We start from the raw sequence: 115343 nt of genomic DNA on the forward strand, positions 1-115343 counted from the left end.
AACAGGCTGGAGAACGGCGTTTCGTTCAGCCGCTCCTCACGCTAGAGCCGGAACAGCCGCTTGTGGTTGCTCGGACATGGACCAGATACTCGACGCCGCCATGGCCGGGCTGGGTGTCGCGCTCTTGCCCGACCGGGTCTGCCGTTCTGAGCTTGATGCCGGGCACTTGGTTCGTGTGCTTCCCGCCTGGCATGGGCAGATTGGGGTCGTCCACCTTGTTTTCACGACACGGCGGGGATTGTCGCCGGCAGTGCGCGCGTTGATCGGCCACCTCGTGAAGGATTTCCCGCCTGCCATTGCGGTCGGCCAGCGGGCATAGGGCTGAGCAAGCAGAGCGTCGCTGCCTCGAAACTCGTGCCGACATAGATCGGGCAATGGCCCTAGTCAGCCGAGAACAGAGCCTGCTGTAAAGGCCACGAAGGGCAGGGTTTCGGGCGCGAGTGGACAATTTCGGTTAGCATCCGCCATTCCCACGGTTTGATCGCTATTTCATCAGCGACCCGGATGAGCAATGGCGTATTCCGACGAGCCCTATCCCCAAAACCGCCTTTTTGGCTTCCAACCTCCAGCCGGTCATCGCCGCGGGAGATCCCCATCACCAGCGCAACGGCGCAATTGGGGGCCGTATCCAGACGGCCCGCTCGTGGGTGCGGAGGGTCGGATAGCTTCCATTGCAAGCGGGCACATCTCGACGACAGCTTACGACCCCATATCGGACGATCAGACGTGCAATTGTCGATAGGCCGCCTTGGTACGATGCTCGCTTCGACGGCGCACCACAGGGAAGTTACACATCGGCCGCATCTGCACCGACAGAAACCCCTGCCTTTGCATGAGGAGCCATTCGCAATACGGGTCCAGTTTTAATTGCGGAACCTCGCATGGGCATCGTGGTAAACGGCGCTTACGCCACTTGAGGGGGGAAGCATATATTGGCGCAAGGAGCACGAGCCTATTGCCGTATATGTCTCACTTGCGTCAAAGCTCGTCGAAATCGATGGGAACCGAGAAACCGGCCTTCACGCGATCCATGATGACCATGGTCTTGAAGCCCTTGATGTCAGGGTTCTCGTAGAAGAACTTGCGCGTGAAGGCTTCGTAGTCCTCCATACTACGGGCGGTGACGATCAGGATGAAGTCGGTCTCTCCCGTTACGTAATAGCCGTTCATGACCTCCGGCGTCTGACGGATCGACTGCTTGAAGCGGTCGACGATGTCGGCCCGCTCGCGCTCCAGCGAAACGGATACGAACATGGCGATGGGGCGCCCGACGGCGCGGGGGTGGACGATGGCGACATCCGCCTCGATCACGCCTTCCGCGCGCAGCCGCTTCAGCCGTCGCTGCACCGCCGTCGCGGAAAGACCGACGATGGCGCCCAGTTCCTCCGAGCCCATGCGGTTGTCGGTCTGGACGAGGGCGAGAAGCTTGGCATCGAACCGATCGAGCTTCATTTGAACCTGCATGATGAATTTCTGCGCATATACAGAAAATGAGCATTATTTCGGCGCGCACGCCACCATAAACGCCGGCATCCACGCCCGAGTCGCCGCTAGGCTGACGGTATCGGAAACCTCAAGCGGATGTTCCGCTGCCGGTCCGAGGCTACGCAGGAACAGGACGCATGGACCATTTCGACGCCATTGCCGAACTCGACCGCCAGTCGGTACTCCACCCCTTCACCTATCTGAAGGGGCACGCCAGCGGCGAAGGGCCGGTTCCCGTCATCATCGAGGGCGCCAAGGGCGTACGCATCCGCGATGCCCGCGGGCACGAGCTGATCGACGGCTTCGCTGGCCTCTACTGCGTCAATATCGGCTATGGACGCACCGAAGTGGCCGAGGCGATCGCGCGTCAGGCCTACAAGCTGGCCTATTATCATTCCTACGCCGGCCATACGACCGAGGAGCTGGCACGCCTGTCGGATCGGCTGTTGCGCATGGCACCCGGCCGCATGTCAAAGGTCTTCTATGGCCTGTCCGGCTCCGACGCCAACGAGACCCAGGCAAAGCTGGTCTGGTACTACAACAATCTGCGCGGCAAGCCGGCGAAGAAGAAGATCATTGCTCGCGAGCGCGGCTATCACGGCTGCTCGGTCATCGCCGGCTCGATGACGGGGATGAACTTCTATCACGATCACATGGACCTTCCGGTCTCCGGCATCCTGCGCACCGGCGTTCCCCATCACTATTGGGGCGCGATGCCCGGCGAGACCGAACAGGAGTTCTCCCAGCGCCGTGCCGACGAGCTCGAAGCGCTCATTCTCGGCGAGGGCCCCGGCACGGTCGGCGCCTTCATCGCCGAACCCGTGCTCGGCACCGGCGGCATCATTCCGCCTCCCGCCGGCTACTGGGCGGCGATCCAGGCAGTGCTGCGCAGATACGATGTGCTGCTGATCGCCGACGAGGTGATTTGCGGGTTCGGCCGCGTCGGTACGCCCTTCGGGTCGCATCTCTACGGAATCGAACCCGACCTGATCTCGGTGGCGAAGGGCCTCACCTCGGCCTATATCCCGCTTTCGGCATGCCTCGTCGGCGAGAAAGTCTATGCCGTAATAGAGGAGGCGACCGACAGGGTCGGTCCCTTCTCGCACGGTTATACCTATTCTGGCCATCCGATCGGCGCGGCGGCGGCGAATGCGGCGCTCGACATCGTCGAGCGCGAGGATCTCGCCGGCAAGGCCGCGACGCGCGGCGCCTATCTTCTGCAACGCCTCACGCAGGAGTTCCAGCAAAGCCCAATCGTCGGCGAGATTCGCGGTGTGGGGATGCTGGCCGCCATCGAATTCGTCGCCGACCGCGCGCACAAGACCCGATTCGATCCGGCGCTCAAGGTCGGCCCGCGCATTTCGCAGGCCGCGCGCGAGCGCGGGCTGATCGCGCGCGCCATGCCGCATGGCGACATTCTCGGCTTCGCGCCGCCGCTGGTGATGAACGAGGGGGAAATCGACGAGATGGTCGACATTACCCGCGCGGCCCTGCGCCAGGTCACCGATGAGCTGGTGGCCGCAGGACATGCGCTGGCCTGACGGCAGGCGGCGCCAATCCGACATAACGGGCAAAGCCCACCTTCCAGAAACACAGGGGACCAAGATGATACACCGCCGCGCCGTCTCGATCTTCGCCTGCGCCTTCTCCCTCAGCCTGCTCGCCGGCACCGCCTATGCCAAGGACGGCGTGCTGCGCATCGGCACGGAAGGCGATGCTCCGCTGTTCAGCATGGTCGATGCCACCGGCAACGTGACCGGCTTCGACGCCGACATCGCCAATGGAATCTGCGCCGAGCTGAAGCTAAAGTGTGAATTCGTAGTGCAGACCTTCTCGACCCTCGTGCCGTCCATGGACAGCGACCGCTTCGACGTCATCATCTCCGGTCTCGGCATCACCGACGAGCGGCGCAAGAAGATCGACTACTCGATCCCCTACGCCTCCACGCCGCTCTATTTCGCCATCGCCAAATCCTCGCCGGTTGCCGAGCTCAAGGACCTGCCGTCCATCCTCAAGGCGCTGTCGGGTAAGACCGTCGGCGTGGTCAACGGCACCACCTATGCCAAGTTCGTCGCCAAGAACGTGCCCAATGTCGACCTCAAGACCTACGACTCGACCACCGCCCAGCTGGCTGACCTCGGCGCCGGACGGCTCGACGCCGCGTTCGGCGATTCCCCGACCTGGACTGAGTTTCTGGCGACGCCGGAAGGCGCCGGCTTCACCCGTGTCGACGTGCGCGTGAAGCCGGGCGACGATCACGCGAGCCTCGGTTACGGCATGGGCGTCGGCCTGAAGAAGGGCAATGACGAACTGAAGGCGAAGCTCGACAAAGCGCTGTGCAACATGCTCACCAGCGGCAAGGTGAAGGCGGCCAGCATTCAGTGGTTCAAGGAGGACTATTCGCTCACCTGCAGCCAGTGACGCGCGGCCGGAGACAGAACGGCGTCGACTTCCTCCAGTGGCGGCGCCGCCGCGGTGATACAATCGTAGCGGCGCGGACGGACCCGGTATGACGAGCGACCTCTGGACCATGCTGTTCCAGCAGAGCTGGGCGTTAGCCCTGCTGCGCGGGGGGATGACGACCGTTCTGGTCGGCGTGCTGGGCATGGCGTTCGGGCTGGTCGTCGCCTCGCCGATGGCGGTGGCCCGCTGGCAGGGGGTGAGGCTGCTCTCGCCGCTGATCGACGTCTATTCGATCCTGGTGCGATCCGTCCCGGGGCTGCTGGTGATCTACCTGCTGTTCTTCGGTTCGGTGCAGAGCTTCGAGCGTGTCGCCAGCGCCTTCGGATTCCAGCCGACCCGGGACGTCTATCCCTTCTTCATCGGGCTGGTCTCCATCGCCGCGATCTCCTGCGCATATTCCATCGAGGTACTGCGTGGCGCGCTGGAGACGATACCGAAAGGCCTGATCGAAGCCGCGCAGGCTCTGGCGGTGCCGAAGCATGTGGCCTTCTTCAAGATCATCGTCCCGCTCGCCCTGCGCGCGGCGGCGGGCGGGCTGAACAATGTCTGGCAGATGACGATCAAGGACACATCGCTGGTATCGGTGGTAGGCCTTCAAGAAGTGATGCGCGTTGCCGCCGTCGCCTCGGGCATCACGCGCAGCCCGCTGGTGTTCTACGTGCTCGCCGCACTGTTGTATTTCGCGATCACCGGCGTCAGCCAATGGCTGTTTGCCCGGCTGGAGCGGCGCCTGGAACGTGGCTTCGGAGCGCGGTGATGGATTTTGAACTGCTCCACGAGGCGTTCCCCCTGCTCCTGAAGGGCGCGCAGCTCACCGTTCTCATCAGCGTGGTCGGCGTCCTCGTCGGCCTGCCGGCCGGCATCGCGCTCGCGCTGCTGCGCACCTCGGCGAACCGCCGGCTACGCTTCCTCGTCAGGCTGGCGGACGGCTACGCCGCGCTGTTTCGTGGAACGCCGATGCTCGTGCAGGTCTTCGTGCTCTACTATGGGCTGGCACAGATCGGCATGATCCGGCAGACGCCGGTGCTGTGGTGGCTGATCAGCGATGCCCTGCGCTGCGCCATGCTGGCGGTCGTTCTCAACACCGCCGCCTACACGTCCGAGATTTTCCGCACCGCGTTCCTGTCCGTGCCTCGCGGCGTGATGGAGGCGGCAGAGGCGTGCGGCCTGTCGCGCCTGCACGCCTTTCTCCTCGTCCGCCTGCCGCTGGCCGTGCGCCAAGCGCTGCCCTCCTACGGCAACGAGGCGGCGATCATTGTTAAGGAATCGAGCCTCGCCTCGACCATCACCGTCCTGGAAATCACCGGCCACGCGAAGCGCCTGATGAGCGAGACATTCGCCATCATCGAGATCTTCGTCATGGCCTCGGTCTTCTACGTCGTCATCAACTTCACCGTTCTGGGGCTCATGAGGCTCGTCGAAATGCGGTTGCGCACTCCCGGCCACGCCGTGGCGCGCCGGCGTTGAGCCTCTCCTATCCCGGATGCCTCTTCGAACAGGAACACCGACATGTCGCTCCTCACCTTCTTCGACCTCGCCAATCTCCCCACGCCCCGCGAGGGCCGGCCGCTCCCCGGACGCCTTATCGAAGGCGACCCGCGTTTTCGGAGCTGGGACATCGCGGCGACGCCTGACGGCAGCGTGCAAGCCGGCGTCTGGGAGGCGACGCCGGGCGCCTATCGCTCGATCAAGGGGAAGACTTGGGAATTCTGTACCATCCTCTCCGGCATTTCCGAACTCGTCGAGGACGGCAAGCCGCCCCTCCGCATCGTTGCCGGCGACAGCTTCGTGATGCATCCCGGCTTCGAGGGCACCTGGCGGGTGATCGAAACCACGACCAAACTCTGGGTCTCGCGGGACTGAACCGGGAAGCCGCCGCATGGCACTGCTCTACCTCTCCGATCCCGCGCGCGGCGCGACATGGGCGCGGCATTTTGCCGAGCATGCGCCGGATATCCCCTTCCACATGGATCCGCGCTCCTGCGACCCGCGCGGGGTTCGCTATCTCGTCACATGGGAGGCGCCAGCGGATCTGGCGAAGCGCTATCCGGCTCTCGACGTCCTGTTCTCGGTCGGCGCGGGAATCGACCAGTTCGATCTTTCGACGCTGCCGCCGGACCTCCCCGTGGTGCGGATGATCGAACCGGGCATCGTAAACGGCATGGTCGAGTATGTGACGATGGCGGTACTCGCCCTGCATCGTCACCTGCCTCGCTATCTCGACCAGCAGCGCCGGTCGCTCTGGCAGCCCGAGGCGATGCTGACCGATGCCGCCGCGCGGCGGGTGGGGGTGCTGGGGCTCGGCGTGCTCGGCCAGGCGGCCTTGATGGCCCTTGCCCCCTTCGGCTTCTCGCTGGCCGGCTGGAGCCGCTCGGCGCGGCTGCTCGACGGCGTCGCGACCTTCGCGGGGCATGGCGAACTCGACGCCTTCCTGTCGCGGACCGACATCCTCGTCTGCCTGCTCCCGCTCACCGAGGAAACATGGGGTCTGCTGGGCGCGTCGCTTTTCGACCGACTGCCGAGCGGCGCCATGCTGGTGAATGTCGGGCGCGGCGGCCATCTCGTCGCCGACGACCTCCTTGCCGCGCTCGAGAGCGGGCAGATCGCGGCGGCGGCGCTGGATGTCGCCGATCCCGAACCGCTGCCGCCGGAACATCCGTTCTGGCGCCATCCCGGCATCCTGCTGACGCCGCACATCGCCAGCATGACCCGACCGGACACCGCCGCCGCCGCCGTTCTCGACAACATCCGCCGGCGTCGAGCGGGCCAGCCCCTGCTCGGCCTCGTCGACCGGGCGAGCGGCTACTGAACCCACACATCACCGATCCGGGCAGGACATAGACATGCCGGCTTCCAACCCCTCAGCCATCTGCCCCGCCCCCTATTGGTGGGAGGAGGCGCCGCTGCCGCGCGTGGAACCGGTGCCGCTTCCCGCCCGCGTCGACGTCGCCATCATAGGGGGCGGCTATGCCGGCCTGGGCGCCGCGCTGACGCTCGCGCGCGCCGGACGCAGTGTCGCCGTATTCGAACGCCAGTCGATTGGCGAAGGAGCCTCGACGCGCAATGGCGGCATGACCAGCGCATCGCTCCGCCCCAGCCTCTCGCAACTGCGCCGCAGCTTCGGCCACGCGCGCGCCGTTGCCATGTTGAAGGAGGGCAAGGACGCCCGCGAGGAACTGTACCGCTTCCTCGCCGAAGAGAGGATCAACTGCGACTTCCAGCTTTCAGGATTGTTCGACGGCGCCGTCAATCCCGGCGACTATGACGACCTCGCCCGCGAGGCGGATGAGCGTCGCGAGTTGCTCGGCATCGATACCTTCGCCGTGCCGCGCGGCGAGCAACACGCCTATATCGGCACGGACTTCTATCATGGCGGCAGCGTGCGCCGCGACATCGGCGGCCTGCATCCGGGGAAGTTCCTCGTGGGGCTTCTCGAACGCACGCGCGCCGCGGGTGCCGGCGTTCACGAGAAGACGACGGTGGAAGGCGTGCGGCACGAGGTCGACGGCTTCGAACTTTCGACCTCCGCCGGCCGCCTGCGCAGCCGCGAGTTGCTGGTCTGCACCAATGGCTACACCGATGGTGCCGATCCCTGGCTTCGCCGCCGGCTCGTGCCGGTCCGCAGCCGCATCATCGCGACCGCGCTGCTGACGCCCGGACAGATGGCGAGCGCGATGCCAGCGGGCATGATGTATGTCGATACCCGCAAGCTGAGCTATTATTACCGCCCCTCGCCGGACGGGACGCGTATCCTCTTCGGCGGCCGCGACGGTACCACGGCGGGCGACCCCCAGGCGCCGACGGACCATCTACGGGCCGAGTTCGCGCGCATCTTCCCCGGGCTTGCCGACGTCGCGCTGTCGCACAGCTGGTTCGGCCATGTGGCGATGAACCGCCACATGATTCCGCGCCTTTTCGTGCATGACGGCATCCACTACGCCACCGGCTTCTGCGGCTCCGGCGTCGTGTGGGCTCGCTGGCTGGCGCGCAAGGCAGCGTTGCGGCTTCTCGGCGACAAGAGCGAGCCGCCCTCCGCCTTCGAGTTCGCCCCGCCGCCGGCCATTCCGCTCTATCGGGGCAAGCCGTGGTTCATCCCGCTCGTCTATGCGCTCTATGAGGCGCAAGACAAGAAAGCCGTGAGAAGAGGAGTGAGCTTCTGATGATGCGCTCGAGGCCCAAACGCTAAACACGGTACCAAGCGTCTGTCCCATACGGCTCTGTCGATCGCGGCAGCGTTCATTGCTGCGCAGGTCCGGTTTCGGACAGGGTGAGAACGTCAGTTCGAGGCGCTCAAACGAGCCAACGCGCGAAGTTTGGTGGATGTCCGCCTTTGGGCAGCTCCCGTCACCATGGCAATGACCGAGAAGGCGGCGCCTTGCTGACAGACGGCTCCGGGGCCGTATCCAGACGGTCCGCTCGTGGATGCCGAGGGTCGGATAGCTTCCATTGCAGGCGGGCACATCTCGACGACAGCTTACGACTCCCCAATTTCGGACGTTGCCGTTGTAAAAACCGTGTATCCAATGCGGCCGTTCTGCCGATAAGCTGCGCTTCGTATGTGGACCCCGGCCCACCCAAAGCTATACTTTGGATGCCGTTTCAATCCACGTGCTAGAAAGCGACCATAGTGTAGACTGATTGAGGCAGCAGGCAAAATTGACAAACACGATTGATGAGTTCTTTGAAGACGAAGCCGCCGCCGCAGATCAAAAGACGCCTGCCTTTGGCGAGTGGCTAAGTACCTAAATGTCAGCCAAAGTAATTAAAATCCAGTGATTGGTTGCGCGACGGGTATTACGTACACTGGAATTTGTAATATTGTTAGAAGAAATACTGAGTCGTCTAGAAGGGAAACACGAGATAGGCTGTCCGCTGCATTGAACGAAGTCATTCCAGAAGCCATCCAGACGGAAATCGCCGAGCAGTCGATGCCGATTGCTGGCTACGACTGGGTCGATTTTACACCCAGTGATCTAGAGACGATTCCAGAGCAAAGCGGTGTTTACGTATTCTATGACATCACCGACCGCCCCGTATACTTCGGCAAGTCAATCAAGAACGTTAGAACTAGAGTAAAGCATCACAAGACACGATTTTGATTTCGGGCACCGCTGGTTGTACGCGGCGCATTCCTGGCCACTCCTGCCCCTGATATGTGCCTGAAAATAGAAACTGTCCTTATAAAATTCTTGGGGAAACATGCTCTGCTCAATTCCAATGGCGTTATCAGAGATTTAAATGAATAGTTCATCCAGCCATCGAATATTGGACGTTTTGGCCAGTCGCAACGACTGCAGTGCTCTGAACTTCCGCTATCCACTTTTGCTACCTTAAAGCGGGCTGACCTCTTCCCACCCCAAAACCGACAGGCAGGCAACATATCCTGCGCGTCGAAGCGGCCATCCGCCCTACCTCGGATGGCCGCCCAATGTCAGATTTCCGTCCGCTCAGCCAGGAGGAGCGCGTCCTCCACATCGACGCCAAGATAGCGCACCGTGTTCTCGATCTTGGAGTGACCAAGCAATATCTGGATGGCGCGGATGTTGCCCGTCGCCTTGTAGATTATGGACGCCTTCGTGCGACGGAGCGAGTGAGTGCCATACTCCTCTTGGCGCAGGCCGATCGCGGTCACCCACTCGTCGACTAGGCGAGCATACTGCCTTGTGCTCATGTGGTGCGCGTGATCGATCCGGCTCGGAAAGGCATAATCCTCAACGGTGCCACCGCGCCGTTCCAGCCAGGCCAGCAGGCTGGCTCGTACGTCGCTGGTGATCTCGAACTGGACCGGCCGCCCCGTCTTCTGCTGGACGACGATCGCGCGAGTCCTGATCGCCGGACCGGCGACCACGTCACGGATCCTGATGTTGACCAAGTCGCAGCCGCGAAGCTTGCTGTCGATTGCCAGATCGAACAGCGCACGGTCACGAATGCGTCTTTCGCGATCGAGGAAGAATCGAATTGCCCAGATCTGTTTCTGGGTGAAGGGACGCTTGGTGCCGACCTTCGTTCCAGCATTCCAAGCTGTACGCTCGCGGCTGGCATCATCAAATTGAGAATGGCCCATGTGAGTTCTCCTCGGCCTTGATTGGCCTAAGGAGAAACGTCGAGGGACTCTACCGCGCAGGGGTCAGCAGCGGACTGGCCAGTGTTGGCTGCCGCTGTGTGGATGACCGCCGTTCTGCAGTCGACCCCAAAGTCGGCGGTAGGATGCTTGCCGTGTCAATCTTGGAGGCTGACGTTCCTGTGTTGCTTGCTGCTAACGGAGTGCCTCCGCGAGCCGTAGCAGCATTGCGGTCACCGCCGGCGGATCGAGAGGAGCCACAGCGTTTCGAAGACGCGCTTCTGCATCGGCCACGATCGCGGAGGCTGCTTCCAGAACGCCACGACCCGACGCAGTCAATTCGGTGCTTTGAACTCGCCCGTGTTCAGCGTGAGGTGTCCGCGCGATAAAGCCAGCACGCTCAAGTGCGACCAGGATGGCCTGCATCGTTTGTGGGGTCACGAAGGCGCGACGCGCAAGCATGGCGTTGGAAGCGCCTGCTTCCACTTCCAGGAAAGCGAGGACGGCATATTGGGGCGTTGTCAGGCCAATTTCCCGCAGTCCAGAGTCCATGCGATTACGAAGCGCCTGTTGAGCCTGCTTCAATGCAAACCCGATCGTCGCATATGGATCGGCCGTCGGCGCGTCGTCGTTCGCACTTGACATGTCAGGGCCCTTATATAATATCAGCATCCTGATATTAACGCTTGACGTCATCCAAGGGAAGCCCTGCCATGCCCCATCTGATCGGACCCGACTTCATTGGGATTCAAGCCGCCGACCTCGATGCCGCGCGGGTATTTTATACGGACGTCGTAGGACTGAAGGTGGCCGCAAATAGCCCGCCGGGCGCGGTGGTATTCGACACCACGCCGGTCCCGTTTGCGGTCCGTACTCCCTTGGTCGACTTGGGAGATGCGGACAAGCTTGGCTGGGGCGTCGCGATCTGGTTCGGCTGCGACGACGCTGATGCCCTGCACGATCACCTTGCCGAGCACGGCACCCCAATCGTCTTCCCGCCGAAGGATGGACCTTTTGGCCGCTACTTCGCGTTCCGCGACCCGTTTGGCTACACGATTACGCCGCACACGGTCGCTCAGTCTTGAGCGCGTAATGAGCGGCTAGAGCTGTCGGACCGCTACAGTGCATTGCGCGCCGGAAGCTGCCAGGAAGATCTCCACCCCCAGCCGGTCATCGCTGTGGGAGATTCCCATCACCAGCGCAACGGCGCAATCGGGGCCGGTGGCAGACTGACCGCTATTGGGGACTTCAAACGGGAAGTGGACATTTCACCGATGAATGTCCGAGGCCGAAACTCACCCATAGCGGCCCTTACGGCACGGCGTTGCGAACGTCCGCTTTGCGCCGCCATCTCGGCTATTGATCTGGCAACGGCCGCGGCCCAAAAGCGGACATCAGCGAGGTTGGGCACGCCGGCCCCTTTGCGCCAGCTCCGGATATTTAGGCATTGCCAGGAAGCAGACATTCGGCGTGATGATCGGGGCAACTCCTCCGGCCAATTTGACCGTCACGCTCGGTTTGATGACGCCAACGGTGATGCCGACCGCACACCACCCATCCGTGCAGCGGCGGAGCGAACCGAGTCAGGTTTCCGACGTGCAGGGGCGCCCTTCCGTCTTCACCCCCGGCTCGGTTCCCTGTTCCGCTCTGCGCCCGAGGAAGGCGAAGACGACAACAGCGGTGATGACTGTTATGGCGCAGAGCATCAGGAGCAATGTCGCGAAAGCGTCTCCATAGCTCTGGACGAGGGTAGCGTGGCTCATCTGCGGCAAGGCCGCCGCCGCGCCCCCGATATCGCCAGTGACGAGCCGCTGGGCGGCCGGGCTTGCATGCGCTGCCGGCCCGCCAGCAGCGAGATGTTTCGCCGTCAGCGCCGACAACATAGCGCTGACCACGGCGAGCGCCACACCTTCACCGGCCACGCGCGTCGTGCTGAAGATGCCGGTCGCCATGCCGGCGCGCTCCTTGGGCACGACACTGACGGCAAGCCCGTCCATCAGTCCCCACGGCAGGCTGATGCCGATGCCGATCAATGCCATGGGCAGGACGACGCCCATTGTCTCGCCCCCAAGCGGGAGGCGGCTCAGCCAGAACAGGCCGACGGCGCAGATCAGCAGGCCTACGCCGCAGATCACCGCCGGTGACAAGCAGCGCGTCAGCAGTCCGGCCGCGACCGGCAGAACCAGCAGCGGCGCGGAAAGCGCGATCATCAATCGGCCGGCCGCGATCTCGCTCATGCCCTCGACGCCGATGAAGCGCACCGGCAGCAGGATCAGCAACACGACGAAAGCATAGGCCGGCGCAGCCGCCAGCAGTTGCACCCCGACGAACCGGGGGTAGCGAAACAAAGTGAGATCGAGCATCGGCCGCATGACACGCCGCTCGATCGCGCCGAAAGCGATGAAGAGTGCGACGGAGCCCGTCAGCACACCGATCACGGTCGGTTCGGACCAGCCGCGCTCGGGTGCCAGCAGGATGCCATAGGTGAAGAGCGCCAGGGCCAGCGTGAAGCTGAGCGCGCCCGGCCAGTCGAGGCCGGCGGCGTCAGGGTCGCGTGTCTCGCGTAGGAAGCATGCGCCCAATGCCAGGGCGAGCATTGCAAGAACGACCACGAGCGCAAAGATACTGCGCCAGCCGAAGGCGTCGATCATCAGCCCCGACGCGACCGGCCCGAAGGCGAGGCCGACGCCGAAGCTCGTCCCGACGATGCTGAAGGCACGGATGCGCGCGGCCCCCTCGAACTCCTGCGCGAGCGCCGCCATGCCGCTGGAAAAGGCGGCGGCGGCCGCGCCGCCTTGCGCCGCCCGCCCCAGATCGAACCAGAGGATGTCGGGCGCAACGGCCAATGCCAGCGAGCACAGGGCGAACGCACCGACGCCGACGAGGAAGACGCGCTTGCGGCCATAAGCATCCGCCAGTCCGCCTGCTGCCATCAGGCTCGACCCGAACGTCAGCATGAAGGCGTTGGTGACCCAGTTGAGCGCGATCGGGCTGCCGCCCAGCGCTTTACCGATGGCGGGAAGCGCCATTGCCGGCCCGGTGAAGGTCAGCGGCATCGCCGCAGCGGCGAGGCAGACGGAAAGGAGCACGAGCGTCTGTTCGGCTGCGAGCGGCCGCGCGAGGGTTTGCGTCATAAATCGAAGGCCCTTGTTCGGACGGCGCCGCTAACTCAGCCCGCGCTCGCCATTCTGTCGAAACAGGATAATCTTGAGGGAATCTCTGCCAATAAACCGCCTATTCCGATCTTATCGGAACAGAACGCTCGAATACCCCTGTGTCGAAAGGGCCTAAATGGACTCGCTCAGCGGCTTGATGGCCTTCGTCCGAACTGCCGATCTCGGCAGCTTCGTGGCGGCCGGACGCATGCTCGGCCTCTCCGCGTCCGCGGTTGGCAAGGCCGTGACCAAGCTCGAACAGCAACTCGGCATCCGCCTGTTTCAGCGCTCCACGCGCAGCCTGCGGCTGACCGAAGAGGGTCGCGCCTTCCACGAGCGCTGCCGGCGCATCCTCGATGATCTCGACGACGCCCGCGCCATGCTGGCCCGCACGACGGACGCACCACGGGGGCGCCTGCGTGTCAGCACCCCAATCGTGAGTTACCACCTGCTGTTACCGGTCCTGCCGGACTTCATGACGCGCTATCCCGAGATCGATGTGGATATCGACTTCAATGACCGCCTTGTCGATCTGATCGACGAGGGCGTCGATGTTGCGATCCGCAGCGGCGAACTTCCGGATTCGCGCCTGATGACGCGGACCTTGCGCCCATTCCAGATGCTGCTCTGCGCCGCGCCCTCCTATCTTGAGCGGCACGGCACGCCAGAGTGTCCGCGCGACCTCGACCGGCATCTCGGCATCCGCTTTCGCTATCCCAACAGCGGCAAGATACAGGCCTGGCCGCTCACGCTTCCGACTGACGAATCGGATCTGCGTACGCGCACGGTGTTGACCTGCAACAATATGGAGGCGCTGCGCGGCGCCATCATTACCGGGCTAGGCATCGGCTGCATGCCGGACTTCCTGGCGCGGGATCCCCTCGCGAAAGGTGAGCTTCGCACCCTGCTCGACAACCATATCGATGCTCCCGGCCATTTCAGCCTGATCTGGCCCTCCAACCGCAACCTCTCGCCGAAAGTCAGAGTCTTCGTCGACTTTATCGGGGAGCGCTTATTCTCAACCCGCTGCGAAACGCCTTCCCAGACAACCGTCTCTCCGGGTTGAGTTGTTGGTCTGCCTCCCCGCACGAAATCATGCGTTGATCGGCGGGAATATCGGGCTATCGGCAGCAAATCGTTCGCCGAAAAGGCGATTTTGGCCAAGGTGGCGGGCCGCGAGCGATCAAGAAGAGAACGATGTGTACGCTATAGCCCTTTGACGTGTGTTGACCCAAAACGGCCCTTTCGGCACCCCGCCGCGAGTGGCTGCTTTGCGCCGCCAACTCGGCCATTCATCTGGTAACGACCGCGGCCCAAAGGTGGACATTTGCGAGGTGGGGCACGTCGGCACCTTTGGCGCCGCTAGCGGAAGTTGGGGGCTGCGCCATTTGCGGACATTGTCACTGAGAACCGGTCATTCACCGCATGTCGAACAGTTCCTGATGGAAGCGTGCCTCAATGGGAAAGCCCTGAGCGGCGAAGTCCCGTCGCAGTGCTTCCCCGAAGCCGGCGGGGCCGCAGAACCAGATGCTCGCCTCGCGCCAGTCCGGCACTTCCTCCCGGATGCGGGCACCGGTGAGTCGGCCATCGCGGGGGCTGATCAGGACATGCAGGCGCACATCGGCGGTCCGCGCGTCCTGCGCGAGCTTCGCCAGCGCGACCTCGTCCACATCGTCGGTGGCGTGGAACAGGTCCGCCGTCTGTCCTTCCGGCCAATCGGGTGCGTCGCCGCGCAGGGCCATATGCCTCATCCGGGCGACGAACGGCGTGATGCCGATGCCGCCGCCGATCCAGATCTGGTGGCGACAATCGTCGTCGAAGGTGAAGCAGCCATAGGGGCCTTCCACCCGCACCTCCTGGCCAGCGCGCAGTTTCTCGCGCAGCCGGCCGGTGTGGTCGCCCAGCTCCTTGGTGATGAAGGCGATCCGCGGATGGTCCGGGTGCCAGCAGGAGGCGATGGTGTAGGGATGCGCGCCTTCGGACGCATCCGACATGGCGAAAGCGAACTGGCCCGCCCGATGCCCCGGCCAGCCGCTGGGCACATCGATGATCGTTTCGAGCGTCTTCACGCCCGGATAGTATCGGAACTCGGCGATCCGCCCCGTCACCTGTCGCGCCGTGCCCACGCGGCGCAGCAGCACGATCCCGGCCGCATAGGCGCCGCCGGCCAGAAGCAGGGCCGTCGCGACGCCGAGCGGCGTCATCCAGTCGGCGAAATCCAGCAGCACCACCGCGTGGAACGCCAGCACCAGATAGACGACGGCTAGCAGGCGGTGGGTCTTGTAGAACCAGCGGTAGGGAAAGGCGCGGATCAACGCCAGCGCGATCAGCACCACAGCGGCATAGAAGGCCCATTCGCCGATGTCCTCGGCGGTACCGCGCAGGCTTGAGAATAGGGCTTCCAATGGGTTCGCTGGGACCGGCCGGACGCCACCCCGCACCGGCCGTTCCAGAAGCCCCCATCCTACCGCCCATTTCGGCCCCTGCGCCCACAGCCAATGGACGATGGCGACGATGAGCGCGGTGATGCCAAGCCATTTGTGGAGGCGATACATCTTGTCCAGTCCGCCCGTCCACCGCTCGGGCCAGCGCGGGCGCAGCGCGAGCATCATCGCCACGCTCATGGCCGCGATCGCGAGGACGCCGGTATATTGCACGGCAGCTGCCCTCGCCGCGAAGAAGCCGCTCGACTGGAACACCCCAGGCTCGGCAGCGAGCCACAACGCGGATGGAAGGGCGAGGATGGCAAAAAGCGCCAGCTTGATGTGTCGCATGTCTCGGACTTTCCTCGGGTAGCCTCGCGAAACAGACATCCTGCGCCTGCCTGCCGCATTGAGCGACCTCAAGGCGGAGGCGACCATGCGAGGGATGAGGTCGTGGACGGAAGGCTCGCTATCCGGCCTGAACCCCGAAGATCATCCCGACCGCGGCGGTCACGCCCATGGCAAGTGCACCCCAGAAGGTGACGCGAAGGGCCCCGCGCACCACGCCGGCTCCCCCGGTGGTGGCGCCGAGGCCGCCCGGGATGGCCAGCGCCACGAGCGTCGAGGCCGCGACCAGGACGCTTGTCCTTTCGGCGGGCGACACCAGGGCGACGAGCACCGGCACGACCGCTCCCGCCGCAAAGGTGAGCGCCGAGATGATGGCCGCATGTACCGGACGGGCGGCGACGGTCTCGGAGATGCCGAGTTCGTCACGCGCATGGGCTCCCATGGCGTCGCGTTCCGTCAGCTGCGCGGCGACCTGTTCCGCGAGCGTGCGGTCGAGCCCCCTGTCTACATAGATTTGCGTCAGTTCCTCCAGCTCCGCATCGGGCATCTCGGCGAGCTCGCGCTTCTCGCGGGCAAGGTCGGCGTTCTCGGCGTCCGTCTGGGAGCTGACCGAGACATATTCACCGGCGGCCATCGACATCGCACCCGCCACGAGGCCAGCCAGTCCCGCGATCAGGATCTCGGTCGATCCCGATCCGGCCGCCGCCACGCCGACGACGAGGCTCGACGTCGAGACGATCCCGTCATTCGCACCGAGCACCGCGGCGCCAGCCGATCCGGTGGATCATGTGGATTTCCGAATGCGAAAGACGGCTCATTTCGGATGCACTCCTGGAAGGCTGGTTTGCGGGATGATGGGAGCCGATGCAGATGGCGGCCTGCCCGCCGGGGCAATGCGGAGCGCCCTGAGGGCATTAAGGATGACGGCGCCGTCGATCGCCACCTGGAGCAGGGCTCCCTGCACCGGCGTGAGAGAACCGAGCGCCGCCGCCACCATGCCGGCGACGACGCTCTCCAGCGCGATCTCCATCCCGGTTCCCAGCCGATCGATGCGATCAACGAGCAGAACCACCTCGGCGGCTTCGGCGGAGGCGGCGCCGCGCGCGTCCATGGCGACGTCCACAGCGACCGCCGCGAGCGCAGGCGCGTCATTCGCGTCGTCCCCGACCATCATCACCGGCCCCCGCGTGTGCTCGTTGAGCACCAGCAGGACCTTCTGGTCCGGGATCAGGCCCGCACGGATGCCGTCGGGGCCGAGGACCGGCGTCACGCGCTCGGCCACCTCGCGGCGGTCCCCCGTGGCCAGCAGGATCCGTTCGACGCCCTGGCCGCGCAGGCCGGACAGCATATCCCGCGCGCCGTCGCGCAGCGGGTCGTCCGTGATCAGATGTCCCGCCAGCTGGCCGTCTATGCCGACTGCCACGCGCACCGGCCCCGCCGACGAGGGCGGAGCGGCCCTCCACATATCCGGCCACCCCCTCGCCTGGGCCTTCCGTCACCTCCGACGGCGCGGGGAGGGACAGGCGCCTCGTTCTGGCGGCGATGACGATCGCCTGCGCCATAGGGTGTTTGGAAGCCTGTTCGAGGGCCGCGGCAAGGCGGAGGATATCGTCGTTGTCCATGCCGAGCCGATATGGCTGGCCGTTGGTCAGCGTGCCGGTCTTGTCCAGGATCAGCGTCCGGATGTTCGCCATGGTTTCGAAGGCACCCGCGCCCTTGGTCAGCACGCCGAAATGCGCCGCGCGACAGCCCGGCCACCAGGGCGACGGGAACGGCAAGGATCAACGGGCAGGGCGTCGCGACGACGAGGACGGCGCGGATCGTGTCGCCGGTGAACCACCCGGCAGCGAAGGCAAGCCCGACGGTGACGGCCAGGAAACCGAGCGACCAGCGGTCCGCCAGCCGCGACATCGGCGCCTTCGACCGCTGAGCTTCCTCCACCAGTCGGACGATGCCCGCATAGGTGCTGTCCTTCGCCGGGCGGCGAGGCGATCAGGTCGAAGGCCTCGCCCGCATTGGTCGAGCCGCTCGTCGCCTCGCCGCCCGCGTTGATGCGGACAGGAAGCGATTCACCCGTCTACGTGGAGGTATCGAGGAAGGCCGAAGCGGACACCACGGTGCCGTCGGCGGCGACCACATCGCCCTGCCGGATCAGCAGGCGGTCGCCGGGCACGATGTCGTCGAGCGGCACGTCGACCAGGCCGTTGTCGCGATATCTCGTCGCCATGCGTGGGACCCGTGAGAGGAGATCGCGCATCTCCCGGCGGGCCGGCCCTCGGCGAAGCTATCGAGGAAGGTGCCGCCGGAATACATGACGGCGACCACCGCCGCCGCCAGCGTCTCCCCCAAGGCGAGGGCGGAGGACATGGACAGCGCCGCCACGATGTCGAGCCCGCCCTCGCCGCGCCACAGGCTGCGCAGGATCTCCACCAGAAGCGCGGCGAGGACGGGAACGACGCCCGCGAACCGGACGATCTGCGCGCGATCCGGCCTTCCCGCGACATGGAGGACGAGGCCGGTCGCGAGGCCGCCGAGCCCCACCAGCGGCAGCGCGATCTTCAGCCTGTCCCCGTTCGAATGCTCCACCGCGTTCAACCTCCCCACGGCCGAACCGCCATCGTTGCGTCCCCGAACAGGCGTCCGGTCCCACAGGAACGGATGCCACAGGCGCCGCGAAGCAGGAACAGGGCATCGATCCCCAGCCGCTGGGCGAGTTCCCCGCCATCTTCGGCGCCGAGCACCATCAGCGCGGTCGCCCAGGCATCGGCCTCCGCGCATGTCGGCGCGAGCACGGTGACCGAAGCCGGAGAGTGCGCAAGCGGGGCGCTGCGGGCGGGGTCCATGGTATGGGAGAGGCGCCGGCCCTGAACGTCGATCCAGTGGCGGTAGTCGCCGGAGGTGGCGACGGCGCAATCCTCCAGCGCCAGCAGCGAATGCGGGGCGCGACGCTCAGGGTCCGGTTGCTCCACCGCGACCGTCCAGGCCTCGCCGTCGGGCCTCAGGCCCATGGCCCGCATCTCGCCGTCGATGCCCACGAGCCCATCGCGGATGCCGGCGCCGCCGAGAATACCGGCGAGGCGGTCCACGCCATATCCCTTGGCGATGCCGTTGAGGTCGAGCGTGATCGGCACGCGCTTGCGGACCCTCGTTCCGTCGATTTCGAGCGCGTCATGGGCGGGCACGCGCCGGGCCTTTATTGCGCTGCGGATGCGGTTCGGACTTGCTTGCGCGGCGCCGAAGCCCCACGCGATGACCGCGTCGCCCATGCCGATGTCGAATGCGCCGCCGGAGGCGCGACCGATCGCCAAGCCCAGCCGGAGCACATCCAGAAGGCGTGCCGGAACGCTCACCCATTCCCCCGCCGGAGTCCCGTTCAGGCGCATCAGCTCGCTGTCGGGTTTCCATGTCGACATCTGCGCATCGACCTCGTCCATCGCCGCCTGCAAATCCGCCTGAACGGCACCGGCATCGAAGCCGGAGGGAGCATGGAAAAGCGCGGACCAGCGCGTCCCCATCGTCGGGCCGTTAAGGGTGCACCGTGCGAGATTAGTAGACATCTTCGACATAGCGTCCCTCAGCCTTGAGAAGCTGGTGCGACAGGCCGAGCGGTTCCAGCATCCGCGTCATCGCCTCGGCGACCCCGGCCGCCATCTGCCGCCCGCCACAGACCATGACATGCGCGCCTTCCCGGATCGCGCGGATGACTTCGAGCTGCTCGGCGACCAGCGCGTCCTGGACATGGCGCGGCCGCGCGCCGCGCGAGACCGCCGTGGACAGATGGCGGAGCCGGCCCCCGGCCGCCCAGCCTTCCAGCTCCTCGCGATAGAGGAAGTCGCTCTCGGGATGCCGCATGCCGAAGAACAGGTGGATCGGGCGGCGCGAGGCGTTGGCGCGGATGAAGCCGGCGAGCGGCCCGATGCCGGTTCCGGCGCCGATCAGGATCAGGGGTTTGCGGTCGCGGGCCGCATGGAAGCCGGGATTGCGGCGGATGAAGGCGGCGACCGTCCCGCCGGGCTCCAGCGCCGTGAGCACGCTCGAGCAGAGGCCGCCGACATGCCGGCGCACCACGATCTCCACGAAGCCGTCCCGGCGGCCCGAGGCGAGCGAATAGAAGCGAGGCATGGGCGATCCCTCCGGCACGACGCCGACGAGGTCCCCGGCCTCGAAGCGGGCAAATCCCTGCCCCGTCAGGCGCTGCCACATGGAGAGGCGCGGCAGTGCGAAGCGCAGGATGGCGGTGGGTGCCTGGACGTCGTGGCCATAGTCGCGGCGCGACACGAGGGTGAGCGCGCTCGTCGCGGGCCGGACAGGCTGGTGGTCGAGCTCCAGCGCAATGCCGAGCGCTTCGCCCAGCGCGCGACCCCAGCGCGCGAATTCTTGCGGCGACTGGCGGTCCACCGTCTCGTAAGGCAGCAGGAGCTGCCAGCCCTTGGCTTCCGCCGCGGCGGCGACCGACTTGGCATAGGCGCAGAAGGCCGGAAAGCACCGGTCGCCGAAGCCCAGCACCGCCACCGGCGCGGCCGGCACGGCGGAAAGCCGGTCCAGGCGGTCGAGGAACCCTTTCGCCGAAGCGGGGGCGTCGCCGTCGCCATAGGTCGCGGCCAGCACGAGGTAGCGCCGCGCCCCGGAAAAGCGGGCGGGGTCGAACGCCGACATCGGCGCCGCATGGACGCGCTGCCCGGCGCGGGTCAGCGCCGCGTGCAGCGTCGCGGCAAATCCCCAGCTGCAGCCGCCTTCGCTGCCGACGAGGATGATCGTCTCCGCACGGCCCGGCGCGGCGTTGTCGCGGATCCCGGGGCGATGGGTGCGGCCGGCCAGCCAGATGGAGAGCCCCGTGACGCCCATCGCCGGGACAGCCAACGCCGTGAGCCCGAGCAGCAGGCCGAGAAGCGGGGCGCCTTGTCCGGTGTGGAGCATGAAGACGGTCTCCGAGACCCGCTCCCAGCCGCTGAGCCCCGCCCAGCCGAGCGTCGCCCCGGTGCCCTGGTCGATATAGCCGGCCCCATCGTCGGTCTTGAGCGTGAAGACGTCGGTGGCGTCGAGAGGATAGGGGAAGCTCAGCTCGCGCAGGCTCGATACGGGCGTCGCGGCGAGCAGCGGCATGGAGGCCAGCGGGGCGCCGGTCGCGCCGCTCACCGCGGAAGGCGGCTCCGGAGGGGCTCCCTCGTCGAGAAGGAGGCCGAAGGTCGAGGCCGTCATCCAGAGTGCCGTCGCCGACGACAGCAGGAGGCCGAGCACGGCGGCTCGCGCAAGCTCGACATGGACACGCCCAGCCAGAGGCCCGCGCAGCGGCGCCAGCCAGCGTCTCCATCCGCCCGCGCGCCGCGCGACTAGCGCGAAGCCGGAGATTGCGAGGACAAGCATCGCCGCCGCCCCCACTGCCATGACGATGCGGCCGGCATCATCGAGGAACAGCGAACGGTGCAGATTGGTGAGCCAACGCTGGAACGGGTTGGGATCGGCCGAAGCGACGCTTGCCCCCGTCGCCGGGTCAATGACCGCGGAACCCGGCGTCCCGCCGTCGAACCAGTACGCGGTGATGCGCCCGGAGGGCGCGCGCCTGATCTGCTCGACGCCCGGATGGGCGGACCGGATGCGCGCGGCGAGGTCGGCCACGCTCATGGCCGCTTCCGCCTGCGGCGCGGCTATCCGTTCCGCCGCCGGGAAGACGGACAGCGCCGCGCCGCTCACCGCGAGCAGCGTCACGAGGGCGAGGGCCAGCAGGCCCGGCCAGCGATGGAGGGCGCGGAGCATGCGTGTCCCCCTACATGCCGTAGCTGAAATGCGCGATATAGCGGCGGCCCTGGACGGGCTGTCCCGCTCCCTTCGCGGTCAGCGGCACGGCGATCTCGTTGGGGCTGTCGCGCATGTCCTCGACCGCCGCATCGACATGGAGCGTGTAGCCGGCGTCGAAGAGCGCGTCGGCGAGGTCGAGGGTGATCGCCAGCCGGCGGCCGGCCCCGACGCTCGCCCCGGTGATGCCGTTGATCTCGGCGGTGTTGCCGCCGGTCGCGCGATACCAGTCGGACAGGTGCCCATAGTATTTGGACTTGGTTCCGGCCATCCACAGGCTGCCGGCATAGGCCCCCTTCGGGTCGGTGACGTAGATGGCGAGGTAGGCGCCGTTACCGCCATAGTTCTTCAGCGTCGTGGTCAGGGTCACCGGCCGCGCCATGGCGATGCCGGGAAGCGTGAGTGCCGTGGTCAGCGCCAGGGCGGCGAGGATGTTTCTCATCGTCTGGTTCTCTCGATCTGGCGTGGATGAAGGGCGGTGGGCTCAGTTCACCTGCGCCTTGGGTGCCGCGCCGTTGCCGAAGAGGCCATTGTTCGGGGGAGCGACGCTGCCCGCCGGCGCCGGTGCGGAGACGCTGTCGCCGCGGGAATCGTCTTCGTCGTCTTCGTCATCGTCCCCGCGCCGGAACTGGCGTCCATGGTCGCGGTCGTCGTCATCATCGTCGCTGGCCAGCACCACGCCGAGATCCTGGCCGGCATCCAGTACGGCGTCACTCAGCCCTTCGAAGAGGGTGGTCTCGTGCATCGCGCTCCACGCGGGAAAGCCGATCCCGGCGGTCAGGGCGGTGGAGGCGAAGAGGATGGCAAGGGTCTTTTTCATGGCAGGGTCTCCTTTCTCTGCTGGAACCGTTCTGGGCGCCCTGCCTGATCCGTTCCTGACGCAAACCGATTTTCTGCTTCAGCCTGCTGTCAGGAATCGAAAGGCCCCGCCGAGAGACGGGGCCGGATTGGTCTTCCGTGCTGGGCCCGGGCCGGCCCGTGGCCGCTCAATCGCCGCCGCGATCCTCCCCGCCGCGGCGCCGGTGGCCGGTGTCATCCTTGCGTTCGATCTCGAGGACGTCGAGGGTGGAGGGATGGACCGTCACCTCGATCCGCTGGCCTTCGCCGTCCGTGCCGTCGATCTCGTAGCAGCCGTCGTCGATCTTGATCCGGCGCACCGTCCAGCCGTTCCGGGCGGCGAGCGCGGCGACGGCCTCCTTCGGCTTCCAGTCCACCATCGGCGCGAAGCAGTCGTCGTCGGCGAGCGCCTGCCCCACCGGGAGGATCGCGATACATGCGAGAATTCTCAGGGCGAGGCGCACGGGCCGGAACTCCTTTCCACCTTGATCTGCGACAAGCCTGGGTGGCCAAGCTGACGGCATCCTGAAGCTCGCGTGCGATCTGCGTCAGCGCGGTGTCAGGAAGAACCGTCAAGGAAGGCAAGAGCCGTGAAAGGCGAAGGACGATGCGAATCCTGCTGATAGAGGACGACGGCGTGCTGGGCGCGGCGGTGCGTGACCAGATCGTCGGCGACGCTCACTCCACCGACTGGGTCACGCGGATCGACGCGGCCCGCGCCGCCATGGCGGGCGCCGCCTACGACCTGATCCTGCTCGACCTGATGCTCCCCGACGGCCGGGGGATCGTGTTCCTGCGCGCCCTGCGCGCCGCGGGGAACGTCACGCCCGTGATCATCCTGACGGCGCTCGACCAGGTGTCGGACCGGATCGAGGGCCTGACCGCCGGGGCGGACGACTATCTGGTCAAGCCGTTCGACCTCGACGAACTGTCGGCGCGCATCGGCTCGGTCGCCCGCCGCTATTCCGGCAATCCCAACCCGATCATCCGGCATCATTCGCTCGACATCGACATCGCCCGCCGGAGCGTGCGCCGGGAGGGCCGGCCGGTGCAGCTCACGGCCCGCGAATGGGCGCTGCTGGAGGCGTTCCTCGCCCGGCCCGGCCAGGTGCTTTCCAAGGCGCAGCTGGAGGAAAAGCTGTACGACTTCGATGCCGAGGTGGAGAGCAACACGATCGAGGTTCATGTCAGCCGGCTGCGCAAGAAGCTCGGCGCCGACCTGATCGAGACCGAGCGCGGCCTCGGCTACCGGCTGGCCGCGGCATGAGGCGCCCGCGAAGCCTCCAGGGCCGGCTCCTGCTGTCGCTCGGTGCGGTGCTGCTGGTGATCTGGGTCGGCGCGGCATGGACGACCGCCGTGCTGCTGCGGCACGAGATCGGGGAGGTCTTCGATTCCTCCCTGCAGGAGACGGCGCAGCGCCTGCTTCCCCTTGCGGCCATGGACATCATCGGCCGTGAGGAGGGGGATGTCGCCAGCCAGCGGCTCGGCGCGATCCACGGCCATGACGAGCTCTTGACCTATTTGGTCCGCGACGACAGGGGCAAGGTCCTGCTCCAGTCCCACGCCGCCGACCTGTCGGTCTTCCCGCCCTATAGCGGTCCCGGATTCGGCCGGACCGCGACGCACCGCCTGTACAGCGAGGAGGCCCTGCAAGGCACCATCCGCATCACGGTGGCGGAGCCGCTCGCCCACGAGGCCGGGGTCGCGCGGGAGATCCAGATCGGCCTCGGCCTGCCGATCCTCCTGGTTATCCCGGCTGCCTTCGCCGCCGTCATGCTCGCGGTGCGCCGGAGCATGTGGCCGTTGCGGGCGTTCCGCGAGCTGCTGGAGACCCGCAGCGAGAAGGACCTCGGGCCCGTCGCCTCCGACGACTTGCCCAGCGAGGTCGCCCCGCTCGCCGCCACGCTGAACGCGCTGCTCGACAGGCTCAGGGCGGCCTTCGCGGCGGAACGCAGCCTCGCCGCCAACACCGCCCATGAGCTCAGGACTCCGCTCGCCGGCGCGATCGCCCAGGCCCAGCGCATCCAGAAGGAGACCGGGGAGCCACACATCGCCCGGCGGGGAGCCGACATCGAGGCGACGCTCAAGCGGCTGACGGCGCGCGCCGAGCGCCTCATGCAGCTTGCCCGCGCGGAGGGCGGCCGGCTACGGCTCGACCGGACGTCGGACCTGCGCGACGCCCTGCGGGTCGTGATCGACGACATGCACAGGAGCGTGCCGCAGGACAGGCTGTCCCTGCGCATGCCCGAGACCCCCGTGATGTCCGACATCGATCCCGACGCCGCCGGGATCGTGTGCCGCAATCTCGTCGAGAACGCCCTCGGCCATGGCAACCCGTCGTCGCCCGTCGAGGTGGCCCTCGACCCCGGCGGGCTGCTGACGGTGTCAAATGACGGCCCCGTCGTCCCGCCCGAGACGCTGGCCAAACTCGCCGGCCGCTTCGAGCGGGCCGGAACCTCGGCTCGCGGCAGCGGGATAGGCCTGTCGATCGTGTCGACCATCGCCGAGCGCATAGGCAGCGCGCTGACGCTTCGGTCGCCGAGGCTCGGCAGGCAATCGGGCTTCGAAGCCAGTGTCAGGTTTGCAACCACCGGGAATGTCGAGGTGACGACATGGCCTTGATACCGGCCCTGATCCCTGTCGTTTGGGTTCAATGGCGTCAAGGCGGACGAAGCAGACCTTGCCAAGCGCGTATCCCAACGTCCGGTGTGGGGCCGTAAGGAGACCGTCGGCTTACGGTGGCGATAATGAGGGAAGCTGCCGTTCGCCCGACGGCCGGACTGACCGACGCGCTATTCCAGAAATCGGTATCCGACTCCAGGCTCGTTCAGGATGAAGCGAGGCGATGCCGGGTCGTCGCCGAGCTTTGCCCGAAGCCGGCCGATGAAGACGCGCAGGTACGGGAGGTCGTGCTCGTGGGCCGGTCCCCAGATGTCGGCGAGCAGTTGGCGATGGGTGACGATGCGCCCCGCGTTGCGGGCGAGTAGCGCGAGGATGTCGAACTCCTTGCGCGTGAGCTTGAGCGGCTCGCCTGCAAGCGCGACCTCGTGGTTGGCGAGATTGATGCGCAGGTCGCGGCGTACGACTTCCGTTTCCGGTGCAGTACCTCCCGAGGCTGATCGAAGTAGCACCCTGACCCGTGCCAGCATCTCGGCGATACCGAAAGGCTTGACGACATAGTCGTTGGCTCCAGCATCGAGGGCTGCGACTTTCTCCTCCTCGGCCTGACGCACCGAAAGGATCAGTATCGGCACTTGGGACCATTCTCGGATTCGAGCGACGACCGCCTTGCCGTCTATGTCGGGTAGGCCAAGATCGAGCACGACGAGATCGGGTTGGGCGGTCGCCGCTCTGGCGATGCCGCCCTTCCCCGACGCCTCCTCCTCCATCGCGAAGCCCTGCGCCTCAAGTGCCACGCGGAGAAATTTCCTGATGCCCGGATCGTCCTCAATCAGGAGGATTCGGCCAGTGTTCATGCGGACACACCGGGTGCTGCTGCGGCGGGAAGGGTCACGACAATCCGGGTCCCGCTGCCATCCTTCATGGCCGCCTCGGCGCGGATCGATCCGCCATGTGCGTCGACGATCCCCTTGGCGATCGCGAGCCCCAGGCCGGTCCCGCCGGGCTGGCCATCGCCTGCGCGGACGCGGAAGAACATGTCGAAGACGTGGGCGCGGTCGTTCTCGGGTATGCCCGGGCCTTCGTCTTCTATGGCTAACGCGACCCCACTTCCGGTCGCTTCGGCTAACAGGGTGACCTCCGAACCGGGGGGCGCGTATTTCGCGGCATTGTCCAGAATGTTCGTCACCACCTGCTCAAGAAGGACGGCGTCGCCAGACACCTCCGGGAGGGAGGCTGGCAGGTCCCGAACGACGCGGTGCGCGGAGAGATCGCGATCAAGCCGTCGCAAGGCCCTACCCACCACCTCGCGGAGGTCGACCGGCTGCCGGGCGACCTTGAGCGCACCGTAGCCGAGTCTTGTCATGTCGAGAAGGTTCTGGACATAGCGATTCAACCGTTCACCCTCATCGCGGATGGTCTCGGCCATACTCCTGCGGCCGTAGGTTCCGAGCGCTTCGTCCGCGTCGATCAGCGAGGTCGCCGCACCGATGATCGAGACCAACGGTGTCCTGAGATCATGGCTGACGGAGGACAGCAAGGCGGCGCGAAGACTCTCCGTCTCCGCCAGGAGGCGCGTCTGCTCCATGTCGGAGGCGAGCTTAGTACGCTCGATGGCAAGGCCAACCTGATCGACGAGAGAATCCAACAGCCGGCGCTCTTCAGTTGTGATGTATTGGCGTGTGCCGAACTGGACGCCGAGCAGGCCGTGGATCCGGTCCGCACTTTTCATCGGAAGAAAGAGCCACGTTGCAGATGGCAGGGTCTGCGACGACCAGCCCGCAGGTTCACGCTTGTCCCAGGCCCACTCCGCCGCGCCGCGGTCGCGCGGTTCGAGTTGGTCCTCGGGCGGCATGCCCCCTATGATCGCGAGCTGGCCCGACGCGTCCGGCATGAGTATCATGGAGGAGCACTGCATGGTTGAGGCGACATGGGTGACCGCCGCCCAGACCACGTCGTCCAGCGAGGCGACGCTCGCGACCTTCCGCGAGAAATCGAACAGGTTCGCCGTTCTTTTTGCGATCGCCCTTTGGGCAAGTGCCTGGTTGCGCAGTCGGGCCGCAAGGTTACCTGTGACGATTGCGACGAGGAGAAACAGAAAGAGCGTCAGCACCACGTTCTGGTGGGCGACCTCGAACGTGTAGTAGGGCTCGGTGAGAAAGAAGTTGTAGCCAAGAAAGGCGAGCACGCTGGCATAGATGGACGGCCAGAGACCGAACCGGCTCGCCACGGCGAGCACCCCCACTAGGAAGAACAGCGACAGGCTCTCGACCGGGAAGTGCCGGCTGACGACCATGGCGATCATGCCGGAGGCAACCACTGCCAGGGTCGCCCAGAGATAGGCCTTCGGGTCGCGCTCTATCGCCAGGCGCGGCGCCCGGATGGCTGCCTTGCGCGCCTCGATGGGATCAGGGGACACGATGGTGACTTCGAAGTCTTCGGCCTTCCGGACGATCTCCTCGGCAACGGTCTCGCGGAAGAACCATGCCGTGAAGCGCCGGGGCCGGGGTCGCCCGATCACGATGCGCGAGACGTTCCGACTTCGAGCGAAGGCAAGAATCTCGTCGGCGACATGGCTCTCGGCGTTGATCGTCGAGATATCCGCGCCTAGGGATTCGGCCAGCCGCAGCGTCTCGGCGATCGAATCCTTGGCGGCATCCGGCAACTGCTCGGAATGTGGTGTCGCCACGCTTGCCGCGATCCAGTCGGTGCGGGAGCGCTCGGCCATACGCTTGGCGGCCCTGACTAGCGCCTTGGAGACAGGCGCCTCGTTGACGCAGACGAGCACCCGATCCTGCGCGGGCCACGGGCCGGGGATCGCATGGGTCTTCATGTGCGCCGCCATCTGCGCGTCGACCCGATCGGCGGCGACGCGCATCGCCAGCTCGCGCAGGGCAGTCAGGTTGCCCTTCGCGAAGAAGTTCTGGATCGCGCGTGCAATCTGGTCCTGGATGTAAACCTTGCCTTCCCGTAGCCGCTCGATGAGTTCGTCCGGCGGCAGGTCGATCAGTTCGATATCGTCGGCGAGTTCCAACACCTTGTCCGGGACCGTCTCGCGCACCTTCACCCGAGCGATGCGGGCGACGACGTCGTTCAGGCTTTCGAGATGCTGGATGTTCAGCGTCGAATAGACGTCGATGCCCGACGCCAGCAGCTCTTCCACGTCCTGCCAACGCTTGGCGTGGCGGCTGCCGGGGACGTTGGTGTGGGCCAGTTCGTCGATGAGGACCAGTCTCGGGCGTCGGGCGATGATGCCGTCGAGGTCCATTTCGGCGAGCACGCGTCCACCATACGATATCTGCGCGCGCGGGACGACCTCGAGCCCGGCAACGAGGCGCTCGGTCTCGGCACGGCCGTGCGTCTCGACGACACCGACCACGACGTCGAGACCGTCCGCCCGGCGTCGCCGTGCGGCCTCAAGCATGGCGTAGGTTTTGCCGACGCCTGGGGCCGCACCAAGGAAGATCTTCAGCCGCCCGCGTCCCTCCTTCGCGGCTTCCGCGAGAAGGGCTTCCGGTTCCGGGCGGCTAACCTTCTCCATCGTCACTCCCCGGCCGGCGGAACGGGGAACCGCTCGTTGAGAGCGAGATTGAGCAGGAGCACGTTGACGCGCGGTTCGCCGAGGAGGCCAAGGGTGCGACCCTCGACCCGTTCGGCCACAAGATCACGAATTGCACTCGCATCCGCGCCTCGAGCGGCTGCGACGCGTGCCACCTGGAAGAATGCGGCTTCGGGTGAAATGTCCGGGTCGAGGCCGCTGCCCGAGGCGGTGACGAGATCAACCGGAACCCGGCCGCCGCCATTCTGAGCACTGGCACGCTGAGCATCGCCGGTTACCCGTTCGACGAGCGCCTTCGAGGTCGGTCCGAGATTGCTGCCTCCGGTCGAGGCCGCATCGTAGCCGCCGCTGCCCGCGGCGGACGGCCGGCCGTGGAAATAGGCCTCGCCCGTGAAGGCCTGGCCGACAAGCGCTGAACCGACAACCTCGCCCCCCCTTTCGATGAGGCTGCCGTTGGCCTGTGCGGGAAACAGGGCCTGCGCGGCGCCTGTCATCGCCAGCGGATAGGCGAGGCCGGTCAAAGCGGTGAAGAGCAAGAGCATGACCAGCGCGGGTCTGAGGTCGGCAATCATGGTTTCACCTCATACGATGCCGGCGGCGTTGACAATCAGGTCGATCGCCTTGATGCCGACGAAGGGAACGATCAACCCGCCAAGGCCATAGACGAGAAGGTTGCGGCGCAGGAGGCTCGCCGCCGTGGCGGGTTGGTACTTCACGCCGCGCAGCGCCAGCGGAATCAACGCGATGATGATCAGCGCGTTGAAGATGACGGCCGACAGGATCGCACTGCCGGGGCTGCCGAGGTGCATGATGTTGAGCGCGTCGAGTGCCGGATAGGCGGTGACGAACAGCGCGGGCAGGATGGCGAAATACTTCGCCACATCGTTGGCGAGCGAGAAGGTCGTCAGCGAACCGCGACTGATCAGCAGTTGCTTGCCCACCAGCACGATCTCGATCAGCTTGGTCGGGTCGCTGTCGAGGTCGATCAGGTTGCCTGCTTCCTTGGCGGCTGGCGTGCCAGTGTTCATGGCGACGCCGACGTCGGCCTGGGCGAGCGCTGGGGCGTCGTTCGAGCCGTCGCCGCACATGGCGACGAGCTTGCCCAGTGCCTGCTCCCTGCGGATCAACTCGAGCTTCTTTTGCGGGGTGGCTTCGGCGAGGAAGTCATCGACGCCAGCTTCGGCCGCAATCGCCGCGGCAGTCAGTGGATTGTCGCCGGTGATCATCACCGTACGAACGCCCATGCGACGCAGTTCGGCGAAACGCTCGCGAATGCCGGGCTTGACGATGTCCTTCAGATGAATGACCCCCAGCACGGCCTTGTCGCGCGCGACGAGAAGAGGCGTGCCGCCGGACTTGGCGATGCCTTCGACGACGGCGCGCAATTCCGGCGTCGCGACGAGCCCGCACCAGGTGAGGATGGCATCGGCAGCGCCCTTGCGGAGCCGCACACCGTCCTTCAGGTCCGCGCCCGAGATGCGGGTGTTGGCCGAAAAGGGGATCGTGTCCACAATGGCGTCGGACCCATCGAACGCCCTGCCGAGCTGCCTGCGGGCTAAATCGACGATCGACCGGCCTTCGGGAGTCTCGTCGGCGAGCGAGGCGAGCAAGGCGGCCTCGGCCATCTCGCTCCGCGATATCCCCGGCAGGGTCTCGAAGGCATCGGCCTGTCGTGCGCCGTAAGTGATGGTGCCGGTCTTGTCGAGAAGCAGGACGTCGACGTCGCCCGCCGCCTCCACCGCCCGGCCGGACTTGGCGATGACGTTCGACTTCACCAGCCGGTCCATGCCGGCGATACCGATCGCCGAGAGGAGGCCGCCGATGGTGGTCGGGATCAGTGTCACCAGCAGGGCGATCAGGAATACGACCGAAACGGCCGCTCCGGAGTACATCACGAAAGGCTCAAGCGTAACGACCACGATCAGGAAGATGATCGTCATACCCGCGAGCAGGATGTTGAGAGCGATCTCGTTAGGGGTCTTCTGGCGTTCCGCGCCCTCGACCATCGCGATCATGCGGTCGAGGAAGCTCTCACCTGGCTTCGAGGTGATCTTCACCTTGATCCAGTCGGACACCACGCGTGTGCCGCCCGTCACTGCCGACCGGTCGCCGCCCGCCTCACGGATCACCGAAGCCGATTCGCCCGTGATCGCGCTCTCGTCGACGGAGGCGATGCCCTCGACGATCTCGCCGTCTGCCGGCACGATGTCGTCGACCTTCACCAGGACGAGTTCGCCCGGTTTGAGGGAGCGGCTCGAAACCGTTTCATATGTCTCGGCCGTGATCGAGGCGAGCTTGTGCGCCGGGGTCTCGGACTGGGTGGCGCGCAGCGTGTCGGCCCGGGCCTTGCCGCGTCCTTCCGCCATCGCTTCTGCGAAATTGGCAAAGTAGACGGTGAACCAGAGCCACGCCGCGATCTGTCCGACCACGGCCGCGGTGTCGGCGCCAAGGAAGAGGTCGCGGAGGAAGAGCAGCGTCGACAGTGCCGCCACGACCTCGGTGACGAACATGACGGGGTTCTTCGCCATGACACGGGGGTCGAGCTTGGCGAGCGCTGCGGTGAGCGCCGGAGCGGTGACGCGCCAGTCGAAGAGGGAAATGTCGGGTTTCTTGCGCATGGGATGTGCCTCAAAACGTTTGTCCGGCGAGCATCGAGACTTGCTCGGCGATCGGACCCAGCGCCAGCGCCGGGAAGAAAGTCAGTCCGCCGAAGATCAGGATCACGGCGACCAGGAGGGTGATGAAGAGTGGTCCGTGCGTCGGGAAAGTGCCGCTCGAAGGCGGCGCGGATTTCTTCGCCGCCAGCGAACCGGCTACGGCCAGCATCGGCACGATGTAGACGAAGCGGCCGAGCAGCATGGCGATGCCCTGCATGGTGTTGTGATAGGGCACGTTGGCGCCGAATCCGGCGAAGGCCGAGCCGTTGTTGCCGGTCGCCGACGAGTAAGCATAGAGGATCTCCGACAGGCCGTGCGGTCCTGCATCCTGCAGTGACGACAGCGAAATCGGCAGTACGGCGGCAAGCGCGCCGAGACCCAGTACGCCGATCGGCATGACCAGGAAGGCGATGACGGAGAGCTTGACCTCGCGCGCCTCGATCTTCTTGCCGAGATATTCCGGCGTGCGGCCGACCATCAGGCCGGCGAGGAAAACGGTAAGCACGACAAAGGACAGCATGCCGTAGAAGCCGGAGCCGACGCCGCCGAACACCACCTCGCCGATCTGCATCAGAAGCATCGGGGCGAGTGCGCCGAGCGGCATGAAGCTATCGTGCATGGCGTTGACGGAACCGTTGGATGCCGCGGTCGTCGCGGTGGCCCAGAGCGCCGAATTGCCGACGCCGAAGCGGACCTCCTTGCCTTCCATGTTGCCGGCCGACTGCTCGACGGGAAGCGAAGCGAAGGCGGGGTTGCCGGAGACTTCGGAACCATAGGTGAGCGCAAGCGCGCCGAGAAAAAGGATGCCCATCGCCGCGAAGATCGCGACACCTTGGCGCATGTCGCGGACCATCTTCCCGAACATGAAGCAGAAGGCGGCCGGAATCAGGAGGATCGACAACATCTCGACGAGGTTGGAGAGCGGCGTCGGATTTTCGTAGGGCACCGACGAGTTGGCGTTGAAGAACCCTCCGCCATTGGTGCCGAGCTGCTTGATGGCGATCTGCGAGGCCGCCGGCCCCTGCGCAATGGTCTGCTGGGCGCCTTCGACGGTGGTCGCCGAGACATAGGCCATCAGGTTCTGCGGCACGCCCTCCCAGACCAGGAACAGCGTCAGCAGGATCGACATCGGCAGAAGTAAGTAGAGGACCGACCGGGTCAGGTCGACCCAGAAATTGCCGAGTGCCTTCTGCTCGCGGGCGAAGAAGCCGCGTATGATCGCCGCGCACACCGCCATGCCGACGCCGGCCGAGAGGAAATTCTGTACCGTCAGGCCGGCCATCTGACTGAAGTAGGACATGGTTGTCTCGCCGCCATAGGCCTGCCAGTTGGTGTTGGTCGTGAACGACACGGCCGTGTTGAAGGCAAGCTCCGGCGAAAGCGGCCCGAGACCTGCCGGATTGAGCGGCAGCAGGTGCTGGATGCGAAGGATCGCGTAAAGCAGCGCCCAGGAACCGAGGCTAAAGGTGAGCACCGAGAGCGCATAACGCGTCCAGTGCTGGCTTTGGTCCGGCCTGATGCCCGCCAGCGCGAAGAACCCGCGCTCGACGGGTGCAAGGACCGGCGAGAGCCATGTGCTGCCGCCTTCAAAGACACGGGCGAGATAGAGGCCGAGGGGCCAGGCAAGTGCAGTGACGAGTGCTGCGTAGAGAACGAACTGGAGAATGTCGGGTGCCATGAGACGTGTCCTTGCGCGCGATCAGAACCGCTCGGGTCGCGCCAGCGCGTAAGCGAGATAGACGAGGAGGAGAGCGGCAACCGCGCCGCCGACGAGGAGGTCGAAGGCCATGGCGTTACCTCAGAGCCGCTCGAGCAGGCGGACGGAGGCAGCGGCCGCGACGAAGAAGCTGGCGGCCAGCGCAATGTAGAGGATGTCGAGCATGGAACGCTCCGTGTTGTCAGGAGCTTCCTATCTATAGCGCAGAAGCATCAACGCGCGATGTGCCATCGACGGGATCGGCGTAAACAACGCGTAAACGCAGTCGGGAAGATAAACGCTCCGCGGAAAAGGTCGGGATTATCGACAGCTACCACGGAGTGTAACGAGAGATGTCTACCTCCGTGGCCGCGGAACTCCCTAGATTTCAGTCCGCTCAGCCAGGAGGAGCGCGTCCTCCACATCGACGCCAAGATAGCGTTGATCTGATCTGATCCTCCTCCAGCTTCCGGCGGTCCAGAAAATGGTCTCGGATCATGACGCCGCCACTCTCATCGCGCTCGATGAACGCATTGCCATCCTGCGCAGCAATCTGTCGGAGCTGACCGAGCAGGCCGTCGCCTATTCCGGCGCCGCCGACGAGGACCTCGCCGCCGAGCGAATGGCGCAACAGCAGCAGCTGCTCGACGAGCTGCTGAAACAGCGCGAGCAGCTGGCGCGGTAAAGTCACACGCGGCGGATCAGTGCTTGGTCGGGGTTGTGAAGCCCTGCGGCGAATCCCCCAATTTCCGGCTCAGTTCGCCGGCGGCGATAGTGGAGCTGGCCATGGGGTCTTTCGCCCGGCCAACGTCACCCAGGGGGTGACGTTGCGTGGTGTCGGCGATGCGCACCTCCGTCGGCACGGTGAAGCAGACGGCCGCGCCCATGCCGATATTGTTTTCGGCCCGGATCGCGCCGCCATGGGCCTCGACGATGGAGCGGCAAATAGCGAGCCCCATCCCCATGCCGTTGGCCTTCGTGGTGTGGAAGGGCTGGAAGATCTCGTTGGGATTTTCCAGCGCGATGCCGGTGCCATTGTCGCGCACTTCGATATTCACCATCTGATTCGGTGCCATGCTCAGCGAGATGACGACCTCGCGAGGCCGGCCGTCGATTTTGTCCATGGCCTGGATCGCATTGAGCACCAGGTTCACCACCACCTGCTGAATCTGCACACGATTGGCGAAGGCCACCGGCAATCCCGGCTCGACCAGCTCGCGTATATGGGTGGCGTGGGCGTTCGCCTCGCGTTGCAGCATGCGGACGGATTCCGCGATGAGGCCCGCCAGATCGAACGGCTCCGGCTCGGGCGTGTCCTTGCGTGCCAGAGAGCGGACGCGGGCCAGGATTTCCGACGCCCGCGTGCTGTTGGCGACGACGCCATCGAGGCACAGCCCGACCTCGGTGAGGTCGGGGGTGGGGGCCGCGAGCCATCTCTTGGCGGATTCGCCATAGGTCTTGATCGCCGCCAGCGGCTGGCTGACCTCATGGGCGATGGAGGCAGAAAGCTGCCCGAGGGTGGAGACGCGCGCGGCATGGGCGAGATCGGCGGCGGCCTGCTCCAGCTTGGCGCGCGCTTGGTTGTGATCGGTCACGTCGATGGCGGTGATCAGCACGCGCGACCATTCGCTCTGCCCCTGCAACAGCGTGGCGCGCCAGAGCACGTCGATCACCTTGCCCTTCGCGGTACGGAACTGCGTTTCGACTTCCCGCATCTGCCCGCCCTCCAGGAAGGTGGCGAAGATTTCGGCGAGGGCGGCTTCGGTCGAGGGCATATAATGGGCGACGAAGGTCTTGCCGGCCATGGCGTCGGGAGAGTCGGTGCCGAACAGGCGGGCGGTTGCCTTGTTGGCGATGTGCGTCGAGCCCAGATTGCGCAGAACCGAGATTGCGTCGGTGCTGGCCCTGAGCGATTCCGACGTGATGCCGGTGGCCCGCATATGAGCAAAGACGCGGGTCCAGTCTGATTCCCAGATCGAGACCGGCGATTGATGGAAGATCGCGGAGTAACGCTCTTCCGAAATGCGGCGCGCCTCATGAGCCTCCCGCTCAGCGGCAATCAAAGGGGCGGTCTGCAGGCTTAGCCGGAAGGCGAGCGCGGTCACGCAGGCGATCACCAGGTCGCTGATGATGAGATCGGGCGCCGCATGCGGATTCGCCGCCGTGACCGGCGAGATGAAATAGGCAATCACCGTCAGGATCAGACAGGCCGCACCCGCGGGAACAACCAGCTTTTGCAGGCCGCCTCCGGCGATGATCACCACGACGATCATGTAGAGCGCCGCGATTGCGCTGTGAACGGGAAGCCAAAGGTCCGCGATGAACACCACGCCTGCGGCCGCCATGGCGGCCGCCAGATAGACGATCTTATCGGCACCTTCCAGCCTTCTTGACACGCTCTGCGCATCCGTCACGGGCACGGCTCCCTATCCCTCAAATCGGTCGAATACGACATCTGCAACCGCTATCACGTCTATAATCCGGGCAATCTGGTTGCCTGTCTTGAACGCCTGTGCCCAATCCGTACGAGAGTTTCGGTTGCATGTGAGCGAAGCGGCAGCCTAAGCCTACAGTAGGCGAGCGGAACCGGGCGATCCAAATCGTCTTTCTACTTCAATGGATTAGACCCGGGTGGAGGAGAGCGCATCATGTATGGGATGAGCAGCCACGAGGTAAAACCATGGACCGATGGCAGCTTCCGTACCAGCGACGGGGTGTTGCTGCACACTCTGACGGCCGGAACCGGCAGGCCCGTCATTCTCATCCCCGGATGGTCGCAAACCGCGGAAGAATGGAAATTCCAGATCGAAAGCCTGAGCGCGACGCACCGTGTCATCGCGGTTGACATGCGGGGGCACGGGCTCAGTGAAAAGCCGGATCATGGCTATCGAATTTCGCGTCTGGCCACCGATCTGGACGACTTGATCCGGGCTCACAACCTAAACGACGTCACGCTGATCGGGCACTCAATGGGGGCATCGGTTATCTGGAGCTATCTCGAGCAGTTTGGCGACGCAAACATCGATCGCATGGTGTTCGTTGATCAGGCCTCGGCGATTGTTGGCGAACCGGGCTGGTCCGAGGAAGAGCGCCTCAACGCCGGAGCGATCCTCTCGGCACAGGAGGCCACCGATCTGGTCGAGCGTCTTGCGAAAGATGACGGCTCGCTCAGCCGTTCGTTTGTAACCGGCATGTTCAGTCGCCATTATCCGGCAAACGATTTTGCCTGGGTACTTGCACAGAATGCCCTGTTGCCACGCACCTATGCGGCACGGCTGCTCTACGACCATGCCTTCAAGAACTGGCAGGATGTCATAAGGCGCATCAGCCGCCCATGCTTGTGCATAGGCGCCCGCCACAGTATCGTGCCTTGGCAAGCAATGCTGGCGATGGGCAGGACCATCCCGGGGGCGCAATCGGTAATATTCGAAGATGAAGATGGCGGATCGCACTTCATGTTTCTTGAAAGCCCCTTGAAATTCAACTCACTTGTCGAACGATTTATTGAGTTTCGATCTTAGTTGCGCAATCATGTTATTTAATGATATTATTTCTGATAAAATATATATCCCGGCTCCAGATCGGAGTTTTTATTTCTATTCCACTACTCCTCTACGACTCCCCGTTTATCAACAAGTTATTTTTTCAAGTAAATTTGGATTAATCTATTCATGTAAGTACTGTGACGGCGGTCCAGTTCAGGCGCGCCTTTTTTCACGCCGATACTTACGGTACGTTGCAGGCCGCCATCAGGCAGTAACGCGGTGATTGCTAGGGCACCTTTCAGATAATCTGTCACGGGCAATTAGAGCCGCTGCAGCGTTGACGAGCGTCCTTACTCGCGAATATCAACCAAAATGCTGTGTGTCGCCCAGGCCATTCCGGCGAGGAGGCCGGGGCGAAGCCACCGAAGATCTTCGGAAATATCAGCGCGCCGGCTGTCGGGCCGCTCCGCATGCCGCCGACTGCTTACCTCCCGCTTACTCCAAGTTGGCTAGCAAGCTGAAGGCCGGGTCGGCGCTCACATAAGCAATAGATCAGAAACAAGAAAAGTGGCGCGCCGACGTTGATGAAACTGAGAACTACGTCTTCGCTACGGCTCTCTAAAGCCCACAGCCGACCCGAAGCCGAAGGACGCATGCCGACATCTTCAAGTGGCAGAGCAGATGCCCTGACGGCCCGCCATCTCCCGCGCCATTATGAGGAACGCCTTGACGCCCGCCGATAGATTCCGGCGACCGGGGTAATACAGACAAAGCCCGGGATAGGGGGGAGTCCAATCGTCCAATACCCGGATCAGGCGACCTGCCTCTATGTCGGCAAGAACGCTCTGCTCCATGAAGTAGCCAATGCCGATATTCTCCAGGACGGCCGTTCGGGCCAGGCCGGCTTCGTCGAGGATGAGGGGGCCTTGCACGTCGATCTGGACGGCCTCCCCGTCCTTCTCAAAGCGCCAGCGAAAAAGCGCGCCGTCCGGCAGGCGCACGCGGATGCATCTGTGCTCGAACAGATCTGGCGGAACGCGCGGCCTCTCATGCTGGGCGAAATAGTCGGCCGACCCGACGATGGCGTGGCGCTGCGGATGCCCGAGCGACAAGGCGATCATGTCCGTGGGCACCAGCCCGGTGACGCGCACGCCGAGATCGAATCCCTCGGCAACGACGTCGACCAATCGCCCCTCGGTGACCAGATCCACGCTCATGTCGGGGTAGCGACGGATAAATTCGATCACCAGCGGCGAGAGGATGGCGCGGGCGGCAAAAGGCGCCGCGTTGATCCGTATGGTTCCCGATGGTGTCTCGCGGTGGGAGCGCACCGCCTCCAGCGCGCCGTGAATGTCCTGCAGCGCCGGTCCCACCTGTTCGACGAACAGCTTGCCGGCCTCGGTCAATGCCACGCTGCGGGTCGTGCGGTTGAACAGGCGGACGCCGAGGCTCGCCTCGAGTTTACCGATGGCATGGCTGAGCGCGGTGGGGGACATGCCAAGATCGATCGCGGCGGCGCGGAAGGTTCCGCGCCGGGCAATCGCGATCACCGCTTCCAGTTCACTCAGGCCAGCACGGTCCATTGTCCCGAAAATCGCAATACAAGATGCCACTTTGTCTCACTTATGTGAGTAATCGTCGAGCCCTATTCTGACGATCAGAAATTCCCAGAGAGGAGCCAAACGATGGATATGCCCGAAAGTGTGAAGGCCTATTTCGACGCCGAACGTCGCAACGACCCCGATGCGCTGGTGGCAGCGTTTGCCGCCGGAGCGGCCGTCAGGGATGAGGGCGCCGTCCATGAGGGGATCCCCGCAATCCGCAGTTGGTGGGTCGCGGCAAAGAAGAAGACCCACCACGTTACCGCCCCCATCGAGATGTCCGGAAGTGGCGACAAGGTCTCCGTCTGCGCGCTCGTGTCCGGGGATTTCCCCAACAGCCCGGTGACGCTCGACTTCGCCTTCACCCTCGAGCAGGGCAAAATCGTCGAACTGGAAATCGGATGATGACCGATTTTCTGAACCTGAACGGCAAGCGCGCCCTGATCACTGCGGGAACGAAGGGTGCCGGCGCGGCGACGGTCGAACTGTTCGGCGCGCTCGGCGCCAGGGTGCTGACGACGGCCCGCTCTCGCCCCGCGGACTTGCCCGAGGAGTTCTTCATCGCGGCGGACCTGACCACCGAGGAGGGCTGCGCGAGCGTCGCCGAGGCGACCCTTCGGCGCCTGGGCGGCGTGGACATCATCGTCCACATGCTCGGTGGGTCCTCGGCGCCGGGAGGTGGCTTTGCGGCGCTCACCGATGCCCTGTGGCAGAAGGAGCTCGATCTTAATCTGCTGCCTGCCGTGCGGCTGGATCGGCAGCTCGTCCCGTGCATGGTCGAGCGCGGAAGCGGCGTCGTCATTCATGTCTCGTCGATCCAGCGCGTATTGCCGCTCCCGGAATCGACAACGGCCTATGCCGCCGCAAAAGCCGCGCTTTCGACCTACAGCAAGGCCCTGTCGAAGGAAGTATCCCCGAAGGGCGTCCGCGTGGTTCGCGTCGCCCCGGGCTGGATCGAGACGGAAGCGGCGGTGCGTCTGTCGCAGCGCCTGGCCGAGCAGGCCGGCACGGACTACGAAGGCGGCAAGAAGATCATAATGGACGCGCTGGGCGGCATTCCGCTCGGCCGCCCGGCCAAGCCGGACGAAGTCGCCAGCCTCATCGCCTTTCTCGCCTCGGACCGCGCGGCGGCGATAACCGGCACCGAATACGTCATCGATGGCGGCACGGTTCCCACCGCCTAGGCCAAGAATCCAATAGCTTCGATAGAGACGGGCTTCACGGCCCCCGACACCAATGTGAATGCGAATAGCCGAAGAAAATCAGTGCCGGACCGGAATAACCGGCGCGGCACGGAGTCTAACCTTCAGACGCCGCAGAGGCGTCGAAGGAGAACGCCATGCGGCAACGCCCTTTCGCCAGCTTCGGCCGGCGGCCCGGTCGCAGTGCAGGATTCGAGGCGCATCGCGGAGCATGCGCGGCGCGATTGATCGGCCGACGACCGCCACCGGTAGCATCAATCAGGCATCGACACCTACCTCAACAAGTAATGGCACAGCGTAACCGCGCAAATCGTATCCGCGATCTCGATCGCGCGCGGTCGTCACACATCCCGCGGGTCAAGCACATGTTGCGATAATGGTATCGCGCAAGAAAAGGAAAAGCCTCGTGAACACAAAGACAAGAAACATCCTTGCCGCCACCGCGGCCGCCGCTGCTGTCATCGGCATGGACCCGGCGCATGCGGCCGACCCCATCCCGCAGAACCAGGCGGTCAAGAATGTCGTGCTTGTGCATGGCGCGTTCGCCGACGGGTCCGGCTGGCGCGGCGTCTATGACCAGCTCACCCAGCGCGGCTACCGCGTCACCATCGTCCAGAACCCGCTGACCTCGCTCGAAGACGATGTCGCCGCCACCACGCGCGCGCTGGAACGGCAGAGCGGCCCGACCATTCTCGTCGGTCACTCCTGGGGCGGCACGGTCATTACCGAGGCAGGGGACAATCCGAAGGTGGCAGGGCTCGTCTATGTCTCCGCGCTCTCGCCCGATGCGGGAGAAACAACCGGCCAGCAATATGAAGGCTTTGCTCCGGCCACGGAATTCGTGCTCGACAAAGCGGAGGACGGCTTCGCCTTTGTCGACCGCGAGAAGTTCAAGGCCGGCTTCGCCCATGACGTCAGCGATCAGGACGTCGCCTTCATGCGAGACTCGCAGGTGCCCATCAACCTCTCGGCGTTCGGCACGAAGCTGACGAGGGCGGCCTGGCGCTCCAAGCCGAGCTGGGCGGTGATCGCCACGGAGGGCCAGGCGTTCGACCAGGCGATGCTGCTGCACATGGCAAAGCGGATCGGTGCCGACATCACCACGGTCTCCGCCAGCCATGCGCTCTTCATAACCCAACCGAAGGTCGTCGCCGACACCATTGACAAGGCGGCACGGACAGTTTCCAAGCAGCCCTGATCCCTCGATGTTTGTCCTGTCGAGGTGGGCGGTCTCGGAGCCGCCGCCCCGACGGGATGGGATCGCTGGCCCGGAACACGCCAGCGAAGGCGGCGCTTGATATCGTTTCAATCAAATCTAGCAACTCTCCCATTTTTTCGCTGCGCACCCTATATTGGGAGATCTGCGCCCCTTCCCGACGCCTTTGCCGGGGTGGTGCGCCGATCTCCGAGTGTGGCGAAGGCGATGGGAAAGACAGACAAGGACATCCTAACCACGGCTGAAACCGCCAGGATACTCGGCGTGTCGGTCCGCACCGCACAACTGCTCATCGAGGGCGGCTCCGTGCCGTCATGGAAGACACCGGGCGGGCACCGCCGGGTCTACCGCGCGGACGTCATGGGACTGATCGAACGGCCCGTACCGGGCGCGCCTGGCGCGCCGCTCTCGTCCGCCACCGTCATCATTGTCGCTCTGCCCGAACGGCTTAGCCACTATGATCGCCTGTTCGCCGGCATTCCCGAATGTACGGTGGAAGCCTTCGACAATGTCCACCGGGCCCTGTTTGCCATCGGCTCCGTCCGGCCGCACGCCATCATCGTCGATCTTGAGCCGCCCGATGCCGAGCGGGAGAGGCTGCTGCACAGCCTCTCTGCCAACCCGTCGCTAGGCCACAGCCGGATTCTCGCGGTCGCGGCCGCAGGCAAGATCGCCAGCGGCGATCTGCCCGGCCGCGTCGTGCCTGTTGAGACCGCCGAACAGGCGGCCGCCGCGATACGTGTGTCCCTGATCGATGCGGGCACGCCAACCCCGCCGCCCGCCGAGACGATGTTTCCAATCGCGCTCAATGAGAGCCAGAGGCTGGTGGCGCTGGAGCGCTCGGGACTGTTGGACACGCTTCCCGAGGAAGCGTTCGACCGTCTGACGTGGCTGGCCGCCCGCACTCTCGACGCGCCGATCGCGCTGCTGACCCTGCTCACACCCACGCGGCAATGGTTCAAGTCGCGCATCGGCCTCGACACGCCAGAAACCCCGCGAAGCTGGGCCTTCTGCAATCATACGATCCTGCAGAAGGGCGTGTTCTCGGTGGAGGATCTTCCCAGCGATCCGCGGTTTGCGAATAATCCGGCCGTCGCGGGGGATAAGGGTTTCCGCTTCTACGCCGGCGCCCCCGTCCACGACAATGAAGGCTTCGCCGTGGGGTCGCTGTGCATCATCGACCGGAGGCCGCGCAAGCTGGACGATGGCGAGAGGCGGGCCCTCATGGCGCTTGCGGCGCTGGCATCCGACGAAGTGCGGCTGCGCTCCATGGAACGCCAGTTGCGGGACGCGCTTCGCAAGGCAGAGCGGCAGGCGCCAGGGCGGGGCCACACATTGCCGGTCGAGTTCGCCGGGCCTGCGAGGAAAACGCACGATGCCTTTCCGACCCGCTGACCCGGTTTCGGTCCGCCCGACCTCTTGCATGCCTGTAACGGTACGGCGATCGGAAGCGCTCGGCTAACGGGCCGCGTCAGCCTTGCGCGCCCAATGTTGCATTGCGTGGCTCGTGCCGGCGACCGTTGCCGCCCCCAAGGCCCAACCCGCAATCGCGTCACTCAACCAATGGGCGCCGACCAGAACCCGCGTCAGAGCCACGGCGACACTGAGCAGAACGAGCGCGCTCTTGAGCCGCGGCAGCGAAATCGCAAGACTGAAGGCGATCGCCGCCGCGCAGGACGCCTGCGCCGAGGGCAGCGACGCGAAGCTATCATCGAAGGCCAGAGGGGCGAAGCTCCAGGGATCGACACTCGCCTCAGGCCGGGCCCGTCCGATCAGATGCTTGAGCACCCCGGCTGCAACCAGCGATGCCAGCGCCGAGACGAGCACCAGTACGGCGCCGCTCCCAAGGGGTATGTGTCGTATCACCTTCTCCCTTATCGCCCTGGCGAATATCAAAACGCCGGCGACGATAGCCAGCGTCAGTAAACAGACTGCGACGCTATCGGTCAGCCATGCCGGCAAAGTCCGGACCAAAACCATCACAGGTCGGTCGAACCAAAGCATCGCAGGAATAACGAAGCCGAGGAGGATCAAGAGTTTTCGCCCTGGCATGGCTCAAGCCGTCCTAGCTAGCTTCGAGGGGCGGGCGGTCGATTGCGGCGAGCCATCACGCGCGGCCTTTGGACAGATTTCCTCCATTCCGCGATGACAGAACCGCGATGCCGAGCAGACCTCCGATGAGGCCGACATGCTCGATTGCGGTATGGAAGGCAATTGTCTGAAAGGGCTCGTCCGTCATCGTCCAAAAATGGTGGACCAGAGGCACGGTCAGCCCGGTGAAAATGGCCAGCATACCGGCACCGAACCAGACGTAGTGACCGCTGATGATGAACAGCGATCCGGCCAGCTGCACGGCGATCGTCGCGAGATTGAACCCGATGGCGGGCTCCAGCCCGGCGCGCGCCATCTCGGCCACGCCCATGTCGAAGCCGATGGACTTGGATATGGCGCTCAACCAGAAGGGCGCCGTCAGCAAAAGCCGCGCGAGCAGACTCGTTACAGGTCGATCAAGAAGGCGCATGACCGTCTCGTGCATTTTGTTCTTCCTTTTGGTAGAGATATTCGATTTAGTTCGATTTTTAATTATAAAAATCTTCATATTAGTGTTTTTCGGAAGTATATATTCTGTTAAATTTATTATAGATTGTGTTTTTACTATTTATTTAATTGAACTAAAAGTTCAGTATAGCTGTTAATGAAGGTAGAGGCTGTTTTAACAGGTGAACGACATATCTCTATACTCGTAAAGTTCTTCAGAATTTCCTCCCAGAGAATCCTCATCTGCAGATCCGCCACGCGCGCGCCGACGCAGCGGTGTATGCCTGTGCCAAAGGAGAGGTGTCGGCGCGCGTTCAGACGGCTGATGTCGAACCTCTCGGCGCGCTCGAAAACACCCTCATCCCGATTGCCGGAGAGATACCAGAGGATGACCTTGGCGCCCTTCCTGATGGTCCTGTCGCCGAGGGTCACGTCACGCATGGCGGTCCGGCGCATATGCGCGATCGGCGTCTGCCAGCGTAGTATCTCGGATGTCAGGCCGGAGATAAGCTCGGGGTGCTTTCGCAGCTTCGTCAATTCCTCGGGGAACCGGTTAAAAGCGACGATGCTGCCGCTGATCGCGCTTCGGCTGGTATCATTCCCGCCGACGATCAACAGCAGGATATTGCCGTGCAACTCAGCGCGCGACATGCCCCGCGTCTTCTCCCCGGACGCCAGCATGGAGATCAGGTCATCTCCTGACGGGTCCTTCAACCGCTCGTCCCACATCGTGTCAAACGCCGCAAAGCACTCCTGCATCACGTGCAATTTGTCCGCGATGGTCGGGAAGGCAGGACTGCCGGGAAGGGCGACCATCGCCTCCGACCACCGGATCAGATCGCGGCACCGCTCTTGGGGAAAGCCGAGCAGCACGGCGAGCGTCCGTGCCGTGAGTTCGATCGACACCCGGTCAACCCAGTCGAAAGCCTCGCCGATCGGCAGCTGATTCAGAATCTCTTCCGACCACAGCCGAAGCTGCTGCGCGAGAAAGCGCAGGCGATCGGGGGAAAACGCCGGGGCCACGACTTTCCGTTGTTCGCCATGGCGCGGCGGATCCATCGAAATGAACGATGGAAAAAACTGCGGGTCCGCAGGGCTGGACGTGATCGTTATGCCGCCATTGAGATGCTCGGAGGAAAATGTCTCCGGGTCGAGCTCGATGGCTTCGATATCGCGATGTCGGGTAATCGACCAGTAGGCTCCATAAAAGCCGTCGGCACAGTAATGCACGGGAGCCTCCCGGCGGAGACGCTCGAAATAGCGCGGCGCAAAACCCAATTTGAACAATTCGGGCTGTGCCACATCGATCTTGTCGATTGGCAGATTGTTGAGGTCAGTCTCGAATGTCGTGGCGTTCATTGTCTCATTCTCATCTCGCCCAGGGCGCCGGAGCACTTCCGGGAAAATTGCGGAACCCGTGTCAGAACAGCGGGTCCACATCGGCATCGAGGACATAGCCGATGCCTCGGTACGTCTTGATCATTTGCGGCGGCGAAAGCGGTGACTGCAGCTTCCGCCTCAATCGGAGAATCTGGCCGTCAATGCTTCGGTCGAATATGTCGTCGTGCGGCCGGCTGGCGCGCATGAGCTGCAGCCTGGAGAGGGGGCGGCGCGGCGACTCCAGAAACACGTTGAGCAGAGCGAATTCGTTTCGGGAGAGTTTGACGATCTGCCCGGAGGGATCCTTCAGGGTCCGTATGCGGCGCCGCAGTTCCCAGCCCATGAAGCGCCACCCGGCGCGCGGGTACTCCAGAGGAGGCGCGTGCGCCATGCCATGCCGCCGAAGGATGGCGCGTCCGCGCGCAAGAAGTTCGCGCGGGTCCAGCGGGTCTCTCAGATAATCATCGGCGCCGAGTTCTAGCCCGGTGACATAGTCAACGTCGTCGCAGCCGGCGCGCGTGATCATGATGACGGGAATATCGGTTTCCATGCGGACGCGGCGCAGAACCCCAAGGCCGTCGAGAGGCTCAAGCTGCACGTCCAGCACGAGGAGATTCAAACCGTCGACCTTCAACCGGGAGGTCGCGGGCATGGCGTGTAAGCCGACGGCACAGCAACCGTGGTCACGAAGATATGTGGTGAGGCGCTCGCGCAGATCGCAATCACTGGTAACGACGAGCACGTTCAACGCAGGAGCAGCCACACTGGACGGCGCTGTCGCCGTCCAGTCGGTGGAAGTCGGGTGAAGCATGGGCGATCCCACAATGGACGCCAGGACCATCGTCTCTTGGACGGCCCCGGCGCGAAGCCGTCAGAAGTTGTAGGTTTGGCGGATCATCCCGGCGGCACGCTCGCCGATCACGGCACAGGGCGCTTGCGTGTTTCCGGTGGTGACGCGCGGCATGATGGAGGCGTCGGCGATACGCAGGCCCTCGACCCCGTAGACGTTGAGAGAGGCGTCCACGACCGACATCGCGTCGCGGCCCATCTTCGCCGTGCAGCTCTGATGCCAGTAGGTGACCGCGGAATCGCGCACGAACTGCTTCATCGCCTCGCCCTTGAGCGGACCCGGGAGCGATTCGCCGGTCACCAGAGGCTGGAATGCCCTAGCGTTTCCGAGCTCGCGGCAGAGCTCGATGCACGCCAGTGCCGAATCCATGTCGGCCGGGTCCGACATCATGTTCGCGTCGATCTCGATCGCGGACAGGGGATCGACCCCGGTGAGGCGAAGCCGGCCACGACTTGACGGTCGCGCCAGCCCGGCGAACATCGTCCAGCCCTGCGCGGGCACACCCCGTGCCGCCGTCCGCTCGCTCGGCACCGGGAATTCGGCCTGGCAGAACAGCACGTCGGGCGAGTCGAGCTCGGGACGTGTTTTCCAGTATAGTTTCGCCTCGCTCCCATTATTGCGGGGCGTGATGGTGTCGCGGTACTCCCAGATGCAGCAGAAGGCCGTGTGATCCTGCAGGTTCGCGCCGACACCGGGCAAATGCTGGCGGACGGGGATGCCATGTCGCCCGAGTTCCGACGCATCGCCGATCCCCGAATACATCAGCACCTTCGGCGTATGGATCGCGCCGAGCGACAGGATCACTTCCGCACTCGCGCAGATCCGCGAGATCTGGCCGTCGCGAACCACCTCGATCCCGACGGCGCGCCGGCCTTCGAAGAGCACCCGGCGCACCGTCGCGCCGGTCATCACCGTCAGGTTGGGCCGGTCCATCCAGGGATGAACATAGGCGCGGAAGAGTGAGTGGCGGCGTCCCTCCCGCACCAGAATGTCGGAGATTGCGGCGCCCCCAGGGCCCTCCATCATCGCGCCATTGGGATGGTCGAAGCGCGGAATGCCAATTTCGGTCGCGGCATCGAGCATGGCGAGCGCGACCGGGTTGGGATCACGCGCCGGTTGGACCCACACCGGGCCCGCTGTGCCACGGTAGTGCGGATCAGGGGTGCCCTGCCAGTTCTCGATCCGACGATAAATATCGAGCACCGACGGGTAGCCCCAGGCGGGATCGCCGCTTTCTTCCGCGAAGAAGTCCCAGTCGCTGCGATGACCACGCGCCCAGACCATCACATTGATGCTGGACCCGCCACCCAGACCCTTGCCCATCGACATGGACAGGCTGCGGCCGTCGAGATGCGGATTGGCAGTCGCCTGAAAGCCCCAGTCGCGCTCGCTGCCGAGATTGAGCGGCCATTGCGAGGGATCGAGCACCGTCTCCGCTTCGTCATTTCCCCCTGCCTCGACGAGGAGCACGTCGACATCGGGGTTCTCGGCCAGGCGCCGCGCCACGACCGATCCGGAAGAGCCGGCGCCGCAGACGATGAAATTATAGTGCGCCGGAGGTCGCTCCCTCAACCTGTCCTGGTTTTCGGCGGCCCGTCGGGCAAAGCCCAGCGCGTCGTCTTTGTCCATATCGCTCATGTGCAAACTCCATTGAACGTCGCTTGATTATCAAATTTATCAAATTTATCAAATATAGTCTTTGTGATATATCGTCACCTTTCGCCGCGATGAGAACGGGGGAGGCAATCTCTGGCTCATTGAGCGGACTGGAATGTTGAGTGCACACAAGGATATGCCCCGCGCGTCGCCGCGTGGGGCATGTGTTTTCGCGCGGATCACGCCTGCATCGGCGTCGAATTATCGGCGTCTCGGGCAGTCTCGCGCCGGGGCTGCTGACCCGTCAGCCGGTGGTGAGCCGCGGTCCTTCGTCCGCCCATGCTCCAATGCGGGATCAACCCGCTCAGTACGTCGCCGCCGGATTGACCTGCCAGATTTCGTCGACCAGCTTGTCATCGCGATAGAGCAACACGTAGCGCACCTTGACCGTGTTCTTGCCGGCGAAGGTGATGTCGGCCGTCACTGTGCCGCCCTTGGGATTGGCCGCCTCCACCGCTGCGGCGATGGTTGCCTTCTGGGCGCCCTGGGCGGCAAAGAACTTCGACCAGACCTCCTTGATCTTGGCCTGTTCGCTGTAGGTGCCGTCGAGCGGGCCACCGACCCAGTGCAGGGCCGCGGCAGGGCCGTAAGCAGCAGACACGACGGCCATGTCACCGCTGGCGATCGCGGCGATGCGCGATCTGGCGAGGTCTTCGGCAGTTCCCGCCAGTGCGGCCGAACCGGAAGCGGCGGCAGAGATCAGGATGGCGGCAAGAGTTGAAAGGCGCATGTGCTCGTATCTCCAATGGGGCCTGCACCGAGAGACTCCTGCCGCACCGATTTATTCCGCCTGCCGGTGTTTACGTTCCAAATTTCTGTCGCACGGCATCGGCGGCGGACGGCCCACGCGAAAGGCCGGAGAAAATTTGCGCCCGGGCGGAATAATCGCGCCGGCTGCGAGTCCCACCTCCTGAAGGCGTCATCGCCCGAAGGAGAAAAACCCATGCGACAACGACACCTGTCCCGTGTCGGCGCGCTGCTCGCGCTCTGCTTGGCCGGCAGCGCGGCCGAGGCGCGCGACCACATCCATGGCGCCGATACGACTACCGCGACCAGCGCCGATTCTCCCTTTCTCAGAGAGAACGCGGTCGCCATGGACAAGATGATGGTGGAGATGGACGTGAAGCCGACCGGCGACATCGACGTCGACTTCACGGCGATGATGATCCCGCACCATCAGGGCGCCATCGACATGGCGGTCGCCTATCTGCGCTACGGCCAGAACCCGCAGTTGCGCCGCCTCGCGCAGGAGATCGTCATCGAGCAGCAGCAGGAGATCGCCGCAATGCGGCTCGCAATCGGCCAGCCCCTGCCGCCTTCCGCGCCGGCTCCGACCCAACCTGAGGCCGGTCCTACCCACGACCATTCCGCCATGTCCCACAGCACGACGTTCGCCAGCAACATGACAATGCCGGCCATTTCGACCCCGGCGAAGTAGGAACCGTCCCATGAACAAATCCGTCCTGACCGGCCTGCTCGCCAGCGCCATGCTCTCCTGTGCGGTGCCCGCCCTCGCCGGACAGGCGCCGTTCGCCGCCTCCGCCCCGGACATCCCGCTGAGCAGCCGCGACCGGGTCTATGCCGCCGAGCAGTTCTCCAACACCATCTCCGTCACCGATCCCGCCACCAACAGGCTAGTCGGCGTCATTCGGCTGGGCGAGCCGCAGCCGATGAACTTCAGCCCACTTTACAAGGGGCAGGTGCTGGTACACGGCATGGGCTTTTCGCCGGACCGCACGACCCTCGCCGTGGTGTCGATCGGCTCGAACGCTGTCACCATCATCGACACCGCGACCAACGCGGTGAAGCACACCACCTATGTCGGCCGCTCGCCGCACGAGGCGTTCTTCACGCCGGACGGCAAGGAGATATGGGTAACGGTGCGCGGCGAGGACTACATTGCCGTGCTGGACGCGACGACCTATGAGGAGAAGACGCGCATCAAGGCGCCGAACGGCCCGGGCATGCAGATCTTCTCGCCCGACGGCAAATACGGCTATGTCTGTTCTTCCTTCATGCCGGAGACTGTGGTGATCTCGGTCGCCGAGCACAAGATCGTCGGCCGTGTGAAGCAGGGGAGCCCGTTCTGCCCGGACATTGCGGCGACGCCGGACGGCAAGCAGGTCTGGTTCACGCTGAAGGACATCGGCAAGGTGCAGGTGTTTAACGCGCAGCCGCCCTTCGACGTGATCACGACGATCGACACCGGCCCGCTCACCAACCACGTCAACTTCGCCCACAACGCCAATGGCAGCTTCGCTTATGTGACGGTGGGCGGGCTCAACGAGGTCAAGGTGTTCCGCACCGACGACTTCGCGCATGTCGCGACCATTCCTGTCGGCAAGCTGCCGCACGGCCTCTGGCCGTCGGGTGATGGCTCGCGCGTTTATGTCGGGCTGGAGAACGCCGACGCGCTCGCCGCCATCGACACAATGAGCAACAAGGTGATCGCGACGATCCCGGTCGGCCAGGCGCCGCAGGCGGTGACCTACGTGCCCGGCGCCGTGCCGGAGGGCGACGGCACGCAGAACCTCCAGCCGCTCGGCGTCGCCGGACAGGCGGCCCATCTCAGCCTGACCAAGGATGGCAAAGTCGCCGACAAGCCCCCAACCAGCATCACGCTGTTCGACCAGGGGCTGATCCAGGTCCTGCAAGCGTCGGTGACCGGCCTTGCCCCGAAGAAGCCGTATGTACTGGCACTGGCGAGCCAGCCCGACGGCAAGGGCGCGATCGAACCGCTCTCGGCCTTCATGTCCAATCCCGCCGGTTCGGCGATCGTCAACGCCGCCGGGCCAATCCGCCAGATCGTGCAGAACGAGGCCAAGGCACAGCGCCGCTATCTCGTCATCACGGAGGGCACGGTCGCGCAGCCCGGCGCCGTCGTGCAGCGCCAGACGCTGGATTGACGCGCCACCGCCTCCGCCAGGACACTCGCTCATGGGGGAGGCTCGCCTCTCCCCGAAAGGAGACACCGTGAACCACGAGATGGTGCGCCTTATCGAGCCGCAGGTCCCTGCATTGCGGCGTTATGCGCGCGCGCTGATGCGCGAGCGGGAGGCGGCGGACGATCTGGTTCAGGATTGTCTGGAGCGCGCCGTCAGCCGGTGGCACCAGCGGCGGCCGGGCGACGACGCACGGGCCTGGATTTTCACCATCCTGCACAATCTCGCCATGACGCGGCTGCGCCGGGCGACGCAGCGCCCGATCCATATCGGGCTCGACGACGCCGATCCGGCGAACCTCGCCTCCACGGCGCGGCAGGAGGACGGGCTGCGCCATCGCGACCTCGTCAACGCGCTGGCGCAATTGCCGGATGAGCAACGGACCGTGCTTCTGCTGGTCACGGTCGAGGAACTCTCCTATGCCAATGCGGCGCAGGTGCTGGGCGTGCCTATCGGCACGGTCATGTCGCGCCTGTCGCGTGCCCGCGAACGCCTCGCGAAGCTGATGTCCGCCGAGCCGCAGACGGCCCGCCAGTCGCCCCATCTCCGGAGCGTGAAATGACCCCTCTTCCGATCACCGAAGATGACCTGAACGGTTTCGTCGACGGCACGCTCACTCCCGAACGCCGCGCCGAGGTGAGCGCCTATCTGGACGCACATCCGCACGTCGGCCAACGCATCGCGGTCTATGGCGAGCAGCGCGACATGCTGCGCGACGCCTTCGCGCCGGTGATCGATGAGCCGGTGCCGACGGAGCTCGACCTGTCGCGCATGATCGAAGAACGCCGCCTTCCCCGGCAGGCGCCGCGCTGGGCGATGGCCGCGGCGGCGGTGCTGCTGCTAACGGTGGGGGCCGCCGGTGGCTGGTCGCTGCGCAGCATGGGGCCTACGAACTCCGAAGGTGTCCAGGCGCTCGCCCGCGAGGCAGCCGCGAGCTACGCGACCTATGTGCCCGATCAGGTGCGGCCGGTCGAGATCCGGGCCAGCGATCGCGACGTGCTCGCGGCATGGACCGCCAAGCGCATCGGTCGTCCGATCGGCATTCCGGACCTGACGGCGGCGGGCTATCGCCTGATGGGCGGGCGCGTCGTGCCGACCGAGCACGGTCCTGCCGCGCTGTTCATGTTTGACGACGATCGCGGAACGCGCCTCGTGATGCTGGCGCGCCCGATGAAGGCCGAGCCGGCCCTGCCGATGTCGCCACACACCGAAGGCGCACTCAACGGCTTCGCCTGGGCCGATGACGGCCTCGGCTACAGCCTCGTCGGAGCGGTGGCCCCGGACCGGCTGCATCCGCTGGCGGATGAGCTACGCCGGCAGATACGCAGCGCGGCCTGAGCGGGAAACGATCACGCTTGTCGCCTGCTCAAGAGCGCTGCTGGCCGGCAGGGTCGCGCTGGCGGGCCACCTCGGCGTGCTGATCTCCCGTCACGCCAATGATCCCGGCGGCAAAGAGAGCAACAAAGCTAGTTTGATAAGCGACTGATGTCGCACCATAAAATGGCGCGTCCGGCAGGATTCGAACTATCTGATGCCTGTGAGCCAGTTGGAACTAGATCCGTCCGCTTTTGGGGAGCGTTGATTAGAGCCTGAACGTCGGGCTTGGCGGCGCTTTGCTGACAGACGGCTCCGGGGCCGTATCCAGACGGTCCGCTCGTGGGTGCCGAGGGTCAGCCCGCACCGAGATCGAGGTCGACGCCGTGCTGCGACGCTGGTGGGACATCGCAACGGCGAATGCGGCTGATGTCATTCAGTATCGACATGGTGCCTGCCGCTATTGCTATGGCCTTGGCCACCTCTACCAGTGGCGCTCGCCGCGCGAGTTCGACGAGGCGGTCGCGGAGGCCGAACTGAAGAAGCACTGTGTCCCCACCTGCGACGGCGGCTTCGACTATGACCACACGCTCAGCCCGCACCCGCGATGCCCGGAATGCAGCGGCCAGGGTGTGGGCCGCGTCCAGGCAAACGACACCGAACAATTGTCCGGCTCCGCCCTGCTGCTCTACAACGGCGTGAAGGCCACCAAGGACGGCCTGGAGATCAAGCCGCGCGACCGCGACAAGGCGCTCGAGAACGTCGCCCGTCACCTCGGCATGTTCAACGACAAGGTCAGGCTCCAGGGTGGCGCCGAGAACCCGCTCTCGCTTCTGATCCGACAGATCCAGGGCAGCGCCATGCCCGTCGTAGCCAACCCGCCCGACGATGAGGATGAAGAGTGAGTCGGGCTTCCTCTTCCATCCAAAGACGACAGCCGAAGGACTCGTCGCCTTTCTTGTTTGAAACGCTCGGAAGCTCGCCATAGCTCCCACAAGCATGGGAACGCCTATTCCGCATATTTTCCGTACGTTTTGATTTTCCGCAGCCAGAAGGGAGCAAACCCTTGAGATTGCTGGCGCGCCCACGGGGAATCGAACCCCGGTTTTCGCCGTGAGAGGGCGACGTCCTGACCGCTAGACGATGGGCGCATGCGGCAGGCGGTTTCATAATGTCATTCTGCCGGCGGATCAAGGCAGCCCTCCCGGTTTCCCAGGAGTATTTTTCACGCCGGAGCTAGCGCTCGCTCGCGAAGGTAAGCACGCCGCGGGGCGCGCGGGTGGCGAGGTCGAAGAAATGCGTCTCCACCACGCCTTCCCGCTGCACCGTGACAGCGATCAATTCGCCGGTCACAACAGCGGAGCGCACGTCCGCCCCCTTCGGAAGCTGTATCGTGCCCTCAATCGAGGCCGGCGTGCTTTTCCATCCCACCACAACCCTGTATCCGATGGCACCGAACAGGGCGAGAAAGCCGAAGCCCATCAATATGCCGGAGAAGGCCGCGAAACTGCGCAACTTGCGCAGCATGCGCTCAACAGCCGGATCGAGCTTTTCGTCGGAATCAGGAGAAGTCATGCGGGTACCGCTGGAGCCAATGGACGATGGGGACGAGGCCGCGCTGGAAGACGGCGCGACGAGCGTCGATATCATCGCCGGCGCCGAGGATGAAGGGCTGCGTCTCGATCGCGTCCTTGCCCGACACCGTCCCGAGCTCAGCCGCACACGCCTTCAGGCGCTGATCGCGGAAGGCCGCCTGACCCGCAATGGCCAGCCCGTTTCCGGCGGTGCGACCAAGGTCGCCGCGGGGGATCGCTTCTCCCTCTCCATCCCCGAACCCAAACCTGCCGCACCCATCGCACAGAACATCGCACTCGACATCGTCTACGAGGACGGCGACCTCATCGTCATCGACAAGCCGGCCGGGCTGGTCGTGCACCCTGCCCCGGGCAACCCCGACGGCACGCTGGTCAATGCCCTGCTGCACCATTGCGGGGACAGCCTTTCGGGCGTGGGCGGCGTGCGCCGGCCGGGCATCGTGCACCGGCTCGATAAGGACACATCGGGGCTGCTTGTCGTCGCCAAGAACGACAGGGCGCACAAAGCGCTCGCCGCCCAGTTTGCCGACCATGGGCGCACCGGCCCGCTGGAACGCGCCTACCTGGCGTTCGTCTGGGGCGTGCCCGATCTGCCGAGTGGTACGGTCGACGTCCCCGTGGGGCGTCATTCGACCGCGCGCGAGCGCATCACGGTGCGCAGTGACGGGCGCTTCGCCCTCACCCACTGGCAGCGCCTCGCGACCTATTCGGACGCCGCCGGCAGACCCGTCGCCACCCTTATGGAATGCCGGCTGGAGACGGGGCGCACTCACCAGATCCGGGTTCACATGGACCATATCGGCCATCCACTGCTGGGCGATTCGGTCTACGGTATCGGACAGCGAACCAAGGCCAACAGGCTCGGCGAGAAAGCCCGGCTCGTGCTTGGGCGCCTGGGTCGCCAGGCGCTTCATGCCGCGCGGCTGGGCTTCGAACATCCCTCCACCGGCGCGTTCCTCTTGTTCGAAAGCCCGCTGCCGGCGGAACTCGCCGCGTTGCAGGAGGCCCTGGAAATTGAGGAATGACCTCGCATCAGCGCCCGCTCAACGCTTCGTGACCCGGCATCGTCTTGCGGTTTCGCAAAAAGGCGCCGTTCCTGCTAATATACAGTAGCGGTCGGCTCTGAGCGGCCGCGTATCGGTCGCCCAATGATGGGGGCCGTGACAAAGGAGGGTGCTGCTATGGCCCGTTCCGCCATGACCTTGCCGTCCGCCGAAGGCGGCCTGAGCCGTTATCTGAACGAGATCCGCCGGTTCCCGATGCTGGAGCCGCAGGAAGAGTTCATGCTCGCCAAACGCTGGCGCGAGCACGAGGATTCCGAGGCGGCCCACCGGCTCGTCACCAGCCATTTGCGCCTCGTTGCCAAGATCGCCATGGGCTATCGCGGCTATGGCCTGCCGATTTCCGAGGTCATCTCGGAAGGCAATGTGGGCCTGATGCAGGCGGTCAAGCGCTTCGAACCGGACAAGGGCTTCCGCCTCGCCACCTATGCCATGTGGTGGATCAAGGCCTCGATCCAGGAGTACATCCTGCGTTCGTGGAGCCTTGTGAAGATGGGCACCACGGCCGCGCAGAAGAAGCTGTTCTTCAATCTGCGCAAGGCCAAGAGCCAGATCTCCGCGCTGGAAGAGGGCGATTTGCGTCCCGACCAGGTTCAGCAGATCGCCACCAAGCTCGGCGTTACCGAGCAGGACGTGATCGACATGAACCGTCGCCTTTCCGGCGACGCCTCCCTGAACGCGCCGCTGCGCGGGGATGCCGAGGGAGGTGGCGAGTGGCAGGACTGGCTCGCCGACGATCATGACAGCCAGGAATCAATCCTGGCGGAAAGCGAAGAGCTGGATAACCGGCGAAGTGCGCTGGCCGGCGCGCTCTCGGTGCTCAACGAGCGTGAGCGGCGCATCTTCGAGGCCCGGCGGCTGTCGGACAACCCGATGACGCTGGAGGATCTCGCCTCCGAATTTGGCGTGTCGCGCGAACGCGTTCGCCAGATTGAGGTCCGCGCTTTCGAAAAGGTGCAGAAGGCGGTCGTCGACCGCGTTCACCAGCTGGAGACGGCACCGGCAGCGCCGCAGGCCCTGCCGGTCCATTGACGGCGAAGAGGGCCGCGCTCCTCTCAGGCTGGCAGGGCTGATCCTTCGGCCACTGCCGGCCTTTTCGTTGCGCTGGAACGGGTTTCGGCCATACGCACATCATGTGAGAGGATGTCGCGGATGCTGAGCACGCCGACGAGTTGATGGTCCTCAAGTACCGGCAAGTGCCGGACATGATGTTCATCCATCAGCGCCCGCACCTGGTCGACGCTGTCGTCCATCTGGCAGGAAATCATGTTGCGCGACATGAGGTCGGCGACGCTGACCTTCAGGGCGGCGACCCCACGGTCGGCAATGGCGCGCACCACGTCGCGTTCGGAGAAGATGCCGACGACCGTATCGCCTTCCGAGCCGCAGGCGTCCTTTACCACCACGGCGCCAATACGCTCGCGGTTTAGCAAAGTGGCTGCCATTTCAATGGTTTCCGACATGCGGATGGTCGGCACGCGGGCCTTTTTTAATTTCATAAGATCGGCGACAAGCATGGCGTTTCCCTCTGGTTCTGGAGCCGTGGCCGTCACGTCGTCTTAGTCTTTTGTCGAAGTCTGGTATGCAATACACCGGTCGTCAATGAAAAGAGTCGCGGCAGCGCAGCATGCGCGGTGCCAGCCTTGCGCGGTGCCCGTCTTGCCGCCGTGCCGGGCGCAATGAAAAAGGCCGGGCGCAAGCCCGGCCTTTTTTGCTGGTGTGTGAGGAGCGTGAGGCGGACGGTGGGGCCGATCCGGTCGATGAGGCCGAAGCGACCGCCCTGCCCGCAGCTCAGATATTTTTGACGATATCCTCGACCATTTTCTTTGCGTCGGCGAAGAGCATCATGGTGTTGTCGCGGAAGAAGAGCTCGTTCTCGACGCCGGCATAGCCGGCGGCCATGCCGCGCTTGATGAACAGCACGGTCTTGGCCTTCTCCACGTCCAGGATCGGCATGCCGTAGATCGCCGAGGTCGGGTCGGTCTTCGCCGCCGGGTTGGTCACGTCGTTCGCCCCGATCACGAAGGCCACGTCCGCCTGCGCGAACTCCGAGTTGATGTCCTCAAGCTCGAACACCTCGTCATAGGGCACGTTCGCTTCCGCCAGCAGCACGTTCATGTGCCCGGGCATGCGCCCCGCCACCGGATGGATGGCGTACTTCACCTCGACGCCTTCCTCCTTCAGACGGTCCGCCATCTCGCGAAGCGCGTGCTGGGCCTGCGCCACCGCCATGCCGTAGCCCGGCACGATGATCACCTTCGACGCGTTCTTCATGATGAACGCCGCGTCCTCCGCCGAGCCCTGCTTCACCGGGCGGCTCTCCGCCGCCCCCGCCGGACCCGCCGCCGCATCGCCGCCGAACCCGCCAAGGATCACCGACACAAACGAACGGTTCATCCCCTTGCACATGATGTAGCTCAGGATGGCGCCCGACGAGCCCACCAGCGCGCCGGTGATGATCAGCGCCGTGTTGCCAAGCGTGAACCCGATGCCCGCCGCCGCCCAGCCCGAATAGCTGTTCAGCATCGACACCACCACCGGCATGTCCGCCCCGCCGATCGGCACGATCAGCAGGCCGCCGAACACAAGGCTCGCCAGCACGATCAGCCAGAACACGGTGTGGCTCTCGGTCGCCACCAGCACGCCGATCAGCACCACGATCAGCACCGCAAGGCCGGCGTTGATCACATGGCGGCCGGGAAGCATGATCGGCTTGCCGCTCATGTTGCCGTTGAGCTTGGCGAAGGCGATCACCGAACCGGTGAAGGTGATGGCGCCGATCGCCACGCCGAGGCTCATCTCGATCAGCGCCTGGCCGTGGATCATGCCCGGCTCGCCGATGCCGAACGCTTCCGGCGCATACAGCGCCGCCGCCGCCACCATCACCGCCGCAAGGCCCACCAGCGAATGGAACGCCGCCACCAGCTGGGGCATCGCCGTCATCGCGATCTTCCTCGCGATCACCGCGCCCGCCCCGCCGCCGATGGCAAGGCCGCCGATCACCAGCACCCAGCCTCCGAAGCCCGCCGGCGGGCTCGCCGCCAGCGTGGTCAGAATGGCGATGGTCATGCCGACCATGCCGTACATGTTCCCCTGGCGCGAGGTCACCGGGCTGGAAAGCCCGCGCAGCGCCATGATGAACAGAACCCCCGAGACGAGGTAGAGAACCGCTACCAGATTGGCGTTCATCCCCGTCCCCTCACTTCTTCTTCGCGTACATGGCGAGCATCCGGCTGGTCACAAGGAACCCGCCGAAGATGTTCACCGAAGCCAGCACAAGCCCGATGAAGCCGAAGCCCCGCGCCCAGCCCGTGCCCTCGGCCACCGTGTCCACGCCCACCGCCAGCAGCGCCCCCACCACGATCACCGACGAGATCGCGTTGGTCACGCTCATCAGCGGCGTGTGCAGCGCCGGCGTCACCGACCACACCACGTAGTAGCCCACGCACACCGCCAGCACGAAGATCGCCAGGCGGAACACGAACGGGTCGATCGCCCCTCCGCTCAGACCGTGCGCCACCGCGCCCGCCATCTCCGCGTAGTTCTGCGCCGCCGCGTCCGCGTAGGCCTGCGCCGCCTCCGCCGCCTGGCGCGCGACTTCCGCGGCCGTGCGGGCGCCTTCAACCGCGTTCTGCGCGGTCAGGTCCCCCACCGCGTTCTGGGCGAGTATCACGCCCCCTGCCGGATTGGCCATTTCTCTTCCCCTGAAGGTTCCAAGGTCCGGTGGCGCGCTCTCCCCGCGCCCACCGCCCTCATTCAATCGTCCCGAGGCGCATCCGTGCCGCCCGCCTGGCTCCCCGGCCCGAAGGCCGCCCGGGAAACCCGCGGGCCGGCAACCGGGCGCCGCTACGCCGCGCTCGCCGCCCCGGCCTCGGGTGCCGGAGCCCCGCCAAAGCCGGGATGCACCACCGCGCCGTCCTTGGTCAGCAGCGTCGCCTTCACCAGCTCATCGTCCCACTTCACCGCGAGCGTCTTGCTTTCCTTGTTCACCAGCGTCTCGACGAAGGCGTACAGGTTCTTGGCGTAAAGCTGCGACGCCGTCGCCGCCAGACGGCCCGGCACGTTCAGGTGCCCGACGATCTTCACCCCGTTCGCCGTGGTCGCCACCTCGCCCGGCACCGCGCCGACGACATTGCCCCCCCGCTCGACCGCCAGGTCGATGACCACCGAACCCGGCTTCATCGACGCCACCATCTCCTCCGACACCAGCTTCGGCGCCGGACGGCCGGGGATCAGCGCCGTGGTGATCACCACGTCCTGCTTGGCGATGTGCGCCGCCACCAGCGCCGCCTGCTTGGCCTGGTAGTCCGCCGACATCTGCTTGGCGTAGCCGCCCGCCGTCTCGGCCTGCTTGAACTCCTCGTCCTCGACCGCGATGAACTTGGCGCCGAGGCTCTCCACCTGCTCTTTCGCCGCCGGGCGCACGTCGGTCGCCGACACCACCGCGCCGAGCCGGCGCGCCGTCGCGATCGCCTGAAGGCCGGCAACGCCCGCCCCCATCACGAAAACACGCGCCGCGGGAACCGTGCCCGCCGCCGTCATCATCATCGGAAACGCCCGGCCGAACTCGCTGCTGGCGTCAATCACCGCCCGGTAGCCCGCAAGGTTCGCCTGCGACGACAGAACGTCCATCACCTGCGCACGGGTAATGCGCGGCATCAGCTCCATCGCGAACGCCGACACGCCGGCCTTCGCCAGCTCCTCAAGCGCGGCCTCGTGCCCGTAGGGGTCCATGATCGAGATCACCAGCGCGCCGGGCTTGGCCCCCGACACCTCCGACGCCTCGGGACGGCGAACACCGAGAACGATATCCGCCCCCGAAACCGCCGCCGCGTTGTCCCCCACAACCGACGCCCCGGCCCCTTCATAGTCCCCGTCGCCAACCCCGGACAAATCACCCGCGCCAGACGAAACAAAAACCTCAAACCCAAGTCCAACATAACGCTTAACCGTGTCCGGGGACGCGGCAACCCGTGGCTCCGAACCAGAGCTCTCCTTGACGATAGCAATACGCATGATGGATCTCAGGACGTGAGGATAAGAACAAGCGTGAGGACGGCGAGCAGACCGAACAGAACTTTCGGCTTGCCATCCTTCGAAACCAGACCGATCGCCGTTACCGCGATCGAGCCCAGCGTACCGAGCGTGAACAGGCCCCAGTGACCGTTCGCCCCGCCAATGGCGAGCGACACCATGAAGCAGGCAACGGCGACCGTGCTGACCAGCGCCATCTTGGTGAAGAGGTGATAGGTGCCGGTGTGCTCGGCGTAGTCGTTACCGTCAGCCGTGGCGTATTCCGGCGCTCCGTGATCAGCCATCTCGACCCCCTCCAAAGGAATAACTTTCGCAAGCCTTCGCTTTAACCGAAGACGCCCCTTCCGGCAACGTCACCTCTGGCCGTGCTCAGGCCAGACCCGCTCCCGCAAGCGCGGCGCCTTGACGCGCCGCCACTTCCTCCACCGAGAAGTCGGCAATGGCCGCCTCGAACAGGGTGTGGAAATTGAGCTCGGCCTTGAGGTGCAGGAACACCCCGCCAAGGCCGATGGCCGCCCGGTCCATGAAGACGAATTCGCGCGGGACGCGGATCGGGCCCTTTTCCTTCAGCGCGCGGTGCACGGTGAAAGCCTCGCGCCGCCCGTATTCGCCCGGCGCCACGCCATCGGCAATGGTGCGCACGCGGTCGTCGAGCAGCGGGCCGTAGATGAAGCGGGCCCAGATATTGAGCACGTCGATCAGATCCCGCGTCAGGCCGCGGAAGCCCCACGTCTCATAGGCATGGACGACGCGGGCGTCATCCCCGCTCTGGAGGCCGCGATAAAGGTCCACCACGCCGCCGACGAAGCTGGGCGGGAAGATGCGGATGCAGCCATAGTCGAGAAGGTTGATGCCGCCGGGCACGCCCTTCTCCTCGAACACGGTGTAGTTGCCCAGATGCGGGTCGCCATGGATCACGCCGAACCGGCTGAAGGGCACCCACCACGCCGCGAACATGGCGCGCGCGAGACGGTTGCGGGTCTCCAGTGGCGCGTCGACGAAATCCAGCATGCGCCGTCCCTCAAGCCAGTCCAGCGTGAGCAGGCGGCCGGTGGACAGCCCGGGATGGGAGCGGGGCACACGCACGGCGGGCTCGTCGGCGAGAATGTGCGCGTAAAGGGCCGCGTTGGCGGCCTCGCGGCGGTAATCGAGCTCCTCGCGGACCCGCGCGCCGATCTCCTGCGCGATCTCGCTGGTGTCGATGGCCGGGTCCATGCGCCGGTGAATGGCGAAGATGAAATCGAGCTGGCGCAGATCCGCCTCCACCGCGGACTGCATGTCGGGGTACTGCAGCTTGCAGGCGAGTTCGGTGCCATCGAGCGCAAGGGCGCGGTGCACCTGGCCGAGCGAGGCGGCGGCGGCCGGCTCCTTGTCGAAGCGGGCGAAGCGCTCCATCCAGTCCGCGCCAAGCTCGGCCATCATCCGGCGCTTGACGAAGGCCCAGCCCATCGGCGGGGCCTGGCTCTGCAGCGTGGCGAGTTCGGTGGCGTATTCGGGGGGCAACGCGTCGGGGATGGTCGCCATGAGCTGGGCGACCTTCATGATCGGGCCCTTGAGCCCACCCAGCGCCGCCGCCAGCGCCTCGGCATTGCCCCCGCGCTGACCTTCGAGGCCGAACAGGCGCGTTCCCGCGATTCGCGCCGCCACGCCCCCCACCCGTGTGCCAACCCGGGCATAACGCGCGGCGCGGGCGGAAAGGCGGTTGGCTTCACGATCAGGGGTATCGGTCACGGGGTGCCTCGCGGGTTCGCCCTACAGGTAGGCCGCGGATCGGCCGGCGCAACCGGGCGGACGATCACGTCGCAGGCGAACGGACGAGGAAGCGCTGCACCAGCAGAAGACCGAGCACGGCGAGCGGGGTGAGGAAATCGGTGTAGAGAATGGGGCCGGCATTGCCCGCGGCCATATTGCCGGTCTCCCCGATCTGCACCAGATGGCCGACGCCGGCGCCGCCGAGGAAGCCGGCCATCATCACCCCCACCGCGGCGCGGAAGCCGGGCGACGGCAGAAAGGCACCGATGATGCCGGCGAGCCCGATGCCGAGATTGGCCATGCCGACCTCGAACTGGAACGGGCTCGGCGCCCAGCCGATCGAGGCGGCCGCCTGCTCGGCAAAAAACACATGCCCGGTGAAGCCCCACAGACCCATGAGACCGACCGGAAACACCAGTATGTAGCGCAGCAGCTGGTCCACCACCCGGCCGGCCGTGATCGGGCGCGGCCCGCGCGCCAGCATGTAGAAGGCGATGAGCAGCGCAGCCGCCCATGCCAGCAACGGAAACCAGAAAACCATCGCCCCCTCCCTTTTGTATACGCGGCAGTGTAGGGCGGTTTCGCGCGCAAGAACGGCGGGCGGCAAAAGAATTCGCAGGGCGCGGAGCCGGCGCGCGCGCTACTCGCCTTGCGCGATGCGCTCCAGCACCGCGGCGACCGCGTCGCGCTGCCCGGTCAGCGCCTTGTAGTCCAGCTGCTCCGGGTCGAGCGCGAGGATCTGCTCACGCAGCGCGGCGGCGAGCGCCTGCCCTTCCGGGTAACGCCTGAAGGCGCTGAACGGATCGACATGGATGCGCACGGTGAACAGCATGCTGCCGCTTTCCGGCATGCGGCGCAGCGTCTGGCGCTCCACCCGCACGAAGGCCTGGGGCGAGGGATTGGCGGGATCGCTGAACCACTCGCGCGGGCGCTCTTTGGATTCGGGGTGGTGAAGCGCGTCGTCGGGATAGATCGACCAGTTCAGCCGCCACACCGGCTGATCGACCTTCAGGTTCTCGAAAATGCGGTTCATCACCCGGGAGAGCTTCGACTGATAGCCCGGCACGGCCTGGTGCAGACCGTCCAGCGACTGGCCGAACTTCTCGGCAAGCGACCAGGCGGAGGGAAAGCACAGCACGGCGGCGACCAGCCGGTAGCCGGCCTCGCCCGGCGCCAGGATCAGCAGATCATCGGCGATGATGTGGCCGGCGACCGCCAGCGGCGCCTCGCCCTCATCATCGAGATCGAAGCGGCGCCCCGTCGGCACCACGGTGAGGGTGCGGCCGTCCAGCTTGTAGAGGTCGGGATAGCGGGTGGTGACGTGATCGACCACGAGGTCAAGCGCCTCGCGCTGCGCGGCCCGGCTGGAGGGCTCCTCGCGGAACACGACGTCGCGCTTGTCGCGGATCAGCGCCTCGCGCTCCGCGAGATGGCGGGCGAGGCCGGGATCGGGCTCGATCCACTCCGCCAGATCGAGCGGGGCAAGACCGATGGCGAACGGCTTTCGCGAGCCGTCGAAGGGGGCGTGCACGAAGGGGGCGGCTTCGGCGTCGTCCGCCGCCGGGGAATGAGCGGACGGGGATGACGCGACCGGGGTCGACACGATGTTCATGAGCACCAGGCCACTTTTGGGGACCGAGCGTCGTCACCCGGCGCCGATCAGCTTAGTACCTGTGCAGCCCGACCGGGAGCCCAACTTTTCGCCAGTGATCGCGCCCGCAACGCGCGCCGGGGGCGTGCCCCCACCCCTGCGCCCGCCAGTCCCCGGCCATGGCCGGGGATCGCCTTTTGCGGGTCGACGCGCAGGGGGAGGACAGGTCTGGAGCGGAGCCTGCGAAAGCTCAGTCCTCCATCGCCTCCAGTTCCTCGATCATGCGCTCGATGAGGTTGAGGCCGGTCTGCCAGAAGGCCGGGTCGCGGGCGTCGAGACCGAAGGGCTTCAGCAGCTCGGAATGATGCCGGGTGCCGCCCGCCGCCAGCATGGCGAGGTAGCGCTCGGCAAAGCCGTCCGCCGCGTTCTCGTAGACAGCATAGAGCGAGTTCACCAGGCAGTCGCCGAAGGCGTAGGCATAGACATAGAAGGGCGAATGAATGAAGTGGCCGATATAGACCCAGTAGGTCTCGTAGCCGGCGCCGAGATGAATGCCCTCGCCCAGGCTTTCGGCCTGCACTTCCATCCAGATCTTGCAGATGCGGTCCGCGGTCAGCTCGCCGCTCTTGCGCTCGGTGTGGATGCGCCGCTCGAAGGTGTAGAACGCGATCTGGCGCACCACGGTGTTGATCATGTCCTCGACCTTCGAGGCCAGCATCGCCTTGCGCGCCTGCGGGTCCGGCGCGGCGGCGAGCAGGCGCTGGAAGGTCAGCATCTCACCGAACACCGACGCGGTCTCGGCCAGCGTCAGCGGAGTCGGCGCCATCAGCGCCCCGTTGGGCGCCGCGAGCACCTGATGCACGCCGTGACCGAGCTCATGGGCGAGCGTCATCACATCGCGCGGCTTGCCCATATAGTTGAGCAGCACATAGGGGTGCGCGGACGGCACCGTGGGGTGCGCGAAGGCGCCGGTGGCCTTGCCGGGGCGCACGCCGGCGTCGATCCAGCTCTTGTCGAAGAAGTTGCGGGCGATATCCGCCATGCGCGGGGAGAAGCTCGAATAGGCGCCCAGCACGGTGTCGCGCGCCTCGTCCCAGGCGATCGGCCGGCTTTCGACCTTCGGCAGCGGCGCGTTGCGGTCCCAGTATTCGAGCTTGTCCTTGCCGAACCACTTCGCCTTCAGCTTGTAGTAGCGATGGGCAAGGCGCGGATAGGCGGCGTGGACCGAGGAGACCAGCGCGTCCACCACGTCGCGTTCCACGCGATTGGCGAGATGGCGTGAATCGGCGATGTCCTCGAAGCCGCGCCAGCGGTCGGAAATCTCCTTGTCCTTGGCCAGCGTGTTGGTGACCAGGGTGAACAGGCGCAGATTTTCGCCGAACACCTTCGCCAGCGCCTCTGCGCCGTCGCGGCGCTTGGCTTCATCGGTTTCGGCCAGATAGTTCAGGGTCTGCTCCAGCGGCAGGCTCTTGCCATCGACACTGAAGCGCAGGCCGGCGATGGTCTCGTCGAACAGCCGGTTCCACGAGCCGCGGCTGGTGACGCCCTTCTCATGGAAGAGCTGCTCGATCCGGTCTTCCAGCTGGTAGGGCTTTTCCGCCCGCACATCCTCGATCCATGGGCGATACCGGCCGAAGGCGGGAACGCCGAGCGCGGCTTCCATCTGCGCGTCGTCGAGCCGGTTCAGCTCCAGCGTGAAGAACAGCAGATGGGTCGAGGCGTCGGTGAGCTTTTCCTGAACGTCGCCATAGAACTTAGTGCGCACCGGGTCGGTGGTGTCGCCGGAATAGACCAGGCCCGCATAGGAATACAGGCGCCCCAGCAGATCCTCGATCTTCTCGTAGCGCGCGATGATGAGGGCCATCTGCCCGCCCGCGTCCTCGCCCGCCAGCACCTTCGCGAGGGTACCCTTGTAGGCTTCCTCGAACGCCGCGCATTCCACGCTGGCGCTTTCGAGGTCAGCCTTCAGTTCGGGCGCATCCATGCCGGAATAGAGATCGGACAGATCCCACTGAGGCAGGGCGCCAAGACCCGTGGCGGCGGCAACGTCGATTGAGCGGACGGCGGGGGCGGGAAAACGGAAGGGCATGATCACTCCGGCGGAAGAAACGTCTGGGCGGAAGGCAATGTCTGATCGCACTGATATCCCGCGCGAGGGCGCGGTATCAATCCGCCATACGTGACTGTGTTCCACACTCGGCCCAAACGCGCCCGGCAATTTGTCCGTCCGCACGGGGCCGGGTGGCGGCGGCGAGGCCGCGCCTGCCGGTAGGTTCACAGGGCCGGGATGTTCGCACCATCAAAAGGAAACGGGGAGAGACCGGGTTCGGCGCCGCTGTTGCCAGCGGAGCCGAACCCGATCCCTCCCCGTGTCTATGCGGGCGTTACGGTCAGTCGAACGCACGCTCCATGCGCTTCACCGGCGAACTGGAGCCCTTGTAGAGCGGAGCGAAGATGGGCTCGAACAGGCTGTTGTGGCGGTTGTCGTAAACCTGCTTGCGGCGCACGCGCTCGCGTTCCAGCACATCGCGCTGCTCGTAGCTGCCAATCTTCGGCAGCGACTTGGTCGAGGTGGACGTGGCATGCGCCGGCACAGCAACCGGCAGCGCGAAGGTCGCAGCGAGGGCCGCGATAGCAATCGTCTTCGAGATCATATCTGCCTCCTGTAAAGTCCTGTTGCCCTAACAACGCCGCCCGTCAGATTTTGTTTCACCTCGTCGCTTGGGGTGCGTTTTTTTATTTGACATCGCCCGGCATCACTTTCCGGCACCAAGTACCATCCCGGATCTGCAAACGCCGACACCCGCGCACCGCCGCCTGATTTCGGATGGCTAGCGCTGGTTTCAGCAGGCCCGCAGGCGGCGGCGCCCGGCGGGGAAGCGGGGCGCTTTCCGCAAAGACATACGGAGAGGTTACTGAAGTGAGACGGTGATGTTTCGCCTTGCTTCTCGTCCGTGAAGTAATATTCCGGTATCGTGCCCTGACGACGACAGGCGGACGGCGCCTTCGCCAGAGAATGCTTACGTAATGTACAGTGCAATCATGTGATTTTTGCGTTTTCCTGCGTGTTGACGTGAATCAATTGCTGCTGTGGTCTCGTAACGTAAGGAAGAGAATGGAAATGCGGGCGCGCCCGAATGTGAGTGCTGAATGTCGAGGGCCACTAGAGATGCGTTGATCGTCGTCGTAGCTACAATTGTGGCCTACATCATTGCGTTCTATGCGGACCTGTACGAAAAACTTCATGTCTTTCTCGTCTTGCACGAGCACTGGGAGGCGGACGAAATTCTGGTGACGGTGATCCTGCTGGGGGTCGCCAGTTGTGGTTACGCGTTGCTGCGACTTCGCGATCTGCGCGAAGAAGTGAGTTTCCGAGCCGCGGCCGAGGCGCGTGCCGAGCATGTCGCCTTTCATGACCTGATCACCGGGCTGCCCAACCGTAACTTCGTGCAGACGCAGCTGGAGCGCGTTGTCGCGGACAACGGCGCCTTCACCACGGTCGCTCTCATCGACATCAACAATTTCAAGCGGATCAACGACCTTGTCGGCAATCACGGCGGGGACGTGTTCCTGGCGACATTCGCCCGGCAACTGGGCGCCGCCGCGCCCGGCGCCTTCCTCGCCCGCATGGGCGGCGACGAATTCCTCGTGATTGCCACCCCGCCCGAGGCGGAAGCGGAAGCGCTGGCACAGCTCCTGGCGGCAACCTGCTGCCAGCCGCAGATGATCGACGGCTATCTTATCCAGACCAACACCGCCATTGGCTTCGTCACGCTGCGGTCCGCCGGGACGCTGGCCAAGGCCCTGCACCAGGCGGAGCTCGCAATGCAGGAAGCCAAGCGGGAGGCCCGGCGGACCGGCCTGTTCGCGCCACGCGGCTATGAACCCCGCCTTGAGGAGGAGCTGGCGAGGCGCCTGCTTATCGAAACCGAGCTGCGCGAGGCGATCGCCGACGACCGGCTGGTCCCCTATTTCCAGCCTCTGGTGCGGCTCGGCGACGGCACGACCCACGGCTTCGAGGCGCTCGCCCGCTGGCCGCGCCCGGATGGCAGCTTCGTGCCGCCGGACATCTTCATCGGCATCGCCGAGAATGCCGGCCTCGTCACCAAACTCTCGGACAATCTGCTTCGCAGCGCCTGCCGGGTCGCGCGCGCCTGGCCCGCCAACCTGATCCTCTACTTCAATATCTCGCCCCGGCAGCTGACCGACCGCCTGCTGGTCAGCCGGATCCTGCGGATCCTGGAGGAGGTCGATTTCCCGCCCAACCGGCTGTCGGTGGAGATCACCGAGTCGGCGATCATCGACGACATCGCCGGCGCGCTGCGCATCCTTGACCAGCTCCGCGCGGCGGACGTGCGCGTCGCGCTCGACGATTTCGGAACCGGCTATTCCAGCTTCGCCCAGCTCGCCCGGTTCCCCTTCAACACGATCAAGATCGACCGCCATTTCACCGCGAGCATCCTGGAGAACGAGAAGCAGACCAAGATCGTGCGCTCGTTGCTCCGGCTCAGCAGCGCGCTCGAGGTTTCGATGCTGGCCGAGGGAATAGAGACCGTCGAGCAATGCGCGCGGCTTCGCGCGATGGGCTGCTATCTGGGCCAGGGCTACCTGCTCGGCCGCCCGATGCCGGCCGAGGCCGTTCCCGGCTTCCTAGAGCAGGCCAGCGCGCGGTGGCGACAGCTGTTCCACGCCGACTGAAAGCTCCACCCGCCGCACCGTAGGCGCGCCGCCTCTGGCCGATTTCAAACGCTGTGGAAGAGAAGAACCCGGATCCGGGAATGCCCCCTCGCCTGTTGCAGGGCAGAGAGCGAGGCAGGAATGGTGGGCGCGACAGGGATTGAACCTGTGACCCCCTCGATGTCAACGAGGTGCTCTCCCGCTGAGCTACGCGCCCATTCCTTGCCGACCGATGTGCGGGGTATCGGGCGGGGCTCCCCTATAACGAGAAGCATGGCGGCGCGCAAGACGCCGTTTTCGTCGTTCCGTGGGATATCCCCACCGCGCCCCCGGCTGCCGGCCTCAGGCCGCCAGCATCTTGCCGACCTCGTTGACGAGATCGCGCAGGTGGAAGGGCTTCGACAGGACCTTGGCGTCCTTCGGGGCCTGATTGTCAGCGTTCAGCGCCACGGCCGCGAAGCCGGTGATGAACATCACCTTGATATCCGGATCAAGCTCGGTCGCCTTGCGGGCCAGCTCGATGCCGTCCATTTCCGGCATGACGATATCGGTCAGCAGCAGCTCGAACGGTTCCTCGCGCAGCCTGTCATAGGCCGAGCGGCCATTGTCGAACGAGACGACTTCATAGCCCGCCTTCTGCAGCGCGCTCACAAGGAATCGCCGCATGTCGTTGTCGTCTTCGGCGAGCAGGATCTTCAGCATCCCTTGCACCTTCGTCTGTTTCGGCCACATGCGGCGCCGGAACGCTCCGTCACCGCGCAACACCCTTGGGTACTCCCTCTGCTCTTAGCACATCGTGAATCGCGGCGGGATGGTGGCCCGCTCTCGCACGTAAGTGTTCACTTCCAACGCCGTGCCGGGTGCTGGGCCGTTCCGTGGCGGCGGCGCGCATGCTAGACAAACGGGAAGCGACGGAGAAAAAGAGCGGGCTGCGGGATCTGTTCCCGCGCGGGATCGGAAGCGGATACGGGCTGGTCTGGTAAAATGATGGCCGTGATAGCGGATACGATCGATCCTGCGTTCGACCTGATCGAACCGTCGAGGCTCGCTGCCCCCTTCCTGTTCAATTCGCCCCATAGCGGCGTGGTCTATCCCCGCGCCTTCGTCGAACAAGCGCGACTTCCGCTGCACACGCTGCGGCGTTCCGAGGACACGCTGGTTGACGCGCTGTTCCGCGATGTGACCGCGCACGGCATGGCGTTCATGCGCGCGCTTTTTCCGCGCTGCTATCTCGACCTCAACCGCGAGCCCTACGAACTCGACCCGCGCATGTTCGAGGGCCGGCTGCCCGCCTTCGCCAACACGCGCTCGATGCGGGTCTCGGGCGGGCTCGGCACCATCGCGCGCATTGTCGGCGAGGCGCAGGAGATCTATGCGCGGCGGATCCCCGTCGATGAGGCGATCCTGCGGATCGAGACGCTTTACAAGCCCTATCACCGCGCGCTGCGCCAACGCATGGTGCAGATGCAGCGCAGCTTCGGCGTCGCGGTGCTTGTGGACTGCCATTCCATGCCCTCCGGCTGCCCGCGCGACGAGCGTTCGCGCGTCGACATCGTGATCGGCGACCGTTACGGCACGAGCTGCGCCCCGGCGCTGTCCGACATCATGGAAACCGAGCTGCGCCGGCGCGGCTATTCGGTGGTGCGCAACAAGCCCTATGCCGGCGGATTCATCACCGAGCACTACGGCAATCCCGCCTCCGGCATGCATGCGGTGCAGATCGAAATCAACCGCGCGCTCTATATGGACGAGCCCACCTATCAGGCCTCGGAACGCTTCGAAGGGCTGCGCCAGGATCTGCTGGAAGTGGCAAAAACGCTCTCGCAGATCGCCCATATCGAGCTGACACCGGCACGCACGGCTGCGGAATAGCCTTGTTCTACAAGGATTTGCCCTCGTGACAGCAAAAATGTGATCGAGTGATGCAAAAGGCCGCATAACAGCCTTGCATTTTGAACATGAGAGCTATACGAATTCTGCACGCCCGGATCGAGCGGACACTTTCCCCACCTCTCTGGAGGTCCAACCGCAAAGACGCGGAACGGGAAAATGACCCCTGAAATTCGGGTAGCCCTTCGCGGGCGCCGGAGACCATAAGACGAGAACCGGGGAAAGGCGGACCAAACCGCCAGCGGAAATCTCGGGGTCCGGTGCAAAAGAAAGAGGCCGCTCACGCAAAGCGAGAGCGGCCCAAGTCTAGGGAGGAAACGCCCAAGGAGGGCTGTACGGAGCGACGCCAATCGCTGCGTACGAGTTGGAAGATGTAGGTGCATTGCGGAATAATCAAGGCAGGCACCTCCATTTTCTGGCATACCAAATACGGCTAGCATTCCAGTGTGACTTTAATGTCGCCCCAACCAGGGCGAAACCGTTAGCTGCGCCCTTCTTGAGGTATCCTGACACCGTATAGCCATCGCTCCGTTGTAGGCGCGGTGTCAGCCCCGTTATTGCGCGGCGCCGCGATGCGGCGGCGGGCGACCCAAACGGGCCTCCCCTACCCCGGACAAGGCGCGAAACCAGACGTGCCGGGCGGCCGCCAGGCGCGCGACGCGGCGCGGACGTCCGCTCCAGCCCTCGCCGAAGGTGAGTCCATGAGGGCATGGGGCACGCCTGCACATGCCCTCCCCCTGCCATTCCCACAGCAAATGCCGTGTCAGACCTATTGGCGCGCATGAACCGACAGGTGAGGAGCTGATGCGCGCGGTGCCCCACGGCTGGCCGCTCTTGCCCCTGCAAGCCACCCATTAGCACCCCATTGCGCGGTTCTGACGGCCGCACCTCAAACGCCTCCAGAGCGTCCTCGGCCAGATATGCGCCATCATGAGGGAGCGCCGATCTCGCGCGCGGGCCATGTGTGCAGCTGCTGCAGGTCCGGCCACAAGGCGCGTCAATGCGGGGAGGCAGGCCGTGGGAACGGGGCAGCGGGGTTCCGGGTCGCCCTCGATCGGGTTTCGCCCCCCAAAAGAAAGAGGCCGCTCACGCAAAGGCGGGAGCGGCCCAAGTCTAGGGAGGAAACGCCCAAGGAGGGCAGCGAAAGCCTGACGCCAATCAAGCTTCCGCAATGCGACATTTATAGATGTGCACCGCACAAAGCGCAAGATGGGAAGCGGAATCCAGATGGCGCTCAGGCGCACATGTCCACATTCGCGCCGTGCCTACGTATTGCCCTTACGCGCGGCGGGGCGCGCGCGTCGACACCGTCTCCATCGACACGCGCCACCCCTCGGCAGGCGCAGCCGTCACCGCGCGCCATCAGGGATAAGAGCTGATTTGTCAGAGGGTTGTAGAAAAGAAAGAGGCCGCTCACGTTGCCGGAGCGGCCCAAGTCTAGGGAGGAAACGCCCAAGGAGGGCAGCGGCAGGCGACGCCAATCGCCGTACCGCACAGCCAGAATATGGCAGCTTCGCTTCCCGAAAGCAATGGAGGGAAGTGCACAATCCTTAACCTTGCCGGAATAGCAGCCATGCGCCTTGCGCGGGGCGGAATCGGGCGAAAGACCCCTCAGCTATGAGGCACGCACATCATTTGTCCCCACCCTGGCCGCCCGCCCGGCAACTTACCCTGAACGGCGCCGGACCGGTCGGCGCCACCGGAGACCCGTGGTGACGCGAAACCGGCGGGCCGGCGTTGCCGAGCCCATCGGCGACCGATATGCCTTCTGTTTCCCTGCGGCTACCCGGCGCTTTGCCGGGCCGCAGCCCTGCATCGACCGGAGCGTGACGATGAGTGCGGTGGATTTCGAGAGCTTCGTGCACGAGCTCGCCAATGTCTCGGGCCAGGCCATCCTGCCCTTCTTCCGCACCGCGCTCGGCGTGGAAGACAAGAGCCGGGGCCAGGCCTTCGATCCCGTCACCGCCGCCGACCGCGCCGCCGAGCAGGCGATGCGTACGCTGATCCGCCGCAACTTTCCCTCCCATGGCGTGCGCGGCGAGGAATTTCCCGACGACACCCCGGACGCGGACTTCGTGTGGATCCTCGACCCGATCGACGGCACCAAGTCCTTCATCGCGGGGCTGCCGGCCTGGGGCACGCTGATCGGCCTGTGCCGCGAGGGGCAGCCTTGCTACGGCATGATGCACCAGCCCTTCATCCGCGAGCGCTTCTATGGTGACGGTGCGACCGCGCGCTATCGCGGCCCGGCCGGCGAGCGGCGGCTTTCGGTGCGCGCGTGCGAATCGCTGGAAACCGCGCTGATGCTCACCACCAGCCCGTTGCTGATGAACGAGGATGATCGCGCGCGCTATGTCGAGGTGGAGAAGCGCGTGCGCCTGCCACGCTATGGCGGCGACTGCTACGCCTATTGCATGGTCGCCGCCGGCCATGTCGACCTCGTCGTCGAGACCAACCTCAAGCCCTACGACATTCTGCCGCTGGTTCCGATCATCGAAGGTGCCGGCGGCATCGTGACCGCCTGGGACGGCGATAGCGACCTGTCATCGGGCCGGGTCGTGGTGGCCGGCGACCGGCGCGTGCACGAGGCCGCGCTGAAGGTTCTCGCGGGCTGAACCGGGCTGGCGCCCTGCCCCCGCGCATCCATCAGGCGGGGAATCAGGCGCTCAGTTCGCGCTGCCGGGGATGAAGGCGTCGAAGGCCGCGAACAGCGGCTCGCGGTAGATGTCGCGCTCCTGCAGCAGCTCGTGGCGTGCGCCGGGAATCACCACATGCGCCCCGGCGATCAGCCGGGTGCCCAGATGCTCGATGGCCGGCGTCGAGACGATGCTGTCCGCCCCGGCCGCCGCCATCAGCAGCGGCTGGCGGATCTGCCGCGCGGTTGCCGGATCGGTCAGCCTGTCCATCAGGTCGAAGGCGGCCCGAACCCAGCCGATGGTCGGCGGGCCGACATCGAGCTGGGGCTGCTCCATGGTGATGGTCAGGTTCCGGGCAAAGCGGGCCTTGTCGGAGGTAAGCCGGTTGCCGTCGAAATGGACCTCGTCGAGCCGCACCTTGCGCCCGCGCGGCACGTAGAGGTTCGACAGCCCCACCCCCGCGCACAGCCGCGCCATGCGGCGCGCGGCGACGTCGTGCTTGAGCAGCGAGAGATCCAGCATCGGCGCGACCAGCACCATGCGGTCGAACCAGCGCCGGCCATGCCGGGCGGCGTCCAGCAGGATGGCGGCGCCCATGGAATGGGCGAGCGCGAAATAGGGCGGCGGGCAGTCCGGCAGCACGATCTCGCGCATGAAGGCCTGAATGTCGACCTGATACTCGTCGAAATCGCGGACATGGCCCTTCATCGGGTTCTTGAGCAGGCGCTGCGAGCCGCCCTGCCCGCGCCAGTCCAGCACCGCCACGGCGAAGCGCCGACGGATCAGGTCGCGCACGGTCTCGAAATACTTCTCGATCTTCTCGGTGCGGCCGGGAAACACGCACACCGTGCCCCGTGTCGCCCCTTCCGGACGCCAGCGCGCAAAGCGCAGCTGCACGCCGTCCTGCGTCGTCACACTGCCGCACACCGCACCCTCGGGCACGGGATTATCCTTGGTGGCATAGAGCAACATGGCGAGCGGCGCGGCTTCTTGATGAGGGCGAGTGGTGGGTGCGGCTTATACCGCAGTGCGGGCCGGCCACAAGACAGGCGACGGACAGCGGCGCTGCACGGTCGCGTCAATAGCGCTGGTCGCCATAGCCGATGACCTTCATGCCGCTGATGGCGCCCGAGTTGCTGTCCACCACCACCTGCACGCGCTCGCCGCGGGGGCCGTTGGCTTCAAGGATGATGGTCGGTCCGCGCCGCCGCACCACGGACACGTTGGTAAATCCGCGCCCCCGGAGCATGCGCGCGGCTCCTTCTCCGTCGACCTGACCGGCCGCGGCGCCGCGCGCGGGCGGGGCGTCATAGGGAGCGAAGGGTCCCGGCGAAGCGCCCATGGCCTGGCCGAACGCCGTCCCGCCACTCGCCGCGGCGAACAGCCAGACCAAAGCCAGAGACGCTATTCTGCGCGTCGACACCTCCACGACCTCCCTCCCCATTCCGGGGTCCCTCTGCGTCTACCTTCACGGCACTGAACATGGCCCGAGCGGGCTGTTCATCCTGCGTTCATTCCCGTTTCGACGGGCGATTCTTCCCTCTTGCGTCCCGCCACGCGCTTCCTATCTCCAATTCGTACCGGCCATTTGGCGGTACGCAAACCGGGTTCGGCTCAGTCGAGAGGACCTGCCCCTGCATGTCGCTTTAAAGTGAGGATATGCCATGCGTACGTTTGATTTTACCCCCCTTCACCGTTCAACGGTCGGGTTCGATCGTCTTTTCTCGATGCTCGATCAGGTCGGCAACGTCGATTCCGGCACCACCTACCCGCCCTATAACATTGAGCGGACAGGTGAAAACGCTTATCGCATCACGGTAGCCGTGGCCGGTTTCACGGATCAGGATCTCGATATCGAGGTACGGGAGAATACGCTCTCGATCCGTGGCGATCGCAAGATCGACGGCTCCGGCAAGCCCGGCGAGGTGCTCTATCAGGGAATCGCCGCGCGCGCCTTCGAGCGCCGCTTCCAGCTCGCCGACCATGTCGAGGTTCGCGGCGCGACGCTGCAGAACGGCCTGCTGCATGTGGATCTCGTCCGCGAGATTCCCGAGGCGATGAAGCCGCGCAGCATTCCGATCTCGGTCAATGGCGCCGCTTCGCGCGCCATCGAGGCGAAGACGAACGAGACCAAGGCCGCGGCCTGACCGCGCGCCGTCAGGCGCGCCAGACGCCAGACGCTCAGTACGGGCGCCCCGGGAAACCGGGGCGCTTTTTTGTTGAGTAAGACGCGTTCGGGCGAGCTACTTCGAGCTTTCCGACGTGGCTTCCGCGTCGCGGGCCACGACCGACGCCGTTCCCGCCGCCTGTGTCGCGCCCGCGGCGCTGGTGCCCATGCCCGAACTTGTCTTCGGCGGAGCCACGGGGGCGGCCGTCGGGGCCGGGGCCGGCCCGGTGCCGGGCGGCACGGCGACGCCGGGAATCACCCGCACCGCCGACTGCGCGGGAGCAGCCGGCTGCGAAGGAGCTACCGCCGGAGGATTCGCACTGGCTGCATCCTCGGGGGTGGGAGGCTTCTCGGCGGGCGCCTCCTCAGTGGGCGGCTTCTCGGTGGGCGCCGTGGCTGTGCCCTCTTCCTCCTCCGGCGCGACCGTGCCGGGCCGGATCGGCGGGGGCGCCTCCAGCGAGGCCGGATTACCGGGCAAAGGCGCGGCAGCCGGAGCCATGGCGGGAGCGCCGGGTAGAACCACACCCGGCAGATTTGCTTCGTTCGCCGGTGTCAGCCCCGCCAGTTCGGGCGGGCGTTCGGGCGGCACGGGCGCGACGCGCGGCAGCGGGGTGGGCCTCGCCGCCTTCGGCGTCGCGGCCACCGCCGGCCGGCCGATCGGCTGGACCGAAATGATTCCCGCGGTGAAGGCGTCGATCGTCAGCCGCACCCGCGAACCGCCCGGATCGGTGGCATCCACCACATAGACATTCCCCTGCGCCCGCACGCGCCCGATGCCGCGCATGCCCATGGACCGCAGCATCGGCTCGACATCGGCCGGCGGCATGCCGGACCGTTCGGGATAGACGGGCGGCGGGCCATAGACCGGGGGCGGGCCATAGTAATAACGTGGCGGCGGCGCGTAGACCGGGGGCGCGTAGATCGGCCCCGCCCACGCCCGCGCATAGGGACGGACATAGACCTGCGCACCCGCCGGCGTCGCGCTGGAGAGCGCGCCAAGCGTGCCTGCCAGCAGCGGAACGAAAAGGATCGGCGCGACAACGCGCGAGACGGGCCGCTTCGGCATGAAAGCCTCCGGATTTCTAAAAGCCGCGTCATTTGAACGCGCGAATGCGGCGCGCTCACGACCATAGGTCAACAGCCCGCCCTTGCCACCGGACCCGCGATGGGCCACATGCACGACTGAGGGCGAACGGCAACGCCATTGCGCCGGGGCCATCCTGCCCTTACCGTTCGTTTCGTGCCGGAGGCCGGCTTCGCAACAAGAATGAAGATTCAGCACGCGCGCCTCGCGCGCGACGCTTGTGTGCGGACGCCAATTCTGGCATCTTCGCGATTGATAGGGCAGTCTTGCTGTCCTATAATCCAGATAGGCTGATGCTGTGCAGGGAGCATGGCACGGTCGATGCTAGCAAAGTTCGACAACGGCGTGCATGCTTCGCGGGTGATAGCCGCGCGAAGGCGGGCGAGGGTCCGACACGCCGGGAGGCGACCCTAAGGGAGTACGGGGATGATTGAGGAAATGGACGGCGCTGCCGTGCGCATGAACGGCGAGGCTTCGGTTCGTCCGGCCGCGACGGATCGCGCGGCCACCAAAACCATTTCCAACGTCGATCCGGGCCTGCCGGCGGCCACGGGCCTGTATGACCCGCGCAATGAGAAGGACTCCTGCGGTGTCGGCTTCGTGGCCGACATCAAGGGCCGCAAGTCGCATTCCATCGTGCAGGACGGGTTGCAGATTCTGCTGAATCTGGAGCATCGCGGCGCCGTCGGTGCCGATCCGCGCGCCGGCGACGGCGCGGGCATGCTGGTGCAGATCCCGCACAAGTTCTTCGTCAAGGAAGCGGCCAAGCTCGGATTCGAGCTGCCGGAGCCCGGCCATTACGCCGTCGGCCATCTGTTCATGCCGCCCGATGCCGCGGGGCAGGACATCATCCGCGCCACCATGGAACGGGTGGTGAGCGAAGAGGGCCAGGTGGTGCTGGGCTGGCGCGAGGTGCCGACCGACAACACCTCGCTCGGCCACTCCGTGCTGCCGACCGAGCCGAAGCATGTCCAGGTTTTCGTCGGCCGCGGCGAAGCGGTGACCAGCGAGGACGATTTCGAGCGCCGGCTGTTCATCCTGCGCAAGGTGGTGTCCAACGCCATCTATTCGGAGAAGGACCCGCTGACCAAGGGCTACTATGTGGTCTCGCTGTCCTGCCGGACCATCGTCTACAAGGGCATGTTCAACGCCGACCAGCTCGGCGCCTATTATTCGGACCTGCACGATCCCACCTTCGAGAGCGCCGTCGCGCTGGTGCACCAGCGCTTCTCGACCAATACCTTCCCGACCTGGTCGCTGGCCCACCCCTACCGGATGGTGGCCCATAACGGCGAGATCAACACGCTGCGCGGCAATGTGAACTGGATGGCGGCCCGCCAGGCTTCCGTCGACAGCGAGCTGTTCGGCAACGACATCTCCAAGCTGTGGCCGATTTCCTATGAGGGGCAGTCGGACACCGCCTGCTTCGACAACGCGCTCGAATTCCTGGTGCAGGGCGGCTACGAGCTGCCGCATGCGGCGATGATGCTGGTGCCCGAAGCCTGGGCCGGCAACCCGCTGATGGATGACGAGCGCCGCGCCTTCTACGAGTACCACGCCGCCATGATGGAGCCGTGGGACGGGCCGGCCGCGATCGTGGCCACCGACGGGCGCCAGATCGTCGCCACGCTGGACCGCAACGGCCTGCGGCCCGCACGCTACCTGGTGACCAAGGACGACAAGATCGTGCTCGCCTCCGAAATGGGCGTGCTGACCTTCCCCGAGGACCAGATCGTCACCAAGTGGCGGCTCCAGCCGGGCCGTATGCTTCTTGTCGACCTGGAGGAAGGCCGCCTCGTTCCCGACGAGGAGGTGAAGACCACCCTCGCCCAGGCCCATCCCTACAAGGAATGGCTGAAGCGCACCCAGCTGGTGCTGGAAGACCTGCGCCCCGTCGAGGCGCGCGAGGTGCGCACCGACGTGTCGCTGCTCGATCGCCAGCAGGCCTTCGGCTACACGCAGGAAGACCTCAAGCTGCTGATGGCGCCGATGGCGACCACCGGGCAGGAGGCGGTCGGCTCCATGGGTTCCGACACGCCGATCTCGCCGCTGTCGAAGAAGTCGAAGCCGCTCTTCACCTATTTCAAGCAGAACTTCGCGCAGGTCACCAACCCGCCGATCGACCCGATCCGCGAAGAGCTGGTGATGAGCCTCGTCTCCTTCATCGGTCCGCGCCCGAACATCTTCGACCTTGAGGGCAATTCGCGCCGCAAGCGGCTCGAAGTGCGCCAGCCGATCCTGACCAATGCGGATCTGGAGAAGATCCGCTCCATCGGCTTCATGGAGGAGCGGTTCGACACCCGCACGCTGGACATCACCTACCTGTCCGACAAGGGCGCCGGGGGGATGGAAGACGCGGTCGAGCGGCTGTGCGAGCGCGCGGAGGCGGCCGTTCACGGCGGCTACAACATCATCATCCTGTCCGACCGCCTTCTCGGCCCGGACCGCATCGCGATTCCCTCGCTGCTGGCGACCGCGTCCGTGCACCATCACCTGATCCGCAAGGGGCTGCGGACCTCGGTCGGGCTGGTGGTGGAAACCGGCGAGGCGCGCGAGGTGCATCACTTCGCCTGCCTGGCGGGCTTCGGCGCCGAGGCGATCAACCCCTATCTCGCCTTCGAGACCATGATCGACATGCGCGTCGACATCCCCGAGGAGGTCGACGAGTACGAGATCGTCAAGCGCTACATCAAGTCGATCGACAAGGGCCTGCTGAAGGTCATGTCCAAGATGGGCATCTCGACCTACCAGTCCTATTGCGGCGCGCAGATCTTCGACGCGGTCGGTCTGTCGAGCGAGCTGGTGAACAAGTACTTCTCGGGCACGGCGTCCTCGATCGGCGGCGTCGGCTTCGCCGAGATCGCCGAGGAAACGGCGATGCGCCACCGCGTGGCCTTCAGCGATGCCCCGATCTACCGCACCTCGCTCGATGTCGGCGGCGATTACGCCTACCGCCTGCGCGGCGAGGAGCATGCCTGGGATCCGGAAACGGTCGCCGTGCTGCAGCACGCGGTGCGCGGCAATGCGCAGGACAAGTACCGGCACTTCGCCAGCCTGGTGAACGAGGCCGGCACCAAGACGCTCAACATCCGCTCGCTGTTCCGCATCCGGAACGCGGACGAGATCGGCAACACCCCGATCCCGATCGACGAGGTCGAGCCGGCGGTCGATATCGTGAAGCGTTTCGTGACCGGCGCCATGTCGTTCGGCTCCATCTCGCGCGAGGCGCACACCACCCTCGCCATCGCGATGAACCGTATCGGCGGCAAGTCGAACACCGGCGAGGGCGGCGAGGAAGCGACCCGCTTCAAGCCGCTGCCCAATGGCGACAGCATGCGCTCGGCGATCAAGCAGGTGGCGTCCGGGCGCTTCGGCGTGACGGCGGACTATCTCGTCAACGCCGACATGATCCAGATCAAGATGGCGCAGGGTGCCAAGCCCGGCGAAGGCGGCCAGCTGCCCGGCCACAAGGTCGACGCGGTGATCGCCAAGGTACGCCACTCGACGCCGGGCGTCGGCCTGATCTCGCCGCCGCCGCACCACGACATCTACTCGATCGAGGATCTGGCGCAGCTCATCTATGACCTGAAGAACGTCAACCCCGAAGCCGACATCTCGGTGAAGCTGGTGTCCGAAGTGGGCGTGGGCACGGTTGCGGCCGGCGTCGCCAAGGCGCGCGCCGACCACATCACCGTCTCCGGCTTCGAGGGCGGCACCGGCGCGTCTCCCCTGACCGCGATCAAGCACGCGGGCAGCCCCTGGGAGATCGGCCTCGCCGAGGCGCACCAGACCCTGACGATGAACGGCCTGCGCGGGCGCATCGCGCTTCAGGTGGACGGCGGCCTGCGCACCGGGCGCGACGTCGTCATCGGCGCCATGCTGGGCGCGGACGACTTCGCCTTCTCCACCGCGCCGCTGATCGCGGCCGGCTGCATCATGATGCGCAAGTGCCACCTCAACACCTGCCCGGTCGGCGTCGCCACCCAGGATCCGGTGCTGCGCAAGCGCTTCAAGGGCACGCCCGAGCACGTCATCAACTACTTCTTCTTCGTCGCCGAGGAAGTGCGCGAGTTCATGGCTTCGCTCGGCATCTCGTCGTTCAACGACATGATCGGCCGCTCCGACTGGCTCGACCAGCGCGAGGCGATCGAGCACTGGAAGGCGAAGGGGCTCGACTTCAGCCGCATCTTCGCCAAGCCGCAGGTCGGGCCGGACGTGTCGATCTACCATACCGAGCGGCAGAACCACCCGATCCAGCATGTGCTCGACCGCACGCTCATCGAGAAGGCGATGCCCGCGCTGGAGCATGGCGAGAAGGTTCGGATCGAGACCCAGATCAAGAGCATCAACCGCTCCACCGGCGCGATGCTCTCGGGCGAGGTCGCCAAGCGCTATGGCGACACCGGCCTGCCGGACGACACGATCGACATCCACCTTGAAGGCACCGCCGGCCAGGCCTTCGGCGCCTTCCTCGCCACCGGCGTCTCCATGACGCTGGTGGGCGAGGCCAACGACTATGTCGGCAAGGGCCTCTCGGGCGGGCGCATCGTGGTGCGTCCGGCGGACAATTCCGCCGTCGTGCCGGAGAACTCGATCATCGTCGGCAACACGGTGCTCTACGGCGCCACCTCCGGCGAGTGCTACTTCCATGGCGTCGCCGGCGAGCGCTTCGCGGTCCGTAATTCGGGCGCCATCGCGGTGGTCGAGGGCACGGGCGACCATGGCTGCGAGTACATGACCGGCGGCGTGATCGTCGTCATCGGCCAGACCGGGCGCAACTTCGCGGCCGGCATGTCCGGCGGCGTGGCCTATGTGCTGGACGAGGACCACAGCTTCAAGAACCGCTGCAACCTCTCCATGGTTGATCTGGAGCCGGTCGAGGAGGAAGAGGACCTGCTGGAGCGCCTCCACCACCATGGCGGCGACCTCGAGTTCAAGGGCCGCATCGACATCATGGCCGACATGGGCCATCACGATGAAGAGCGTCTCCACCAGCTCATCGCCAAGCACCTGCATTACACGGGCTCGAAGCGGGCCCAGATGATCCTCGACAACTGGGCCGAATACCGTGGCATGTTCGTCAAGGTGATGCCGGTCGAGTACCAGAGGGCGCTGCGCGAAATGGAGAAAATGCGCGGCCTGCAGGCGGCCGAGTAACGCCGCCGCCTCCTCCGCGCGAGGTTCGACGCGGAACGGTCCGGGAGGCCGTTGGCGCGGCCGTGTGCCGCGCTGTCATTTCCCAACTGGCATGATTGATGTATCTGGCACCTGGGGTGGAACGCCTCCAAGGTGGCGGTGCTCCGCGAAAGAGGGCGGCAATGGGTAAGGTTACGGGCTTTCTCGAAATCGATCGGCGCGAGGCGAAGTATCAGCCGGCGTCGGATCGCATTCGCCACTTCCGCGAGTTCACCCTTCCATTGCCGGATGCCGAGGTCGCCAACCAGGCCTCGCGCTGCATGGATTGTGGCATTCCGTTCTGCCACGGGCCCAATGGCTGCCCAATTCACAACCAGATCCCGGACTGGAACGACCTCGTCTATAATGGGAACTGGGAGGAGGCGACGCGCAACCTCCACTCCACCAACAACTTCCCCGAATTCACCGGCCGCATCTGCCCCGCGCCCTGCGAGGAAGCCTGCACGCTGAACCTCGAGGACGTGCCGGTCACCATCAAGACCGTCGAGCAGGCCATTGCCGACAAGGCGTGGAAGGCGGGCTGGATCAAGCCCGAGCCGGCCGCGCACAAGACCGGCAAGAAGGTCGCCGTCATCGGCTCCGGTCCCGCCGGCCTGGCTGCCGCCCAGCAGCTCGCACGCGCGGGCCACGAGGTCCATGTCTATGAGCGCGAGCCCAAGGCCGGCGGCCTGCTGCGCTACGGCATTCCCGACTTCAAGATGGAAAAGCACTACATCGACCGCCGCGTGGCGCAGATGGAGGCCGAGGGCGTGACCTTCCACTACCGCGCCCATGTCGGCGTCACCGTGCCGCTCGACGAGCTTCTGGAAACCCACGACGCCGTACTGATGTGCGGTGGCTCCGAGGCCCCGCGCGACCCCGCCCTTCCCGGCCAGGAGCTGGAAGGCGTGCATTACGCCATGCCCTATCTGGTGCAGCAGAACCGGCGCCTGGGTCGCGAGGATGTCAGCAACGAGCAGCCCCTCCTCGCCGCAGGCAAGCATGTGGTGGTGATCGGTGGCGGCGACACCGCGTCGGACTGCGTGGGCACCGCGTTCCGCCAGGGGGCGCTCTCGGTCCACCAGCTCGACATCCGCCCCGTTCCTCCGCTGAAGGAGGACAAGCTGGCGGTGTGGCCTTACTGGCCGACCAAGTTCCGCACCTCGTCCTCGCAGGCCGAGGGCGCCGATCGCGAATTCGCCGCCGCCACACTGGGCATCGACGGCAAGAAGGGCCGCGTCGTGGGGGTGAAGTGCGCCCGCGTCGACCCCAAGCGCCAGCCCATCCCCGGCACCGAGTTCCAGATCCGGGCCGATCTCGTCTTCATCGCGCTCGGCTTCGCCCATCCGGTGCGCGAGGGCATGCTCGAACAGTCGGGCCTGTCGATCGACAAGCGCGGCAATGTGGATGCGACCGACCTCGACTACGCCACCTCGGTGCCCAAGCTGTTCGCCGCCGGCGACATGCGCCGTGGCCAGTCGCTGGTGGTGTGGGCGATCCGCGAGGGACGCCAGGCCGCGCAGTCGATCGACACCTTCCTCATGGGCGCGTCCGTCCTGCCGCGCTGAGGCGCGGTTCAGGGAACGCTGTCGACGTGCGGCGTTCCCCTCAGCTCCAGCCGCACGCGGCCCCGACCGGCGGGATGGATGCGCAGCGGCGCGTCCTTCTCCTCCAGCCGGCGCCGCAGCAGCAGGAGCCGGGTCTCCAGATTGTCCTTCAGGTCCGGCAGGCGCAGCGCCGGCGCGCGGCGGATCTGCTGGTTGGCGAACGCGGTGCGCCCGTCGCGCAGATACTCCCCGAGCATCAGCATCAGCAGCCGCCCAGCCACGCCGCGGATGAGATAATCCTCATCGATGAAGACCGCATCGTCGAAGCGGTGATGACGCACACGGAACGGCTGCGCGCCGGCGACCGCCGCCGCCCGCGCACCGGGCGGGTCCGCACCGCCCAGCGCATTCATTCTCAACCCCGCCGCGAGTGACAGCGCGACCACGCCGAGCGCCGCCTCGTGCTCGTGGCCGAAGGCGAAGTGCTGCGGAGATTCGGCGAACAGAACGCCCATGAGCCGGCCCTGCGCGAGCATGGGAACGGCGATCTGGCTCTGCGGCGCGTCGAGCCCCGGCAGCGGAATGACGCGCTCGTCCACCCCCTGCCCCGCCGTGACCGCCGCCGCGTAGCGCCGCCCCCGGCTCATGTCGCAGATGCGCACCGGGACCCTCGCCTCGCCGACAAGCCCGATGATGCCCTCGCCGAGGGCGACCTCCGAGCCGACACCGCCCTGCGGATAACCGCGACTGGCGAGGGTGACGAGTTGGCGCCCTTCTCCATCGGGCACCAGCACCATGGCGTGCGCGATTCCGAGCGTTGAGACCAGGCCCTGAAGCGCGCGATCGAGCATCGTGCCCGCATCCGGCTCGGCGCCGATGTCAGCGGCCAGCGCAGCGACCGCCTCGACCGGAACGGCGTCCTGCCGGGCCGATGCCGCCCCGCGATCGGTGGCCTCCCCTGCCCCCGGGGCGGCTACCGGGTGGATGGCGCGGACCCGGTAGACATCGGCCGAGCGCAGCTTCATCACCGTGCCGCCCTCCTGGCCGCCCTCCTGCCCGCTGATCGCGGCGAGGTGGACGGACATACGCTCAAACAGCGGCCCGGCGCTCTCCCGCCGCACCGGCGTTATGTCGAGCACGTACTGGTCGCCGCAGCGTCCGTCGATCACCATCAGCGTCGCGGTGCCACGTTGCTCGATATTCGCCAGCGTCTTGGAGAAGAACTGGTTCGACAGCGCCACATGGGCCTCGTCGACGAAATGCACCTGCGACAGGTAGGACACGTTCGGCATGCCCTGCCGGTCCACCGTAGCAATGAGGGAGGGAATGACACCCTCGAAGCAGGCGCGCAGGTCCGCCAGCCGGATGGTCATGAGCCCCGCTCCGACACCTTGCGGCCGGCATTCGCGCCGGGCGTCTGGGTAAAGATCTCCCGCACCCGGTAGCGCACGCGCCAGAGATCGTGCGCGCACAGCCACACCGCAATCGGGCGCGCGGGCACGCCGAAACCGGCAAGACGGGCGGCCATGTCGGCCATATAGCGGGCGGCGCGGTGCTGCCCTTCCGCGTCGGCCGGGCCCGCCTCCAGCACCACGGCCTTTATCTGGTAGCAGCGATAATCGCTCGGTGCGGCAAAGGTGATGGCGAGCGGCGCGCCGGAATGGAGATCGTGTGCCAGCTGCGGCCACTGCGCCCGCGAGAACAGCGTTTCGAACGCGTCAGGCCCGACCCGCGCGGTACCCACGCCCCGACCGATCGTGGCGGCCATGCCGGCGTCGCGCCCGGCGAGCACGGTCATGACCTCGCCCTCGATGAAGCCGGCGATGTCGTCGTCGATGATGTCCACCTTGCGCCCCACCCGCCTGCCGTGCCGGTAGATTAGGACAGTCTTAGGAAGGGCGCCCAGCGGTTTAGCAACAATTTAGGAAGCACCGGCGCGCGCCTCGGCCTATCCCGGCGCGATCCGAAACCCGCTGCCGAAGGACCTGCCCCAAGGGCGGGACGGCGGCTCTTTGCCCTCAGGAATTCCCGCCATGCTCACCCCCGACCACGTCACCGCCGGCGACATCGCGCATGAGAGCGATGTCTCACATACCGCAGCAATCCGCCTGACGCCCGCGGAACTCGACGCCTATCTCGCCCGCATCGGCCTCGGGCACCCCCGCGCCGCCGATCTGCCGACGCTCATCGCCCTGCACCACGCCCATGTCACCAGCTTCACCTGGGAGGCGATCGACGCCTTCATGGGGTGGCCGATCAGTCCCCGGCCGCACGACGCCTTCGCCAAGATGGTGGAAGGCCGGCGCGGCGGCTGGTGCTACGAAATGAACGGCCTGTTCGGCGCGGCGCTGGCAGGGCTCGGCTACCGCGTCACCCGGCTGTGCGGCGGGGTGCGGCGCGCCGACATGGGCGACATGGCGATTGGCAATCATCTCACCCTGCGCGTCGACCTCGACCAGCCTTATCTCGCCGAGGTCGGACTGGGCGACGCGATCCTGGCCCCCCTCCCGATGCGGGTGGGCAACGTGGTGCAGCACGGCCGCGCGTTCTCGATTTCGCAGGCCGATGCCGGCTGGCTGCGCTTCCACAACCATCCCCACGGCGCGGCGCCGAGCTTCGACTTCCTGCCCGATTACAAGGACGAGGCCACGCTGGAGGCTGTTCACGACGTGCTGACGCGTGACGCCGGCTCGCCCTTCGTGCGCAATCTGGTGCTCCAGCGCCACGCGCCCGGCCGCACCGAGGGCATCTTCAACCACAAAAGGCGGATCGTGACGGTCGCCGGCGTCGAGGAGCGCCCGATCGCCGATGCGCGGGAATTCGCCCGGCTGCTACGCGACGTATTCCTGATCGAGGTCGCGGATACTGACGCGATCTGGGAACGCGTGGTGGAGATCGAGCGCGACTGGCTCGCGGCCTGAGTGAGGTTCAGGGGGCGGTGGGAGCGGGCGTGCCGGTCGTCGCCCCGGCCGTCGACGGCGTCCCTGCGGGCGTTGCCGGCTGCGTCGGCGCACCTGCCGGCCAGCTGAAATCGTCGGTGCGTCCCGTCACCGTCGGCAGCGGCGCACCGCTGACCAGAACGCGGGCCGGTTCCGGCTCTCCGGCAGGCGACGTCGCCGAAGAGGCCTCGGCGGCCGCCGAGGGGGGCAGCGCCTGGGACAGGGAGGGCGAGGCCTCGCCCGGCGCGCCGGCAAGCACGCGCGAGCCGGCGGAAATGCCGCCCGTGAGCAGGACAATGGAGGGGCGGGCCTCCACGGCGCTAAGGGCCGCGGCCGCCGGATCGGCGGGATCGACCAGCAGATGGTCGATCTGCTTGTCGATAAAGAAGGCAAGCTTGCGCCCACCCGAACGGGTGAAGCCCACACCATCCGCGGCGCGCAGGCGCCGGCGTTGGCCGTCGACGTCCGGGCCGGACATCATGAACTTGCCGTCCTCGTCGAGGAAACCGTCGATCACGTCGGCATAGATCAGCCCCGCGCGCTCGACCCGCTCCTTCAGCAGCGCGTTGAGCCGCATGTTCCGCTCATTGGCTGCCGCGTCCTCGACCGGGGGAAGCCCGACAAGGACCACCGGGCGCCCATAGAGCTTCAGCCTGAGCAGGAACTCGTCGATACGCCGGCCATAAATGTCCAGCCAGCGCTCATCGAACAGCTCGGCCTTGCCCGTCGGCCCGTCGATGGGACGAAGATCGTTCATGCCGGCGAACACGACCACGATATTGGCCTGGGAGGTCGCGGCGAGCTGGCGTGCGGCGATGTTCCAGTCGAACGTGCTCTGCGGGCCGAGGCCCGAGCCCGCCTCGCTCTTGCCGACCACGGCCACACTCTCGCGGTCCGTCACGAAGGCATCGGCCAGGCCCTGCGCCAGCGGCGCGGCATATTCATCGCCGATGACCAATACGATCTGGCTGTAGCCGTCGGAGTCCTTCCGCGCCGCCTCCGCGGTGTCGTAGACCGTGCCGCGCGGCTCGGTGGGCGCCTCGATGACCGGGGTGCTGCGGACCACCCGTGGGGGCGCGGTGTCGCGCTGGCGGCTCGGCGCCGCGTAGCGCGGAGCCTGCGGCTTGAACAGGTCGATCAGCGGCTGGAATGGCGACCAGCTGCGCGTGGGCGGCTGGCGCTGCTGGGTCTGGCGGTTCCGGTTCTGCTGCTGGCGCGGGGGGCGATACTGCTGGGCCGCACGCCCGGGCGTCTGCCCGACACTGCCGGGCGGACGGAACCACGGGTCCTCCGCATGGGCGGACGAGAGGCTGCCAGGCATGGGGCCGCACAGCACCGCGCCGGACAACGTCAGCGCCAACGCGCCTCGCCTGATCCATCGCCACCGGGACCCTGTCGCCATGCTACGCCTATCAATGCCCATTGCAGCCGTGAAGCGGTGAACCATTATCGCGGCTGATTCAAGACCCGGCGCTCACTATGGCGTTACGCCTCACCCGCGCTCAGGTGCCATCCGAGCGCAGGCTGTCGAGTACGGTGCCGGTGGCCATGCCGTCCGGCAGCAGGCCGACGCGGACCTGATAATCGCGCACGGCGCTGCGGGTGCTCTGCCCCAGGACGCCGTCGACCGGCCCGACATCATAGCCGCGCGAGGCAAGACGCCGCTGAAGCTCGGTGCGCTCGGTGCGCGAGAGTGCCCGCACGTCGTCGGGCCAGGGCTGCACGAAGGGGTCGCCGCCACGGATCCGGTCAGCCAGATGGCCGATCGCCAGCGCGTAGGCGTCGGCGGGGTTGTAGCGCAGGATGGCCTTGAAATTGTCGGTCATCAGGAAGGCCGGCCCGTTGGCGCCGGCGGGCAGGAGCAGATAGGCGGTCTCGCTGGCGCGCGGCATCGCCCGGCCTTCAGGACGGCGCACCCCAAGCGCCCACCAGTCGCGCATGGTCTTGGCCTTGTGCTTGTCGGCGAGCAGATAGTCGAAGCCGCGCGGCAACACCACCTCGTAGCCCCAGCTCATACCCGGCCGCCAGCCACCGCGCTTCAGCTTGTTGGCCGTCGAGCCCATCGCGTCGGCAACGGAATCGACCACATTGGCATGGCCATCGCTATCGAAGTCCACCGCATCGCGCTGGAAGGCGGTGGGCATAAACTGCGTGAGGCCGAACGCACCGGCCCAGGAACCCTTGAGATGGGTTTCGGGAATGTCGCCCCTGGCGACGATCCCCAGAGCGGCGACGAACTCGTCACGGAAATAGGCCTTGCGGCGGCCGACACAGGCCAGCGTCCCCGTGGCTCGCAGCACCGGATAGGAACCGCGCGCGCCGCCATAGTTGGTTTCGATACCCCAGATGGCGGCGACCACATAAGGGTCGACGCCGTAGGTCTTGCCAACCGCTTCGAACACGGCGGCATGCTCGGCCATCGCCTCGCGTCCCTTGCGGATGCGGGTCTCGGAAACCAGCATCTCCACATAGTCGCCGGCGGTGCGGGTGAATTCGGGCTGGGTCTCCAGCTTCTTCATGATGCTCATATCCGGCGTCAGGCCGGCGGTGTACCGCCGGAACGCGGCGGCGGAGACACCCTTCGCCCGTGCCTTGGGCTCCATTTCGGCGATACAGGCACTGAAATTACGCTCGTCACGCGCGAGGGCGGCGTCTGTCATCGCGGGATGGGTCGACGTGCCGGATGCCGCGGCGGGCGCGGGCCGGGATGCCGGGCGGCTCGGGGCCGGCGCAGCCGTGCGTGCGGACGCGGCCACGGTGGAAGGACCGGCAAGCGAGCCGGTAACATCATCCGGCGAGGCGCAGCCCGCAAGACCAAGACAAACCAGCATGGAACCAGCCAACATCTGACCGGCAGGACGACCGGACAGACGCCGGCCAGGAAGCGGGCGGAAACTCATGACGCATACCCTAACGCGAGGCCGAGGTCGGATTAGGAAGGCTTCATGGTTGCAGTTAGCTTAACATGGACAATATTTCCCCAACGTCATGGTCGATCGTCCGCCAATGAGGACGGCGCGGAAAATTTCTTCGGTTCCCACGCACCATTTTGGGGGCTTGCGCGTTAACCGCAGTGTTCTCTCTGTGAGGGAGACGTTAAGTTTCGGGCGCTAGGACTTCGGCGCCCCTCACGTTTCAACTGTGTAATCGAAAGCGGCATCACGTTCATATGGCCAGAAAAATCCGCAAAGCGATCCTCCCCGTTGCCGGCCTCGGCACCCGCTTCCTTCCCGCCACCAAGGCGGTTCCCAAGGAAATGCTGACCGTGGTGGACCGCCCCGTCGTTCAGCATGTCGTCGACGAAGCCCGTGCCGCCGGCATCGAGCACATCGTCTTCGTCACCGGCCGCAACAAGGGTGTGATCGAGGATCATTTCGACCGCCAATACGAGCTGGAGGACACGCTTAAGGAGCGCGGCAAGACCAAGATGCTGGAAATGCTGCGCCACGAGACCATGGGTCCCGGCGCGACCAGCTTCACCCGCCAGCAGCTTCCGCTCGGCCTTGGCCACGCGGTATGGTGCGCGCGCGACATCATCGGCCATGAGCCCTTCGCGCTGCTGCTGCCGGACATGCTGCACAAGCCGCGCAACGGCACCGGCTGCCTTGCCCAGATGGTCGAGGCCTATGCCAAAACCGATGGCGGCAACCACATCGCGGTCTATGAGGTCCCCGCCGAACAGACCGAGCAGTACGGCATCGTCGCGCTCGGCGAGGAGATGGCGGAAGGCGTGCACAAGATCGGCGGCATGGTCGAGAAGCCGAAGAAGGACGTCGCGCCGTCCAACCTCGCCATTTCCGGGCGCTACATCCTGCAGCCGGAGATCTTCGACCTTCTCGCCACGCAGGAGCGCGGCGCCGGCAACGAGATCCAGCTCACCGATTCCATGCTCAAGCTGGCGCAGAGCCAGGATTTCTTCAGCGTGACCTTCGACGGCGCGATCTACGATTGCGGTTCGAAGCTGGGCTTCCTGATGGCCAATGTCGCCTACGCGCTGGACAACCCGGAAATCTCCGACAGCTTCCGCCCCGAGCTCGACGCCCTGCTGGCGAAGAGCTGAAGCCGGGATTTCAGGCTCACCGACGCCGCTGCGCCATAGCACCGGCGCGATCGGCAACAAAAAAGGCGCCGCTCTCGCGGCGCCTTTTTCCATTTGTCCTCGCCGGCGGCGAGCCCGGCCGCGCTCAGGCGGCTTCTTCCACCGCGCCCGGACGGGTGTCGAACAGCAGCTCGTTGTTGCCGCGCTGCACTTCCACCACGTCGCCATCCTTCACCGTGCCGGCGAGGATGCGACCGGCCAGCGGATCCTGGAGCAGCTTCTGGACCACCCGCTTCAGCGGGCGCGCGCCATAGGCCGGGTCGTAGCCCTTCTCGGCGATGAAGTCGCGCGCCTCGGGGGTGATGTCGAGCTGGATCTTGCGTTCCTCCAGCAGCTTGTCGAGACGCTTGACCTGGATGTCGACGATCGCACCCATCTGCTCGCGCCGGAGCCGGTGGAACAGCACGATCTCGTCCACGCGGTTGAGGAATTCCGGGCGGAAGTGCGAGCGCACCACACCCATCACCTCGTCCCGCACGGCTTCCGAATCCTCACCATCCTTCTGCGCCACCAGATATTCGGCCCCGAGGTTCGAGGTCATGATGATCAGCGTGTTGCGGAAGTCGACCGTGCGGCCCTGCCCGTCCGTCAGGCGCCCGTCATCAAGCACCTGCAGCAGGACGTTGAACACGTCCGGATGCGCCTTCTCGATCTCGTCGAACAGCACCACCTGGTAGGGCCGGCGACGCACCGCCTCGGTCAGCGCACCGCCCTCCTCGTAGCCGACATAGCCGGGAGGCGCGCCGATGAGCCGGGAAACCGCGTGCTTCTCCATGTATTCGGACATGTCGATGCGCACGAGCGCGGTCTCATCGTCGAACATGAACGAGGCCAGAGCCTTGGTCAGCTCGGTCTTGCCCACGCCGGTGGGGCCGAGGAACATGAACGAGCCGATCGGCCGGTTGGGATCCTGAAGCCCGGCGCGCGCGCGGCGCACCGCTGTGGAGACCGCCTCGACGGCTTCCTTCTGGCCGATGACGCGGGAGGCGAGCACCTCCTCCATGCGCAGCAGCTTTTCCTTCTCGCCCTGCAGCATCCTGTCGACCGGCACGCCGGTCCAGCGCGAGACGACACCGGCGATGTGATCGGGCGTGACCGCCTCCTCCACCATCGAGCCGCCCTTCACTTCCGCGGCGAGTTCCTGCGTTTCGACAGTGGCGAGCTTCTTCTCCAGCGCCGGAATGGTGCCATAGGCGAGTTCGCCCGCCTTCTGGTACTCGCCGCTGCGCTGGGCAATGGCCAGATCAGCGCGGGCCTTCTCAAGCTCGCTCTTGATCTTCTGCGCGTCGCCGAGCTTCTCTTTCTCCGCCTTCCACCGCGAGGTGATGGAAGAAGACTGCTCCTCAAGATTGGCGAGTTCCTTCTCCAGCTTCTTCAGCCGATCCTTCGAACCCGCATCGGCTTCCTTCTTGAGTGCTTCCTGCTCAATGCGCAGGCGCACGATCTCACGATCGATCGAGTCCAGCTCCTCCGGCTTGGAATCGACCTGCATGCGCAGCCGGGAGGCCGCCTCGTCCACAAGGTCGATCGCCTTGTCGGGCAGGAACCGGTCGGTGATGTAGCGATTGGAGAGCGTCGCCGCCGCCACCAGCGCCGAATCGGTGATGCGAACGCCGTGGTGCAGCTCGTACTTCTCCTTGATGCCGCGCAGGATGGAGACCGTGTCCTCCACCGTCGGCTCGCTGACGAAGACGGGCTGGAAGCGGCGGGCGAGCGCGGCGTCCTTCTCGACATGCTTGCGGTATTCTTCGAGCGTGGTCGCGCCGACGCAGTGCAGCTCGCCACGCGCAAGAGCCGGCTTGAGCAGGTTGGAGGCGTCCATCGCGCCGTCGGTCTTGCCGGCGCCGACAAGGGTGTGCATCTCGTCGATGAACAGGATGATCCCGCCCTCGGCGGCCTGCACCTCGGACAGCACGCTCTTCAGCCGCTCCTCGAACTCGCCGCGATACTTCGCGCCGGCGATGAGGGAGCCCATGTCGAGCGCCAGCAGGCTCTTGTCCTTCAGGCTCTCGGGCACATCGCCATCCACGATGCGAAGCGCCAGGCCCTCGACGATGGCGGTCTTGCCCACGCCCGGCTCACCGATGAGCACGGGATTGTTCTTGGTACGGCGCGACAGCACCTGGATGGTGCGGCGGATTTCCTCGTCGCGTCCGATCACCGGGTCGAGCTTGCCCTCGCGCGCCGCTTCGGTGAGGTCGCGGGCGTATTTCTTGAGGGCGTCATAGGCGTTCTCGGCGGTCGCACTGTCAGCGGTGCGGCCCTTTCGAAGCGCCTCGATGGCGGTGTTGATCTTCTGCGGCGTCGCCCCGGCCTTGAGGAGGATCTTGCCGGCCTCGCTGTCCTTTTCCAGCGACAGCGCCAGCAGCAGGCGCTCGACCGTGACATAGCCGTCGCCCGCCTTCTTCGCCGCCTGTTCGGCGGCGTCGAACACGCGCGCCAGAGCGGGGGCCAGATAGACCTGCCCGGCACCGGAACCGGCGACCTTGGGCAATTTCTTCAGCGCAGCTTCGGTGTCGGCCAGCACGATGCGCGGATCACCACCCGCACGCTGGATCAGGCCGGCGCAGAGCCCCTCCGGGTCGTCCAGAAGCACCTTCAACAGATGCTCGGGGGTGAACTGCTGGTTGCCTTCGCGAAGCGCAAGCGACTGGGCGGACTGGACGAATCCGCGCGAGCGCTCGGTATAGATCTCGAAATTCATGTCTCTGCCTCCTGGCCCCCCGTCCGCCCTCGTGAGGCACGAACGGCTCTTAGGGACGACGGCGCCCGTATCCCGGCCGCCGTACCGGACCCCGTTGCGGCGATCCGACTACCCTCATGTAGTGTGACCGATCGGCAACGGAAGGGCGTTGAGACGGATCAAGCCGGTGAATTTTGCGAGTCCGGCCAGCGGCCGGTCCGGCGGCCGGACCATGGGCACGGCTAGGCCGGGCGATCTGCCACCATCATGTAGTTGACCGACATGTCGCCCGACAGCCGCCAGCTGTCGCCCAGCGGGTTGAACACCACGCCGGTGCGCTCGACCACGGCCAGCCCGCCGGCCTCCATCGCCGCCTGCAATTCCTCGGGGGTGACAAACTTGCTCCAGTCATGCGTGCCCCTGGGCAGCCAGCCGAGCACATATTCGGCGCCCACGATCGCCAGCGCGAAGGAACGTTTGGTGCGGTTGAGCGTCGCGGCAACCATCAGCCCGCCCGGCTTCACCATGCGCGCCGCGCTCTCGATGAACAGGCTGACATCGGCCACATGCTCGACCACCTCCATGGCGAGGACGACATCGAATCGTTCCCCCGCCTCCGCCATCGCCTCGGCCGTGGTGGCGCGATACTCCACCGGCACGCCGCTTTCCTCCGCGTGAAGGGCCGCGATGCGGGTGTTGCGCTCGGCCGGATCAATGCCGACCACGCTCGCCCCCATCCGCGCCAGCGGCTCGCTGAGCAGCCCCCCGCCACAGCCGATGTCAATCAGCCGCAGCCCCTCCAGCGGGCGAATCGCTTTCGGGTCGCGCGCGAAATGGGTGACCAGCCGCTCACGCAGAAACGCCAGTCGAACCGGGTTGAAGCGGTGCAGAACCCGCATCTTGCCACGCGGGTTCCACCATTCGGCGGCCAGTGCGGCGAAACGCTCGACCTCGCTGGGATCGACGGTGGTGGGAGCGGTGGCGGTGTCCTGCATGGTCATCTTCCGGCTATCGGGCCTTAAGGGGCCCCCTGGTGGAGCCCCTCATCTGATAAGCGTTCCAACCGCGCGCGGCACCGTTGCGGCCCGGGCGCGACGCCGATATGTATACGCGCCTTTTCGGCCGGGAGCCCACCTCTCTCCTTTCCGGCCTTCCATGAGAATACGGTTACGGTTTCCCACAATGGCACGTCTGGTGATGAAGTTCGGCGGCACATCGGTCGCCAACATCGAGCGCATTCGCAACGTCGCGCGACATGTCAAACGGGAGATCGATGCCGGCAATCAGGTGGCGGTCGTTGTTTCCGCCATGTCCGGCAAGACCAATGAACTGGTCGGCTGGGTTCGCGAAACCTCCCTGCTGCACGATGCGCGCGAGTATGATGCCATCGTCGCCTCCGGCGAGCAGGTGACGTCCGGACTTCTGGCCATCGCACTTCAGGAAATCGGCATCCCGGCCCGCTCCTGGCAGGGCTGGCAGCTGCCGATCGCGACCGATGACGCCCACGGCTCGGCGCGCATCCTTTCCGTGAACGGCGACGAGATCATCAAGCGCTTCGCCCATGGCGAGGTCGCCGTCATCGCCGGCTTCCAGGGCATTCACGAGCCGACCGGGCGGATCGCCACGCTGGGCCGCGGCGGCTCGGACACCAGCGCGGTGGCGGTCGCCGCCGGCATCAAGGCCGACCGCTGCGACATCTACACCGACGTCGATGGCGTCTACACCACCGACCCGCGCATCGTTCCCCGCGCCAAGCGCCTCGACAAGATCGCCTTCGAGGAGATGCTGGAGATGGCCTCGCTGGGGGCCAAGGTGCTTCAGGTGCGCTCGGTCGAGATGGCCATGGTACACAAGGTGCGCACGTTCGTGCGCTCCAGTTTCACCGATCCGGACGCCCCGGAACTCAAGACCGCCGGCGACCCGCCCGGCACCCTGATCTGCGACGAGGAGGAAATCGTGGAGAGTGAAGTCGTCACCGGCATCGCCTTCGCGCGGGACGAGGCCCAGGTCAGCATCCGCCGCGTGCCCGACAAGCCCGGCATCGCCGCGAATGTGTTCGTGCCGCTCGCCGACGCCAACATCAACGTCGACATGATCGTGCAGAACATCTCGGCCGAAGGCTTCACCGACATCACCTTCACCGTGCCGTCGGGTGATTTCGAGCGCGCCAAGGCCGCGCTGGCCAGCGTGCGCGAGGACATCGGCTATGGCAGCATTGAAGGCGCCACCGATGTGGTGAAGATCTCCATCATCGGCATCGGCATGCGCTCTCATGCGGGTGTCGCGGCCCGCGCGTTCAAGGCGCTTTCGGAGCGCGGTATCAACATTCGCGCGATCTCGACCTCCGAGATCAAGATCTCCGTGCTGATCGACGCCGCCTATACCGAGCTTGCCGTTCGAACACTCCATTCGGTATACGGGCTCGATGCCTGAACCCCCGGCACGGGGTTTGGGCACTGTGGCGCGGCGGGACCGCGCCTAGATAATGATTGCTCCGGGCTGCGGCTCCCGGAAACCGAGGACAGCCCATGCGTGGCGCGCTCGGCGGCCCGCGCGTGCTATTGAGGCGACTCCGCGAGGTCATGGCGGAGCCGGTCAGCGCGCAGGACCGCCTCGACAAGATCGTGGTTCTGATCGCGGCGAACATGGTCGCCGAGGTCTGCTCGGTCTATGTGCTGCGTGTGGACGGCACCCTTGAGCTCTATGCCACCGAGGGTCTGAACCGCACCGCGGTCCATCTCACGGTCATGCGCATCGACGAGGGCCTCGTCGGCACGGTGGCGCGCGAGGCGGAGCCGATCAGCCTGTCGAACGCGCAGGCCCACCCCGCCTATTCGTACCGCCCGGAAACAGGCGAAGAGATCTACCATTCCTTCCTCGGCGTGCCGATCCTGCGGGCGGGCAACACGCTCGGCGTGCTGGTGGTGCAGAACCGCGCCCACCGCACCTACACCGAAGAAGAGATCGAGGCGCTGCAGACCACCGCCATGGTGCTGGCCGAGATCATCGCCTCGGGCGAGCTGACCGCGATGGCCCTGCCCGGCGCCGAGCCGGCCGCCCGCCGCCCGCTCCACCTGTCGGGGCTGGCGCTGTCCGACGGCATCGGTCTCGGCCACGTGGTGCTGCACGAACCGCGCATCGAGGTCACCAAGGTCATTGCCGACGACCTCCCGGCCGAACTGAAACGGCTCGACGCCGCGATCGACACCTTGCGGGCGTCGATCGACACCATGCTTGAGGACGAGGGCGTGGCCCGCGTCGGCGAGCACCGCGAGATTCTCGAAGCCTACCGCATGTTCGCCCATGACCGCGGCTGGATCGCCCGCATGCGCGAGGCGGTCCTTACCGGCCTCACCGCGGAGGGCTCGGTCGAGCGCGTCCAGTCGGACACGCGTGCGCGCATGCTGCGCATGACCGATCCCTATCTGCGCGAGCGCATGCACGATCTCGACGATCTGGCGAACCGCCTGCTACGCCAGCTTACCGGGCGCGCCGGGGGCCCGGAGCACGAGCCGCTGCCCGAGAACGCCATCATCGTCGCCCGCAACATGAGCCCGGCCGCGCTGCTGGACTATGACCGCACCCGGATTCGCGGCCTGGTGCTGGAAGAAGGCGCGGCGACGAGCCACCTCACCATCGTGGCCCGCGCGCTCGGCATCGCCGCCGTCGGCCACATCGAGAACATTGTCGGCCAGGTCGATGCGGGCGATTCCATTATCGTTGACGGCGTCAGCGGCGAGGTGCATGTGCGCCCGCCCGGCGACGTCGAACTGGCCTATGTCGACAAGGTCCGCTTCCGCGCCAAGCGGCTGGAGCAGTATGCCGCCCTGCGCGACGTGCCGAATGTCACCCGCGATGGTGTGGAAATCGAGCTGCACCTGAACGCCGGCCTGCTGGTCGACCTGCCGCATATCGACGAGACCGGCGCGGCCGGCATCGGCCTGTTCCGCACCGAACTCCAGTTCATGATCGCCTCGGCGTTCCCACGTACCAATGAGCAGCTCAAGCTCTATCGCTCGGTGCTGGACGCAGCGGCGGACCGGCCCGTGGTATTCCGCACGCTCGACATCGGCGGCGACAAGGTGCTGCCCTATATGCGGGCGATCGAGGAGGAGAACCCGGCGCTCGGCTGGCGCGCCATCCGCCTCGGCCTCGACCGTCCCGGCCTGCTGCGCAGTCAGATCCGTGCGCTGTTGCGCGCCGCGACCGGGCGCGAGCTGCGCCTCATCTTCCCCATGGTCTCGGCCGTCGAGGAATTCGACCGCGCCCGCCACATCGTGGAGCGCGAGCTGACCCATCTACGCCGCCATGGCCATGGCCTGCCCGATCGGGTGCTGATCGGCGTGATGCTGGAAGTGCCCGCCCTGCTGTTCCAGCTCGACCAGCTGTTCTCGCGCGTGGACTTCGCCTCGGTCGGCTCGAACGACCTTGTACAGTTCCTCTACGCGGCCGACCGGGGCAATCCGCGCGTTGCCGACCGCTTCGATCCGCTGGCGCCGCCCTCGCTGCGCGCGCTCAAGCTCATTGCCGACAAGGCGTCCGCGTTCGGCAAGCAGGTGACGCTGTGCGGCGAGCTGGCCTCGCGCCCGCTCGAAGCGCTGGCGCTGATGGCCATCGGCTATCGCAAGCTGTCGCTCTCGCCGGCCTCGTACGGCCCGGTGAAGGCAATGCTGCTTCAGCTTGATCTCGGCGCCCTGTCGGCGCTGGTCGCGCCGCTTCTGGAGAGCGCCGACGAGCCGCTGACATTGCGCCCGCTGCTCAAGGCCTTTGCCGAAAAGAACGGCCTGCCGCTGTGACAACCGGTGATCGCCGTGACTGAACTGCCCGACGCCAGGCTCGACCAGCTTCTCGCCCGTCATGCGGAGCTTGAGCACGCCCTTTCCGGCACGCCGGACGCCGAGACCTTCGTCCGGCTGTCGCGCGAATTCTCCGACCTTTCGCCGATCGTCTCCAGCGTCAAGGCACTGCGCGCGGCGCAGCGCGAGCTGACGGATGCCCGGGCACTTGCCGAGGATTCGACAGGCGACCGGGACATGGCGGCGCTCGCCGCGGAGGAAGCCGAGCAGCTGGAAGAGCGCGTCGACACGCTCTCCCACCACGTGCGTCTCGCCCTTCTGCCCAAGGACGCCATGGACGAGCGCGGCGTCATCCTTGAAGTACGCGCGGGCACCGGCGGGGACGAGGCGGCTCTGTTCGCCGGTGACCTGTTCCGCATGTATGAGCGCTTCGCCGCCCTGAATTCCTGGACCGTCGAGGTTCTCTCGCTTACCGAGGGCGCCGCGGGCGGCTTCAAGGAAGTCGTCGCCGCGCTGCATGGGCGCGGCGCCTATGCGCGGCTGAAGTTCGAATCCGGCGTTCACCGCGTTCAGCGCGTGCCGGAGACGGAAGGCTCGGGCCGCATCCACACCTCCGCCGCCACCGTTGCGGTGCTGCCGGAGGTGGAGGAGGTCGACATCGACATCAATGAAGGCGATCTGCGCATCGACGTGTTCCGCGCGTCGGGGGCCGGCGGCCAGCACGTCAACAAGACCGAGAGCGCGGTGCGCATCACCCATCTGCCCACCGGCGTGGTGGTGGCGGTGCAGGACGAGCGCTCCCAGCACAAGAACAAGGCCCGCGCCATGGCGATGCTGCGCGCCCGGCTCTACGAGGCCGAGCGCGAGAAGCGCGACAGTGCGCGCGCCAGCGAGCGCAAGGTGCAGGTCGGGTCCGGCGACCGTTCCGAGCGCATTCGCACCTATAATTTCCCCCAGGGCCGCGTGACCGATCACCGCATCGGCCTCACGCTGCACAAGCTGCCCGAGATTCTCGCCGGCGACGGGCTCGGCGATCTCGTCGATGCGCTGACCACCGAGTATCAGGCGGCCCTGCTCGCGGAGGCTGAATCCGCCGGCTGGGGCGAACGGTGACCAGCCGCGCCGAGCTGGTGCGCGCAACGACCCGTCGTCTCGCGGCCGCCGGCCTTGAAAATGCCGAGCGTGAGGCGCGCCTCCTCGTCCGCGCCGCCCTCCATCTTTCCGATCTCGATCTCATCGCCCGCGCCGAGCACGCCGTCGACGCTGGCGAGGCCGAACGCGTCAGCGCCTGGACCGACCGCCGCCTCGCCGGCGAGCCGATGGCGCGGCTGAGCGGCCGGCGCGAGTTCTGGAGCCTCGACTTCGCCCTGTCCCCCGAGACGCTGGTACCGCGCCCCGAAACCGAGACGCTGGTCGAGGCGGCGCTGGAGATCTATCCGGACCGCGCGACGCCGCTTCGTGTCCTCGACCTTGGCACGGGTTCCGGCGCGATCCTCGCCGCGCTGCTGATGGAGTGGCCGAACGCTTCCGGCATTGGTGTCGACCTCAGCGAAGGTGCGGCGCGGCAGGCGCGCGACAATCTCGCACGGGCCCCATTGGGAAACCGGTGGGCGGTGATGGTGGGACGCTGGGCCGAGGCGCTGGACGCCCGCTTCGATCTCGTCGTGTCCAATCCGCCCTATATCGTCTCCGACGAGATCGACAGGCTCGACATCGAGGTTCGGGTCCACGACCCGCTCCTCGCGCTGGATGGCGGCCCGGATGGCCTGATCGCCTACCGCGCCATCGCCGACGCCCTGCCCGACCTTCTCGCGCCGGGAGGGCACGCGATTCTTGAGCTGGGAATCGGGCAGCAGGACGCCGTTGCCGCCCTGCTGACGGCGCGTGGCCTGCCCCCTATCGGCCCCGCCCACCGCGATCTCGCCGGCATCGCACGCGCGCTTGTGACCCGTAAGCCTTGAGTTTATGGGCAGTGCGGCAAAAAAGGGCTTGGAAGGCGATATCGAACCGATTAGTGTCGTCTATAGGAATCGACCCGAGATATCACCTGTCAAACATGCTGACCGCTGATCGCTCTTGTGAGTGATCGCTATTGGCTTTGACAGAAGCGCTGGGTGAGCGCGGCTGGTGTCTTGACGGGTAAATGCTTCACAGGTTTGTCGGTGCGGCCTTGGTTGCACGATGAAGCATGGGGTCGGCGGGCGCGAATGATGCGCTGGCCGGGTTCTTGGTCGGGTAATCATCGACCGGAATCGATCGCCGCCGTGTATCGGCGGCGGAGCATCCTTGAGGGTGCGCTCCCATGGAACGAGGTCCAAAGGTCGGTGGCGGCCTGTGGGACATTCCTGCGCCGACGGCCAGGAATGCCCGATGTCGCGCCCGAACATGGACGACGATTCCGCCGTCTCGGTATCTTTGAGGATGTACCCGTCTCAGGGTGTGACCAGAAAAGATGCGAGCGGCAACCTCTAAGGCGATTGACCCGCCCGTACACGGCGCCGATCCGGGATACTCCCATCGGCGACGTACCGGCACCAGAGACTAGCTAGATGCGAAATAACAATCAGCAGAAGCGTATGCGTGGCCGCAACAACAACAGGCGCAGCCAGAACCCGCTTACGCGTGTCTATGAGTCGAACGGCCCCGATGTGAAGGTGCGTGGCACCGCACAGACCATCGTCGAGAAATACCAGCAGCTCACGCGCGATGCGCAGGCTTCCGGCGACCATGTCGCTGCGGAAAACTACCTGCAGCACGCCGAGCATTATTACCGCATCATCGCGGCCGCGCAGGCCCAGTTCGGCGTCCAGGGGCAGCCTTTCAACCGCTCCGACGACGAGGACGACTTCGACGAGAACGAAGACGGCGGCGGCGAGGCTCAGCCGATGTTCCAGGCGCGCGAGTCCCAGCAGCCGCGCGAGGGGAACAACCGCGACGGCCAGCGCGACTTCTATCGTGACCGCGACCGCCGCGATAATCGCGACAACCGTGAGCGCAACGACAATCGCGACCGCGGCAACGACCGGGGTCGCGACGACAGGTCACGCGACGACCGCCCTCGCGACGAGCGTCCTCGTGAGGATCGCGGGCGCGATGATCGCAACCGCGACGAACGTCCCCGCGATGACCGCCCTCGTGACGACCGGCCGCGTGAAGAGCGCGCGCCCCGCGAGGCTGGCGAGCACCGCGAAGGCCGTTGGAACCGGGACAATCGCGAAAACCGGGACAACCGCCCCTATCGCGAACAGCGCGAAAGCGGCAGCCCGCGCGAGAGCAGCGGCGAGAACTATCGCGATCCGGCCCAGCAGCCGCAGCCCCGGCTCGGCCCCGAGGTCGAATCCGAGATCGGCCTGCCCGCCTTCATCACCCAGAGCACGGGCATCAGCCCGGTTAGCGGCACCCCCGCCCCGCTCGCGGCGTCCGATGACGTCGAGCCGGTGACCAAGACTGTCGCCGAGCCGGCGCCGCCCAAGGCAGCGCCGCGCAAATCGGCGGCCCGTGGCGCCAAGGCGGCGGCTGCCGCCGCCGAAGCGGCTCCTGTGGAAGCCACGCCCGCTGCGGTGACGTCCGAGGACGCTGACGACGCCGCCCGTACGCCGCGCCCGCGCCGTCGTCGGTATCGCCGCGCGGAAGGTGACGCCGCCGAGCCGACGGCAACCAATGAGCCGGCGGAAGCGGGCGAGTGACGCGGCGCGCGGGAGTGTTTCCGCGCAGGGTCGTGGTGAGATAAATAAAAGGCCCGGCTCAGCCGGGCCTTTTTCTTTGTCCGTGGAAGGCCTCGCGGGCTACCGGCAACCGGTCACAGCCTAAGGCGAACCTCGTCGCCCTGCGCGATCAGGCCACCCTGCTCGATCTCGGCGAAGATCCCACAATCGGTATGGCCGAATGTGCGCATCAGCGTGCCGGGCACGTCCATGTCGCGTCGGGCGGTGGATGGATCCACATTGGTGGCGGCGCAGCGGAAGATGCGCTTCGTCACTTTCAGGCGAACGTGGTTGCCGACCTCGATCGTGTGGCCGACGAGGTCGAACTCCTCCCACGGCTCCATGCCATCGAGATACAGATTGGCCCGGAAGCGCAGCGGATCGACCGGCGCACCGATGATCTCGCCAAGCGCCGCGCAGCTCGCCAGGTTGATCAGCGAGACATAGCCATCCGTGGTGTCGACGAAGCGGAACTGGGGCGGCGCCTCCAGCACCTTTGGCGCGCCGCGCAGCTCATAGCGTGAATAGCGCTGGAAGAAGGCCTCGATCGCCACGCGCCCGGCTTCGGTATCGAGCCGGCCGCGCACGGCCTCCGTGCCCTCATGCATGATGACAAGTTCGTGCGTGGCGTCATCGAACCGCGCATTGAGCGCGGCAAGGCGCTCGTTGCGCATCAGCATCAGGAACTTGATCTTGGGCTGGAACGCCGGCGCCTCCGGCATGAAGCCGGACGGGCCGTTCTCGATCGCGTAGAGCCTGTCGCCGGGGAAGTATTTGCCCGCCTCCAGATCGACGACCTCGAGCCGCTCGGGCGTCAGGCCCTTGACCGGATACCGGTATAGCGAGGAAATGGCCGCGAACGCGACTGGGCCCGCCGGCGTTTCGGCGGGGGTGACGATTTCAGTTTCCGGTGTCGATTCGCTCATCAAGGTCCACCATATAGATTCGGCAATCGCCCGTCAGCCGGCGCGCCAGCGTTACACGCCTCGTACGGTGTCGCTGCATCGCCGAACTTTCCGCTTTGCCTGAGCGGGCGAATCCGTATCAATTCACACATATTTCCGATCCGGAAATGGCAAGGAGGGGGTTATGCCGCGGCTCTTCACCGCCCTCGAAATTCCAGCCGACATCGCAGAGGGTCTGTCGATGCTCCGTGGCGGCCTGCCCGGCGCGCGCTGGATCAGTCCAGACTTCTATCACGTCACGCTGCGCTTTATCGGCGATGTCGACCACACGGTAGCCCGCGACGCGGCCGCCGCGCTCGACGAGATCGATCATTTCAGCTTCGATCTCACCCTCGCCGGTGTCGACCAGTTCGGCAATCACAAGCCGCGTGCCATCTTCGCCGCCGTGAAGGCGAATGAGGCGCTCACCGATCTTCACGCCGAGCATGAGCGGGCGATGAAGCGTATCGGCCTGCCGCCGGAAGGGCGCAATTTTCGCCCCCATGTGACGCTGGCGCGGCTGCGCGACGTGGCGCCGCGGCAGGTGGCGGAATATCTGGCCCTGCGCGGCTACTTCCGTAGCCCGTCCTTTCCCGTCTCGCGCTTCGTGCTGTTCTCGTCGCGGGACTCGGTTGGTGGCGGTCCCTATCGTGTCGAGGCGGCCTATCCGCTGATGTGAGGTTCAGCCATTGCGTCGGGGCGTTCCGCAAACCATCTGATGGCCAAGGAGACGACGATGGCCACGCCTTTTGACGAGACCCTTGCCTTCGACGGCGAAACCGACGGCGCGCAGGAAAATGAACGTCGCGTGCGCGACGGCTTCTGGCGCAAACTCGGCACCGGCGCCTCGCGCCTTCCCTTCGCCGAGGAGGCGACCGCCGCCTATTACTGCGCGCTGGACCACGACACCCCGTCGCGGGTGCGCGTCGCGCTGTTCGGCGCGCTTGCCTATTTCCTGCTGCCGATGGATGCCGTGCCGGACCTGTTTCCGGCCCTCGGCTTCACGGATGACGCGGCGGTGATTGCGGCGACGCTGAACCTGCTCGCCGGGCACATCACCCCTGCCCATCGGGAAGCGGCGCGCAGCGCACTCGACCGGATCCGGTGCCGCTGAGGAGCTTGGGCAATTCCCTAGCGTTAACAGTACGTTCACCATAAGGCCCGTTTACTGTCCGCGCGCCGCCATTTGATCGGCAAAGCGGTCAGTTTACCGCTCTAAGGGTTCACAGCCGCAGCTCGGACAGATATCCCTGTAGCGGCTTGAATGGGGAATCGATCGGACCCGCACGGGGCGAAAACTCAACTTGGGAGAGAGACCATGGCACGACGCATCGTGCGCGCGGCACTCGCCGGCATTGCACTGGCACTGATGGGCGCGACAGGCGCGAGCGCTCAAGGTGCGCCGAAACTCGTCGGCCAGTTTGGGGACTGGGGCGTTTATGTGGACACGAGCGGCAGCGGGAAGATCTGCTACGCGCTGTCCCAGCCGAAGAGCCGCCTGCCGGCCGGGCTGAATCGCGACCCGGCCTACTTCTTTATCAGTACCCGCACGGCAGAAAACGTGAAGGGCGAGGTCAGCGTGGTGGTTGGCTTCCCGATGAAGGAAGGCACTGACGCCAACATCAATATCGGCGGCACCTCCTTCGACCTCTACACCCGCGACAGCGGCGCCTGGGTGCGCAATGTGGCGGAAGAGGCGAAGCTCGTCGACGCCATGCGCCGTGGGCGCGATCTGGTGTTCAAGAGCACATCGACCCGCGGCAACGTGACCACCGACAACTACTCGCTGAGCGGCGTTTCGGCCGCGATCGACCGCGCCGCGCAGGAATGCCGCTGACGGGCGTGCCGCGCGCACGCCTGTCTGGAAGGCCCATATCTGGGATAAGCTCGGCCTCTCGCGCGAATGTGCTGAGAGGCCGGCACGGCTCGCACTAGGATGGTGGGCAGGCGCGGGGGCGCCATACGGCACGGCCGCGCCTCCCATTCACCGTTCCGACGCTGCCGTGAAAACCGACATCGAGGAGTGACATGCCGGTCGAACTCCGCCTTATCCCCTGTCTCGCCGACAATTACGCCGTGTTGCTGCGCGACACCGTCACCGAGGCGACCGCCGTCGTCGATGCACCGGAGGTCGCGCCGATTCTCGCGGCCCTGGAGCGCGAGAACTGGGACCTGACCCATATTCTCGTCACCCATCACCACGCCGATCACACCGCCGGGGTCGAGGCACTCAAGGCGCGGTTTGGCGCCACGGTGATCGGCCCGAAGGCGGAACGCGACGCCATAGCCGGTCTCGATTTCACCGTGGTCGACGGCGATCCGGTCGCGGTCGGCGGCCTGGTCGGGCGGGTGCTGGAAACGCCGGGCCATACCAAGGGCCATATCGTCTTCCTGTTCGAGGACGAGCGTCTGCTGTTCAGCGGTGACACCCTGTTCGTTATGGGCTGCGGCCGCCCGTTCGAATGCCCCCCGCCGGTATTGTGGGAGTCGCTGCTGCGCCTGCGCGCATTGCCGGACGACATTTCGGTGTATTGCGGGCACGAATACACGCTTTCCAATGCGCGCTTCGCCATGAGCGTCGATCCGGACAATGCCGCGCTCGCCGCCCGTCTCGAAGAAGTCGAGGGGCTTCGCGCGGCAGGAACGCCCACGCTGCCGACCAGCATCGGCGCCGAGAAGGCCACCAACCCGTTTCTGAAGGCGGACGATCCCGAGCTTGCCGCGCGCATCGGGTTGGCCGGCGCCGACCCCGGTGCCGTGTTCACGGAACTGCGCAACCTCAAGAACAACTTCCGGGGCTGAGCGATGGCAGCGAAGAGCGCCAGCGCGCAGGAGATCATCGACCGGCTGGGACTTAAGCCCCATCCCGAGGGCGGACATTACCGCGAGACCTTTCGCGACGCGCACCGCGCCGCCGATGGACGCTCGGCGTCCACCGCGATCTACTTCCTGCTCGCGGCCGGCGAACGCAGCCACTGGCACCGCGTCGATTCAGCTGAGGTCTGGCACTGGTACGCGGGCGCGCCGCTGGACCTGATGATCGCCGAAGAGGCGGCCGGACCGATCCAGACGCTGAAGCTCGGCCCCGACTTCGCCGCGGGCCAGGAACCCCAGCGCGTGGTTCCCCGGCACGCCTGGCAGGCCGCGCAGAGCCTTGGCGAATGGACTCTGTTCGGCTGCACGGTCGCGCCGGGCTTCGAGTTTTCCACCTTCGAACTTGCCGCGCCCGGCTGGTCGCCGGGCTGAGATCAGCGCCGCGCCAGCAGCGTCGCCACCACCGCGCCGCCGACGATGAGGGCGCAGGCCGCTGCCAGTGACCAGCTCGCCTGTGCGAAGCCGGCAGCGATCAGCAACAGCGTGGACAGCACCGGCGCGGCATAGGAGGCCACGCCGAGCAGGCGAATATCGCCATGCTTCATGCCGATGTCCCAGGTGTAGAAGGCGATGCCCACCGGGCCGAGCCCGAGCGCGGCGACCGCAAGCCATTCATGCGCGCCGTTCGGCCAGATGGCCGGCTCGAACAGCAGATGGCACGGCACCGAGAGCGCGGCGGTGGCCAGACAGAAGCCGGCGACGACTTCGGTCGGCACGTTCTGGAAGCGGCGCGAAGCCACCGAATAGACGGCCCACACCACGGCGCAGACCCCGGCGGCGGCGTAGCCCGGCATATAGTCCGCCGAGAAGCCCAATCCGCCGGCCCGTGCGCCGAGCAAGACCACGGTTCCGGCCAGCCCCATCAACGCCCCGACGACGTGCGCGGCCCGCAGCTTCTCCCCCGGCAGGAAGGCCGAGAGCAGCACGATGAGCAGTGGCCAGAGATAGGCGATAAGCCCGGCCTCGGCGGGCGGAGCGAGCTTGAGCGCCGAAAAATAGAAGAAGTGATAGCCGAAGAGCCCCCCCACGCCATGCAGCCACACCGGCCATGGTTGGCGGAACACGCCCAGCCCCACGCCACGCGCCAGCCCCGCCGCCACGCCAACACCGCCGCCAATGGCGAAGGTGAGCGCGGTGAGCAGGAAAGGCGGCACCGCGCCGGTCGCCGTGGTGGCCAGCGCCAACGTCGCCCAGAGCAGGATGGCGGTGGAGCCTGTGAGGGTGGCAGCGTTGCGGGACAGGGCCATGAGGGACTTCGGCATGCAGGCGCGTGAACAAACGGGCCGGGAGCGGGCCCATTCAGGTGGGAAGCGCCCCATAGCCCAATTCGACGCCGAGAGCATCCCTGATCATCGTTCGGCAGAGGCAGGAACAGGCGTCCGCCCCGCCACGGAGCACGCGCGTGCCCGAGAGGCGCGCCGGCAGGCGGCAAACTCTCGACGCCCGGCGCCGCGCGCCGGCGTGCCTCGTGACGACGAAAGGCGGCGGCCCGGGCCTACCGCCTCACGCCATGTACTGGCCGCCATTGGCGGTGAGTGTCGAGCCCGTGATGAAGCCCGACTCATCGGCCACCAGGAACACGACGCAGCGCGCGATCTCTTCCGGCTCGCCGAGCCGGCCGACGGGAATCAGCGGCAGAACACGCTTTTCCAGCACGTCCTGCGGCATCGCCCGCACCATCTCCGTGCCGATATAGCCCGGGCAGATCGCATTCACCGTGACGCCCTTGATCGCGTTTTCCTGGGCCAGCGCCTTGGTGAACCCGATCTCGCCGGCCTTGGCGGCGCAATAGTTGGTCTGGCCCATCTGGCCCTTCTGGCCATTGATCGAGGAGATGGTGACAATGCGCCCGAAACTGCGCTCGCGCATGCCCTCGATCACGTTGCGGCACATGTTGAACACCGAGTTGAGGTTGGTGTTGATCACCCCATACCACTGCTCGGGCGACATCTTGTGGAGCATGCCGTCACGGGTGATGCCGGCATTGTTCACCAGCACCTCGATCGGGCCGAGCTTCTCGGTGACCTCGGCAATGCCGGCCTTGCAGGCCTCGAAATCGGACACGTCCCATTTGAAGGTGGGGATTCCCGTCTCCTGCGTGAAGGCGGCCGCGGCCTCCGCGTTTCCTGCGTAATTGGCCGCCACCTGATAGCCGGCGGCCTTCAACGCCTTGCAGACAGCAGCACCGATCCCGCGCGTGCCGCCGGTGACCAAAGCAACCCGAGCCATATCACTTCCCCTTTGGCGTCCCGTCCCGGACAGTTACGACGGTTTGTACGTCGTGTTTCCTAACGGCAAGCCGGGTGATGCCGGCTTGCCGCGATGTATCCACAAGCCACTGGGGCCGTGTTCGGCACGTTTCGGTCGCGCAGGCGCGTCAGTTACGCTCGATACACATGGCGATGCCCATGCCGCCGCCGATGCACAGCGTCGCCAGCCCCTTCTTGGCGTCGCGCTTCTCCATTTCATAAAGCAGCGTGGTGAGGATGCGCGCGCCCGAGGCGCCGATCGGGTGCCCGATGGCGATGGCACCGCCATTCACGTTCACCTTCGAGGTATCCCAGCCGAGATCCTTGTTCACCGCACAGGCCTGCGCGGCGAAGGCCTCGTTGGCCTCGACGAGATCGAGATCGGCCGGCGTCCAGCCCGCCTTTTCAAGCGCGCGGCGCGAGGCCGGGATCGGGCCTGAACCCATGATCGCGGGATCGACGCCCGCCTGCGCCCAGGAAACGATCCGCGCCAGCGGGGTCCGGCCGCCGCTCGCCGCCTTGGCGGCGGTCATCAGCACGATGGCGGCAGCGCCGTCATTGATGCCCGAGGCATTGCCGGCGGTGACCGTGCCATCCTTGGAAAAGGCCGGGCGCAGCTTGGTCATGCCCTCGATGGTGGCGCCGTGGCGGGGATATTCGTCCTCGGAGACGATGATGTCGCCCTTGCGGCTGGAAATGGTGACGGGGACGATCTCGTTCGCGAAACGGCCCGCCTTCTGCGCCGCCTCGGCCTTGTTCTGGGAGCGCACGGCGAATTCGTCCTGCTGCTCGCGGGTGATCTGCCACTGGCGCGCGACGTTCTCGGCGGTCGTGCCCATGTGGTAGCCGTTGAACGCGTCCCAGAGGCCGTCCTTGATCATGGTGTCGACCATCTCAAGGCTGCCCATCTTGGTGCCGTTGCGCAGATGCGCGCAGTGCGGCGCCTGGCTCATCGATTCCTGGCCGCCCGCGACCACGATCTCGCTGTCTCCGTTCATCAGCGCCTGATAGCCGAGCGCGACCGAGCGCAGGCCCGAGCCGCAGAGCTGGTTGACGCCCCAGGCCGGGCTCTCGACCGGAATGCCGGCCAGAACCGAGGCCTGACGGGCGGGGTTCTGGCCCGCACCGGCGGTGAGGATCTGCCCCATGATGGTCTCGCTGACCTCGTCGGGCGCGACGCCCGCGCGCTTCAGCGCCTCCATGATGGCGATCTTGCCCAGCTCATGGGCCGGCAGTGACGAGAGCGTGCCGTTGAAGGCGCCGACCGGCGTGCGCGCCGCGCCGACGATGACGATGTCGTCTTTCATGAATGACGTCCTCCGCTAGTCGAGCCTTGCGCCCGCCGCTTTTCGTCAGGCGCGCTGTTCGCTCTTGAAATGTGCCGCCATCGTGGTTGGCGCAACTGATCCATGTCAATGGCGGTGCATATTCCGCCCCCCACAATCGCCAGCAGGCGTGCCGCGCATGCGTTGCATCCTGCTGCACCCGCACAATCCAGTAGCCGGGCGGAATGAAACGTCTTAGAGTTTTCAAGAGGAAACGAGCAAGGCGACCGGATCACAATGGCCAAATCCAACGAACCCGTCACCATCAAGAAATATGCGAACCGCCGCCTCTACAACACGGGCACCAGCACCTATGTCACGCTGGAAGACCTCGCGCAGATGGTGAAGAGCGGCGAGGATTTTGTCGTCTACGACGCTAAATCATCGGAAGACATCACGCATTCGGTGCTGACGCAGATCATCTTCGAGCAGGAGGGCAAGGGGCAAAACCTGCTGCCTATCAATTTCCTGCGTCAGATCATCCGGCTTTACGGCGACAGCATGCAGATGCTTGTGCCGCGCTACCTCGACATGTCGATCGAGAACTTCACCAAGGAACAGGCGAACATGCGCGAGCATTTCACCAAGACCTTCGGCGTCGGCGGCTTCGGCGTGATGGAAGATCAGGTGCGGCGCAACATGGAAATTTTCGACCGCACCTTCAAAATGTTCCTGCCCAATGGCCGCGCGGAAGACGGCACGGCGGCGACCCCCGCCTCCCCCGCGCCTGCCAAGACCGACGATTTCGACGAGCTCAAGCGTCAGGTCGCGGACATGCAGCGGCGTCTCGACAAGCTGGGCGACACTCCCAAGGAATAAGGGCTCACAGGCAGCAAGACTTCGACCGGCGCCCTTCGCTGGGGAACCGGCCGAAGCTCTGTCATGCCCGATGTCGCCCGCCCGGTAATGGCCCGGATTTCCGCTCGCCGCTCAGCCGGCGGGGAGCGGGCGTTCGAGCGGGCTGTCCGCGGCCAGCCCGATCAGCTGCCCCTGCAGGAACGAGCACCCCCATTCCACGAGTTGCCGGGCGGTTTCCTCGTCGATCACCCACTCGGCGACCGTCTCGATATTCAGATTGCCCGCCAGTTCCAGCAGCGAACGCACGAAGTGGCGGTCGTCGGCCGACTGCATCATGGTGCAGATGAAGCTGCCATCGATCTTCAGATAGTCGACGTCGAGCCGGCGCAGGTTGCGGAACGAGGTGTAGCCGACCCCGAAATCGTCCATCGCCACCCGGCAGCCCATGGTGTGGAGCCAATGCACCCGCCGGCGCATGACCTCGATGTCGGCGATCGTGGCGCTTTCCGTCAGTTCGATGATCAGCCGCTCGCTCAGTCCCGCCCGCGACGCCTGTTCGACCAGCGACAGCCACACCCCGTCATGGATCGTGCCGGGTGAGACATTCACCGAGAGCGCCAGCTCAGGATGGTCCACGAGCGTGGCCAGTGCCAGCTCAAGCGTGCGGCGGTCCAGCAGCCGCGTCAGCCCGAACCGGTCGGCGGCAGGAATGATCGCCGCGCCGTCGAACACGCGGCCCTCGCGGCTGGCGATCCTCACCAGGCATTCGTGAAACGTGATTTCCCGGCTCGCCCCCTCGGCGATCGGCTGGAATGCCAGCAGGACCCGCCGGTCGTTCAGCGCCGAGATGATGTCGTTGGCGAAGTGCAGGTTGGCACGCCGCTCGGCCGCCCGGTCGAAACCCGGTGCATAGAGCTCGAAACTGCCGCTCGCCCCGGTCCGGGCGCTGTGCAGCGCATCCTGGGATCGGGCGAAGATCTCCTCGACGCTGCGGGCCTGGCGCGGCGCGATCAGCCCGCCGGCGGTGACGGAGGCCGCAACGGCGCCGGCACTGGTTTTCGGCGGCGTGGCGTTCACCCATTCGATAAACCGGCCGAGCGCGCTGCCGAAACCCTCGCGCGGCCAGTCCCGCAGGATCAGCCCGAACTTGCTGCCCGAGAAGCGCGCCAGTTCATCGTTCGGCCCCAGCCGGCCGCGCAGCCGCATGAACATGATGTCGATGACTTCATCGGCGGTATGAAAGCCGTAGGCATCGTTGAGCTGGCTCAGATGGTCGATCCCGACCAGAGCGAAGCCAAACTCTCCGCCCGCACTGAACACACGGGCCAGGTTCTGTTCCAGCAACCCGGCAAGTCGCTGGCGGTCGGGCTGAATGTCGGACGTGCTGCCTGTCGCCCCCGGAGCGTCGGCATCGCGTACGGGGCGACCGGAGGACAGGCGCCGCAGCAGGCCCTGTACCTGGAAAAGACACCCTTCCGCGTCGAAGGACGCGATTCCGCGATCCTCGACCCACAGGCGACCAAGTTCGGTACCCGGCGGCAGGTCAAGGCAATAGCTGGTCTCGAATCGGGCGGACCGCGACACGTTTCCGAGCCCGGCGGCGGCCGCCGCCTTCAGTCGGCCGGCACCTGAACCGGATGCGATCAGGCGTTCGTAGTCCTGTCCAAGCCCCGCCCAGGACAGGCGTTCGGGGCCCAGCAAGATTATCGCACCGGGGCTCCAGGCAATACGGTCGTCATCGCGGGTCCAGCGATAAGCCACGCCCTCGACCTGGCGGACGATATCGACGATCGCACTCTCGGAAAGCACCGCCTCAGGGGAGGATGCGTCGCGCGAAACACGTTCCGACTCGTTACGGTCAGACATGGCACGCCCAGATTATGTGGCGAAGCGCGAGCGTCATGAACCGAACCTATATCGAAGAAAGCAACGAACGGCAGTCACGATTCATACCAATCACGCAGTCGGTAAGGTTCGGATCTGGCCAAACCGTCTCACCTTGTTCCCTCACAGCCCCGCGCGCCGTTCCACCGCGCCGGCTGATCGCCGGGCGGGCCTACTGGACTGGCGCGTCCGCGGCGACCATGCCCATCTCCTGCGAGGCGGCAATGCCGGCGGGTTCAGTAACCGTGCTGGGGGCACGCGCGACAGGCTGCGGCGCGGTCGCCGCGGCGGCGGGCGTCAGGAATTTGGGGAACGAGAACTTGAACTTGTCGATGCCGTGGAACTGGATCCCCGCGACATTGACCTCGTCCTCATTGCGCGCCGCCTTGCCCGCGACCATGCCGCGCAGCTCGGGCGCCATTTCGGCGAGCTGGGCGAACTTGCCGTGGTTGAAGCCGTCCGTTGCCTTCACGTCGGTCATGTCGACGACCACCGCGCCCAGCGACACCAGATCGGCGTCGTTGGTGTAGGCGCCAAGGCGTGGCTTGCCTCCAGCGATGAAGTCGGAGAATCCAAGCGCCTTGTCATCCCGCGAAACGATGACGATGAAGGGCTTGTCCGGCTTGCCGAAACGTTTGAGCTGGGTCTTGAAGACATCGACATCGATATCCGGCGAGGCGAGGATGATGTTCCCCATCCGTGAGGGGGGCAGCTTGTTGCCGGAAATCTGGATCTGCCGCAGCGCCTCCACCGTCACCCAGTTCCCCATGGAATGGGCGAGAATGCTGACTTCCTCGGCCCCGCTGGCGAGGGCGAGCCGGATGGTCTCCTCCAGCCGGTCGCGGGCGGCCGTGGCGCTGTTGGTGTCATAGACATAGTCGGCGGTCGACCCGCGCGAGGCCCAGGTGAAGAGCACCGGCACCGCCGGCGACTTGGAGTCCTCCGCCATCTGCACGAAACGGAACAGCGCCTCGGAAAACAGGTTGTTGTAGCCATGGACGAAGATGAACACGTCCTTGTCGCCCACGGGGCGGCGGGCCAGCTCCGTCTTCAGGTCGGCGACGAACTGCGCATCGGTTTCACGATAGACGGCATCACGCACCACCATGTCGGTGGCCGGATCGGGTATCTGGCCCTGCTTGGTGAACTCCACCATTCCGGGCTTGTGGGCCGGTGGCACGCTGACATCAATCCGCGCGAAGCTCAGCTCTTCCGAGCGTTCGCCGTTGTAGAAGATGCCGGGCTTGGGATCGCGCTCGCGCGCGGACGCCACAAGGATCACGTGCTCCTTGGTGCCGGGCACGCTGTTTTCAACGGCGGTGAGAGCATCGGGACCGGGGCGGCTGGCACAGCCGGCGAGAACACCGGCGGTCAGCACAATCACGCTGGCGCGCACCACGATCAAGCGAGCGATCCGCGACCTCTGCCCGCAAGCAGCAGGCCCCACATGTCGCAACGATACCCCCCCGATACGCAACAAAAGCCGTCCCCCGAGTTATCTTCGAAAACTGTACCATCCCTGAACCGAGCTGATAAGCGCGGCCGGGCAGAAGTCATGAACCTTGGCTAACGAGATGCTCCTCGCCGCGTGATTCCGATCGATCGCGCTCGCCCTGCGAAACCGCGGGGACGGAAGGCATGCGGCCCGCCCGAGCCGGATCTTGCGCGCCCCGCATCGCGCAGCAACCCGGCTTCGGCGCAAAGATCGCGCCGCCCGCACTTCGACGGACGCCAACGCAAAAAGGCCGGCCTCCTCGAAGAGACCAGCCTCCATATCATGCATGGCCAACCAACGCGCGGAATAAAACCCGCGCGCGGGGATCAGGCCTCGGCCTTGACCTTGAGGACCTGGCGGCCCTTGTACATGCCGGTCTTCAGGTCGAGGTGGTGCGGACGGCGCAGCTCGCCCGAATCCTTGTCCTCGATGTAGGTCGGCTTGGCGAGCGCGTCGGCGGAGCGGCGCATGCCACGACGGGACGGGCTGGTTTTCTTCTTCGGAACGGCCATAGTCTACTCCTCTGCCGGCAAGACTCGCGCTCCCATGGGGCGGGCCGGCGCCGGATCCTGCGTAATTCGAGTGGCGGCTTATACAGACTCACGCGCGTGAATCAAAGGGGCACGCCGCATATGCCGGCCGCTCTTTGTCACTTCGTGCGGGTAGGCCCGCCGCACGCCCCCTCAATGGGCCGGCCCGCCGCTACCGGGCGAGGTCGAGACAGGCGGTCAATTCCGCCCCCTCGCGCGGCAGGCGGGCCTGAAGATTGCCCGCGAGGCGGCTCAGTCCGGGCCCCGGCTTGGCCGGATTGCGGCGAAACGGGTTGGGCAGGGTCACGGCAAGCAGCGCTGCCTGCCGCCCACTCAGCTCCCCTGCCCCGCGCCGGAAGGCGTGCTGCGCCGCCGCTTCCGCGCCGAACTCGCCGGTCGGGCCCCATTCCGCGATGTTCAGGTAGATCTCCAGTTGGCGGCGCTTGGACATCACAAGGTTCACATAAAGGGCCAGCGGTATCTCCAGCCCCTTGCGGATGACGCTGCGCCCATTCCAGAGAAACAGGTTCTTGGCCAGCTGCATGGTGATGGTGGACGCCCCGCGCGGCGCATCGAGGCCATCGCTTTCGTCCAGCACCTGCTGGAGTTCGACGAGGTCGACGCCGGCATGCGAGCAGAAGCGTGCATCCTCCGAGGCCAGCACGCTTCGCACCAGCGCGGGGGCGATATCCTCGATCGGACGCCAGTCGCGCACCACCGGCTGCGCGCTCGCCCAGCGCGCCAGCATCAGCGTCGAGACCGGCGAAACGACATTGTAGAGCAGCCCGAGCACAAGCGGCGCTGCGACGATGATCAGCGCCCCTTTCCATAGCCACGCCCAGATAACGCGCATGCCGCCCCCTTCAGCCCGTCTGCTTACCTAGTGGCAAGCGCGCATTCGACCAAGGGGATACGCTCAACTATGGTTCAGCGCCCCGCTGGCGGCTTGACGCTCTCGCCCGGCCGAGGCACCAGACTATCGCCCCTTGAGAGCACATAGAATGACCTGCCGTTCCGACGACCTGCTCCGCGCCCTTGGCGAGACCGCTGACGCTGTCGCCGCCTATCTCGACCGCGCCATTACCGAGAACGCGCCGCTGAGCGCCCGCCTCGCCGCGGCCATGCGTCATGCGGCGCTGGCGGGCGGCAAGCGGCTGCGCCCCTTCCTGCTCATCGAATCGGCGGCGCTGTTCGGCGTGTCACGGGACCAGGCCCTGCCCGCCGCCGCGGCGCTGGAATGCGTCCACTGTTATTCGCTGGTCCATGATGACCTGCCCGCCATGGACGATGACGATCTGCGACGCGGCCAGCCCACCGTGCACCGGGCCTTCGACGAGGCCACCGCCATTCTGGCGGGCGACGCGCTTCTCACCCTCGCCTTCGACATTCTGGCGCGCGAGGAGACCAGCCCCTCTCCCGCCATCCGCATCGCGCTTGTCGCCGGCCTGGCGCGCGCGTCAGGCGGCACCGGCATGGTCGGTGGGCAGATGCTGGATCTGGCTGCCGAGGGCCGTTTCGAAAGCGGCGCCCGCCCCGCTCTCGCCGCCGCCGAGATCGAACGCCTTCAGGCGATGAAGACCGGGGCGCTACTGGACTTCGCCTGCGCCGGCGGCGCCCTGCTGGGCGCGGCGAGCCCCGAGCAGCGCCGCTGCCTCGGCATCTATTCCCATGCGGTCGGCCGGGCCTTCCAGATCGCCGATGATCTGCTCGATGTCGAGGGCGATGCCGGAACGGTCGGCAAGCGCGTGGGCAAGGATGCAGCGGCCGGCAAGGCCACGCTGATCGATTCGCTCGGCATCGAAGGAGCGCGGACCGAGCTCGCACGGCTGGTGGCCGAAGCCGAAAAGGTGCTCGAAGGATTCGGCAGCGCGGCCACACTTCTGGCAGAAGCAGCACGCTTCGTCGCAGAAAGGCGCAATTAGGGCTTTCCTCATCTCGACGGAACGGTAAGTTGCGCCCATTCTTATCGTGACGTAAGCGCGCGTCGTGTGCAGCTGGCGTCTCAGGAGGTGAATATGCGTGCCGCTCCTCTCATCCTTGCCGGTCTGATCGCCGGCGCTGCCTTCATCGCCACCGCACCGGCGGAGGCGCAGGAGACCCGCATCATCATCCGCAAGCAGCCGCCGCGCTCGTTCCTCGATCCCGGCACGGTGGTGAAGCCCGGCACCTCCCGCTACCTGAACTATGTCCGCGCCATCCAGCCGCGCTACCCCGAGTATGGCGGCAGCGGCGGGATCACCGGCAGCCGCTATCCGCTGCCGACCGAGTTCTACCTGCCGAACTACTGAGCGAGGCTGCGCCCGGCGAGGCGCGGGTCGCTAGTCTGGTTGCGGACGCCCCCAACAAAAAAGCCCGGCTCGCGCCGGGCTTTTTCGTATCGAAGAATCTGGGCGGACCGCCCGGACGCGGCTCAGGCCGCCTTGCCAAGCTCCGCAAGAATGGCATCGCCCATCTCGGACGTACCGATCTTCTTCATGCCGTCTGAATAGATGTCCGCCGTGCGGTAGCCATCGGCCAGCACGCCGGAGATGGCCGCCTCAAGCTTGTCGGCGGCTTCGCCGAGGCCGAAGGAATAGCGCAGCGCCATCGCCAGCGAGCCGATCATGGCGATGGGGTTGGCAATGCCCTTGCCGGCGATGTCCGGCGCCGCGCCATGCACGGGCTCGTAAAGCGCCCGGCGGCGGCCGGAGATTTCCTCCACGCCGCCCAGCGACGCCGAGGGCAACATGCCAAGAGAGCCGGTGAGCATCGCCGCGACGTCGGAGAGGATGTCGCCGAACAGGTTATCGGTGACGATGACGTCGAACTGCTTGGGATTGCGCACGAGCTGCATGCCGCAGGAATCGGCGAGCTGGTGCTCAAGCGCCACGTCGCCATATTCCGAGCCGTGCACTTCGCTTACCACCTGCTTCCACAGCACGCCGGTCTTCATGACGTTGTGCTTCTCGGTGGAAACGACCCGGTTGCTGCGGGTGCGGGCGAGCTCGAAAGCCACGCGGGCGATGCGCTCGATCTCGTAGGATTCGTAGACCTGGGTGTCCACCGCGCGCTTCTGGCCATCGGCGATATCGGTGATGGTCTTGGGCTCGCCGAAATAGACACCGCCGGTCAGCTCGCGCACGATCAGCACGTCGAGCCCCTCGACCAGGTCACGCTTGAGGCTGGAGGCATCCGCGAGGGCGGGGTAACACATGGCCGGGCGCAGATTGGCGAAAAGCTGCAGATCCTTGCGCAGCCGCAGCAGACCGGCCTCGGGACGCACCTCGAAGGCCACATTGGCCCATTTGGTGCCGCCAACCGCACCCAGCAGAATGGCGTCGGCATTGAATGCCCGGGCCATGGCTTCGTCGGTGATCGGCACGCCATATTCGTCATAGGCAGCGCCGCCGACGAGATCCTCCTCGATCGAGAACGAGGCGAAACCGTGCGAATCGAGCCAGCCAACGACCTTCTTCACCTCGGCCATGACCTCGGGGCCGATGCCATCACCGGGCAGAAGAAGCAGCTTGTGGGTCGCCATGGATTTCCTCGTTT

The 115343-nt window shown here is 65.9% G+C and carries 101 protein-coding genes, 2 tRNA genes and 3 pseudogenes (2 of these 106 cut by a window edge); 47 read left to right on the plus strand and 59 right to left on the minus strand.

Going from position 1 to position 115343, the window contains the following annotated elements; translation table 11 throughout:
* A pseudogene (locus tag G3A50_RS22575) lies at positions 1-41 on the minus strand (integrase core domain-containing protein) (its annotated part extends 271 nt beyond the left edge of the window); the annotation flags it as partial.
* Between G3A50_RS22575 and G3A50_RS22580 the strand changes: the two are divergent.
* A protein-coding gene (locus tag G3A50_RS22580; protein ID WP_246252366.1) for a LysR substrate-binding domain-containing protein crosses the window boundary here: on the plus strand, positions 1-319 show its 3' portion. It extends 71 nt beyond the left edge of the window; 319 of the gene's 390 nt are visible here — the last part of the coding sequence; its start codon lies off the left edge, out of view; its stop codon occupies positions 317-319. The pseudogene G3A50_RS22575 and the gene G3A50_RS22580 sit on opposite strands and share 112 nt — an antisense overlap.
* Positions 320-978: 659 nt before the next feature.
* Here G3A50_RS22580 and G3A50_RS04985 read toward each other — a convergent pair.
* Positions 979-1452, minus strand: coding sequence for an Lrp/AsnC family transcriptional regulator (locus G3A50_RS04985; RefSeq protein WP_163074229.1), 474 nt, complete (start codon positions 1450-1452; stop codon positions 979-981).
* A gap of 170 nt (positions 1453-1622) precedes the next feature.
* On the opposite strand from G3A50_RS04985, the gene G3A50_RS04990 reads away from it, so the two are divergent.
* The 8 genes from G3A50_RS04990 to G3A50_RS22585 all read left to right on the plus strand — a co-directional run bounded on the left by G3A50_RS04990 (position 1623) and on the right by G3A50_RS22585 (position 9047).
* A complete protein-coding gene (locus tag G3A50_RS04990) occupies positions 1623-3026 on the plus strand; it encodes an aminotransferase (RefSeq protein WP_163074230.1) in 1404 nt (467 codons plus the stop codon).
* 64 nt (positions 3027-3090) lie between these two features.
* Positions 3091-3906, plus strand: coding sequence for a transporter substrate-binding domain-containing protein (locus tag G3A50_RS04995; RefSeq protein ID WP_163074231.1), 816 nt, complete (start codon positions 3091-3093; stop codon positions 3904-3906).
* Positions 3907-3994: 88 nt separating this feature from the next.
* Positions 3995-4705 (plus strand): ABC transporter permease, encoded by a 711-nt coding sequence (locus tag G3A50_RS05000; protein WP_163074232.1) that lies wholly within the window; start codon positions 3995-3997, stop codon positions 4703-4705.
* Positions 4705-5415, plus strand: coding sequence for an ABC transporter permease (locus tag G3A50_RS05005; RefSeq protein WP_163074233.1), 711 nt, complete (start codon positions 4705-4707; stop codon positions 5413-5415). Before G3A50_RS05000 ends, G3A50_RS05005 begins: the two co-directional genes overlap by 1 nt.
* 42 nt (positions 5416-5457) lie before the next feature.
* Complete coding sequence (locus tag G3A50_RS05010; RefSeq protein WP_163074234.1) at positions 5458-5811, plus strand: cupin domain-containing protein; 354 nt, start codon at positions 5458-5460, stop codon at positions 5809-5811.
* A gap of 16 nt (positions 5812-5827) precedes the next feature.
* A complete protein-coding gene (locus tag G3A50_RS05015) occupies positions 5828-6757 on the plus strand; it encodes a 2-hydroxyacid dehydrogenase (RefSeq protein ID WP_163074235.1) in 930 nt (309 codons plus the stop codon).
* A gap of 34 nt (positions 6758-6791) precedes the next feature.
* Positions 6792-8108, plus strand: a complete 1317-nt coding sequence (locus tag G3A50_RS05020) for an NAD(P)/FAD-dependent oxidoreductase (RefSeq protein WP_163074236.1) — start codon at positions 6792-6794, stop codon at positions 8106-8108.
* A gap of 717 nt (positions 8109-8825) precedes the next feature.
* Complete coding sequence (locus tag G3A50_RS22585) at positions 8826-9047, plus strand: GIY-YIG nuclease family protein (protein ID WP_246252138.1); 222 nt, start codon at positions 8826-8828, stop codon at positions 9045-9047.
* A 332-nt stretch (positions 9048-9379) separates the two neighbouring features.
* On the opposite strand, the gene G3A50_RS05030 is transcribed toward G3A50_RS22585, so the two are convergent.
* Positions 9380-10012 (minus strand): tyrosine-type recombinase/integrase, encoded by a 633-nt coding sequence (locus G3A50_RS05030; protein WP_163074237.1) that lies wholly within the window; start codon positions 10010-10012, stop codon positions 9380-9382.
* Positions 10013-10204: 192 nt separating this feature from the next.
* Complete coding sequence (locus tag G3A50_RS05035; RefSeq protein ID WP_163074238.1) at positions 10205-10654, minus strand: MarR family winged helix-turn-helix transcriptional regulator; 450 nt, start codon at positions 10652-10654, stop codon at positions 10205-10207.
* 68 nt (positions 10655-10722) lie between these two features.
* Between G3A50_RS05035 and G3A50_RS05040 the strand changes: the two genes are divergently transcribed.
* A complete protein-coding gene (locus G3A50_RS05040; protein ID WP_163074239.1) occupies positions 10723-11094 on the plus strand; it encodes a VOC family protein in 372 nt (123 codons plus the stop codon).
* A 498-nt stretch (positions 11095-11592) separates the two neighbouring features.
* On the opposite strand, the gene G3A50_RS05045 is transcribed toward G3A50_RS05040, so the two are convergent.
* Positions 11593-13143: an MFS transporter gene (locus tag G3A50_RS05045; protein ID WP_163074240.1), complete on the minus strand. Its 1551-nt coding sequence runs from the start codon at positions 13141-13143 to the stop codon at positions 11593-11595.
* Between the two features lie 157 nt (positions 13144-13300).
* Here G3A50_RS05045 and G3A50_RS05050 point away from each other — a divergent pair, with 157 nt between their 5' ends.
* Positions 13301-14230, plus strand: a complete 930-nt coding sequence (locus G3A50_RS05050; RefSeq protein ID WP_163074241.1) for a LysR family transcriptional regulator — start codon at positions 13301-13303, stop codon at positions 14228-14230.
* Positions 14231-14582: 352 nt separating this feature from the next.
* Here the strand turns inward: G3A50_RS05050 and G3A50_RS05055 are convergent, their stop codons facing one another.
* The 8 genes and pseudogenes from G3A50_RS05055 to G3A50_RS05090 all read right to left on the minus strand — a co-directional run bounded on the left by G3A50_RS05055 (position 14583) and on the right by G3A50_RS05090 (position 23029).
* Positions 14583-15938, minus strand: coding sequence for a ferredoxin reductase family protein (locus G3A50_RS05055; protein WP_163074242.1), 1356 nt, complete (start codon positions 15936-15938; stop codon positions 14583-14585).
* A 118-nt stretch (positions 15939-16056) separates the two neighbouring features.
* A pseudogene (locus G3A50_RS05060) lies at positions 16057-16753 on the minus strand (VIT1/CCC1 transporter family protein).
* Positions 16750-18521 (minus strand): annotated as a pseudogene (gene cadA, locus G3A50_RS05065) (cadmium family heavy metal-translocating P-type ATPase). The pseudogenes G3A50_RS05060 and cadA overlap by 4 nt, the downstream one beginning before the upstream one ends.
* Before the next feature lie 5 nt (positions 18522-18526).
* Complete coding sequence (locus tag G3A50_RS05070; protein ID WP_163074243.1) at positions 18527-19501, minus strand: FAD:protein FMN transferase; 975 nt, start codon at positions 19499-19501, stop codon at positions 18527-18529.
* Positions 19482-21689, minus strand: coding sequence for a PepSY domain-containing protein (locus G3A50_RS05075; RefSeq protein WP_163074244.1), 2208 nt, complete (start codon positions 21687-21689; stop codon positions 19482-19484). The genes G3A50_RS05070 and G3A50_RS05075 overlap by 20 nt, the downstream gene beginning before the upstream one ends.
* 10 nt (positions 21690-21699) lie before the next feature.
* Entirely contained in the window at positions 21700-22170 is a 471-nt protein-coding gene (locus tag G3A50_RS05080) for a DUF2271 domain-containing protein (RefSeq protein ID WP_163074245.1), read from the minus strand.
* A gap of 42 nt (positions 22171-22212) precedes the next feature.
* Positions 22213-22548, minus strand: a complete 336-nt coding sequence (locus G3A50_RS05085) for a hypothetical protein (protein ID WP_163074246.1) — start codon at positions 22546-22548, stop codon at positions 22213-22215.
* Between the two features lie 166 nt (positions 22549-22714).
* A complete protein-coding gene (locus G3A50_RS05090) occupies positions 22715-23029 on the minus strand; it encodes a PepSY domain-containing protein (RefSeq protein ID WP_163074247.1) in 315 nt (104 codons plus the stop codon).
* A gap of 143 nt (positions 23030-23172) precedes the next feature.
* Here G3A50_RS05090 and G3A50_RS05095 point away from each other — a divergent pair, with 143 nt between their 5' ends.
* Together G3A50_RS05095 and G3A50_RS05100 are read left to right on the plus strand one after the other, a co-directional pair.
* A complete protein-coding gene (locus tag G3A50_RS05095) occupies positions 23173-23832 on the plus strand; it encodes a response regulator transcription factor (RefSeq protein ID WP_163074248.1) in 660 nt (219 codons plus the stop codon).
* Positions 23829-25187 (plus strand): sensor histidine kinase, encoded by a 1359-nt coding sequence (locus tag G3A50_RS05100; RefSeq protein WP_163074249.1) that lies wholly within the window; start codon positions 23829-23831, stop codon positions 25185-25187. The genes G3A50_RS05095 and G3A50_RS05100 overlap by 4 nt, the downstream gene beginning before the upstream one ends.
* A gap of 170 nt (positions 25188-25357) precedes the next feature.
* On the opposite strand, the gene G3A50_RS05105 is transcribed toward G3A50_RS05100, so the two are convergent.
* From G3A50_RS05105 to kdpF, 6 genes are read right to left on the minus strand one after another with little or no spacing between them, the layout of a single operon-like run.
* Positions 25358-26041 (minus strand): response regulator, encoded by a 684-nt coding sequence (locus G3A50_RS05105; RefSeq protein WP_163074250.1) that lies wholly within the window; start codon positions 26039-26041, stop codon positions 25358-25360.
* A complete protein-coding gene (locus tag G3A50_RS05110; RefSeq protein WP_163074251.1) occupies positions 26038-28725 on the minus strand; it encodes a sensor histidine kinase in 2688 nt (895 codons plus the stop codon). Before G3A50_RS05110 ends, G3A50_RS05105 begins: the two co-directional genes overlap by 4 nt.
* 2 nt (positions 28726-28727) lie before the next feature.
* The gene (gene kdpC / locus G3A50_RS05115) at positions 28728-29315 is read right to left on the minus strand and encodes a potassium-transporting ATPase subunit KdpC (protein WP_163074252.1); all 588 of its coding nucleotides are present in this window, start codon (positions 29313-29315) and stop codon (positions 28728-28730) included.
* Positions 29316-29324: 9 nt separating this feature from the next.
* Entirely contained in the window at positions 29325-31361 is a 2037-nt protein-coding gene (gene kdpB / locus G3A50_RS05120; RefSeq protein ID WP_163074253.1) for a potassium-transporting ATPase subunit KdpB, read from the minus strand.
* A 10-nt stretch (positions 31362-31371) separates the two neighbouring features.
* Positions 31372-33078, minus strand: coding sequence for a potassium-transporting ATPase subunit KdpA (gene kdpA / locus G3A50_RS05125; protein ID WP_163074254.1), 1707 nt, complete (start codon positions 33076-33078; stop codon positions 31372-31374).
* A gap of 21 nt (positions 33079-33099) precedes the next feature.
* The gene (gene kdpF / locus G3A50_RS05130) at positions 33100-33189 is read right to left on the minus strand and encodes a K(+)-transporting ATPase subunit F (protein ID WP_163074255.1); all 90 of its coding nucleotides are present in this window, start codon (positions 33187-33189) and stop codon (positions 33100-33102) included.
* Between the two features lie 391 nt (positions 33190-33580).
* Between kdpF and G3A50_RS05135 the strand changes: the two genes are divergently transcribed.
* Positions 33581-33781 (plus strand): hypothetical protein, encoded by a 201-nt coding sequence (locus G3A50_RS05135; RefSeq protein ID WP_163074256.1) that lies wholly within the window; start codon positions 33581-33583, stop codon positions 33779-33781.
* Positions 33782-33797: 16 nt separating this feature from the next.
* On the opposite strand, the gene G3A50_RS05140 is transcribed toward G3A50_RS05135, so the two are convergent.
* Complete coding sequence (locus G3A50_RS05140) at positions 33798-35492, minus strand: sensor histidine kinase (protein ID WP_246252140.1); 1695 nt, start codon at positions 35490-35492, stop codon at positions 33798-33800.
* Positions 35493-35744: 252 nt separating this feature from the next.
* Here G3A50_RS05140 and G3A50_RS05145 point away from each other — a divergent pair, with 252 nt between their 5' ends.
* Complete coding sequence (locus G3A50_RS05145) at positions 35745-36617, plus strand: alpha/beta fold hydrolase (protein WP_163074257.1); 873 nt, start codon at positions 35745-35747, stop codon at positions 36615-36617.
* Positions 36618-37246: 629 nt separating this feature from the next.
* On the opposite strand, the gene G3A50_RS05150 is transcribed toward G3A50_RS05145, so the two are convergent.
* The gene (locus G3A50_RS05150; protein WP_163074258.1) at positions 37247-38164 is read right to left on the minus strand and encodes a LysR family transcriptional regulator; all 918 of its coding nucleotides are present in this window, start codon (positions 38162-38164) and stop codon (positions 37247-37249) included.
* 102 nt (positions 38165-38266) lie between these two features.
* Here G3A50_RS05150 and G3A50_RS05155 point away from each other — a divergent pair, with 102 nt between their 5' ends.
* The 4 genes from G3A50_RS05155 to G3A50_RS05170 all read left to right on the plus strand — a co-directional run bounded on the left by G3A50_RS05155 (position 38267) and on the right by G3A50_RS05170 (position 41995).
* Positions 38267-38587, plus strand: coding sequence for a nuclear transport factor 2 family protein (locus tag G3A50_RS05155; protein WP_163074259.1), 321 nt, complete (start codon positions 38267-38269; stop codon positions 38585-38587).
* Positions 38587-39366: an SDR family oxidoreductase gene (locus G3A50_RS05160; protein ID WP_163077313.1), complete on the plus strand. Its 780-nt coding sequence runs from the start codon at positions 38587-38589 to the stop codon at positions 39364-39366. Before G3A50_RS05155 ends, G3A50_RS05160 begins: the two co-directional genes overlap by 1 nt.
* A 484-nt stretch (positions 39367-39850) precedes the next feature.
* Positions 39851-40582: an alpha/beta fold hydrolase gene (locus G3A50_RS05165; RefSeq protein ID WP_246252368.1), complete on the plus strand. Its 732-nt coding sequence runs from the start codon at positions 39851-39853 to the stop codon at positions 40580-40582.
* Positions 40583-40807: 225 nt separating this feature from the next.
* Entirely contained in the window at positions 40808-41995 is a 1188-nt protein-coding gene (locus G3A50_RS05170) for a GAF domain-containing protein (protein WP_163074261.1), read from the plus strand.
* A 63-nt stretch (positions 41996-42058) separates the two neighbouring features.
* On the opposite strand, the gene G3A50_RS05175 is transcribed toward G3A50_RS05170, so the two are convergent.
* The 6 genes from G3A50_RS05175 to G3A50_RS05200 all read right to left on the minus strand — a co-directional run bounded on the left by G3A50_RS05175 (position 42059) and on the right by G3A50_RS05200 (position 47754).
* Positions 42059-42634, minus strand: a complete 576-nt coding sequence (locus G3A50_RS05175; RefSeq protein WP_163074262.1) for a phosphatase PAP2 family protein — start codon at positions 42632-42634, stop codon at positions 42059-42061.
* A 73-nt stretch (positions 42635-42707) separates the two neighbouring features.
* A complete protein-coding gene (locus G3A50_RS05180; RefSeq protein WP_163074263.1) occupies positions 42708-43136 on the minus strand; it encodes a DoxX family protein in 429 nt (142 codons plus the stop codon).
* Positions 43137-43255: 119 nt separating this feature from the next.
* Positions 43256-44497, minus strand: a complete 1242-nt coding sequence (locus tag G3A50_RS05185; RefSeq protein WP_163074264.1) for a cytochrome P450 — start codon at positions 44495-44497, stop codon at positions 43256-43258.
* 61 nt (positions 44498-44558) lie between these two features.
* Positions 44559-45329 carry a winged helix-turn-helix domain-containing protein gene (locus tag G3A50_RS05190; RefSeq protein ID WP_163074265.1) on the minus strand — a complete coding sequence of 257 codons (771 nt, stop codon included), beginning with the start codon at positions 45327-45329 and terminating at the stop codon, positions 44559-44561.
* A 60-nt stretch (positions 45330-45389) separates the two neighbouring features.
* Complete coding sequence (locus G3A50_RS05195) at positions 45390-47006, minus strand: GMC family oxidoreductase (protein WP_163074266.1); 1617 nt, start codon at positions 47004-47006, stop codon at positions 45390-45392.
* A 322-nt stretch (positions 47007-47328) separates the two neighbouring features.
* Positions 47329-47754 carry a nuclear transport factor 2 family protein gene (locus G3A50_RS05200; RefSeq protein ID WP_163074267.1) on the minus strand — a complete coding sequence of 142 codons (426 nt, stop codon included), beginning with the start codon at positions 47752-47754 and terminating at the stop codon, positions 47329-47331.
* A 213-nt stretch (positions 47755-47967) separates the two neighbouring features.
* On the opposite strand from G3A50_RS05200, the gene G3A50_RS05205 reads away from it, so the two are divergent.
* From G3A50_RS05205 to G3A50_RS05225, 5 genes are all read left to right on the plus strand, one after another.
* Positions 47968-48462: a DUF305 domain-containing protein gene (locus G3A50_RS05205; RefSeq protein ID WP_163074268.1), complete on the plus strand. Its 495-nt coding sequence runs from the start codon at positions 47968-47970 to the stop codon at positions 48460-48462.
* Between the two features lie 10 nt (positions 48463-48472).
* Entirely contained in the window at positions 48473-49930 is a 1458-nt protein-coding gene (locus G3A50_RS05210) for a YncE family protein (RefSeq protein ID WP_163074269.1), read from the plus strand.
* Positions 49931-50009: 79 nt separating this feature from the next.
* Positions 50010-50528: an RNA polymerase sigma factor gene (locus tag G3A50_RS05215; protein ID WP_163077315.1), complete on the plus strand. Its 519-nt coding sequence runs from the start codon at positions 50010-50012 to the stop codon at positions 50526-50528.
* Complete coding sequence (locus tag G3A50_RS05220; RefSeq protein WP_163074270.1) at positions 50525-51304, plus strand: anti-sigma factor family protein; 780 nt, start codon at positions 50525-50527, stop codon at positions 51302-51304. The genes G3A50_RS05215 and G3A50_RS05220 overlap by 4 nt, the downstream gene beginning before the upstream one ends.
* Positions 51305-51579: 275 nt before the next feature.
* Positions 51580-52185, plus strand: a complete 606-nt coding sequence (locus G3A50_RS05225; protein ID WP_281355838.1) for a terminase small subunit — start codon at positions 51580-51582, stop codon at positions 52183-52185.
* Between the two features lie 171 nt (positions 52186-52356).
* On the opposite strand, the gene G3A50_RS05230 is transcribed toward G3A50_RS05225, so the two are convergent.
* A tRNA-Glu gene (locus G3A50_RS05230) sits at positions 52357-52431 on the minus strand.
* Between the two features lie 85 nt (positions 52432-52516).
* Complete coding sequence (locus G3A50_RS05235; protein WP_163074272.1) at positions 52517-52855, minus strand: hypothetical protein; 339 nt, start codon at positions 52853-52855, stop codon at positions 52517-52519.
* On the opposite strand from G3A50_RS05235, the gene G3A50_RS05240 reads away from it, so the two are divergent.
* Positions 52854-53900, plus strand: coding sequence for an RluA family pseudouridine synthase (locus G3A50_RS05240; RefSeq protein ID WP_246252142.1), 1047 nt, complete (start codon positions 52854-52856; stop codon positions 53898-53900). The two genes, G3A50_RS05235 and G3A50_RS05240, sit on opposite strands and share 2 nt — an antisense overlap.
* Before the next feature lie 156 nt (positions 53901-54056).
* Positions 54057-54968 carry an RNA polymerase sigma factor RpoH gene (gene rpoH, locus G3A50_RS05245; RefSeq protein ID WP_163074273.1) on the plus strand — a complete coding sequence of 304 codons (912 nt, stop codon included), beginning with the start codon at positions 54057-54059 and terminating at the stop codon, positions 54966-54968.
* Between the two features lie 23 nt (positions 54969-54991).
* On the opposite strand, the gene G3A50_RS05250 is transcribed toward rpoH, so the two are convergent.
* The 10 genes from G3A50_RS05250 to G3A50_RS05295 form a co-directional block, all read right to left on the minus strand.
* Positions 54992-55453 carry a CBS domain-containing protein gene (locus G3A50_RS05250; RefSeq protein ID WP_163074274.1) on the minus strand — a complete coding sequence of 154 codons (462 nt, stop codon included), beginning with the start codon at positions 55451-55453 and terminating at the stop codon, positions 54992-54994.
* Positions 55454-55727: 274 nt separating this feature from the next.
* The gene (locus tag G3A50_RS05255) at positions 55728-57125 is read right to left on the minus strand and encodes an NAD(P)(+) transhydrogenase (Re/Si-specific) subunit beta (protein ID WP_163074275.1); all 1398 of its coding nucleotides are present in this window, start codon (positions 57123-57125) and stop codon (positions 55728-55730) included.
* 10 nt (positions 57126-57135) lie between these two features.
* Positions 57136-57630, minus strand: coding sequence for a proton-translocating transhydrogenase family protein (locus G3A50_RS05260; RefSeq protein ID WP_163074276.1), 495 nt, complete (start codon positions 57628-57630; stop codon positions 57136-57138).
* 152 nt (positions 57631-57782) lie between these two features.
* Positions 57783-58952 carry a Re/Si-specific NAD(P)(+) transhydrogenase subunit alpha gene (locus tag G3A50_RS05265; RefSeq protein WP_163074277.1) on the minus strand — a complete coding sequence of 390 codons (1170 nt, stop codon included), beginning with the start codon at positions 58950-58952 and terminating at the stop codon, positions 57783-57785.
* Between the two features lie 8 nt (positions 58953-58960).
* Positions 58961-59254, minus strand: coding sequence for an aa3-type cytochrome c oxidase subunit IV (locus G3A50_RS05270; protein WP_163074278.1), 294 nt, complete (start codon positions 59252-59254; stop codon positions 58961-58963).
* Positions 59255-59339: 85 nt separating this feature from the next.
* Positions 59340-60701: an ABC1 kinase family protein gene (locus G3A50_RS05275; protein ID WP_163074279.1), complete on the minus strand. Its 1362-nt coding sequence runs from the start codon at positions 60699-60701 to the stop codon at positions 59340-59342.
* 64 nt (positions 60702-60765) lie between these two features.
* On the minus strand, positions 60766-61263 hold the full coding sequence (locus G3A50_RS05280) for a DUF6790 family protein (RefSeq protein ID WP_163074280.1): 498 nt from the start codon (positions 61261-61263) through the stop codon (positions 60766-60768).
* A 99-nt stretch (positions 61264-61362) separates the two neighbouring features.
* Positions 61363-62334 carry a heme-dependent oxidative N-demethylase family protein gene (locus G3A50_RS05285; protein WP_163077318.1) on the minus strand — a complete coding sequence of 324 codons (972 nt, stop codon included), beginning with the start codon at positions 62332-62334 and terminating at the stop codon, positions 61363-61365.
* Between the two features lie 229 nt (positions 62335-62563).
* The gene (locus tag G3A50_RS05290) at positions 62564-64402 is read right to left on the minus strand and encodes a M3 family oligoendopeptidase (RefSeq protein WP_163074281.1); all 1839 of its coding nucleotides are present in this window, start codon (positions 64400-64402) and stop codon (positions 62564-62566) included.
* A gap of 301 nt (positions 64403-64703) precedes the next feature.
* Positions 64704-64967 (minus strand): hypothetical protein, encoded by a 264-nt coding sequence (locus tag G3A50_RS05295; RefSeq protein ID WP_163074282.1) that lies wholly within the window; start codon positions 64965-64967, stop codon positions 64704-64706.
* Positions 64968-65463: 496 nt separating this feature from the next.
* Between G3A50_RS05295 and G3A50_RS05300 the strand changes: the two genes are divergently transcribed.
* Complete coding sequence (locus tag G3A50_RS05300) at positions 65464-67011, plus strand: putative bifunctional diguanylate cyclase/phosphodiesterase (RefSeq protein ID WP_163074283.1); 1548 nt, start codon at positions 65464-65466, stop codon at positions 67009-67011.
* A 121-nt stretch (positions 67012-67132) separates the two neighbouring features.
* Here G3A50_RS05300 and G3A50_RS05305 read toward each other — a convergent pair.
* Both G3A50_RS05305 and cpdR read right to left on the minus strand, forming a co-directional pair.
* A tRNA-Val gene (locus G3A50_RS05305) sits at positions 67133-67207 on the minus strand.
* A gap of 125 nt (positions 67208-67332) precedes the next feature.
* A complete protein-coding gene (gene cpdR, locus G3A50_RS05310; protein WP_163074284.1) occupies positions 67333-67692 on the minus strand; it encodes a cell cycle two-component system response regulator CpdR in 360 nt (119 codons plus the stop codon).
* A gap of 285 nt (positions 67693-67977) precedes the next feature.
* Here cpdR and G3A50_RS05315 point away from each other — a divergent pair, with 285 nt between their 5' ends.
* Positions 67978-68862 carry an N-formylglutamate amidohydrolase gene (locus G3A50_RS05315; RefSeq protein ID WP_425483446.1) on the plus strand — a complete coding sequence of 295 codons (885 nt, stop codon included), beginning with the start codon at positions 67978-67980 and terminating at the stop codon, positions 68860-68862.
* Positions 68863-70712: 1850 nt separating this feature from the next.
* Positions 70713-71495 carry a histidinol-phosphatase gene (hisN, locus tag G3A50_RS05320; protein ID WP_163074286.1) on the plus strand — a complete coding sequence of 261 codons (783 nt, stop codon included), beginning with the start codon at positions 70713-70715 and terminating at the stop codon, positions 71493-71495.
* Positions 71496-71546: 51 nt separating this feature from the next.
* Here hisN and G3A50_RS05325 read toward each other — a convergent pair whose 3' ends face one another.
* Positions 71547-72488, minus strand: coding sequence for an alpha/beta fold hydrolase (locus G3A50_RS05325; RefSeq protein WP_163074287.1), 942 nt, complete (start codon positions 72486-72488; stop codon positions 71547-71549).
* Positions 72489-72594: 106 nt separating this feature from the next.
* Positions 72595-72939 carry a hypothetical protein gene (locus G3A50_RS05330; RefSeq protein WP_246252144.1) on the minus strand — a complete coding sequence of 115 codons (345 nt, stop codon included), beginning with the start codon at positions 72937-72939 and terminating at the stop codon, positions 72595-72597.
* Positions 72940-73180: 241 nt separating this feature from the next.
* Between G3A50_RS05330 and G3A50_RS05335 the strand changes: the two genes are divergently transcribed.
* A complete protein-coding gene (locus G3A50_RS05335; protein WP_163074289.1) occupies positions 73181-73663 on the plus strand; it encodes an Hsp20 family protein in 483 nt (160 codons plus the stop codon).
* Positions 73664-73759: 96 nt separating this feature from the next.
* Here the strand turns inward: G3A50_RS05335 and G3A50_RS05340 are convergent, their stop codons facing one another.
* A complete protein-coding gene (locus G3A50_RS05340; protein ID WP_163074290.1) occupies positions 73760-74749 on the minus strand; it encodes a hypothetical protein in 990 nt (329 codons plus the stop codon).
* Between the two features lie 444 nt (positions 74750-75193).
* Between G3A50_RS05340 and gltB the strand changes: the two genes are divergently transcribed.
* Entirely contained in the window at positions 75194-79924 is a 4731-nt protein-coding gene (gltB, locus tag G3A50_RS05345; RefSeq protein ID WP_246252146.1) for a glutamate synthase large subunit, read from the plus strand.
* 161 nt (positions 79925-80085) lie between these two features.
* A complete protein-coding gene (locus G3A50_RS05350) occupies positions 80086-81510 on the plus strand; it encodes a glutamate synthase subunit beta (RefSeq protein WP_163074291.1) in 1425 nt (474 codons plus the stop codon).
* Between the two features lie 8 nt (positions 81511-81518).
* On the opposite strand, the gene G3A50_RS05355 is transcribed toward G3A50_RS05350, so the two are convergent.
* Both G3A50_RS05355 and G3A50_RS05360 read right to left on the minus strand, forming a co-directional pair.
* Positions 81519-82862, minus strand: a complete 1344-nt coding sequence (locus G3A50_RS05355; protein WP_163074292.1) for a GAF domain-containing protein — start codon at positions 82860-82862, stop codon at positions 81519-81521.
* Entirely contained in the window at positions 82859-83335 is a 477-nt protein-coding gene (locus G3A50_RS05360; protein ID WP_163074293.1) for a hypothetical protein, read from the minus strand. Before G3A50_RS05360 ends, G3A50_RS05355 begins: the two co-directional genes overlap by 4 nt.
* Before the next feature lie 187 nt (positions 83336-83522).
* Here G3A50_RS05360 and G3A50_RS05365 point away from each other — a divergent pair, with 187 nt between their 5' ends.
* The gene (locus G3A50_RS05365) at positions 83523-84410 is read left to right on the plus strand and encodes an arylamine N-acetyltransferase family protein (protein WP_163074294.1); all 888 of its coding nucleotides are present in this window, start codon (positions 83523-83525) and stop codon (positions 84408-84410) included.
* A gap of 7 nt (positions 84411-84417) precedes the next feature.
* Here G3A50_RS05365 and G3A50_RS05370 read toward each other — a convergent pair whose 3' ends face one another.
* Together G3A50_RS05370 and G3A50_RS05375 are read right to left on the minus strand one after the other, a co-directional pair.
* Positions 84418-85788, minus strand: coding sequence for an SGNH/GDSL hydrolase family protein (locus G3A50_RS05370; RefSeq protein ID WP_246252147.1), 1371 nt, complete (start codon positions 85786-85788; stop codon positions 84418-84420).
* Between the two features lie 142 nt (positions 85789-85930).
* The gene (locus G3A50_RS05375) at positions 85931-87259 is read right to left on the minus strand and encodes a lytic murein transglycosylase (protein WP_246252149.1); all 1329 of its coding nucleotides are present in this window, start codon (positions 87257-87259) and stop codon (positions 85931-85933) included.
* Positions 87260-87597: 338 nt separating this feature from the next.
* Between G3A50_RS05375 and G3A50_RS05380 the strand changes: the two genes are divergently transcribed.
* Entirely contained in the window at positions 87598-88488 is an 891-nt protein-coding gene (locus G3A50_RS05380; RefSeq protein ID WP_163074297.1) for a UTP--glucose-1-phosphate uridylyltransferase, read from the plus strand.
* A gap of 124 nt (positions 88489-88612) precedes the next feature.
* Here the strand turns inward: G3A50_RS05380 and clpB are convergent, their stop codons facing one another.
* Entirely contained in the window at positions 88613-91231 is a 2619-nt protein-coding gene (gene clpB / locus G3A50_RS05385; protein ID WP_163074298.1) for an ATP-dependent chaperone ClpB, read from the minus strand.
* A 221-nt stretch (positions 91232-91452) separates the two neighbouring features.
* A complete protein-coding gene (gene ubiG, locus G3A50_RS05390; protein ID WP_163077322.1) occupies positions 91453-92205 on the minus strand; it encodes a bifunctional 2-polyprenyl-6-hydroxyphenol methylase/3-demethylubiquinol 3-O-methyltransferase UbiG in 753 nt (250 codons plus the stop codon).
* Between the two features lie 187 nt (positions 92206-92392).
* Here ubiG and G3A50_RS05395 point away from each other — a divergent pair, with 187 nt between their 5' ends.
* From G3A50_RS05395 to G3A50_RS05415, 5 genes are all read left to right on the plus strand, one after another.
* Complete coding sequence (locus tag G3A50_RS05395; protein WP_163074299.1) at positions 92393-93643, plus strand: aspartate kinase; 1251 nt, start codon at positions 92393-92395, stop codon at positions 93641-93643.
* Positions 93644-93738: 95 nt separating this feature from the next.
* A complete protein-coding gene (gene ptsP, locus G3A50_RS05400; RefSeq protein ID WP_163074300.1) occupies positions 93739-96006 on the plus strand; it encodes a phosphoenolpyruvate--protein phosphotransferase in 2268 nt (755 codons plus the stop codon).
* Positions 96007-96021: 15 nt separating this feature from the next.
* Positions 96022-97119, plus strand: coding sequence for a peptide chain release factor 1 (prfA, locus tag G3A50_RS05405; RefSeq protein WP_163074301.1), 1098 nt, complete (start codon positions 96022-96024; stop codon positions 97117-97119).
* Entirely contained in the window at positions 97116-97967 is an 852-nt protein-coding gene (prmC, locus tag G3A50_RS05410; protein ID WP_163074302.1) for a peptide chain release factor N(5)-glutamine methyltransferase, read from the plus strand. The genes prfA and prmC overlap by 4 nt, the downstream gene beginning before the upstream one ends.
* Before the next feature lie 588 nt (positions 97968-98555).
* Positions 98556-99692, plus strand: a complete 1137-nt coding sequence (locus G3A50_RS05415; protein WP_163074303.1) for a DUF4167 domain-containing protein — start codon at positions 98556-98558, stop codon at positions 99690-99692.
* 113 nt (positions 99693-99805) lie between these two features.
* On the opposite strand, the gene G3A50_RS05420 is transcribed toward G3A50_RS05415, so the two are convergent.
* On the minus strand, positions 99806-100636 hold the full coding sequence (locus G3A50_RS05420; RefSeq protein ID WP_210255227.1) for an MOSC domain-containing protein: 831 nt from the start codon (positions 100634-100636) through the stop codon (positions 99806-99808).
* A gap of 163 nt (positions 100637-100799) precedes the next feature.
* Here G3A50_RS05420 and thpR point away from each other — a divergent pair, with 163 nt between their 5' ends.
* From thpR to G3A50_RS05445, 5 genes are all read left to right on the plus strand, one after another.
* Complete coding sequence (gene thpR / locus G3A50_RS05425) at positions 100800-101333, plus strand: RNA 2',3'-cyclic phosphodiesterase (protein ID WP_163074305.1); 534 nt, start codon at positions 100800-100802, stop codon at positions 101331-101333.
* 57 nt (positions 101334-101390) lie between these two features.
* Positions 101391-101768: a YkvA family protein gene (locus G3A50_RS05430; protein WP_163074306.1), complete on the plus strand. Its 378-nt coding sequence runs from the start codon at positions 101391-101393 to the stop codon at positions 101766-101768.
* A 204-nt stretch (positions 101769-101972) separates the two neighbouring features.
* Positions 101973-102491 carry an invasion associated locus B family protein gene (locus G3A50_RS05435; RefSeq protein WP_210255228.1) on the plus strand — a complete coding sequence of 173 codons (519 nt, stop codon included), beginning with the start codon at positions 101973-101975 and terminating at the stop codon, positions 102489-102491.
* A 191-nt stretch (positions 102492-102682) separates the two neighbouring features.
* A complete protein-coding gene (gloB, locus tag G3A50_RS05440) occupies positions 102683-103456 on the plus strand; it encodes a hydroxyacylglutathione hydrolase (protein WP_163074308.1) in 774 nt (257 codons plus the stop codon).
* A 3-nt stretch (positions 103457-103459) separates the two neighbouring features.
* Positions 103460-103900: a cupin domain-containing protein gene (locus G3A50_RS05445; RefSeq protein WP_163074309.1), complete on the plus strand. Its 441-nt coding sequence runs from the start codon at positions 103460-103462 to the stop codon at positions 103898-103900.
* Between the two features lie 2 nt (positions 103901-103902).
* On the opposite strand, the gene yddG is transcribed toward G3A50_RS05445, so the two are convergent.
* The 3 genes from yddG to G3A50_RS05460 form a co-directional block, all read right to left on the minus strand.
* The gene (gene yddG, locus G3A50_RS05450) at positions 103903-104775 is read right to left on the minus strand and encodes an aromatic amino acid exporter YddG (protein WP_246252152.1); all 873 of its coding nucleotides are present in this window, start codon (positions 104773-104775) and stop codon (positions 103903-103905) included.
* A 256-nt stretch (positions 104776-105031) separates the two neighbouring features.
* A complete protein-coding gene (gene phbB / locus G3A50_RS05455) occupies positions 105032-105757 on the minus strand; it encodes an acetoacetyl-CoA reductase (RefSeq protein WP_163074311.1) in 726 nt (241 codons plus the stop codon).
* Between the two features lie 148 nt (positions 105758-105905).
* Complete coding sequence (locus tag G3A50_RS05460; protein ID WP_163074312.1) at positions 105906-107084, minus strand: acetyl-CoA C-acetyltransferase; 1179 nt, start codon at positions 107082-107084, stop codon at positions 105906-105908.
* A 255-nt stretch (positions 107085-107339) separates the two neighbouring features.
* Here G3A50_RS05460 and phaR point away from each other — a divergent pair, with 255 nt between their 5' ends.
* Positions 107340-107921, plus strand: coding sequence for a polyhydroxyalkanoate synthesis repressor PhaR (gene phaR, locus G3A50_RS05465; protein WP_163074313.1), 582 nt, complete (start codon positions 107340-107342; stop codon positions 107919-107921).
* A gap of 111 nt (positions 107922-108032) precedes the next feature.
* Here the strand turns inward: phaR and G3A50_RS05470 are convergent, their stop codons facing one another.
* From G3A50_RS05470 to G3A50_RS05485, 4 genes are all read right to left on the minus strand, one after another.
* Positions 108033-109766 (minus strand): EAL domain-containing protein, encoded by a 1734-nt coding sequence (locus G3A50_RS05470; protein WP_163074314.1) that lies wholly within the window; start codon positions 109764-109766, stop codon positions 108033-108035.
* 190 nt (positions 109767-109956) lie between these two features.
* Positions 109957-111183, minus strand: coding sequence for an alpha/beta hydrolase (locus G3A50_RS05475; protein WP_246252370.1), 1227 nt, complete (start codon positions 111181-111183; stop codon positions 109957-109959).
* A 422-nt stretch (positions 111184-111605) separates the two neighbouring features.
* On the minus strand, positions 111606-111791 hold the full coding sequence (gene rpmF, locus G3A50_RS05480) for a 50S ribosomal protein L32 (RefSeq protein ID WP_018387408.1): 186 nt from the start codon (positions 111789-111791) through the stop codon (positions 111606-111608).
* Between the two features lie 190 nt (positions 111792-111981).
* On the minus strand, positions 111982-112662 hold the full coding sequence (locus tag G3A50_RS05485) for a transglycosylase domain-containing protein (protein WP_163074316.1): 681 nt from the start codon (positions 112660-112662) through the stop codon (positions 111982-111984).
* A gap of 148 nt (positions 112663-112810) precedes the next feature.
* Here G3A50_RS05485 and G3A50_RS05490 point away from each other — a divergent pair, with 148 nt between their 5' ends.
* Positions 112811-113731 (plus strand): polyprenyl synthetase family protein, encoded by a 921-nt coding sequence (locus tag G3A50_RS05490; RefSeq protein ID WP_163074317.1) that lies wholly within the window; start codon positions 112811-112813, stop codon positions 113729-113731.
* Between the two features lie 93 nt (positions 113732-113824).
* On the plus strand, positions 113825-114097 hold the full coding sequence (locus tag G3A50_RS05495) for a hypothetical protein (protein WP_163074318.1): 273 nt from the start codon (positions 113825-113827) through the stop codon (positions 114095-114097).
* Between the two features lie 122 nt (positions 114098-114219).
* Here G3A50_RS05495 and leuB read toward each other — a convergent pair whose 3' ends face one another.
* On the minus strand, positions 114220-115329 hold the full coding sequence (leuB, locus tag G3A50_RS05500; protein ID WP_163074319.1) for a 3-isopropylmalate dehydrogenase: 1110 nt from the start codon (positions 115327-115329) through the stop codon (positions 114220-114222).
* Positions 115330-115343 lie beyond the last annotated feature (14 nt).

The sequence above is a fragment of the Ancylobacter pratisalsi genome (genome assembly GCF_010669125.1).
Lineage (GTDB): Bacteria > Pseudomonadota > Alphaproteobacteria > Rhizobiales > Xanthobacteraceae > Ancylobacter > Ancylobacter pratisalsi.

Bases quoted from the DNA above. Each gene is read 5' to 3' on its own strand.
- G3A50_RS04985 (WP_163074229.1), bottom strand. From the start codon at position 1,452: ATGAAGCTCGATCGGTTCGATGCCAAGCTTCTCGCCCTCGTCCAGACC.
- G3A50_RS04990 (WP_163074230.1), top strand. From the start codon at position 1,623: ATGGACCATTTCGACGCCATTGCCGAACTCGACCGCCAGTCGGTACTC.
- G3A50_RS04995 (WP_163074231.1), top strand. From the start codon at position 3,091: ATGATACACCGCCGCGCCGTCTCGATCTTCGCCTGCGCCTTCTCCCTC.
- G3A50_RS05000 (WP_163074232.1), top strand. From the start codon at position 3,995: ATGACGAGCGACCTCTGGACCATGCTGTTCCAGCAGAGCTGGGCGTTA.
- G3A50_RS05005 (WP_163074233.1), top strand. From the start codon at position 4,705: ATGGATTTTGAACTGCTCCACGAGGCGTTCCCCCTGCTCCTGAAGGGC.
- G3A50_RS05010 (WP_163074234.1), top strand. From the start codon at position 5,458: ATGTCGCTCCTCACCTTCTTCGACCTCGCCAATCTCCCCACGCCCCGC.
- G3A50_RS05015 (WP_163074235.1), top strand. From the start codon at position 5,828: ATGGCACTGCTCTACCTCTCCGATCCCGCGCGCGGCGCGACATGGGCG.
- G3A50_RS05020 (WP_163074236.1), top strand. From the start codon at position 6,792: ATGCCGGCTTCCAACCCCTCAGCCATCTGCCCCGCCCCCTATTGGTGG.
- G3A50_RS05030 (WP_163074237.1), bottom strand. From the start codon at position 10,012: ATGGGCCATTCTCAATTTGATGATGCCAGCCGCGAGCGTACAGCTTGG.
- G3A50_RS05035 (WP_163074238.1), bottom strand. From the start codon at position 10,654: ATGTCAAGTGCGAACGACGACGCGCCGACGGCCGATCCATATGCGACG.
- G3A50_RS05040 (WP_163074239.1), top strand. From the start codon at position 10,723: ATGCCCCATCTGATCGGACCCGACTTCATTGGGATTCAAGCCGCCGAC.
- G3A50_RS05045 (WP_163074240.1), bottom strand. From the start codon at position 13,143: ATGACGCAAACCCTCGCGCGGCCGCTCGCAGCCGAACAGACGCTCGTG.
- G3A50_RS05050 (WP_163074241.1), top strand. From the start codon at position 13,301: ATGGACTCGCTCAGCGGCTTGATGGCCTTCGTCCGAACTGCCGATCTC.
- G3A50_RS05055 (WP_163074242.1), bottom strand. From the start codon at position 15,938: ATGCGACACATCAAGCTGGCGCTTTTTGCCATCCTCGCCCTTCCATCC.
- G3A50_RS05070 (WP_163074243.1), bottom strand. From the start codon at position 19,501: ATGTCGAAGATGTCTACTAATCTCGCACGGTGCACCCTTAACGGCCCG.
- G3A50_RS05075 (WP_163074244.1), bottom strand. From the start codon at position 21,689: ATGCTCCGCGCCCTCCATCGCTGGCCGGGCCTGCTGGCCCTCGCCCTC.
- G3A50_RS05080 (WP_163074245.1), bottom strand. From the start codon at position 22,170: ATGAGAAACATCCTCGCCGCCCTGGCGCTGACCACGGCACTCACGCTT.
- G3A50_RS05085 (WP_163074246.1), bottom strand. From the start codon at position 22,548: ATGAAAAAGACCCTTGCCATCCTCTTCGCCTCCACCGCCCTGACCGCC.
- G3A50_RS05095 (WP_163074248.1), top strand. From the start codon at position 23,173: ATGCGAATCCTGCTGATAGAGGACGACGGCGTGCTGGGCGCGGCGGTG.
- G3A50_RS05100 (WP_163074249.1), top strand. From the start codon at position 23,829: ATGAGGCGCCCGCGAAGCCTCCAGGGCCGGCTCCTGCTGTCGCTCGGT.
- G3A50_RS05105 (WP_163074250.1), bottom strand. From the start codon at position 26,041: ATGAACACTGGCCGAATCCTCCTGATTGAGGACGATCCGGGCATCAGG.
- G3A50_RS05110 (WP_163074251.1), bottom strand. From the start codon at position 28,725: ATGGAGAAGGTTAGCCGCCCGGAACCGGAAGCCCTTCTCGCGGAAGCC.
- kdpC (WP_163074252.1), bottom strand. From the start codon at position 29,315: ATGATTGCCGACCTCAGACCCGCGCTGGTCATGCTCTTGCTCTTCACC.
- kdpB (WP_163074253.1), bottom strand. From the start codon at position 31,361: ATGCGCAAGAAACCCGACATTTCCCTCTTCGACTGGCGCGTCACCGCT.
- kdpA (WP_163074254.1), bottom strand. From the start codon at position 33,078: ATGGCACCCGACATTCTCCAGTTCGTTCTCTACGCAGCACTCGTCACT.
- kdpF (WP_163074255.1), bottom strand. From the start codon at position 33,189: ATGGCCTTCGACCTCCTCGTCGGCGGCGCGGTTGCCGCTCTCCTCCTC.
- G3A50_RS05135 (WP_163074256.1), top strand. From the start codon at position 33,581: ATGGTCTCGGATCATGACGCCGCCACTCTCATCGCGCTCGATGAACGC.
- G3A50_RS05145 (WP_163074257.1), top strand. From the start codon at position 35,745: ATGTATGGGATGAGCAGCCACGAGGTAAAACCATGGACCGATGGCAGC.
- G3A50_RS05150 (WP_163074258.1), bottom strand. From the start codon at position 38,164: ATGGACCGTGCTGGCCTGAGTGAACTGGAAGCGGTGATCGCGATTGCC.
- G3A50_RS05155 (WP_163074259.1), top strand. From the start codon at position 38,267: ATGGATATGCCCGAAAGTGTGAAGGCCTATTTCGACGCCGAACGTCGC.
- G3A50_RS05160 (WP_163077313.1), top strand. From the start codon at position 38,587: ATGACCGATTTTCTGAACCTGAACGGCAAGCGCGCCCTGATCACTGCG.
- G3A50_RS05165 (WP_246252368.1), top strand. From the start codon at position 39,851: ATGGACCCGGCGCATGCGGCCGACCCCATCCCGCAGAACCAGGCGGTC.
- G3A50_RS05170 (WP_163074261.1), top strand. From the start codon at position 40,808: ATGGGAAAGACAGACAAGGACATCCTAACCACGGCTGAAACCGCCAGG.
- G3A50_RS05180 (WP_163074263.1), bottom strand. From the start codon at position 43,136: ATGCACGAGACGGTCATGCGCCTTCTTGATCGACCTGTAACGAGTCTG.
- G3A50_RS05185 (WP_163074264.1), bottom strand. From the start codon at position 44,497: ATGAACGCCACGACATTCGAGACTGACCTCAACAATCTGCCAATCGAC.
- G3A50_RS05190 (WP_163074265.1), bottom strand. From the start codon at position 45,329: ATGCTTCACCCGACTTCCACCGACTGGACGGCGACAGCGCCGTCCAGT.
- G3A50_RS05195 (WP_163074266.1), bottom strand. From the start codon at position 47,006: ATGAGCGATATGGACAAAGACGACGCGCTGGGCTTTGCCCGACGGGCC.
- G3A50_RS05200 (WP_163074267.1), bottom strand. From the start codon at position 47,754: ATGCGCCTTTCAACTCTTGCCGCCATCCTGATCTCTGCCGCCGCTTCC.
- G3A50_RS05205 (WP_163074268.1), top strand. From the start codon at position 47,968: ATGCGACAACGACACCTGTCCCGTGTCGGCGCGCTGCTCGCGCTCTGC.
- G3A50_RS05210 (WP_163074269.1), top strand. From the start codon at position 48,473: ATGAACAAATCCGTCCTGACCGGCCTGCTCGCCAGCGCCATGCTCTCC.
- G3A50_RS05215 (WP_163077315.1), top strand. From the start codon at position 50,010: ATGGTGCGCCTTATCGAGCCGCAGGTCCCTGCATTGCGGCGTTATGCG.
- G3A50_RS05220 (WP_163074270.1), top strand. From the start codon at position 50,525: ATGACCCCTCTTCCGATCACCGAAGATGACCTGAACGGTTTCGTCGAC.
- G3A50_RS05240 (WP_246252142.1), top strand. From the start codon at position 52,854: ATGCGGGTACCGCTGGAGCCAATGGACGATGGGGACGAGGCCGCGCTG.
- G3A50_RS05235 (WP_163074272.1), bottom strand. From the start codon at position 52,855: ATGACTTCTCCTGATTCCGACGAAAAGCTCGATCCGGCTGTTGAGCGC.
- rpoH (WP_163074273.1), top strand. From the start codon at position 54,057: ATGGCCCGTTCCGCCATGACCTTGCCGTCCGCCGAAGGCGGCCTGAGC.
- G3A50_RS05250 (WP_163074274.1), bottom strand. From the start codon at position 55,453: ATGCTTGTCGCCGATCTTATGAAATTAAAAAAGGCCCGCGTGCCGACC.
- G3A50_RS05255 (WP_163074275.1), bottom strand. From the start codon at position 57,125: ATGAACGCCAATCTGGTAGCGGTTCTCTACCTCGTCTCGGGGGTTCTG.
- G3A50_RS05260 (WP_163074276.1), bottom strand. From the start codon at position 57,630: ATGGCCAATCCGGCAGGGGGCGTGATACTCGCCCAGAACGCGGTGGGG.
- G3A50_RS05265 (WP_163074277.1), bottom strand. From the start codon at position 58,952: ATGCGTATTGCTATCGTCAAGGAGAGCTCTGGTTCGGAGCCACGGGTT.
- G3A50_RS05270 (WP_163074278.1), bottom strand. From the start codon at position 59,254: ATGGCTGATCACGGAGCGCCGGAATACGCCACGGCTGACGGTAACGAC.
- G3A50_RS05280 (WP_163074280.1), bottom strand. From the start codon at position 61,263: ATGGTTTTCTGGTTTCCGTTGCTGGCATGGGCGGCTGCGCTGCTCATC.
- G3A50_RS05285 (WP_163077318.1), bottom strand. From the start codon at position 62,334: ATGAACATCGTGTCGACCCCGGTCGCGTCATCCCCGTCCGCTCATTCC.
- G3A50_RS05290 (WP_163074281.1), bottom strand. From the start codon at position 64,402: ATGCCCTTCCGTTTTCCCGCCCCCGCCGTCCGCTCAATCGACGTTGCC.
- G3A50_RS05295 (WP_163074282.1), bottom strand. From the start codon at position 64,967: ATGATCTCGAAGACGATTGCTATCGCGGCCCTCGCTGCGACCTTCGCG.
- G3A50_RS05300 (WP_163074283.1), top strand. From the start codon at position 65,464: ATGTCGAGGGCCACTAGAGATGCGTTGATCGTCGTCGTAGCTACAATT.
- cpdR (WP_163074284.1), bottom strand. From the start codon at position 67,692: ATGCTGAAGATCCTGCTCGCCGAAGACGACAACGACATGCGGCGATTC.
- G3A50_RS05315 (WP_425483446.1), top strand. From the start codon at position 67,978: ATGGCCGTGATAGCGGATACGATCGATCCTGCGTTCGACCTGATCGAA.
- hisN (WP_163074286.1), top strand. From the start codon at position 70,713: ATGAGTGCGGTGGATTTCGAGAGCTTCGTGCACGAGCTCGCCAATGTC.
- G3A50_RS05325 (WP_163074287.1), bottom strand. From the start codon at position 72,488: ATGTTGCTCTATGCCACCAAGGATAATCCCGTGCCCGAGGGTGCGGTG.
- G3A50_RS05335 (WP_163074289.1), top strand. From the start codon at position 73,181: ATGCGTACGTTTGATTTTACCCCCCTTCACCGTTCAACGGTCGGGTTC.
- G3A50_RS05340 (WP_163074290.1), bottom strand. From the start codon at position 74,749: ATGCCGAAGCGGCCCGTCTCGCGCGTTGTCGCGCCGATCCTTTTCGTT.
- gltB (WP_246252146.1), top strand. From the start codon at position 75,194: ATGATTGAGGAAATGGACGGCGCTGCCGTGCGCATGAACGGCGAGGCT.
- G3A50_RS05350 (WP_163074291.1), top strand. From the start codon at position 80,086: ATGGGTAAGGTTACGGGCTTTCTCGAAATCGATCGGCGCGAGGCGAAG.
- G3A50_RS05355 (WP_163074292.1), bottom strand. From the start codon at position 82,862: ATGACCATCCGGCTGGCGGACCTGCGCGCCTGCTTCGAGGGTGTCATT.
- G3A50_RS05365 (WP_163074294.1), top strand. From the start codon at position 83,523: ATGCTCACCCCCGACCACGTCACCGCCGGCGACATCGCGCATGAGAGC.
- G3A50_RS05375 (WP_246252149.1), bottom strand. From the start codon at position 87,259: ATGCTGGTTTGTCTTGGTCTTGCGGGCTGCGCCTCGCCGGATGATGTT.
- G3A50_RS05380 (WP_163074297.1), top strand. From the start codon at position 87,598: ATGGCCAGAAAAATCCGCAAAGCGATCCTCCCCGTTGCCGGCCTCGGC.
- clpB (WP_163074298.1), bottom strand. From the start codon at position 91,231: ATGAATTTCGAGATCTATACCGAGCGCTCGCGCGGATTCGTCCAGTCC.
- ubiG (WP_163077322.1), bottom strand. From the start codon at position 92,205: ATGCAGGACACCGCCACCGCTCCCACCACCGTCGATCCCAGCGAGGTC.
- G3A50_RS05395 (WP_163074299.1), top strand. From the start codon at position 92,393: ATGGCACGTCTGGTGATGAAGTTCGGCGGCACATCGGTCGCCAACATC.
- ptsP (WP_163074300.1), top strand. From the start codon at position 93,739: ATGCGTGGCGCGCTCGGCGGCCCGCGCGTGCTATTGAGGCGACTCCGC.
- G3A50_RS05415 (WP_163074303.1), top strand. From the start codon at position 98,556: ATGCGAAATAACAATCAGCAGAAGCGTATGCGTGGCCGCAACAACAAC.
- G3A50_RS05420 (WP_210255227.1), bottom strand. From the start codon at position 100,636: ATGAGCGAATCGACACCGGAAACTGAAATCGTCACCCCCGCCGAAACG.
- thpR (WP_163074305.1), top strand. From the start codon at position 100,800: ATGCCGCGGCTCTTCACCGCCCTCGAAATTCCAGCCGACATCGCAGAG.
- G3A50_RS05430 (WP_163074306.1), top strand. From the start codon at position 101,391: ATGGCCACGCCTTTTGACGAGACCCTTGCCTTCGACGGCGAAACCGAC.
- G3A50_RS05435 (WP_210255228.1), top strand. From the start codon at position 101,973: ATGGCACGACGCATCGTGCGCGCGGCACTCGCCGGCATTGCACTGGCA.
- gloB (WP_163074308.1), top strand. From the start codon at position 102,683: ATGCCGGTCGAACTCCGCCTTATCCCCTGTCTCGCCGACAATTACGCC.
- G3A50_RS05445 (WP_163074309.1), top strand. From the start codon at position 103,460: ATGGCAGCGAAGAGCGCCAGCGCGCAGGAGATCATCGACCGGCTGGGA.
- yddG (WP_246252152.1), bottom strand. From the start codon at position 104,775: ATGGCCCTGTCCCGCAACGCTGCCACCCTCACAGGCTCCACCGCCATC.
- phbB (WP_163074311.1), bottom strand. From the start codon at position 105,757: ATGGCTCGGGTTGCTTTGGTCACCGGCGGCACGCGCGGGATCGGTGCT.
- G3A50_RS05460 (WP_163074312.1), bottom strand. From the start codon at position 107,084: ATGAAAGACGACATCGTCATCGTCGGCGCGGCGCGCACGCCGGTCGGC.
- phaR (WP_163074313.1), top strand. From the start codon at position 107,340: ATGGCCAAATCCAACGAACCCGTCACCATCAAGAAATATGCGAACCGC.
- G3A50_RS05470 (WP_163074314.1), bottom strand. From the start codon at position 109,766: ATGTCTGACCGTAACGAGTCGGAACGTGTTTCGCGCGACGCATCCTCC.
- rpmF (WP_018387408.1), bottom strand. From the start codon at position 111,791: ATGGCCGTTCCGAAGAAGAAAACCAGCCCGTCCCGTCGTGGCATGCGC.
- G3A50_RS05485 (WP_163074316.1), bottom strand. From the start codon at position 112,662: ATGCGCGTTATCTGGGCGTGGCTATGGAAAGGGGCGCTGATCATCGTC.
- G3A50_RS05490 (WP_163074317.1), top strand. From the start codon at position 112,811: ATGACCTGCCGTTCCGACGACCTGCTCCGCGCCCTTGGCGAGACCGCT.
- G3A50_RS05495 (WP_163074318.1), top strand. From the start codon at position 113,825: ATGCGTGCCGCTCCTCTCATCCTTGCCGGTCTGATCGCCGGCGCTGCC.
- leuB (WP_163074319.1), bottom strand. From the start codon at position 115,329: ATGGCGACCCACAAGCTGCTTCTTCTGCCCGGTGATGGCATCGGCCCC.